The organism is Streptomyces sp. NPDC021080 (assembly GCF_044333225.1).
Taxonomy (GTDB): Bacteria; Actinomycetota; Actinomycetes; order Streptomycetales; family Streptomycetaceae; genus Streptomyces.
On the sequence record NZ_JBIRQM010000008.1, the window covers coordinates 1 to 112590 of the forward strand.

Here is a 112590-nt window from a genome sequence, read left to right on the forward strand (position 1 = left end):
ACATTCCGAACCCGGAAGCTAAGCCTCACAGCGCCGATGGTACTGCAGGGGGGACCCTGTGGGAGAGTAGGACGCCGCCGAACAAATTTTAGAGAAAACCCCCGGACCGGGGATACCGGTCCGGGGGTTTTCTGCATTTCAGGAACGTTTGCTTTCCGGGGGGCCGTGGCTTTTTCATGGACCTAGGACTCGGTACTGGGCCCATGACTCGGCAGAAGAAAGGGGGCGGTCTCCTCGTGGAGACCGCCCCCTTTTCTCGTGGTGCGGTTACTTCAGGCGGGACGACGCGACGATCGAGACGATGTGCGCCGGCACGAGCAGCCACACGATCGCCGTCACGGCGACGGTCGCGATCCGTGTGGCCGTCAGGTCGCCCAGCGCCAGGTCGACGACCGCGGTGACGAGCAGCAGGATCGTGCACTCGATGCCGTTGACCAAGCGGTGGAGCCCGACGGCCGAGGCCAGTCGGCGGACCTGTGCGAGACCGCTGGAGCGCGGGACGACCGAGGCGTCCGTCGCCTTCTCCATGCCGCTGTCGGAGCGGGCCACGTGTACGAGGTCGGAGGACGACTTCAGGAGCAGGACGCCGATCGCCGCGACCAGGCCGGCCACCAGATAGAGATTCAGGCCGAGCTGGGCGGCGCGGATGCCCATGCCCACCATCACGGCGGCGTCGGCGAGGTAGGCGCCGAGGCGGTCCAGGTAGACGCCGAGCGGGCTGAACTGGCGGCGCCAGCGGGCCACTTCGCCGTCCACGCAGTCGAGCAGCAGGTACAGCTGCATGAAGACGACGGAGAGAACGGCGCCGCCGAGGCCCGGCAGGATCAGGGCGACTCCCGAGAGCATCCCGGCGAAGACCATGATCACGGTGATCTGGTTCGGCGAGATACGGGTGTCGACCAGATGGCGGGTCACGCGCAGGGAGAGGGACCTCATGTAGAGGCGTCCGGCCCAGTGCTCCGCCCGGCTGTCCAGCTTGCCCGTGGGATGAATGACGTTGCGGAGTTCCTCTAGTTGGACTTTGGCCATGCGGCGTTCTCCCTGGCGAGCTTGCGCGTTGTCGGATCGGTCGGCTGACTATGCCGTACAGGGAAGAGCATGACGGTGGCCGGACCGACGGCGATCGGCAGGGTGGATATACGGATGAGCCAGGTAGTACGCGCGTACTACGGTGACGCCATGACCTCCGTGACCCATGTGATCCGCTCCATACGTTCCGACGAGTGGAGGCAGGTGAAGGAGCTCAGACTCGATGCCCTGCGGGACCCTGTCGCGCACCTCGCGTTCCTGGAGACGTACGAGGACGTGGTCGTCAAGGCGGACGCCTTCTGGCAGGACCGGGCGTCCGGGGCGGCCGTCGGGGCCACCGCGCGGCAGCAGCTCGTGGCCGTGGGCGAGGACGGGGTCTGGGCCGGGTCCGTGACCGTGCTGGTCGAGGAGGCCGGGGCGCCCGACGCGTTCGGGTTCGTGCCCGAGCGGAGTCAGGGGCATCTGGTGGGGGTGTACGTACGGCCCGAGTACCGGGGAAGCGCGGCCGGCGTGACCCGGGGGCTCTTCGAGGCCGCGCTCGCGTGGTCGTGGGAAGCCGGAGTCGAGCGCGTACGGCTGTTCGTGCACGAGAAGAACGGCCGTGCCGAGGCGTTCTACCGGAAGGCGGGTTTCCTGCCCACAGGAGTGACGGTGCCGATGCCGGGGGACACCGGCGAACTGGAGCTGGAGTTCGCCATCACCCGGGGCTGAGGCGGCCGACGGGCGTCAGGCCGGCTCCGCGTCCTACCGGTCTCCGTCTGGCTCCCTTCGCGTCCCGCAGGCCCTCCGTCCGGCTCCCTTCCCGTCCTGCGGGCCCCTGCGTGGCTCCTCCCGTCAGGACGGCCCCCGCGAGGCCTCCGCCTCAGACCGGAAGCTCGTACTGAGGCCAGCGCGAGCGGAGTTGCTCGCGGGAGCGGAGGAGGGCCAGGGTCGGCAGACCGCGGGCCGGGCCCGCGGTCAGGAGATCGGGGAGCTGGGGGAGCGGGGCCACGGCCGCGATGTCGTCCAGGACGAGCGTGAGTGGTGGGTCGAGCCGACCGGAGGATGACCGTTCGGCCATGCGCCGGCCACGCTCGACCACGCTTGAGGCGAGGGCCGTCAGGAGCGGCATGGCGCCGGGGTCTGCCTTGGGGTCCTCGATGGGTTCACCGATCATATAAAGAGTGCCCCCTTCGTTGACGAAGGAATCCAAGGCGAGGCTGTCATTTCGGTTCGGAGTGCAGGATTCTCGGATGTTCACCGTGGCGAGCGCCGACAGTGCACGCGCCGTCAGTTCCTGCGCGATGTCCCGGCGTTCGGGGTGGGAGACGAGTGCTGCCTCCAGCTCGCCCGCGGTGCCGGACGCGGCCTTGGGGTTCGTGCGCAGGGCCCGTACGGCGTCCTGCACCTGTGCGCCCTGGGCCCAGCGGTGGACGTGGCGGAAGGCCTTGCCCTCGACCGCTGCGGCGTGCAGATAGCTGCGCATGAGGGTTTCCGCGACATCGGCCATCGCCTGGTCCGCCTTGGCGGAGGGGCGTACCGGGGCGAGGAGTGCCGCCGCTCTGGCCGCGGCCGTCTCCTTGTCCTCGCAGCCGGCCGCGGGGGACCAGTGCAGCCGGGCCGGGGTGTCGCAGAGGTGGGCCGGGTCGTAGAGGAGGACGGGTCCCAGTTTGGCGCGGGCGTCCTTGGTCTCCGACCAGGTGCGGGGGTCGGAGGTGATGACGAGGGCCGGTCCTTCGGCGTCGCGTACGGCCTGGGCCGCGGTGGGGTGCCGAGTTTCGGCGGGGGCGAGGACGACCGCGTGCGGGGATGTCCACCAGGGCTTCTGCCGGGGGGCCGTGACGGGACCTGACACCGTCGCGGGAGAGGCTGCCGTGGCCGTGGAGGCGACGGCTTCCCAGCCGTCCTGGTGGTCCGGTGCCTCCGGGCCCGAGTGCCCCCGTATCTGCGCCGGCGAGGCCACAGGACCGTGCGGCTGCCAGGCCGGATCGCCGGGTGTCTGCGCCCCCGTGAGCCCCTGAGTCTGTGCGGCCGCATGCCTGTAGCCCTGCTGCTCGCCCGGTCGTTCGCCCAGCCGTTCGCGTGGCGGGGTGCTCGCCCGTTCGCCCTCGGGTGTTCTGGGGGCCGTCTCCAGGGGGTGCGTCGGCAGCAGTCGGTGTTCCGACCTGGCCGGCGGTACCACCGGGTCAAGCGCGTCCGCGGAAGTCGCGGAAGCTGTGGAACTCGCGGAGGCTCTGGACGACCGGGCCGTCCCGGCCTGCGCGCGTCTTCGTGCTCGTCCGGCCCGCCACCGTGCCACCGTGCCCATCACGAACACGGCGAGGACCAGCAGCACCATCAACTGGCCGATGAACAGGCCCCAGAAGAGGCCGTAGCCCGACAGCTGGGAGGCCGGGGTGTCGGGCCAGGCGCCGGCGATGTCGTGCGGGGCGCCGATCAGGTGCCGCATGGCCAGGGGCGTACGGGTGAAGGTGATCGCGTCCGGCCAGGCGCCGCGGGAGAACCAGCCCGCGAGGCCCGTCGCCGACCACACCATCAGGGTCATGCCGAGGAGGAAGGCCAGCACCCCGATCAGCAGGCCGTCGGGGATGCCGCCCGCCCCCTCGTGCCGGGGGGCGGGGCGGTCGTCGCGCCGGTCGGGGTACTGGCTCATCTCACGCCACCGTGGACTCGGCGGAGCCGTCGAGATCGCTGAGATGCTGCTCCATGAAGGCCGCCGCCCGCTCCTCGGCCTCCAGTTCGGCGGCGCGCAGGGCGTCGTCGGCGGCGAGGTCGGCGGACGACTGCGTCATCGCGCGGTCGGTGAACACCAGCGGGCGTTCCGTCTCGGTGATGAGGTGCTTGACCACCTGGACGTTGCCGTTGACGTCCCAGACCGCGATGCCCGGGGTCAGGGTCGGGATGATCTCGACCGCCCAGCGGGGCAGACCGAGGACCCGGCCCGTCGAGCGGGCCTCGTCGGCCTTCTGGGCGTAGATGGTCCGCGTCGAGGCCATCTTCAGGATCGCGGCGGCCTCCTTGGCCGCCGCTCCGTCGACGACGTCCGACAGGTGGTGGACCACCGCCACGAAGGACAGGCCGAGGCGGCGCCCGAACTTCAGCAGCCGCTGGAAGAGCTGGGCCACGAAGGGGCTGTTGATGATGTGCCAGGCCTCTTCCACGAGGAAGATGCGCTTCTTGCGGTCGGGCCGGATCCAGGTGTGCTCCAGCCACACACCGACGATCGCCATGAGGATCGGCATGGCGATGGAGTTCCGGTCGATGTGCGACAGGTCGAAGACGATGAGCGGGGCGTCCAGGTCGATGCCGACCGTCGTCGGGCCGTCGAACATGCCCCTGAGGTCACCGTCGACGAGTCGGTCCAGGACCAGGGCCACGTCCAGACCCCAGGCCCGTACGTCGTCTATGGCGACGTTCATCGCCTCGGCCGACTCCGGTTCGGGGTGGCGCAGCTGCTCGACGATGTCGGTGAGCACCGGCTGGCGCTCGACGATCGTCTCGTTGACGTAGGCGTGGGCGACCTTCAGGGCGAAGCCGGACCGCTCGTCGAGGCCGTGGCCCATCGCGACCTCGATGATGGTGCGCAGCAGGGCGAGCTGGCCCGTCGTCGTGATGGACGGGTCGAGCGGGTTGAGCCGGATGCCCATGTCCAGGGCGGCCGTCGGGTCGAGCCGGATGGGAGTTATCCCCAGCTCCTGCGCGATGAGGTTCCATTCGCCGACGCCGTCCTCGCCCTGGGCGTCGAGGACGACGACCTGGCGGTCGCGGAAGCGCAGCTGCCGCAGGACGTAGGTCTTCTCCAGGGCCGACTTGCCGTTGCCGGACTCGCCGAGGACCAGCCAGTGCGGGGCGGGGAGCTGCTGCCCGTACAACTGGAAGGGGTCGTAGATGTAGCCCTTGCCGGAGTACACCTCGCGGCCGATGATGACGCCCGAGTCGCCGAGACCCGGTGCGGCGGTGGGCAGGTAGACCGCCTGCGCCTGGCCCGTGGACGTGCGCACGGGCAGGCGGGTCGTCTCGACCTTGCCGAAGAGGAAGGACGTGAAGGCGTCCGTCGCGGCGGACAGCGGATCCCGCATCAGTGCATCAGCCCCTACCTGCGGATTCCGGTGGCGAACGGCAGTGTGTTGACGAAGGCGCGGTGGTGCTCGCGGTCGCACCACTCCAGTTTCAGATACGACTTTCCGGCCGAGGCGCGGATGGTGCGCTTGTCGCGCGCGAGGGCTTCGGGGTTGCGGGAGGAGACGGTGATGTAGCCGACGAGGTTGACGCCCGCGGCGCCGCTCGCGAGGTCCTCGCCGCGCTGGTCGAGGCGGTTGTGCGAGGCGATGTCGCGGGGGTCGACGGTGCGGTTCATCTTGGCGGCGCGGCTGGCCTCGGCCTCGTCGTTGGTCTTCTCGGTCAGCATGCGTTCGATGGCGATCTCGGTGGGTTCGAGGTCCATGGTCACGGCGACCGTGCGGATGACGTCGGGGGTGTGGACGAGGAGCGGGGCGAGGAAGTTGACGCCGACCGGGGTCATCGGCCATTCCTTCACCCAGGCCGTGGCGTGGCACCAGGGGGCGCGGGTGGAGGACTCGCGGGTCTTCGCCTGGAGGTACGTCGGCTCCATGGCGTCCAGTTCGGCCGGCCAGGCGTTGCGCTTGGTCATCGCCTGGATGTGGTCGATCGGGTGGTCGGGGTCGTACATCGAGTGCACGAGGGAGGCGAGCCGGCCCTGGCCGAGCGGCTGCCGTACGCGGATGTCGGCTTCCTGGAGCCGGGAGCAGATGTCGGTCAGCTCGCGGGCCATGACGACGGCGAGTCCGGCGTCCCGGTCGACCTTCCGTCCGCCCTGCGGCCGTGCCGCGCGCGCCATGGCCTGGCCCTCGGCGGCCAGTTCACGCGAGTAGTGCATGCAGGCGACGAGATAGGCGCGGTGCTGCTCGCTGCTCGTGGACACCATGGACTGGAGCTGGTCGTACGACTGCTGGAGCCAGCCGGGGGCCCGGTCGTCGCCGCGCTGGGAGACGTCCTTGGCATGGGCGTCCGGGTCGGCGGGGAGGGTGCGGGCGAGCATCTGGAGGCGGGTGACGAAGCCGTCGCCGTTCGCCACGTGCTTGAGCAGTGTGCCGAAGCGGTCGACGAGGGCCTCCTGGTCCTCGCTGTCGCGCAGTCCGACGCCCGGTCCCTCGATCTCGATGGCGGCTGTGACGGTTCTGCGGTCGGCGTGCAGCAGCACGGCGATCTCGTCGGGGCCGAAGGGGGCGGCGAGCCAGGAGATGCGCCCGATGCCGGGCGGCGGCCCGATCTCGACCTCTCTGCCGTCGAGGCGGGTGCCGGCCTCCATCACCTGGTTGCGGTACGCCGTTCCCTGGCGCAGGGTCCGCTTGTAGCTGCGGTTGATCTCGAACCACTTGTAGAACGTGCGCCGCTTGTACGGGACGTACACGGCGGCGAGCGCGAGCAGCGGGAAGCCCATCAGCAGCACGATCCGCAGGGACAGCACCGGGACGAGCAGGCCGCACATCATGCCGAGGAACGCGCCCGCGATGATGAGCGCGATCTCGCCGGACTCGCGGTTCCGGCCGACGATCGCGTTCGGCCGGGCGCGGCCGATCAGATATGTACGGCGGGGCGTGACCGGATGGGACAAGTGGGAATCGGTCGTCAACGCCCTTCACCTCCCGTGCGGTTGCTGTTGCGGGTGTTGCTTGCGTGCGGGGTGTTGACCGGGCTGCTGCGCGGCGGTGGTGCGGCGGAGGGGACAGATCCGCCGCCTCCGTTCGGCGTACGGCTGCTGTGCGCGGCCACACCGCCGGACGCGGGGTTGGCGGGGCGGGGCTGGCTGTTGCCGCCTCCGCCGCCACCGTTGTTGTCGGCGCGTGAGCTGTGGGTCTTGATGCCCTGCGCGACGAGGGTGGCCGGCGAGCTGATCACGGCGGCGGCCTTGCTCTCGGCGCCCTGCATGATGCGGTTGTTGCGGGAGCCGGCGATCTCGTCGCCGAAGCCGGGGACGAAGCGGTAGATCATCGCGCTGGCGAAGATGGCGAGCAGGATGATGGCGAGCCCGGAGACGACGGCGGAGAACGCGTCGGGGCCGTTGTCGGAGGACGACAGGGCGCCGGCGAGGCCCAGCACGATCACGATGACCGGTTTGACGAGGATGACCGCGATCATGATGCCCGCCCAGCGGCGGACGTGGCCCCACAGGTTCTTGTCGACGAGGCCGGCGTAGACGACGGTGCCGAGGAGGGCGCCCACGTAGAGCAGGGCAGCCCGGATGACCAGCTCCAGCCAGAGGATGCCGGCGGCCAGGATCGAGACCATCGAGACGACGATCAGCATGATGGGGCCGCCGCCGATGTTGCTGCCCTTGTTCAGCGCGCCGGAGAACGTGCCGAAGAACGTGTCCGTCTGGTTGCCGGTCGTCTTGGCGAGCACCTCCGTCACGCCGTCCGTCGCCGAGACGACCGTGTAGAGGATCAGGGGGGTGAACGCCGAGGCCAGCACGGTCAGCCAGAGGAAGCCGATCGCCTCGGAGAGGGCGGTGCCGAGGGGGACACCTCGCACGGCCCGCTTGGCGACGGCCAGCAGCCACAGGAGCAGGGTCAGGATCGTGGACGCCGCGAAGACGACGGCGTACTGCTGGAGGAACTTCTGGTTCGTGAAGTCGACGTTGGCGGTGTCGTTCACGGCGGCGGAGAGTTTGTCGATGGTCCAGGAGGCGGCGTCGGCGCAGCCCTTGGCCAGCGAGGAGAGGGGGTCCGTGGCGGACCCGACACCGGGGTCGGTGGTGAGGCCGGATTTGCCGGATCCCTTGGTGCCGCTGTCGCAGTACTTTCTGGCGGGGCCACGGACGAGTTCACAGGGGTTGCGGCTGGGGGTCGGGCTGGGGGCGGCGACCGCCTTGGTGGCCAGCAGGACGGCTGTCGACTGCATCGCTGCCACCGTGGCGGCGAGCGAGAGGACACGGCGCGGCTTGTTAGCGGGCATACGTGAACCCTCCGTACTCCTCGACGGCCTTGGTCATGTCGTCCGCGGTGGAGGCTTTCTGGTCCCGTCCCACCGGGACGGGGCCGTCCTTCTGAGTGAAGTCGGTGACCTTCCAGTCCCCGTTGATCCACTTCAGCTGGTAGGTCGTCGTGTACCAGCTCTCCGACACGGGGTTGGTGGACCCGTCGCCGGACAGGCCGAAGAGCGAGGTGTACCAGAGCTCGACCGTGGCGCTGTCCGTGCTGAAAGCCTTGGTCTTGGTGCCGACCGGGATGATGCGCGAGATGAAGGTCTGGCCGGCCGGCGCGGCGCCGCTCTTGTCCAGTCCGATGTTCGTCAGGAACTTCTCGCTCGTGTAGGCCGAGTCCAGATCGGGCTGCCGGGCGGCTGCCACGTCGGGTGTGTACACGGTGTTGACGATCGCGTGCCGCTGGTCGGCGTTGAACATGCCGGTGGAGCCGAGCGCGACCCCGTAATTCGCGGCAGCGCTCTGTGCCCCCTCCTTCGTGTGGGGGAAGCCCGACGGGATGTCGGCGGTCTTCGTGCTCACCGGGTGGTTGCCGGAGGCCGCTGTGGGGGACGTCTTCGCCTTGTCGCCGCTGTTGCCGCCCGAGGAGGCCGCGTTGTCGCCGCGGTTCGCGAAGGCGATCGCGGCGATGAGCAGGACGACCACGCCGACGACCGTGACCAGGCTCCGCGAGGAGGATCCGCGTCCGCGCCGCGCGCCTCCGTACACGTCGCCCTGGCGGTCGGGCAGTCGGGTGCGGGTCTGGCCGGAGCCGCCGTACCCTCCGTCCTCGCCGCGCGGGCCGTCGCCGTACCCGGGTTCGTCACCGAGACTCATGCCGCGTGCGCCCCCTCAACCTCTCGCTGAACCACGTAGTACGACGGTAGCCGTGCTGGTTCCCGCGCGGGCGCGGTGTGGTGACTGGACATCAGGGAGTTGCAACCTCAGCCGGTGGGCACGACGGACGGATGGATCGGTGGAGCGAGAATCCGGGCGCGCCCGGCCGGGTACTGACGGCGCGCCGGGTGCGGCGCGGCCCGGCCGGGCTACACGGCCATGCCGTACACGATGGTGAAGAGCGTGCCGAGGGAACCGATGATGAAGACTCCCGTGAGCCCGGCGATGATGAGGCCCTTACCCTGTTCGGCGCTGAAGGTGTCGCGGAGGGCGGTCGCGCCGATGCGCTGTTTGGCAGCACCCCAGATCGCGATGCCGAGGCAGAGCAGGATGGCGACCGCCATCACCACCTCGACCATCACCTTGGCTTCGTTGCCCAGGCTGCCGAAGGGACCCCAGTCCGGAGCGATTCCACCGATGATTGTGTTGATGTCGCCCTTGTCGGCTGCGAAAAGCATGTAAGTCACCGCCCCTAGTGGGTAGTTCTGCACCCCCTGCCACTGTGCGCAGAGGTCGGGCCCATTCTCGCCGACAATGACGCCTTCGTATGTCGACTTGACGTCATTGGTTGGCGGGATTCGTGCGAATTCCTTGTCACCGGCGTACGCGGGACCCTCCCGGGAGGCGTACGGCGGTATACGAAGAGTCGTATCGTCACTCTGTGTATCACGGCCGGTCACGCCGGGCAATGAAGCGGAAGCGAAACCTGGCGCGCGGTTCCGTCGTTGTCCCCTTCTACGCCTCGCGCGCGGGATGGATTCGAACGGACGCGGGCTGCCGGGAAGGCTTCTGACGGTGCGTCGCGCCGGTGTTCCCCGGGTCGCCGGGTCCGTGCGGGGTGGACGTGCCGCGCCGGTGACGGGAACGCGGAACGGGCCGCGGCTGGTTGCCGCGGCCCGTTCGCCGGGTGGTGCCGGGGAACCCCACGTCTCCCGGCACCGGCCCGCACTCCGGAGGTCAGCCGGTGAAGGCGGTGACCCCCTCCGGGGTGCCCCATCCGGTCGGGCCGTCGTAGCCCGTCGTCGCGGTGCAGAGGTAGCTGGTGCTGCAGGTGCCGTTGTTGCCCGAGGTCACGTCGTTGAGCGCCGAGGTGCCGGCCGCCGTGTACGGGAACTTCGCCGGGTAGGAGCCGCTGGACGGGGTGCCGCCGAGGGCGTAGACGCCCGCGATGATCGGCGCCGAGACGCTGGTGCCGCCGAACGTGTACCAGCCCGCCGTGATGCCGTACGAGTCGTACACCGCGACGCCGGTGGCCGGGTCGGCGACCGCCGCGACATCGGAGACGGTGCGCTTGGAGCAGCCCGTGTCGGTCTGCCAGCTCGGCTTGGGATCGTACGCGGAGCAGCCGGAGCCGGTGCCCTCGGTGCTGCTGGTCTTCCAGACCGACTCGGTCCAGCCGCGGGTGGTGGAGGCCGCCTTGGTCAGCGCGGTGCCGCCGACGGAGGTGACGTACTGCGAGGCGGCCGGGTACTCGGCGCCGTAGCCCGAGTCGCCCGCGCTGACGGTGATGGCGACACCGGGGTGGTTGAAGTACGCGGTGTCGTACGAGGTGTCGGAGGACGACTCGGAGCCGCCGTAGCTGTTCGAGACGTACTTCGCGCCCAGGGCGACGGCCTCGTTGACGGCGGTGCCGAGGTTGGCCATCGTGGCGGACTTGGCCTCGACGAGGAGGATGCTGCACTTCGGGCAGACGGCGCTCGCCATGTCGAGGTCGAGGGAGATCTCCTCGGCCCAGCCGGTGTCGTTCGCCGGGAGCGAGGTGGTCGAGCCGGTCTGGCTGACCTTCTTGAAGCAGCCGTTGGCGGTGGTGCACGCCGGGAGGCCGTAGTACGAGCGGTAGGTCGCGAGGTCGGCCTCGGCGTTGGGGTCGTTGTAGGCGTCGACGACGGCGATGGTCTCGCCCGAGCCGTTGGAGGCGGCCGCGGAGGTCAGGCCGTAGGCGGCCTGGAGGTCCGTCGGCCCGAATCCGGACGGGGCGGAGACGGTGGCGGCCTCGGGGGTGACGCCCGTGGCGAAGGCCTGCTCCGCCATGTACTCGGTGACGCCGTCGGTGACCCGCTCGGCGCCGCAGGCGGCGACGCCGGGCTTCGTGGGCGCCGCGCACGCTCTGGTCCAGCTGACGTGGGGGGTGACCTTGGGGTGCGCCTGCGCCTGCGCCGGCCCGGCGCTGCCGAGGCCCGCGAGGACGAGGGCGGCGACGCCGATGACGGCCGCGCCGGCCCGGCGCCAGTTGCCACGGGTGGGGGAAGGTCTCTGGGGGAGTGTGGTGCGCAACGTACAGCCTCCTGGGAGTGGGGGGACAGGGGCGGTGCGGGTGCGCCGTCGGTGCGGTGTTTCCGGCGGTGGGCCGAGTGGCCCGCGGACGACCATCTCTTGTTGAGTACGCGACAACAAGAGGCTCATGGAAGCCTTACTTCCGCCTTACTGAACGCGACGGGCGCATGACCTGCCCATGGTTCGCGGATGGCGGGAGGGAGACGGCCGCTTGACCCGACTCACAGCCCGTTCAGGGGAATCGCACGGGTGGCGGCGCCGCGCTCGCCGGGCCGCCCGCGCTCGTCTCAGGACCTCATGAGCGGTCTTCGGCGGGGGCCGACGGCCGTTCGTCCTCCAGCCCCTCGACGAAGTGGTCGAATTCGCCCGCCTGGACGCCCAGGACGAACGCGTCCCACTTCCTGCGGGTGGTGGTGACGACGTTCTCCGGGTCGCTCGTCTCTCTTATGTGGACCAGGTCGTCCGCGCCGAAGGCGATCTCGATCCAGGGGCCCGGCCCGGTCGCGTCCTCGGGGGCGGCACGCACCCAGTCGAGGCCGGAGGGGAGTTCAGCCACGGGTCCGGTCCTTCCTGTCGTTCTTGAGGGTGTGCGGCAGGGAGCGAAAAATTACCTCACTCGGAACGGCCGCATGCGCTTACCGCGTGCGCCCCGCGAGCCGTGGCCTCGCGGGGCGGGAAACCGCTGTGGGCGGAGTGCCGCCGCACCGGGCCCCTGCAGGGCTGAAACGGTGCCCGGCAGGCCCATGGCCTGCGGGTCCACGGGTGCGACCGGGTGACGGTGGCCGGGCGGGGTCGGCATTCACAGGCGATACTCGGACAGGTCCGAGGTTTTTCTCACCCGCTTGCGGCAAGGTGAGGGGCGATGAAGAGCATCCGCATCACCCGTCTCCCAGACACCCGGCGGCCCGCACTGCTCGGTGCGGCCCTCGTGCTGCTGGCGGTGACGTCCTCGTCCGTCGCCTCGGCCGACGACGGCCCCGGGCCCTTCGGCGTGACCGTCCAGGCCGCCCCGAACAGCCGGAGCGTCCGCGTGGGCGCCCTGTTCCACGGGAGCGCGGCGAGCGAGGGCGGCGGCGGGCACTTCTGCACCGCCTCCGTCGTGCACAGCGAGGGGCGGGATCTCATCCTCACCGCCGCCCACTGCCTGGACGGGGAGGCGCAGCTCTCCTTCGCGCCCGGCTACCGGGACGGCAGGGCGCCGTACGGGTTCTGGGACGTCCAGGGCGTCTTCCTCCCCGAGGGATGGAAGCAGGACCAGGACGAGGACAGCGACGTCGCCTTCGCCGTCCTCGCCGGCCGGGGCGACAAGGAGGTCGAGGACGCCGTCGGCGGGAACGCGTTCGCCGCGCACCGCGCCACCGGGGCCACCGCCGTCACCGTCACCGGATACCCCGGCTCCGTGGACACCCCCATCACCTGTACCGACAAGCCCGCCGTGCACAGCCGTACGCAGCAGCGCGTCGAATGCCCCTCCTTCGCCGGCGGAACCAGCGGCAGTCCCTGGGTGAACGGGGACGGGGCGGTCGTCGGTGTCATCGGCGGCCACGAACAGGGCGGGGACACCGACGACGTCTCGTACAGCGTCGTGTTCGGCACCGAGGCCGAGGAGCTGTACCACGTGGCCGCCCTGGCCGGTTAACGCCTCTCCGGCCGGACATACCACCCTGTCCGCGCGTGCGACACCCCTCCCGCACGGGAGCCCGCCTCTACACTGACGTCGGCGGACTCCCGGTCGGCGAGGGGCGGTTGACGGTGCGTAAGGCCTGGATCGTGGCGACGGCGGCCGTCGGCGCGGGGATGGGCTTCGTGATGCTGCTCGTCGTCGGCGTCTACCTGGTCGCCGGGAACCTCGCGGGCGGCATCGGCGGCGGTTCGGTCGGGCTCGCCAAGGGCGCCGTACCCGCCGCGTACCGGACCCTCGTACAGAAGTGGGGCAATCTCTGCTCCGCGATCAATCCCGCCCTGCTCGCCGCCCAGTTGTATCAGGAGAGCGGATTCAATCCGAACGCGAAGAGCCCGGCGCAGGCGGAAGGGATAGCGCAATTCATTCCGGGGACGTGGGCCACCCACGGGGTCGACGGCGACGGGGACGGCGTCCGCGACGTATGGAACCCGAATGACGCGATTCCGTCGGCCGCCTCGTACGACTGCGAGCTCGCCTCCTATGTGAAGAACGCTCCGGGAAACGTCACCGAGAACATGCTCGCCGCCTACAACGCGGGCGCCTACGCGGTCATCAAGTACGGGGGCGTGCCGCCGTACGCGGAGACCCGGAACTACGTGAAGACGATCACCACACTGGCCAAGAGCTTCGCGGCCCCGGTCACCCGCGTCGACCCCTCCAAGCAGGCCGCGGCGGCCATCACGTACGCGCAGCGAAAGCTCGGCACGCCCTACTTGTGGGGCGGCAACGGCACGGCTGACCAGGGCGGACGGTTCGACTGCTCGGGTCTGACGAAGGCCTCGTACGACAGTGTCGGGGTGAACCTGCCGCGCGTGGCCAACGACCAGTACAACGCGGGGCCGCACCCCAAGCGGGACGAACTCCTGCCGGGGGACCTGGTCTTCTTCTCGGACGACCTCACCGACTCCCGGGCCATCCGGCACGTGGGCATCTACGTGGGCGGCGGCTACATGATCGACGCTCCCAGACCGGGTGCCGTCATCCGGTTCGACCCCATCGACACGCCCGACTACTTCGGGGCCACCCGGGTGACCGAGGACGGCGCGAAAGCATTGCCCACTTCGGTATGAATCCCCCCGCTGATCTGCGGCGATATCTCTCTTCGATAACGTGTGCGTGATCATTTCGTGGAGGGTGGAACGTATTGGAGGGAACCGTGCGTTCCTTTTGACGTAGAGAACTGATCTACAACCACGGGGGTGGGATCGAGCGGCGCGCGAAAGGGCGCGGCCGCGGGAAAGACGACGAAGGGGCCGCAGCGCCATGGCGCAACTCGCCGAATCCGGTTCGAACCCCGACGTCGACCTGCTCTACGACGTCAACGGCCTGGCCGAGCACGCGCCGCACTGGGTCGACCGGATCATGGAGTTCGTCGGCGAGTGGGGACTCCTGCTCGCGATGGTCCTGCTGGTCGTGTGGTGCTGGTCGACCGTGCGGCGGCGGGGCGGGGCCGACGCGGCGGCGTCCGTGGCCGCCCTCGTCTGGGCACCGCTCGCGGCCGGTCTCGCGCTCCTCGTGAACGTCCCGATAAGGGGTTTCGTGGAGCGCCCGCGCCCCTTCGTCGACCACCAGGGCCTGGACGTCCTCGTGAGCGGCAAGACCGACTTCTCGTTCGTCAGCGACCACGCGACGATCACCATGGCGGTGGGTGTCGGACTCTTCGTCGCCCACCGGAAGTTCGGACTCGCGGGGATCGCGCTGGCGTTGCTGGAAGGGTTCTGCCGGGTCTTCATGGGCGTGCACTACCCGACCGACGTCATCGGCGGGTTCGCGCTCGGCACGGCGGTCGTCCTGCTGCTGTCGCCGCTCGCCATGGCTCTGTTGACCCCGGTCATGAAGGCCGTGGAGGCGACGCCGCGCGCGGGCCGGCTGATCCGCGCGCGCGGCGCCGCACCCGCCGGGAAGGAGCGGCTGCTCCCGGGGGCACGGGCCGAGCACACGGAGGAACGGGACCTCGCCGCGTAGGCGGGCCGGCCCGGGACCGTCCAGAGCGTCCGTGGGCCGGCCCGGGCCGCTCAGAGTGCCTGGGGGAACGAGAAGAAGCGGTTCGGGTCGTACTGGTGCTTCAGGGCCGCGAGGCGGGTGGCCGCGTCGCCGTAGTACGCCTTGCGCCAGTTGGTCAGCGTCGGGTCCGTGTAGTTCTGGTAGGCCGCGCCCGAGGCGTACCGGGACATCGCGTTGTGGGCGCCCGTCAGCCAGGACTGGGCGGTGGTGCCCGAGGTGCCCGCCCGCCAGGACACGATGTACTGGGCGAGCATCCGCGAGCGGCGGTGCACGAACGCGGTGGACGTGGGCGCGACGCGGTTGACGGCGCCGCCGAGCGCGGTGAGCGCGATGCTGCCCGCGCCGCCGCGGACCGCGGAGATCTGGTTCAGGAGCGTCTGGACTCCGGCCGCCGATATCGAGCGGTCGAAGAAGTCCGAGCGGGCCGCGTACGTCTCGCGGCCGAGGGCGCCCTGCGGGCTGCGGCCCGGCGTCGACCCCGGCAGGTGGCACTGGGCGTCCGCGGAGAACGACGAGCAGCCCGCGTACACCTCCATCGACTCCTCGTACGAGCGCCGCTTGAGGGAGACGCTGCGCGCGGGGGAGCCGATCCGGTCCGCCAGCCGGTCCACCGCGTTCTGGAGCTCGCCGTAGGTGCCGAGGGAGAAGGCGGCTATGGAGACGGTGGGGGTGCCGCCGGCCGCGCCCGCCAGGTGGCAGGACGACCAGATCTCGTCCGGCTGGCTCGGGCCCCACTCCTGCCAGGCCTTCACCACGGCGGCGGCCTTGGCCCACGGCCAGGTCATGTACGCCGAGACGCCCTGCGGCGCCGGGTGGGTCTTGAAGCGGAGCTCGGTGACGACGCCGAAGTTGCCGTTGCCGGCGCCGCGCAGCGCCCAGAACAGGTCCTTGTTCTCGGTCGCGTTCGCGGTGAGCTGCCTGCCGTCGGCGGTGATCAGCGTCGCCTGCGTGAGGCTGTCGCAGGTCAGTCCGTACGCCCGCGACACGACGCCGTGGCCGCCGCCCAGGGTCAGGCCGGAGACGCCCACCGTGGGGCAGGAACCGGCGGGGATGGTGACGCCCTTCGCGGCCAGCGCGCGGTAGACGTCGATCAGCTTGGAACCGGCGCCGACGACCGCCTCGTTCGCCGAGGCGCGGATCTTGTTCAGCTTGGAGACGTCGATGATCAGACGGCCGTCGCCGGAGGACCAACCGGCGTAGGAATGGCCGCCGTTGCGGATGGACACCTTCACGCCGTGGGCGCGGGCGTAGTCCATGGTCGTGCGGATGTCGTCGGCGTGCGCGACATAGGCGACGGCGGCGGGCTTCAGGTTGTCGAAGCGCGTGTTGTACAGCTGGTGGGCGGCGGGCCAGCTGTGGTCGCCGGGGCGGACCAGGGTGCCGTCCAGCTGGTGGCCCAGCGCGATCCAGTTGGCGGCCGCGCGGTCGGCCGTGGTCGCCGTACGTATCCCGGTGGTCCCGGACGCGGTGTTCGCGGCGCTCGTGCTCGCGGCCTTGTTGTCGGCGCCGCCCTTGTCGCCGCCGGCGCAGGCGGACGTCGCCGCCGCCGCGAGAACGGCGGTGGCTCCGCCGATGAACGAACGCCGTTGCATATGTGCCTCCCGTGGGTTCCGTGGAACGAGACGGGCCCCCGGGCCCTGGGGTTCCGCGGCTGTGTCCCAGAACGGCTACAGCACACCGCATCCCAGCACGTCGGGTTCCGGGGCGGTTCGGCGGGGGCGGGTTCGCTCGCGCTGGCGTCGCGGTGTCGGCCGGTGGGTGGGTCGGGGCCGTGCCGGTACATCCGCCCGCATCCGGACGGATCCCAGCGGCGTCGCGAAGTGGGCGTGGGTGACGATCCGTCCGGCCTGCGGGCATCTGATGTACCGGCACGGCCCCTTCCGCGCGTACCCGGCTGCGGGTGCGCAGTGGCTTGGGCAGCACGGTCCCTTCCGCGCGTACCCGGCTGCTGGTGCGTCGTGGTGGCCGGTCCGCATTTCATCCCCGGCCGGGGAAAGTTCAGCCCCTCCGGCGTTTGAGGAGCTGGGTCTGGGGCGGAGCCCCGGGGACGATGGGGGTCCCCCTGGTCGAGCGAAGCCGAGACCTTGGGGGAGGGCAGGGGCGGAGGGGGCGAGAGAAGGCTGGCGGGGGTGCGCGTTCCGGGGCGGGGCGGAAGGTGTCAGGCGGTCACTGCCAAGGCGTGGGTCGTCGCGTCCGTGCGGGCCTGGCTTCTGGCGCGGCGGGCCGGGCCCCGCCAGCCGCAGGTGCAGCGGGCCAGGCAGAAGGGGCCTTGCTCGACCGTGGTCGTCCGGTGGCCGGGGAGTGGGTCGGTCTCGTCCAGATGCTCCACACCCACAACGTTACCCAAGCCGGGCGAACGGATTCCTGCCGCGTGACGGGCGTCCCCACCTGTCGTTAACCGGAACGACGGGAAGGCCCGGGACGGACCGGCTGGGGGTCGGTGGACGATGGTGGCGCAGCAGCAGGAACGGGCGACGGTCCTGGTCGCGTGCGTGGCGGCGGGGCTCATGGTCTGTGGCACCGGGTGCTCGGGCAGCGGAGTGGCCGCGGAGGCCGTCCGCACCGGACCCGGCACCCTCGAGACGTTGCGCCGGGCGGTGTCCGCCCTGGAGCGCGCCGGCAGCGCGAAGGCCAGTACGTCCATGGAGATGGCCACCGGTGGGACCCGGGTCACCATCCGCGGGCAGGGCGTGTACGACTTCAGGAAGCAGACCGGGCGGCTGAAGGTGGTGCTGCCGCAGGACCCGGCGGGCACGACCGAGCACCGTCCGATCACCGAACTCCTCGCTCCGGGAGCCCTGTTCATGAAGAACCGGGGTGCCGGAGTGCCCGCCGACAAATGGGTGCGCGTGGCGACGGCCGGGCTCACGGACGGCAATCTGGTCACCGGCGGCGCCACCGACCCGTACGCCGCGGCCGAACTGCTGCGCGGCGCGCGGTCGGTGACCTACGTGGGGAGGACCGAGGTCGCCGGGATCCCGGTGCGGCACTACCGCGGGACCGCCGACCTCGGGGTCGCCGCGCGGGGCGCCTCGGCGGGGCAGCGGCCGGCGCTGACGGCGGCGGCGAAGGGGTTCGCCACCGCCGAGGTGCCGTTCGACGCCTACCTCGACGACCAGGGGCGGCTGCGCAAGGTCCGGCACCGCTTCAGCTTCGTCAACGGACAGAGCAAGGGCACCGTCGACGTCGCCTCGACGCTCCTGCTGTACGACTTCGGCAGCCCGGCCGTCGTACGGCTGCCGGATTCCTCGGACATCTACGCGGGGAAGATCGCGGAGTAGTGGCTTCCGGCGGGACGGGCAAGACCATCCGGAGCCGTAGCTTCGGAGGAGGGCTGGAAATGGCCCTTCCGTGCCATGCGCGGTGCGTAGGCCGCTCCCTACTCTAGGAAGTCGGTGACGGCAGGAAGAGGTGATGCGCGTGGCTCCGGTCGGCGGTACGGCAGTTCAGGACCACGTGGCCCTCGCCGAGATCGACCTGTGCGGCGAGCTGATCATCGCGGCTTCGGCGGCACACGAGGACCGCCTCAGTCTGGAGAGCATCGACGCGGTGCTGAAAGTGGCCGAAGAGCGCGCTCCTGAGCAGCGGCGCGCGGAGGACTAGTCCTTTCCGGCCCTGTCCCGGTGTCCGAGGTGCGCACGTCGCGGATGTCACATGCGTCGTATCTCTCATGTTTCGCGCATTTCGTGTGACGTCCGCGTCCGGCGGGCCGCTCAGGTGCGCAGCAGGCGGCCGATCGCCTTCGTCGCTTCCTCGACCTTCGCGTCGATCTCGTCGCCGCCCTTGAGTGCCGCGTCCGCCACGCAGTGCCGCAGGTGCTCCTCCAGGAGCTGGAGCGCGAAGGACTGGAGGGCCTTGGTGGAGGCGGACACCTGGGTGAGTATGTCGATGCAGTAGACGTCCTCGTCGACCATCCGTTGGAGGCCGCGGATCTGCCCCTCGATGCGGCGCAGCCGCTTCAGGTGTTCGTCCTTCTGCTGGTGGTAGCCGTGGATGCCGCGGTCGTGGTCGGTCGCGATCTCCTGCGCGTCGCCGGAGGGCACCGCCTTGCCGGCCTCGGTGGTCGTCATCGCGTCCTCCTGCTGGATCCGATCGGCGATCCTGTCTGAAACGCCACTTACATATACCCCTGGTGGGTATATCGTACCGAACTTTGCTGGGTAGGGAGTCCTTGCCCGGCGCCGGTACCGGACCCCGTGCCGATCACTGTGTCTGATGGGCGACACTGGGTGGCGGCCCATTAGCCGTGGCCGGATGATGCGCCTAGCATCAGCCTGACCGAATCGAAGCACCCCGAGGACCTCAACGTGCGCTTTCGTCTGACCCCCAGGGAGACGAGCTTCTACGACATGTTCTCCGCATCCGCGGACAACATCGTCACGGGCTCGAAACTCCTGATGGAACTGCTCGGGGCGGACGCTTCCGCCCGGGCCGAGATCGCAGAGCGCATGCGGGCCGCGGAACACGCTGGTGACGACGCGACACACGCGATCTTCCACCAGCTGAACTCCTCCTTCATCACGCCCTTCGACCGCGAGGACATCTACAACCTCGCCTCGTCCCTCGACGACATCATGGACTTCATGGAGGAGGCCGTCGACCTGGTCGTCCTCTACAACGTCGAGGAACTCCCCAAGGGTGTCGAGCAGCAGATCGAGGTCCTGGCGCGGGCCGCGGAGCTGACCGCCGAGGCCATGCCCAACCTGCGGACCATGGACAACCTCACGGAGTACTGGATCGAGGTCAACCGCCTGGAGAACCAGGCCGACCAGATCCACCGCAAGCTGCTGGCCCACCTCTTCAACGGCAAGTACGACGCCATCGAGGTGCTGAAGCTCAAGCAGATCGTGGACGTGCTGGAGGAAGCGGCCGACGCGTTCGAGCACGTGGCGAACACGGTGGAGACCATCGCCGTCAAGGAGTCCTGACCCGTTCATGGACACCTTCGCTTTGATCGTGACCATCGGGGTCGCGCTCGGTTTCACGTACACGAACGGCTTCCACGACTCGGCGAACGCCATCGCCACCTCCGTGTCCACGCGTGCCCTGACGCCGCGGGCCGCGCTCGCCATGGCCGCGGTGATGAACCTCGCCGGCGCGTTCCTCGGCAGCGGGGTCGCCAAGACCGTCAGTGAGGGGCTGATCCAGACGCCCGAGGGCTCGAAGGGGATGGGCATCCTCTTCGCGGCGCTCGTCGGCGCGATCACTTGGAATCTGATCACCTGGTACTTCGGACTGCCGTCCTCGTCCTCGCACGCCCTGTTCGGCGGCATGGTCGGCGCGGCCCTGGCCGGCGGCACGACGGTCTACTGGAGCGGGCTGCTCGACAAGGTCATCATCCCGATGTTCCTGTCGCCGCTCGTCGGTCTGCTCGTCGGCTATCTCGTGATGGCCGTGATCATGTGGCTGTTCCGGCGGTCCAACCCGCACAAGACCAAGCGCGGCTTCCGTATCGCGCAGACGGTGTCCGCGGCCGGCATGGCGCTCGGACACGGTCTCCAGGACGCCCAGAAGACGATGGGTGTCGTGGTGATGGCGCTGGTCATCGCCGGTGAGCAGGGGCCGAACGACCCGATTCCGGTCTGGGTGAAGATCGTCTGCGCGACGATGCTGTCGCTGGGCACGTACGCGGGCGGCTGGCGCATCATGCGGACGCTCGGACGGAAGATCATCGAACTCGATCCGCCGCAGGGGTTCGCCGCGGAGACGACCGGTGCGTCGATCATGTTCACCACGGCCTACCTCTTCAAGGCGCCGATCTCCACGACCCATGTCATCACCTCGGCGATCATGGGTGTCGGGGCGACGAAGCGGGTGAACGCCGTGCGGTGGGGTGTCGCCAAGAACATCGTCCTCGGCTGGTTCATCACCATGCCGGCCGCGGCTCTCGTGGCCGCCGCCAGCTTCTGGGTCGTGAACCTGGCGTTCCTGTAGGGCGTGATCGCTGCCGGGGTGCCCGGCGGTGCGCGGGCCGGTCCTTCGGGGCCGGCCCTTTGCGTTTCTCGCCCCCTCCGCCCCTTCCCGTCCCCGGGGGCTGCCGCCCCCGGACCCCCGCATCGGCCCGGACGGCCTCGTCCTCAAACGCCGGACGGGCTGAAGATCGGTGACCGGGGTGTCCCGTGCCCGGACTCGGCACGGGGGTGGGAAGACGTGGGCGCGGGAAAACGAACCAGTCCCCCCCCCGGGAGCCGGGGGCCCGGTAAGGCGAACGGGCCCGCCCCCGGGAGCCAGGGGCGGGCCCTTCTCGTCCTCGCGGTGGCACCGCCATGCAGCACCGCGAGGGGTTTCGGGAGGCGGTCCGGTCAGCCGAAGCGACCGGAGATGTAGTCCTCCGTGGCCTGGACGGACGGGTTGGAGAAGATGCGCTCCGTGTCGTCGATCTCGATGAGGCGGCCGGGCTGGCCCACCGCGGAGAGGTTGAAGAACGCGGTGCGGTCGGAGACCCGGGCGGCCTGCTGCATGTTGTGCGTCACGATGACGATCGTGAAGCGCTCCTTCAGCTCGCCGATCAGGTCCTCGATGGCGAGGGTGGAGATCGGGTCCAGGGCCGAGCAGGGCTCGTCCATGAGCAGGACCTGCGGCTCGACCGCGATCGCCCGCGCGATGCACAGACGCTGCTGCTGACCGCCGGACAGGCCGGACCCGGGCTTGTTCAGCCGGTCCTTGACCTCGTTCCAGAGGTTCGCGCCCTTGAGGGAGCGCTCCACGATGTCGCCGAGCTCGGACTTCTTGTAGGTGCCGTTCAGCTTCAGGCCCGCCGCCACGTTGTCGAAGATCGACATGGTGGGGAAGGGGTTGGGGCGCTGGAAGACCATGCCGATGGTGCGGCGCACGGCCACGGGGTCTATGCCGTTCCCGTACAGGTCCTCGTCGTCGAGGAGAACCTTGCCCTCGACACGCCCGCCGGGGGTGACCTCGTGCATGCGGTTCAGGGTGCGCAGGAAGGTCGACTTGCCGCAGCCGGAGGGGCCGATGAAGGCCGTCACGGAGCGGGGCTCGACCGTCATCGAGATGTCTTCGATCGCCTTGTGGGCGCCGTAGTAGGCGGTGAGACCGCTTACGTCGATTCGCTTGGCCATGTCAGTCACTGCTTCTTTCGGAAGGATCGGGTCGCTGATCGGCCGCGTCAGCGGCCCGTCTTGGGTGCCTTCCAGCGCGCGATGGCGCGGGCGCCCATGTTGAGGATCATGACGAACAGGATGAGGGCGAGTGCCGCTGCCCAGGCCCTGTCGGTGGACACCGGGGTTCCCGCGGAGTACTGCCGGTAGATGTACAGCGGCAGCGAGGCCTGCGGGCCGTCGAACGGGTTGTTGTTGATGAAGTTCGTACCCCACACCAACAGCAGCACGGGAGCGGTCTCACCGGTGATGCGCGCGACCGCGAGCATCACGCCCGTGGTGATGCCGCCGATGGACGTCGGCAGGACCACCTTGAGGATGGTGCGCCACTTCGGGATGCCGAGTGCGAGGGAGGCCTCGCGCAGCTCGTTCGGGACGAGCTTGAGCATCTCCTCGGTGGAGCGGACCACCACGGGCATCATCAGGATCGACAGGGCCATCGCGCCGGCGAAGCCGGAGTAGCCCATGCCCATGATCAGGATCCAGAAGCTGAGAACGAACAGGCCGGCGACGATCGACGGGACACCCGTCATGACGTCGACGAAGAAGGTGACCGCCTTGGCGAGCTTGCCGCGGCCGTACTCCACCAGGTAGATCGCGGTGAGCACACCGATCGGCACGGCGATGAGCGAGGCGATGCCGACCTGCTCCAGGGTGCCGATGATCGCGTGGTAGATGCCACCACCGGTCTCGGTGTCGGCGACCACACCCATGGAGTGGCTCAGGAAGTAGATGTCGAAGACCGCGATGCCGCGCTTGAGGGTCTCCCAGATCAGGGAGACCAGCGGGATGACGGCGACGATGAAGCAGACCCAGACCAGGCTGGTGGCGACGCGGTCCTTGGCCTGGCGGCGGCCCTCGACGCGCGCGGCGGACACGTACGTACCGAGGATGAAGACGATCGCGGCGATCAGGCCCCACTGGACCTTGCTGTCCAGGCCGGCGGCGAAGGAGATCCCCACCCCGACCGCGACGGATCCCGCCGCGACGGCCCAGGGGGACCACTTCGGGAGGCTGCCTCCGCGCAGTGTGCTGGCGTGCTTGCGGGTGACGGGTGCGTTGCTCATGCGTTGGCCCCCGAGTACTCCTTGCGGCGGTTGATGATGAAGCGCGCCGCGCCGTTCACCAGCAGGGTGATCACGAACAGGACGAGACCCGAGGCGATCAGGGCGTCCTGGCCGAACACGGTGGCCTCGTTGAACTTGGCCGCGATGTTCTGTGCGAAGGTGCCGCCGCCCGGGTCGAGCAGGCTGGCCTGGATGTCGAAGGTCGGGGAGAGCACGGTGGCGACGGCCATCGTCTCGCCGAGCGCGCGGCCGAGGCCGAGCATCGAGGCGGAGATCACGCCGGAGCGGCCGAAGGGCAGCACCGACATGCGGATGACCTCCCAGCGCGTGGCGCCGAGAGCGAGTGCGGCTTCCTGGTGCATCTGCGGTGCCTGGCGGAAGACCTCACGGCTCACGTTCGTGATGATCGGAAGGATCATGATCGCGAGCAGGATGCCGACGGTGAGCATGGAGCGGGGCGCTCCCTGCTGCCAGCTGAAGATGCCGGTCCAGCCGAAGTAGGTGTTGAGCCAGCCGAACAGCCCGTTCATGTGCGGTACGAGGACGATGGCGCCCCAGAGGCCGTACACGATGGAGGGGACGGCGGCGAGCAGGTCGATCACGTACGCGATGGGTCCGCCGAGCTTGCGCGGCGCGTAGTGCGTGATGAACAGCGCGATGCCGACGGCGACCGGGACCGCGAGGGCCATGGCGATGATCGCGGAGACCACCGTGCCGAAGGCCAGCACCGCGATGCCGAAGACCGGCGGCGTGAAGCCGGTGTTCCACTCGAAGGTGGTGAGGAAGTTGCCGTGGTTCTTGCTGAGCGCGAGCGAGGCGCGGTAGGTGAGGAAGACCGCGATGGCGGCCATGATCACCAGGAGGAGGATGCCGGAACCGCGGGAGAGCGCGAGGAAGACGCGGTCTCCGGGGCGGGTGGCGCCGCGGGCGGCCCTTTTGCGGCTGGCCGATCGTGGCGTGGGGGGAGGCGCTTCAGTGCTTTGAGTCGATATGTCCATCATGAGTCTCCGGTCTGCGGAGCCGGATCGAGTGGCGGCTCCAGGCGGCGGTGCACCGGACGGTGCGGCCCGCCTCGGCGAGGCGGGCCGCACACTCGGGTCAGCTCAGGTTCGAGATGGTGGAACGAACCTTGGTGATGATCTCGGCGGGGATCGGCGCGTACTTGGCGGCGGTGAGCTGCGCCTGGCCGTCCTCGCTCGCGGTGTAGGTGAGGAAGGCCTTCGTGGCGGCGAGCGTGTCGGCCTTGTTGCCCTTCTCGCAGAGGATCTCGTAGGTGACCAGCGTGAGCGGGTAGGCGCCCTCGGCGGTCGGCTTGTAGTTCATCTGGAGGGCCAGGTCGTTGCCGGTGCCGACGACCTTGGCGGAGGAGATCGCCTTGGTGGCGTTCTCGACGGTGGCGGCGGCCGGGGTGGCGGCGGCGGTCTTGAGCGAGGCGGCCTTGACGCTGCCGGTGGCGTAGGAGAGCTCGAAGTACGAGATCGCGCCGGGGGTCTGGTTCACCTGCTGGGCGAGACCGGCGGAACCCTGGGCGGACTGGCCGCCCTTGGCCTGCCAGGCCTTGCCGCCGGAGTACTTCCAGTCCGACGGGACGGTGGCGATGAGGTACTTGGTGAAGTTGTCCGTGGTGCCGGACTCGTCCGAGCGGTGGAAGGCCTGGATCTTGGTGGAGGGAAGCTTCGCGTCGGGGTTCAGGGCCTGGATGGCCTTGTCGTCCCACTTCGTGATCTTGCCGTCGAAGATCTTGGCGAGCGTGGAGGAGTCCAGGACGAGGTTGTCGACACCGTCGAGGTTGTAGCCGATCGCGATGGGGCCGCCGACCATGGGCAGGTCGATCGCGGAGTTGCCGCCGCAGACCTTCTTGGCGGCCGTGGCCTCTTCGGGCTTGAGCGGCGAGTCCGAACCGGCGAACGCGGTCTGGCCCTGGGTGAACGCGGTGACGCCGGCGCCCGAACCGGTCGGGTTGTAGTTGATCTGGACGTCCTTGCAGGCGGCCGTGAAGGCCTTCGTCCAGGCGTCGATCGCGTTCTTCTGCGCGGAGGACCCGGAGGCCTGCAGCTGACCCTTGGCGTTGTCGCACTTGATGGCGCTGTTGTTGCTGGCCGAGGCCGAGCTGCCGCCACCGCTGGTGTTGCCGGTGTCGTCAGAACCGCACGCCGTGAGGGCCAGGGCGCCGGAGACGGCGAGAGCACCGAGGGTGAGGGCCCGCCGGTTCATGCGCTGAAGCTTCACTTCGGGAGTTCCTTCCAGGAGCCGCCGTCAGGTGGCGGCGTGCGATGTCTGTGAACTGCGATCCGTAGCGATGTGAAGGGTTCGCCCTGGGGCGTCGTTCGCACCGCGTAAGGCCGAAATTAGGCAGATCAGGTGAAGGCGCCGAAGGGCATAAGTGAACGGAGGGTGAACCCCTGACGGCGGTGCGGTGAGGTCACGGAACGCTTACGCCGAGGACACGGCTATGTCCCGGCCGAAGGGTCCGGAAGGGAAACTCCAGGTAATCGAACGGGTGTGGCCGCGATACGCGGCGCCCATGTTCCCGTCACAGCTCATTCGCCCCGATTTCCTCATGAGCAACAGCGAAGGGCGCGCTCGTCACGGTGAGTGGCCGCCGTCGGCGCCCCAGGTGCGTTCGCGCGCATGCCGAGGCGCCGCGCCGGATGCCAGGAGCGGCGCCCTTACTTACAGGGGAACACGTCAGGCCGGACGCAGCGCGTCCAGCAGCGCGTCGACCAGGTCGCGGTCGCGGGGCTGGGTCAGACGGTGGCGTGCGGCGGTGGGGGAGAGCCAGAGCACACGGTCGACCTCGTCGTTCGGGGCGAAGCGGCCGTCGCCCGCCTCGGCGGCCCAGTAACGGACCTCCTTGGGGCGTTCGCCGACGACATAGCGGAGCGTGGGAAGGACGGCGCCGGGGACGGCGCCGTAACCCGTCTCCTCCTCGACCTCGCGCAGCGCGCCGGTCAGGAACTCCTCGCCGCGTTTCAGCTTGCCCTTCGGGTGCGACCAGTCGTCGTACTTGGGCCGGTGGACGAGGCAGATCTCCAGCGCGGAGTCGACCGGGGAGCGGCGCCACAGGACGCAGCCCGCCGCGTGGATGGTGTCGTCGGCCATGGGGCCTCCCTCAGGGAGTGGGTACGGCTTCCTTCTGCCAGGCCTGCTGGAAGGCGAACCGGGCCGCCTCCACCTCGTGCCGCTGGTCGGCGTGCAGCACACCGAGCGCGTACGCCGTCGCCGGCGCGATGCGCGGGGTGCGGGCCGCGGACGCCGCGGCCGAGGCCGCCTCCGCCGCGTCCCGGTGCCGGTTGAGCGCGGTGCCCGCGCCGAGCAAGCGCATGTCGACGGGGCACTCTCCGCGGTGCAGCACCTCGTGGGCGTAGCGGTGCAGCCGCAGCAGCAGCCGGACCTGGTGCCAGGGCGCGTCCTGCGGCTGGGGAGCGGTGTCGGCGGAGAGGCCGTGCACGAGGGCTTCCGCGTTGTACGGGCGGCCCGCGACGACCAGCGGCAGCGCGCTGACGGCGTCGGACAGCCGGTCCTGGGCCGCGGCGGCCAGCGGACGCAGATCGGTGGTGTCCGCGGCCGGGGCCAGCGGAACCTCGCTGGCGAGGACGGCGACGCTGTCGGCGACGGCGTGGAAGCGGGAGGAGCCGAGCGCCTGGAGGGCCGCCGAGTGGGCGCGGGTGCGGGCGAGCGTCAGCTGGCGGTCGAGGAGCGCGCCCGCCTTCGCGGCGCCGACGGTGAGACTGCCCGCCCTGGAGGCGGCCGGGGCCCGCCCGGTCTGGCCGGGCAGGGCGGCCGTGCCGGACAGCCGGTTCAGCGCGCCGATCAGCCGTTCCAGGCGGGCGGCATAGGCGTGTTCGCGCGCCAGGGTGCCCGAGAGCCAGGCCAGTTCGGGGCGCATCCCCTCCGACCAGTCCGCGTCCAGGAGCGGCCGGAAGGTGTGCAGGCTGCCGCTGATGCGGCGGGCGGAGTGGCGCAGGGCGCGCGCCGCGTCGCCGGACTCCCCTCCTCCGTTCGCCGCGCCACCGGTCTCCCGGTGCTGGCGCAGCGAACGGAGGAATTCCGTGGCCTGGGCCCGCAGATAGCCCGCCAGGGCGTCACCGAGGGGGGTGTCTCCCCTGTCGGGAGGGGCCGTCGCGGCCACGGAACCGGTGGGGGGATCAAGGTGCTGCTGTGCCACGCCGGCGCCTCCGGGCGTCTATGAGCATCTCCTGGACGTTCCGCAGGGGTTGTCCCTCCGCGTCGGTCGCGTGGCGGATCCACTCGCCGTCGGGGCCGAGGTGCCAGGAGGCCGTGGTGTCGGACATGCCGGTCTCCAGCAGCCGGTTGAGGGCTGCGCGGTGAGCCGGGTCGGTGACCCTGACCAGGGCCTCGATCCGCCGGTCGAGGTTGCGGTGCATCATGTCGGCGCTGCCTATCCACACCTCGGGTTCGCCTCCGTTGCCGAAGGTGAAGACCCGGGAGTGCTCCAGGAAGCGGCCGAGGACGGAGCGGACCCGTATGTTCTCGGACAGGCCCGCGACACCGGGGCGGACGGCGCATATGCCGCGCACCCACACGTCGACCGGCACACCGGCCTGGGAGGCGCGGTACAGCGAGTCGATGAGCGCCTCGTCCACCATCGAGTTGACCTTGATGCGGACGAAGGCGGGACGCCCGGCCTTGTGGTGCTGGATTTCCTTGTTGATCCGTGCGATCAGGCCGTCGCGCAGGGACTTGGGCGCGACGAGCAGACGGCGGTAGGTCTCGCGGCGCGAGTAGCCCGAGAGCCGGTTGAAGAGGTCGGAGAGGTCGGCGCCGACCTGGGGGTCGGCGGTGAGCAGTCCGAGGTCCTCGTAGAGCCGGGCGGTCTTCGGGTGGTAGTTGCCGGTGCCGACGTGGGAGTAGCGGCGCAGGGTCTCGCCCTCCTGCCGGACCACGAGCGACAGCTTGCAGTGGGTCTTCAGGCCGACGAGGCCGTACACCACGTGGCAGCCGGACTCCTCGAGCTTGCGGGCCCACTTGATGTTCGCCTGCTCGTCGAAGCGGGCCTTGATCTCGACCAGGACGAGGACCTGCTTGCCGGACTCGGCCGCGTCTATCAGCGCGTCCACGATCGGCGAGTCGCCGGAGGTGCGGTAGAGCGTCTGCTTGATGGCGAGCACGTCCGGGTCGGCCGCGGCCTGCTCCAGGAAGGCCTGCACCGAGGTGGAGAAGGAGTCGTACGGGTGGTGCAGCAGGACGTCGCGCTCGCGCAGGGCGGCGAAGATGTCCGGCGGGGAGGCGGACTCGACCTCCGCGAGGTCGCGGTGGGTGCCGGCGATGAACTTGGGGTACTTCAGCTCGGGCCGGTCGAGGGAGCCGATGCCGAAGAGGCCCGTGAGGTCCAGGGGACCCGGCAGCGGGTACACCTCCGCCTCGGAGATCTTCAGCTCGCGTACGAGGAGGTCGAGGACGTAGCGGTCGATGGACTCCTCGACCTCCAGGCGCACGGGCGGGCCGAAGCGCCGCCGCATGAGCTCCTTCTCCAGGGCCTGCAGGAGGTTCTCGGCGTCGTCCTCCTCGACCTCCAGGTCCTCGTTGCGGGTGAGCCGGAAGGTGTGGTGCTCGAGCACCTCCATACCGGGGAACAGTTCCTCCAGGTGGGCCGCTATGACGTCCTCGATGGGGACGTAGCGGTTCGGGGAGGCCTCCAGGAAGCGGGAGAGCAGCGGCGGGACCTTGACGCGCGCGAAGTGGCGGTGGCCGCTGACCGGGTTGCGCACGACGACGGCGAGGTTCAGGGACAGGCCCGAGATGTACGGGAAGGGGTGCGCGGGGTCGACCGCCAGCGGGGTCAGGACCGGGAAGATCTGGTGCCGGAAGAGAGTGAACAGGCGGGCCTGCTCCTTCTCGGTCAGCTCGCTCCAGCGGACCAGGTGGATGCCCTCCTCCGCGAGCGCGGGGGCGACGTCCTCCTGGTAGCAGGCCGCGTGCCGGGCCATGAGTTCCCGGGAGCGGGCCCAGATCATCTCCAGGACCTCGCGGGGCTGGAGGCCCGAGGCGGACTTGGTGGCCACGCCGGTGGCGATGCGGCGCTTGAGGCCTGCCACCCGGACCATGAAGAACTCGTCCAGGTTGCTGGCGAAGATCGCCAGGAAGTTGGCGCGCTCCAGAAGGGGCGTGTTCGGGTCCTCCGCGAGTTCCAGAACGCGTTCGTTGAATGCCAGCCAGCTGCGCTCGCGGTCCAGGAACCGGCCTTGCGGCAGCATGATCCCGTCCTGCTCGGCGTCCTCGTACTCGTCGAGGTCGGCGTCGAGGTCGGGCTCCAGATCGGACACGTTCGCCGCGACGGTGTGCGGACGGTGGGCGGCGATGGAGCCCACGGAGGGCTGCGGGTGCTGCACGGGTGCCTGGGCGCTTCGCTGGTTCATGGACCCATTCTTCCGTGCCGGAGGCGAGACCGGCGCGTCGGAGAGGGCGGGCACGAGAGCGCCGATGCGGAAGTTCCCGTTCCGTTCGGCTGGTGTGCGCTGACTCCGCGTGGACGGTGCGGACTCGTTCTCCGGCGGGGGAGAAGGCTCGGGCACGGCGGGCTGCATTTCCCGAGCGTCGCAAGGTCACCTGAATCGATGGTTACGGCGACATGACGTGCGGGATATCTGGGGGAGGCTCCCGGACGTCCGCACGTCCGGGAACCGTGTACGCGCCCACCCGCGCCGGAACGCGCGCCCGCCGGTGCTACCGCGGGTCACACGAGGCGGCGGCGCAGCAGCGCGAAGGCCGCGGCGGCCGCGAGCCCGGCGACGGCCAGGAGCAGGCCGCTCTCCACGAGCTGGAGGGGCCAGAAATGGGACTCCGGCTGGTACGTCGTCCAGAAATCGGCCATCCCCGACCGCTCCAGGCACTTTCCGAGGGCGGCACCGTCGGTTCCGACGCAGGATGCGTTGGTGACCAGCCGCTCGCCGCCGCTGGTGACGGCACCGTGTTCGAGGACCAGGGAGCCGTACGGGATCTGGAACGCGGCCTGCCCGGTCGCCGTCTCGGCGGGCCACAGGCTCATCCGGAACCCGTCCAGCACCTCGTGCAGGACGTACGCCGCGGCGAGGGCGGCCGCTGCGGCGGGCAGGGCCCTGCGCAGGACCAGCCCCGCGAGCGCGCCGAGGGCGAGGCCCGCGAGGGCGTACGCGACGGCCACCGGCCCGGAGGAGATGAAGACGTTCGTGTTGAACCAGCCGCCGGACAGGCCCTCGTTCCCGGCACGGCGGGTCCAGTTGCCGAGCAGGAACGCCAGTGTCGTGCCCGCCGTGAGCAGAACCGCGGGGACGGCGAGCCTGGTGGCGAGCCAGCGCGCCGGGGTGACGGACTGGGTCCAGGCCAGCCGTGCCGTGCCGCTCTCCAGTTCACGGCCGGTCAGCGCGGCACCCGCCCAGGCCGCGACCGCGTACATCAGATACGTGACACAGCCGGAGACCAGGGCGAGGGCGTAGGTGTGGACCTTGTGCGCCGTGGTCTCCCGGAAGGGTCCGCAGTCCAGCGAGAACGGCTCCCTCGCGTCGCAGCCGCCGACGAAACGGGTGGTGGGTCCGGCGGCGTGCATCCAGATCAGGGCCGCCGCGACGATGAGCAGGGCGGCGCCCCAGACGTACAGGGCCGTGCGGTGCAGGCGCAGCACGGTCCAGGTCAGGCCGGACGGCCGGTACGGGGCAGGGCGGGACGGGCGTCGGCCGGTGGCCAAGGTGCTCATGAGGTCGACCTCTTCCTCAGGACGGCGAAGGCGGCGGCGACCAGGATCGCGGTGGCGGCCAGCAGGACGCCGGTCTCCAGGAGCTGGCGGGGCCAGTAGTCGGGGGAGGGGAGGTACTCGCGGGTGAAGCCGACGACGTGGTGCCGGGCCAGGCAGGGGCGGCTGAGGTAGCAGCCCGGGTCGGGGATCTCCTTGCCCGCAGAGGTGATCGCCCGGCTCCGGACGGACAGGTCGGGCTGCTGGTAACTGCCCTGGAAGGGCCAGGAGTTCGCACGGAACGCGATGACGGCGCCCTGTACGAGCCCGGCGACGGCGAGAGCGGGCAGGGTGCGGCGCAGTGCGAGACCGGCGAACGCGCCGACGGCCAGACCGAGGAGCGGTGCGGCGACCGTGGCCGGGCCGATGGCGAAGTACACGGCCCGCGGTCCGATGCCGGCCAGCAGCAGGTTGCCGTGGGCGTCCCACAGCATCCGGTACAGCACGACCAGCAGGCCCGTGCCGACGGTGACGAGCAGCGCGGGCACCGCCAGTCCGGCGGCGAGCCAGCGGGCCGGCGTGACGGACTGGGTCCAGGCGAGCCGGGCGGTGCCGTTCTCCAGTTCGCGGGCGGTCAGCGAGCCGGCCGCGAAGACGGCGACGGCGAACGAGGCGATGTTCAGCAGGGAGGCCGGGTCGTGGAAGAGGTCGTTGTAGGAGCCTGAGAACACCGAGCCGATGATGCCGGAGGTCCAGGCGTCGTCCTGCACGCCCGCGTAGCCGAAGGTGTCGAGCAGGTGCTGGGTGTGGGCGGCGCCGGGGCCGTACAGCCACAGCAGCAGTCCGGCGGTGAGCACGACGAAGCCGGTCCAGATCCACAGTGCGGTGCGGTGCAGCCGCAGGACCGTCCAGACCAGGCCGCGCGGCACGGGCAGGGTACGGCGTACGGGAGCCGTCGGGGCGGAGGCGCTCATCGGGCCACCGCCGCGGGGGCCGGGGTCGTGCCGGGGGTGAGCAGCGCGGGAGCCCCGGGGGACCGCAGATGGGCGAGGAGCAGTTCCTCCAGGGAGGGGCGCTCGGTCTGCCAGCGCTCGTCCACCGGTCCGTCGTTGCGTATCAGGGCGGTGAGGCCGCGTCCGGCGGCGCGGGACTCGACCACGAGGTGGGGGGCGAGGTCGGCGGGGGTGCCGCGGCCGGTCACCACGGTGTGCGCGAGGAGCAGGTCGTCCAGGCCGCCGCCGAGCCGGATGCGTCCGTCTCCCAGGAGGAGCAGGTGATCGCAGGCGTCGGCGAGTTCGGTGACGATGTGCGAGGACATCAGCACCGTGGTCCCGCGTTCGGCGGCGTCCGCCATCAGGGTGCCCAGCAGCTCGTGGCGGGCCAGCGGGTCCAGGTCGGCCATCGGTTCGTCCAGCAGCATCAGGTCGGGCCTCTTGCCCAGCGCGAGGGCGAGTGCCACGCGGGTGCGCTGGCCCCCGGAGAGCCTTCTGACCTTGGTCCCGGGGTCGAGCGATCCCTGCTCCACGACCGCGGCAGCGTGTGCGGCGTCCCAGCGGGCCGGGTTGAGCTCGGCGCCCAGACGCAGGGTCTCGGCGATCGTGAGCTGGGGGTGCAGGGGCTTGTCCTGGGCCAGGTAGGCGATGCGCTCGCGCGCCTCGGCCGGGCCCGCGCCGAGCACGGTGAGGGTGCCGGCGGCGGGTCGCAGCAGCCCGGCCAGGGTCGCCAGCAGCGTCGACTTGCCGGCGCCGTTGGGGCCGACGAGGGCGCTGACCCGTCCGGCCGGGAGGAGGAAGGAGCAGCCGTCCAGGGCCGCCGCGGAGCGTCGGCCGTGGCGCACGGTGAGACCGTGCGCCTCTACGGCGACGGTGGATCGGGTGGTGCTGGTGGAACTCACTGGTCCCCCTTCGGGAAATGTGCGTCCAGTACGGAGGCGAACAGCGCCGCCACGTCCTCGTGGTCGAGGCCGGCGGCGCGGGCGCTGCGGGCCCAGGCGTCGAGCTCGTCGCGCAGCGGCGAGTCGGCGGGGGCGGCGCCCAGCGTTCTGCGGACGAAGGTGCCGAGGCCGCGCCTGGCCTCGACCAGTCCCTCGCGCTCCAGCTCGCGGTACGCCTTCAGGACGGTGTTCGGGTTGATGGCGGTGGCTTCCACGACCTCGCGGGCCGTGGGGAGCTTGTCGCCCGGTTCGAGGAGACCGAGCCGGAGCGCCTGCTTCGTCTGCTGGACGATCTGGACGTAGGTGGCGACGCCACTGCGCCGGTCGATGCGGTACACGACCACTCGGACAACCACCCTTTCACTAATTGAGTAGTGAAAGGGTGGTGCAAGATGGTGGTCGCGGTCAAGTCGCGGATGAACGGACGGAGTTGTTCCGCCGGTGGATCGGCCCGGACCACCGGCGGATCCGCTGCTGGATCCAACCGGGCCCACCGATGCACCCGTTGACGAATCCGCTGGTGAAAGCGGTGATCGGCGTCGTGGAGGATCCAGTGGTCCGGTAGGCGGGCGAGGCGTCCGGAAATTCCCGGCCGATGTGTGAACCGATCGGCGGGGCTCGTCCGATGAGGGGATGTGAGGGAAACGAGAAGCGACGGAGAGCTGCTGCGGGCCATCGCGGCGGACGGGGACCGTCGCGCCTTCGAAGAGCTGTACCGGCGGTACGCGCCATGGCTGACCGCGCGGCTGCGCGGCCGGTGCGCCGACGCCGGGATCGTCGACGACGTCGTCCAGGAGACCTTCCTCGCCGTGTGGCGCGGCACCGCCCGCTACCGCGAGGAGGGCGACCCGGCTGGCTGGCTGTGGCGCATCGGCTCCAGGCGCCTCGTCGACACGATGCGCGGCGACGGCGCGCGCGGCCGGCTCCGCAGCGCGCTGGCCCGGCTCCGGCACCGCGACGAGGCCTCGGCCGAGGAGCGCGTGCTGGCGGGCGTCGAACACGGCGACCTGGCGGGCGCGCTGACCAGACTCTCGCCCGAACTCCGGACGGTGCTCCAGGCCACGGTGATCGACGGACTCACCACCAGGGAAGCGGCCGTCCTGCTCGGTATCCCGCCGGGCACGGTCAAGACGCGGGCACTGCGTGCGCGCAAGCAGTTGCGGGAGGCGTTGGCATGAGCGACGACCGTCACGGAAGCGATGGCAGCGAGATGAACGGTGACAGCCGTACGACCTGGCATGTGCCGGAGGAAGACCTTCGGGCCTATGTGCAGGGAGAGTTGGCGGTGCCCCGCCTGTGGTCCGCCGACACCCACCTCGCCGCGTGCGCGCGGTGCCGGCAGGCGCTGGCCGGGATCAGCGATCCGGTCGCCCTGGACGTCGGCTGGGAGCGGCTCGACGCCGAGCTCGACGCCCCGCGGCCGGGCCCGGTCGAGTGGCTGCTCGTCCGGCTCGGCGTCGCCGACCACACGGCACGGCTGCTGACCGCCTCCCCCGCGCTGCGCCGCTCCTGGCTGGGCGCGATCGGCGCCCTCCTCGTCATGACCGTCGCCGCGGCCGACCTGGTGCGGGCCGGGGCCACGCCCACCCTCTTCCTGGCCCTCGCGCCGCTGCTCCCGCTCGCCGGGGTCGCGGTGTCCTACGGCCCGGGGATCGACCCGACGTACGAGATGTCCGTGGTCTCGCCGATGCACGGCTTCCGGCTCCTGATGATCCGCACGGTCGCGGTCCTGTCCGTGTGCCTGGGGCTCAACGGCCTGGCCACCCTCGCCCTCCCCGCCTACGGGCTGCAGGCCCTGGCGTGGCTGCTGCCCGCCCTCGCCCTCACCGCGACCGGGCTCGCGCTCAGCTCCCGGCTCGGCCCCGTCCTCGCCCCCTCACTGGTCGGCGGCGGCTGGGCCGTCCTGCTCCTCGTGGCCCGGGCGAACACCGAGCCCCACACCACGCTCGCCCCGTTCACCGCAGCGGGCCAGGGCGTCTCCGGGGCCGTCGCGGTCCTGGCCGCCGTACTCCTCTATCTCGCGCGGGACCGGTTCGACGCGTCGCGCCTCCCGTTCACCGACATCACCGACAGGAACGCAGCATGATTCCCACCGTCTCCGCCTCCGGCCTGAGCCTCCGCTTCGGCGGGACGCTCGCGCTCGACGAGGTCACCCTGCGCCTCGGAGAAGGCGTCACCGGACTCCTCGGGCCCAACGGCGCCGGAAAGACCACCCTGTTGCGGGTGCTCGCCACCGCCGTGCCCGCCGACCGGGGCTCCTTCACCGTCCTCGGCCACGACCCGGGCACCACCGCCGGACGCCTGGACGTGCGGCGCGCGCTGGGCTACCTCCCGCAGACACCCGGCTTCCACCAGGACTTCTCGGCCTTCGAGTTCGTCGACTACGTGGCGATCCTCAAGGAGCTGACCGACCGCACCGCCCGCCACCGCGAGGTGCGCCGGGTGCTGGAGGCCGTCGGCCTGTCCGACGTGCGCGGCAAGCGCATCAAGCGGCTGTCCGGCGGCATGCGCCAGCGGGTCGCGCTGGCCGCCGCGCTCGTCGGCGCCCCCGGCTTCCTCGTCCTCGACGAACCCACCGTCGGCCTCGACCCGGAACAGCGCATGCGCTTCAGGGAACTGATCGCCCAGGCGGGAGAAGGACGCACCGTCCTGCTCTCCACCCACCAGACCGAGGACGTGGCGATGCTGTGCCACCGGGTGATCGTCATGGACGCCGGCCGCATCCGTTTCGAGGGCACACCCGCGGAGCTCACCGAACGGGCGGCCGGGCGGGTGTGGAGCAGCGCGGAGCGCGATCCGTCCGCCCGGGCCGGATGGCGCACGGGCACGGGCGCCTTCCGCAACGTCGGCGATCCGCCCGCAGGCGCCGCCCTTCTCGAACCGACCCTGGAGGACGGCTACTTGCTCACCCTCGACGCCCAGGCCACGGAGGTGGCGGCATGAGCGCCCTCACGGACACGATCACGCAGGCGGCCCCCACGGGGGTGGAGCCGCCTGCCCGGGGCAGGGAATCCCGGTCGGCCGCGATCCTGGCCCTCGCCCGCTTCGAAGCACGCGAACTGCTGCTCCAGATCCCGGTCCTGGTCTTCCTCGCGCTGTATGTCGGCTATGTCGGCTGGAGGTTGTTCCTCGGGGGTGACGGCATGGACGACTTCCCGGTCCTCCAGGACGCCGACCGGGCCACCCAGCCGACACCCATACTGCTGGCCGTAGCGGTGTTCATCTGCGTCAACCGCGCCGTGCTGCGGTCCCGCCGGCAGTCCACCGACCAGCACTTCGACATCCTGCCCATGGAGCACTGGCGGCGTACGGTGGCGCACGCGCTGTCCGTCCTGCCCCTCGGCGCGGTCACCGCGATCGTCGTCGGCTTCCAGTACACCTGGGCGGCGCTGAAGCCCGGCGCCGTCGGTCACGGCTCGCCCGCCGAACTGGTCGTGGGCCCGCTGCTGGTCCTGCTGGCCGGTGTCCTGGGTGTCCTGCTCGCCCGGGTGATACCGGTCGGGTTCGTCGCACCGCCCTTCGTGATCGGTGCGTTCGTCCTCAGCACCCTGGTCTCCGCGCTCACCCAGGGAAAGCACTGGGTGCGCTGGCTCGGACCCGTCGTCGAGGACGAGGGCGCCGACCCCTTCCCCTCCGAACTGCTGGGCCGCCCGGCCGCCTGGCACGCGCTCTACCTGACGGGCCTCGTGGTCCTGCTGCTCTGCGTCGCCGTGCTGGTGAGCGGCGGCCGGACGAGACTGCTCACGTTGGTGACCGCCCTCGCGCTCGCCGCGACGGCCGTCGGCGTCGCCGGGCAGTCCCCGGACGAGTCCGCCTCGCTGATCGCGGCCCGCACCAAGGCGTCCGTCAGCCCGCAGAAGGAACAGACCTGCGTGCGGCACGGACGCTCCACCTACTGCGCCTTCCCGGAGTGGGCCGGCCGCACCGCCGACTGGGCCGACGCCGTGGACCGCATCCAGTCCCGCGCGGGCGGCTCCGCCGGAGGCGAGCGGCTGACCGTGCGCCAGTGGATCGACGCCCGCTACGGCCTGCAGAGCGATGCCGCGATCTCGCCCTCCACCACGCCCGGGTATGTCACCGTCGGCACGCGCTGGGGCGGCAACCGCCTTCCCGAGTTCGCGGTCGGCGTCGCCTCGGTCCTGGTCGCGGGCACCGAGAAAGCCGCCGGCCAGATGTGCGACGCCCGCGTGGTGACCACCATGTGGCTGGCGCTGAGCACCCAGCCGGACCCGATGCAGTCCCTGCGCGACGTCCGGATCGACGACAGCATCAAGGGCCCCGCCACCGCGCTGGCCCTCACCAGCCCCGTCTCCATGTCCGCCCAGCAGACCACCGTGGTGCGCGAACTGCTCCAGAAGCCGCACTACAGCGTCGCCGCGAAGGTGAAGGCCCACTGGACGGAGCTGACGTCCCCGAAGACGTCCACGGCACGGGTGGCCGAACTGCTCGGCGTGCCGGTCGGTGGCAAGGCGACCGCGGCGGACTCGGAGAGCGGCTCGTGCGGGGAGTAGCGAAGACGGTGACAGAGACTTCCGCCGACCGCCTCACGGAAGCCGCCGGGCCCCCTCCCGCGCACGTCGTGGCCCGCGCCCTGGTCCGCCCGGTGTGGCGCAGCCTGCCCCGGTGGGCGGTGCTGACAGGCGCCGTCCTCGGGCTGCTGCTGGCCGGCTCCTCCCGGACGGTCTCCGGTCCACCGGACCCGTGGTTGTGCCTCAATCTGCTGCGGGCCGCCGCCCTCGCCTTCGGCCTGGGACTGGCGTTCCTGCTCGACGATCCGGCCCGGAACACCACGGCCGCGGTGCCGACCAGGCGCCCGGTGCGGACCGGGCTGCGGCTGGCGCTCGTCGTGCCGTTCATGGCGGTGTGCTGGACGGCCGCGCTGTTCCTCGTCCCCGCCAAGGGCCGGCCCCCGGTGGGCGCGATCACCCTGGAGGCAGCCGCCGTCATGGTTCTCGCGCTGGCCTCCGCGCTCGTCGCCGTGCGGTACTCGGAGGCCGGCGAACCGGGGACCGCGATATCCGCCGGACTCGTGGGCACGTTCCTCGGCGCCGCCCTGCTGCTCCCCCAGCGCTGGGAGCTGTTCGTCGGGCCGTCCGACCCGCACTGGGACGACGCGCACCGGCGCTGGGCGGCCGTCCTGGTCGTGGCGGTGCTGGTGGGGGTCCGCTCCCTGGCCGAACCCCTGCGGCGACGCCGGACAACCGCCCTTGCCCAGCGCTGACTTCGGCCTCCGAAGCGGTGCTCGTGGATCGAGGGCTCAGGACTCCGTCCGGTACATCAGGTCCGTCTCGTGGGTGACGAAGCCGAGACGCTCGTAGACGGAGACCGCCGCCTTGTTGTCGGCGTCGACGTAGAGCATCGCGGTGGGCAGGGCCTGCGCGGCGAGGTGGCGCAGTCCGATCGTCGTCAGCGCCTTCCCCAGCCCGCCGCCCTGGGCGCCGGGGCGCACACCGAGGACGTACACCTCGCCCAGCCTCTCCTCGGCATGGACCTTGGTCCAGTGGAAGCCGACGAGTTCGTCGCCGCGGAAGGCGAGGAAGAAGCCGGCCGGGTCGAACCAGGGCTGTGCGATCCGGTCGTCCAGGTCGCGCTGGGTGAGGGACCCCTGCTCGGGGTGGTGGGCGAAGGCGGCGGCGTTCACGGCGAGCCAGGCGGCGTCGTCCTGGCCCGGCACGAAGGTCCGGACGGCCACTCCCTCCGGCAGCTTCGGCTCGGGCAGGCCGAGGTTCTCCAACGGGCGGCGCATCTGGCGCAGTTCGCGGAAGAGGGTGAGGCCGAGGACCTGGGCGAGATGCCGGGCGGCGGAGTGACCGCCGTGCGCCCACACCCGCAGCCGCTTCCCGGACTCGTTGAGCATCGCCGAACCGAGCGCCCGGCCGTGCCCGTGCCCCCGGTGCGCCGGATGGACGACCAGTTCGGCGGCCGGGGCCTCGACCGGGTCGGTGTCCTCCAGCTGTGCGTAGCCGATCAGTTCGTCGCCGACGGTCAGCAGCAGATGCCGGACGCCCTCACGGCTTCCGCCCTTCAGCTGGAGCCGCCCCTGCTCGGACACGGCTTGCTGTCCATCGGCCCGAGCGGCTTCCGAGAGCAGCCGGAGCACGTCCTCGGCCTGGTCCGGGGAGAGCACGGAGCAGGCCTCGATGGAGCGGGAGAGAGCGAAGGGTGCCGCGTCGTCGCTGGTCATGCATACGAGGGTACGGCTCGGCGATGGAGGGACAAGGAGTTGGGCGATACGGACACGGATCGTGGCGAGGAGGGACGATCCGGGGAGACCGCGGCGTGTTCCGCGGACCGGCGCAGAGGCTCGAAGGGCTGCCCGACGGTGCCCGGCGGACGGCGATGACGTGGTTGTCGGTTCTCGGTGCGGTGATGTCAATCAGTCCGTAACCGCCGGGCCCTTCCGCGCTACGCGCGTTGATTCTAAAGTGCGTGCAAAACCAGGGCTGTTCATCGGCTCGCGCAGGCATCGCACCACCCGCTCGGCTCCTGCACGGCTCACGCACGACACCCGCTCGGCTCACGCACGGCACACCGTTTCGGACTCTCACCGTTCTCCAGGGGGAACCATGCCGCCCACGATCCGGTCCAGACGCACTCGTCGTCTCCTCGCGGCCGCCGCCTCTCTCGCCACCGTCGGGGCGCTGGCCGCCGCGATCCCGGCGAGCGCGCACCAGGACAAGGGGGCTCCGTCGCACCACCACGGCGGCGGCCGTTACCAGGACGTCCAGTTGCTGTCCTTCAACGACCTGCACGGCAATCTGGAGCCGCCGACCGGATCCTCGGGCCGGGTCACGGAGCTGCAGGCGGACGGCACGACGAAGACCGTCGACGCGGGGGGCGTCGAGTACCTGGCCACGCATCTGCGCGACGCCCGCAAGGGCAACAGATACTCGATCACGGCCGCCGCCGGTGACATGGTCGGCGCCTCTCCGCTGATCTCGGGCCTCTTCCACGACGAGCCGACGATCGAGGCGCTCAACGGCCTCGACCTCGACGTCACTTCGGTCGGCAACCACGAGTTCGACGAGGGCGCCAAGGAACTGGCCCGGCTCCAGAAGGGCGGCTGCCACCCGACGGACGGCTGTTACGACGGCAAGAAGTTCACCGGGGCCGACTTCCCCTACCTCGCGGCGAACGTGACCGACGAGAAGACCGGCAAGCCGATCCTCAAGCCCTACTGGGTGTGGAAGAAGAACGGCGTCAAGATCGGCTTCATCGGCGTCACGCTGGAGGGCACGCCGAACATCGTGTCCGCCGAGGGCGTCAAGGGCCTGAAGTTCGGTGACGAGGTCGAGACGATCAACAAGTACGCCAAGGAGCTCCAGCACCAGGGCGTGAAGTCGATCGTCGCGCTGATCCACGAGGGCGGCGCGCCCGCGTCGACGGCGTACAACTACGACTGCGACAGCCCCGGCGCCGGTGACGGCATCTCCGGGCCGATCGTCGACATCGCGAAGAACGTCACGCCGGCCGTGGACGCGCTGATCACCGGCCACACCCACCAGGCGTACGCGTGCACCGTCCCGGACCCGGCGGGCCGGCCCCGCATGGTCACCTCGGCCTCCTCCTTCGGCCGGCTGTACACGGACACGACGCTGACGTACGACCGCTGGACCGGGGACATCGCCCGCACGGCGGTGAAGTCCGCGAACCACGTGGTCACGCGTGACGTGGCGAAGGCCGCCGACATGACGTCGCTGATCACCAAGTGGAAGGCGCTCTCCGCGCCGGTCGCCTCGCGTCCCCTCGGCTACATCGCGGGCGACATCGGCAACACCGGCACCGAGTCCCCGGCCGGCGACCTGATCGCCGACGCCCAGCTCGCGTACGCCAGGTCCGTCGACCCGGAGGCCGACCTCGCGCTGATGAACCCGGGCGGCATCCGCGCCGGGCTCACCTACACGGCGAGCGGCGGCGAGGGCGACGGTGTCGTGACCTACGGGGAGGCGTACACGGTCCAGCCGTTCGCCAACACCGTCAACCTGGCCGACCTCACCGGCGCGCAGGTGATCACCGCGCTCCAGCAGCAGGTCAGCGGCGCCAACGAGGCATCCCCGAAGATCCTCCAGATCTCCAGGGGCCTCACCTACACGCTCGACCTGACCAAGACCGGCGCGGCGCGCGTCGTCACCGGCTCGGTCAAGCTCGACGGCACGGCGATCGACCCGGCCGCCACCTACCGCGTCGCGATGAACTCCTTCCTCGCGGGCGGCGGCGACGGCTTCGCCGAGCTCGGCAAGGGCGCCAACGTCCGTGTCGGCGGCGACGACCTGGCGGCGCTGGGGGCCTACCTGACGGCCAACTCCTCGGCCGCGACGCCGTACCCGGTCCCGGCGGCGGACCGGATCACGGTCGTCCAGTAGCCGGCACCGCCGGCCGGGCCGATGAGCGGTCCGTGGTTCGTCCCGTCCGGCGGCCCGTCCGGCCCGGCCCGCAGGCCGAAGCGCAGCGAGCCCCCACCCGCGTCCGGGTGGGGGCTCGCTCACGGCGGGGAGCCGGTCAGGGCAGGTCGGGCGGGGCCGTCGGAGCCCCCGGGAGCCGTACGGCTGCGATCGTGCCGCCGCCCTCCGCGGGGCTCAGCGTCACCTCGCCGCCGCACTGCTGGACCGTGCGGGCCACGATCGACAGGCCCAGGCCCGAGCCGGGCAGGGCGCGGGCGCTCGGGGAACGCCAGAAGCGGTCGAAGACGTGGGGGAGTTCCTCACCAGGGATGCCGGGGCCGTGGTCGCGGACGGTCAGTTCGCCGTTCGTCAGCCGGACGTCGATCGCGCCGCCCGCGGGGCTGAATTTCACCGCGTTGTCGAGGATGTTCACGATCGCCCGCTCCAGCGCGGAGGGTTCCGCGCGGACGTACCAGGGCTCCAGTTCGGCCGTGATCATCAACTCCGGGCCGCGCAGCCGGGCCCTGCGCAGGGCCGCTTCCACGGTGTCCTGGAGTGCCACGACCTCCATCCGGTCGGCCGTGTGCCCCGCGTCCGAACGCGACAGCGTCTGCAGGTCGCCGATCAGCGCCGCCAGCTCGGTCATCTGCGCCGTCACGGAGGCGAGCAGCGCCTTGCGGTCCGCCGGGGGGATCGGGCGGCCGATCTCCTCGCTCCGGGTGAGGAGTTCGATGTTCGTCCGCAGGGAGGTGAGCGGTGTCCGCAGCTCGTGCCCGGCGTCGGCGATGAGCTGCTGCTGCAGCTCGCGTGAGCTCGCGAGGGAGGCGGTCATCGAGTTGAAGGAACGGGAGAGCCGGGCGATCTCGTCGTCGCTGTCCTCGTCCACGGGGATGCGGATGGTCAGGTCCTCGGTGCGGGCGACGTGCTCCACGGCGTCCGTGAGCTTGTCCACCGGCCGAAGCCCGGCCCGGGCGACCCAGAGGCCGGCCGCCCCGGCGCCGACGACTCCGATGCCGCCGACGAGCAGGAGCACCAGGGCCAGTTCGTTGAGGGTGGTCTGCGTGCTCTTGAGGGGGAAGGCGATCAGGAGGGAATGTCCCTCGGCCAGGGTCGGGCCGCCGGCGCTGCCGGGCACGTCCACGAGGAGGGGCATGGTCATCACCCGTACGGCGTTGCCCTTGCTGTCGGTACCGTTCCGGAGCGCTGACACTCTGAGTTTCGGATGCTTGGCCAGCGCCTTGTCGGTCTCGGTGACCTTCACCAGTCCTGCGGAGTTGCTGAAGGGGCAGGCGCTGCCGTCCGCCTTGACCACCTGGGTGTAGTACTCGGTGTGTCCGCGGAAGTCGCCGTTGCCCGTCGGTTCCTCACCGCAGTTGTCGAGTGCGTTCCGGACCGCCCCGTAGGGGACGGGAGACTGCTGCGACTTGAGGTCGCTGTTGATCTCGGCGTACAGCTTGCCCTGGACGATGAACCAGCACGTCAGCGAAACCGCCGCCACCGCGAACGCCACCGCCGCCGCCACCAGCAGGGCCAGTCGTGAGCGCAGGGGCAGGGATCTGAACCTGCGCATCACTCCGCGCCACCGGACCGCAGTACGTACCCCACGCCCCGCACCGTGTGGACCAGGCGCGGTTCGTTGCCCGCCTCCGTCTTGCGGCGCAGGTACATGACGTAGACGTCGAGGGAGTTCGACGAGGGCTCGAAGTCGAAGCCCCAGACGGCCTTCAGGATCTGCTCGCGGGTGAGGACCTGGCGCGGGTGGGCCAGGAACATCTCCAGCAGGGTGAACTCGGTGCGGGTGAGCTCCACCGGGCGCCCCGCACGGGTGACCTCGCGCGTCGACAGGTCCATGCGCAGGTCGCCGAAGGTCAGCGCGTCGTCCTCGACGACCGCGCCCGCGGACGCCGCGTACGAGCTGCGCCGCAGCAACGCGCGGATACGTGCGAAGAGTTCGTCGAGCTCGAAGGGCTTGACGAGGTAGTCGTCCGCCCCGGCGTCCAGCCCGGTGACCCGGTCGCCGACCGTGTCCCGGGCCGTCAGCATGAGGATCGGCGTGGTGGTGCCCGCGCCGCGCATCCGGCGGGCCGCGGTGAGGCCGTCCATGCGGGGCATCTGGATGTCGAGGACGACGAGGTCGGGCTGGTAGGCCGTCGCCTTCTCCAGGGCGTCCGCGCCGTCGACGGCGACCTCGGTGTCGTACCCCTCGAAGGCGAGGCTGCGCTTGAGTGCGTCGCGCACGGCCGGCTCGTCGTCGACGATCAGGATGCGCTGGGTGTCACGGTCGCCTTCGGCGGAGCTCATGAGTGTCGGGTTCCTCGGGTGGGATGGGGGTGTGACCGGGGTGCTTTCAGCCTCGCACGTTCCTGGCTGTCCCGGAATGGATCAGGTTCGTACGGTGCGGCGGCGGCCGGAGGCCCGGCGCTGCTGGGGCCGGGAGACGGCGGGGGCCAGTTCCGGGGCGCGCCGGACGGGCGGGTGCAGTTCGCGGGCGACCGCCAGGGCGAGGCCGAGTGCGGCCGCGTCTCCCGCGGCGGTGGTGTGCGGGACACTCTTGATCGTCATGGCGACCTCCGGGCTAGCTGTCGGAACCGCCGGCCCGCAGGGTGGCGAGGTCGGCCTTGACGGTGTTGATCGGAATGGCGAACCCGAGGCCGACGCTGCCTGCGCTCGACGAGGAGGACGAGGAGTCCGAGGCGGCGGAGTACATCGCGGAGTTGATGCCGACGATGTTGCCGTTCATGTCGATGAGGGCGCCGCCGGAGTTGCCCGGGTTGAGCGAGGCGTCGGTCTGCAGGGCCTTGTACGTCGTCGTGGAGGAGCCGGTGTCGCCGTTGAACTGGCGGCCGCCGAACTCGAACGGCCACTGGCCGTTGCCGCCGCCCTGCTGTTGCTGCCGGCTCTCGTCGGTGGAGACGGTCACGTCACGGTCGAGCGCGGAGACGATGCCGCTGGTGACGGTGCCGGTCAGGCCCTCGGGGGAGCCGATCGCGACGACCTGGTCGCCGACCTGGACACCGTCGGAGTTGCCGAGCGTCGCCGGCTTCAGACCGGACGGAGCGCTGTCCAGCTTGATCAGCGCGAGGTCCTTCTTGCTGTCGGTGCCGACGACCTTGGCGGTGTACGACGTGCCGTTGTTCAGCTGGACCTTGATCTCGGAGGCGCCCGAGACGACGTGGTTGTTGGTGATGATCTCCCCGCCGGTCGTGATGATCACGCCCGAGCCGGTGGACGAGCCCGCGTTCGAGGTCGCGTTGATCTCGACGATGCTCGGGCTGACCGCCTTGGCGACGCCGGAGACCGTGCCGCGCTGGCTGGTGGGCACCACGTTCGCGCTGGTGCTGCTGCTCGTGGCGACGGTGTCGTTGCCGGTCAGCTCCTGGAAGGCGTACGCGGTGCCGCCGCCGATCGCCGCGGCGACGATCGCCACGGCGGCGAGCAGGGCGAACGGACCCTTGGCGCGCCGTTTGCCGGTGGTGGCCGCGGGGGGCCCGGGGTGGCCGGGGCCCGCCGCGGCGAACACCGCGGTGGAGCCGGCGGGGTCGGGCTCGGGGTAGCCGGCGTACGGGCCGGCGGTGTGGCCGCCGCCCCCGCCGCCGTGACCGGATCCCGGCCACACGGTGGTGCCCGGCTCGACGTGGACCGGCCCGGCCGGGTCGTACGCCGGCGGCGGGGGCCACTCGGGGTTCACGGGGGAGGAGGGGTGCGACTGCTGCTCGGGGTACGCGGCCCCGTGGTGGTCGCCCTGGGGGTACTCGCCGCTGCGGCGGAAGCTCTCGGTCATGAAAAAAGACTGTCCCCCGATCATGAGAGCTCCCTGAGTGGCCCCTGAGAAGCCCGACAGAACCTCGTATGCCCGATATAAAGACGCTTCCTGTGGGCCGGCCGAGAGGCCCCTGCGGGCATCCTGGGAGCGGCCTGTGCACCCTCGCCGCGTGCCGCTCGGGTGCTCCGGCCCTGCTTGCGCCGAGCTTCTGCCGCCCTCTCGCCGGGCTTCCGCCGCGGGTCCGGCCGCGCTCCCGCCGCCTTCCGTCGCGTGTCCGGTCGTGCACCGGATGTGGTTCCGTCCTGTTCCGGCGAACGGCGGGTTGCGCCCCGGTGATGTCCCGGAACGCCCGGGACGAACACTGTCCCGACCGCTGTGAAGGCCGTGTTCCGGGAGACCGGTGAGGCCTACGATTCCCGGGCCGGAGGGGGGCTCCGCGGTTACGCCCGATGTCGATGCAAGCGATTGCCGTCGACGGTCGGGCCGGTGCGTCGTACGCCCTTCTCGGGCCACCGACGAGAAGACACACGCACCCGACACCCAGGAGTCCTTAGTGATACCTGCCCTGCGCGACCGCTGGAGACGCCCCGCCACGGCGTTGCCGACGGCCGCTCTCGCGCTGGCGCTGACCTGCGCCGGTGCCCTCGCGGCACAGCCCGCATCGGCGGCCGGCGACCCGGCCGGACTGCCCGGCGCGAGCGTCGCCCGGTCCGCGGCGGCGCCCGCGCCGACCGCCTCCGACAAGGAGCTGCGCCACCGCGTCGTCGAGGCCGCCAAGAGCCAGGCGACCCCGGAGACGGCGCCCAAGAAGACGCCGTTCATCATCGGCGGCAGCGAGACGACGATCTCCTCCGCGCCGTGGATGGTCCAGCTCTCCTACTACGACAGCGCGGCGGGGACCGGCTGGTTCTGCGGCGGCACCCTCGTCGCCCCGAACAAGGTCCTGACGGCGGCCCACTGCGTCGCCGGTCTGGACTGGGCGGACAACGGCGCCGTGGTCGCCGGTGCCACCGGCCTGCTGGACAGCACCAACGGCACCGTCGCGGGTGTCCTCCGGCAGTGGAACCACCCGCACTTCGACAGCTCGACCCTGCAGAACGACGTCGCGGTCCTCACCCTGGACCGTCCGCTGGAGCAGCAGTGGGCGAAGCTGGCGGCCGCGGGCGACAACGCCTACTACCAGGCCGGCAACAACGCCACCGTCTACGGCTGGGGCCTGACCTCGGGCGCCTCGGGCGCCGACCTGTCGGCGAACCTGCGCAAGGTCACCCTGCCGCTGGTGAAGGACTCGACCTGCAACAGCGCGATGAACACGGTCCTCGGCGAGGACGACTTCATCGAGGGCTCGATGTTCTGCGCCGGCACCCCGGCGACCGGTGTCGACGAGGGCACCAAGAGCCCGTGCAACGGTGACTCCGGCGGCCCGGTGATGTTCGGCGGGAAGATCATCGGCATCGTGTCGTGGGGTGTCTCCGGCTGCACCGCCAAGGGCGCCTACCCGGTGTTCACCAAGGTGTCCTCGTACACCTGGGCGGCCCAGCCCCGCATCGACGACGCGGACCTGACGTTCGACGGCCGCGCCGACCTGCTGGAGCGCACGCCGTCGGGCGGGCTGTTCGAGCAGGACAGCAAGGGCACCTCGCTCGCCGCCCGCGCCTACCAGGGCAACGGCTGGCAGAACGCGAGCTGGGTCCTGCAGGCCGACCTGGACCGGGACTTCTACCAGGACCTGATCATGCGGGACAAGGGCGACGGCAAGCTCTACCGCAGCTACATGAACCACAGCTCGGGCACGTTCGAGTGGATGCAGATCAGCTCGGTGTGGGGCGGCTACAAGTCGTACGCCGTTCCCGGCGACCTGACCGGTGACGCCCGCCCCGACCTGGTCGCGGTGGACGCCGACGGTTCGGTCTACCTCTACCCGGGCAAGGGCACCGGCCAGTTCTACGGCCGCGTCAAGATCGTCGACAGGGCGTGGAAGAACGTCAGGATCTTCGGTCACGGCGACCTGTCCGGCGACGGCCGCGCCGACCTGCTGGTCCGCAACAGCTCGGGCGTTCTGTACCTCTACCGGGGCACGCAGGTCGAGAAGACCCCGTTCTCCGCGCGCGTCCAGGCCCGCACGGGCTGGAACTTCACCTCGTACGTGGCCAACGGCGACGTGACCGGTGACGGCATCGCCGATGTGATCGCCCGCGACTCGGCCGGCACGCTCTGGCTCTACCCCGGCACCGGCAAGGCCTCCAGCAGCCTCTTCGGCACCCGCAAGAGCCTCGGCACCGGCTTCAACCAGTACAACCTGCTGTTCTAGGTCCCGCCGGGTCCGGTGCGGCACACGAAGATCCCCGCGTCCCCTCAGGGGCGCGGGGATCTCCGCTGTCGTGCGCGGGAAGGGGCCGGTGCGGGCCGCCGGGCCTGCTCGCCGGCCGGGGCCGCTCGCCGCCGGGGTCCTACTCGCAGCCGCAGGACTGGCGTACCACCAGGCGCGAGGGGAACAGCTTCAGCCGCTCGCGGCGGGAGCCGGGCACCCGCAGCCCGTCGTCCAGGACGAGGTCCACGGCCGCGCGGGCCATCGCCGAGCGGTCCGATGCGATCGTCGTCAGCGGAGGGTCGGTCAGGGCCGCTTCCTTGACGTCGTCGAACCCGGCGACCGCCAGCTGCCCCGGCACGTCGATGCGCAGCTCGCGCGCGGCACGCAGGACACCGATCGCCTGGTCGTCGGTGGAGCAGAAGATGGCCGGGGGCCGGTGCGGTCCGGCGAGCAGTTCGAGGCCGACCTTGTAGGCGTCGTAGCGGTTGTACGGGGCCTCGAAGAGGCGTCCCTCGGTCGGCTTGCCGGCCTCCTGCATGGCGCGCCGCCAGCCCTCGACGTGGTCGGAGACGGGGTCGCCGACGGCCGGGGTCTCGGCCGTGCCGCCGAGACAGGCCACGTACTCGTAGCCGTGCTCCAGGAGGTGCTGGGTGGCGAGGTGCGCGCCCCCTATGTCGTCGGTGACGACGGCGACGTCGTCGATCGCCTCGGGGCGCTCGTGCAGGAGCACCACGCGGGCGTCCCAGGCGTCGATCTCGGCTGCCGCGTGGTCGTTCAGCGCGTGACTGACGAGGATCAGTCCGGAGACCCGCATGCCGAGGAAGGCCCGCAGATAGTGGACCTCGCGCTCGGCGATGTAGTCGGAGTTGCCGACCAGGACCATTTTCCCGCGCTCGGCGGCGGCCTGTTCGACGGCGTGCGCCATCTCCCCGAAGAAGGGCTGGCGCGCGTCCGGCACGATCAGGCCTATGAGCTCCGTCCGCCGCGAGGCCATGGCCTGGGCGACCCGGTCGGGCCGGTACCCCAGCTCCTTGATCGCGGCGAGAACGCGCTCGCGCGTGGCCGGGGCGACCGGCCTGGGTCCGTTGTTGATGACATAGCTGACGACGGCGGTGGAAGTACCCGCCAGTCGCGCGACATCATCCCTAGTCACCTTGGCCACGCGCGGAGTCTACGCGGATGGACCTACCTCTGGGCAGGGCGTACGGCAGCTTCCTGGGGCTGCGCGGTGGCCTGCGTGGGAGCGGTCCCGTCCGTGCGCGCCGTCTCGTCCGCATCGTCCGGCTTTGGCTGGGCCGCCTTGGCCTTCGCCTCGTCGGCGCCGCGTTCCACCTTCTCGGGGGTAACGAATCGGTAACCGACGTTCCGGACGGTTCCGATCAGCGACTCGTGCTCGGGGCCGAGCTTCGCGCGCAGCCGCCGCACGTGGACGTCGACCGTCCGCGTACCGCCGAAGTAGTCGTAGCCCCAGACCTCCTGGAGCAGCTGGGCGCGGGTGAAGACGCGGCCCGGGTGCTGCGCGAGGTACTTCAGGAGCTCGAACTCCTTGAAGGTGAGGTCCAGCACCCGGCCCTTGAGCTTGGCGCTGTAGGTCGCCTCGTCGACGGAGAGGTCGCCGTTGCGGATCTCCATCGGGGAGTCGTCGTTGACGATCTGCTGGCGGCCCATCGCGAGCCTGAGGCGCGCCTCGACCTCGGCGGGGCCCGCCGTGTCGAGGAGGACGTCGTCGATGCCCCAGTCGGCGGTGACGGCCGCGAGGCCGCCCTCGGTCACGACGAGGACGAGCGGACAGCCGGGTCCCGTGGAGCGCAGCAGCTGGCACAGGCTGCGGACCTGCGGGAGGTCACGTCGTCCGTCGATCAGGATGACGTCGGCACCGGGGGTGTCGACGAGGGCCGGGCCCTCCGCCGGAGCCACGCGCACGTTGTGCAGCAGCAGGCCGAGAGCGGGAAGCACCTCCGTCGACGGCTGAAGGGCGTTGGTCAGAAGCAGAAGAGAACTCATCGCGACTCACCCGCTCGGGTCGTCCTGCATTCGTGCACGGTTCGCTCGCCCATAACGTCTGGTTCCTCCTCGGTCCCTGCGAGGACGTTTGCGGCACTGCTCTGTACGTGCGGCTCCCGCGCTTCCAGGGACCGCCGAGCCTCCGCAAGCCCCGTACACCTGCGGTTTCCCGCTTCGTATACAACGCTTTTGAAAGCACAAAAGGACCCGGGGGCTACTCTGCCCGAGTCCTCATGCCCAGCAGAATAGCCCACATGAGCCCAGGTCCGGCAGGTCACGTGACACGATCCTCCAAGAGTCCACGCCTTGAGACGGCGCCGCGCGCCCCTCTGCGGAGGTTTCTGCGTACCGCCGACGGGGTGACGATCGACGCGGCACACGACCCCGGAACGGAGTCGTCCGGTGACCTCGCGTTCATCGTCGCCCACGGATTCACTGGCGATCTGGACCGTCCGCACGTGCGCCGCGCGGCCGGCGCGCTCGCCCGTCACGGAGCGGTGGTGACCTTCTCCTTCCGTGGTCACGGCGCGTCGGGCGGCCGCTCCACGGTCGGCGACCGCGAGGTCCTGGATCTGACGGCCGCGGTCGCCTGGGCGCGTGAACTCGGGTACTCCCGGATCGTGACCGTCGGCTTCTCGATGGGCGGCTCGGTGGTGCTGCGGCACGCGGCGCTCCACGGGGAGCGGGGGCCGGGGCCCGCGGACGGTGAGCCGGGGCTCGGCCGGGAGCGCGGGGGGCGCACGGAGGCGCGTACGGACGCGGTGGTCTCGGTGAGCGCGCCGGCCCGCTGGTACTACCGGGGTACGGCCCCCATGCGGCGGGTGCACTGGCTGGTGACCCGTCCGGAGGGCCGGATCGTGGGCCGGGTCGGTCTGCGGACCCGTATCCACCACCGTGACTGGGACCCGGTGCCGGCGTCCCCGGTCGAGTGCGTCCCGTACATCGCGCCGACCCCGCTCCTGATCGTCCACGGCGACCGGGACGGTTATTTCCCCCTCGACCACCCGCGCATGCTGGCCGACGCCTCCGGCGGCCATGCCGAGCTGTGGCTGGAGCACGGCATGGGGCACGCGGAGAACGCCGCCGCCGACGACCTGCTCACCCGTATCGGTCACTGGGGTGCCGCCCACGCGGGCTAGCCTGGCCCGGTCCACGCAAACAGGTGCGCGGACACCACACACCAGCACACATCAGATCTCCGATTGAGGAACGAGATGGCAAAGGGCACGGTGCGTTACTGGGCCGCCGCCAAGGCCGCGGCAGGCGTCGGCGATGAGCCGTACGACGCCGGAACGCTCGCCGAGGCACTCGACGCGGCCCGCGAACGACACCCCGGCGAATTCGTCCGCGTCCTGCGGCGATGCTCGTTCCTGATCGACGGTGATCCCGTGGGGACCCGCGGGCATGAGACGGTACGGCTGGCCGAGGGCGGCACGGTCGAGGTGCTCCCGCCGTTCGCAGGAGGGTGAGCGAGACGATGAGCAACCAGCCGTACGAGGGTCGCCGCGAGGCGTACGACCCGTATCAGCAGCCACAGGCGCACCAGGAGCCCCCGCAGGGGGCCGACTGGCCGCAGCAGCACACCCAGCAGTGGGAGGGCCGGACCTGGGAGACGCAGGCGCACGCGCCGGTCCAGGAGACCGACCCCTCGTACCTGCCTCCGCAGGGGTACCAGACCTACGGCGAACCCCGGGCGTACGACGGCGTCGCGGGAGCGGCCCTGCCGCCCGAGGCCCCGGCGGGGTCCTGGAACCCGGCGCACGCCCCGGCCGCGGCACCCGGCGCCGACGGCCCGGCCCGTGACGGCGGGCCCCTGCCCGAGGGCGCGGACGAGGCGGACGTCGCCTACGGGCCGGCGACGGTCACCGGCCAGAGCCGGATGACCGACGCGCAGCGCGCCCGCGCCGAGGGGCGCTCGCCGATCATCGAGCCCGGGATCCAGCCGGCCGCGCTGACGGCGCTGCTCGCGCTGCTGCTCTCCGGGACGGCGGCGATCGGCCAGTACGCCCTCGTCGTCCCGCTCGTCCTGCTCCAGGCCGTCACCGCGGCGGGCTGGTTCCGGCTGAACGGGATGTGGCCCGCCCGGCAGGGCATCGCCCTGGCGTTCCTGGGCGCGGTCACCGCCGACGTGGCGCTGCTCGCGGCCGGCCGGGAGAACGCGCCCGCCGCGATCCTCGGCACCCTCGGCGTGTGGGTCCTGCTGACCCTCGTGCTGCAGCTGCGCAGCCACGCCGACCCGGACACCCGGATGTACGGCCTGATGGCGACCGTCGTCTCCGCGGCCCTGGCGATCATCGCGGCCGGGCATCTGGCGGCCGAGCCGGACGCCGTCACGGTGGGCGCGGCCGCGGTCGCCGCGGCGGTCCTGGCCCGCGCGCTGCCGCTGCCCACGGCGGCCTCCGTGGGCGTCGCGCTGCTGGCCGCGGCCGGCGCCGGCATCGCGGTCGGCGGGATGACGGACCTGGGCACGAAGGGCGCTTTCCTGGGTGCTTGCGCGGGCGTCTGCGCGTTGATCGGCCACCGGGTCGCCAGCTACGACTACCCGTCCCGCTTCGTCCACTTCACCGCGGGCGTGGCGCTGCCGCTGGCCGCCGCCGCTCCGGCGGTCTACCTGCTGGGCCGCGCGCTGGGCTGACCGGCCCCTCCCGGCGGCCGCGATCCGGCCGCCGGGCCGTGCCGAATCGTCACAGGTGATCGACAACTCCCTTGAAGGGCCCCCGATTCGGGGGCCCTTCGGCGTTAGGCTCGCGTTCGGTGGCCACTCGGCCGTCCAGACGGGGCCGTCCCAGGTGGGGGAACAACGATCATGCGCGCACTGCGAATATCCCTGATTCTGTTAGTCGTTCTCGGCGGGCTGTTCGTGCTCGCCGACCGGGTGGCGGTCGGGTTCGCGGAGGACGAGGCGGCGGGCCGGATCAAGAGCACCGAGGGCCTCGCGGCCACCCCCGACGTGTCCATCGGGGGCTTCCCGTTCCTCACCCAGGTCGTCGCGGGCGAACTCGACGACGTGAAGATCGGCATCAAGAACTACGAGGCCCCGACCGGCGGCACGGGTTCCTCGGCCGGCACCATCCGCATCGACGACCTCGACGCCGAGATGCACGGTGTCGCCTTCAGCGGTGACTACAGCTCCGCCACCGCCGGCAGCGCCACCGGCACCGCGTCGATCTCGTACGCCGAGCTGCTCAAGGCCGCCAAGTCGGGGCCCCAGCAGATCGGGTTCGGTTTCACCGCCCGGGTCATCGGCCTCTCGGACGGCGGCCACGGCAAGATCAAGGTCGCCGTCTCGGTGACTCCCCCCGGTGCCAAGTCGTCCCAGACGATCTCGGTGCTCAGCTCCGTCACCGTCTCCGGCGACACGGTGAAGGTACACGCCGACTCCCTGCCGTCCCTGGCCGTCAAGCTCGCCGAGGGCCGGATCCGCTCGATCACCGACTTCCAGCAGAAGATCGAGCAGCTGCCGGGCGGCGTCAAGCTCGACAAGGTCGAGGCGGCCCCGGACGGCGTCGAGATCTCGGTGAAGGGTTCGGACGTCCGGCTGGTCGGTTAGGAGGCCCCACCGGACCGCCGGGTCCCCGCCGGGTCCTGACGGATCCGGCCGACGGGGCCGGATCCGCGGAGGCCGTGTCGGCCGAGCGTGCGGGGCCGTGTCGGCCGGAACCGCGGAGGCCGTGTCGGCCGGATCCGCGGAGGCCAGGTCGGAGGCTGTCCGGTCGGCCCCACCGGACCACCGAGGGCCCCGTCGGAGAGTGGCTGTCCGAAAGGCGAGACGGCCCCGTCCGTACCGCAGATGGGCCGCCGGGGCGGAGGTCGACGTATCCCCCCGGAACCCGTGCGGATTGGGCTCCGGAAGCCTTCCCGTTTCACAGTGCGGACGATCGCGTCTCAACATTCGACACACCGGTGACATGCCCGCCTGTCCGTCCCTACGATCGGACCCATGAAGCGACAGGCGGATCTCACGAAGCGGCGGGCAGTAGACCTGTGCCGCGTCGCCGCCATGCTCTGTCGCACCTTCTGAGCGGAAGCGTTCCCGTCTTCCGCGAGCCGGGCCCCTGGACCTCTCTTGTCCGGGCCACGATTGCGCCGCGCAAGCCCTCACCGGCATGCACCGCACCGCGCACCCTCTCCAACGCACCACCCCGCCGCAACTGCCCCGGAGGAGAACGAGCATGAGCCGCAGTGACGTCCTGGTAGACGCCGACTGGGTCCAGGACCACCTGGACGACCCGAACGTGGCGATCGTCGAGGTCGACGAGGACACGTCGGCGTACGAGAAGAACCACATCAAGAACGCCATCCGGATCGACTGGACCAAGGACCTCCAGGACCCGGTCCGCCGTGACTTCATCGACCAGGAGGGCTTCGAGAAGCTCCTCTCCTCGAAGGGCATCGGCAACGACACGCTGGTCGTCCTCTACGGCGGCAACAACAACTGGTTCGCGTCCTACGCCTACTGGTACTTCAAGCTCTACGGCCACGAGAACGTGAAGCTGCTCGACGGCGGCCGCAAGAAGTGGGAGCTCGACTCCCGCGACCTGGTCGACGGCTCGCAGATCCCCGAGCGCGCCGCCACCGCGTACAAGGCCAAGGCCCAGGACGCCTCCATCCGCGCCTTCCGTGACGACGTCGTCGCCGCGATCGGTTCGCAGAACCTGGTCGACGTCCGGTCGCCCGACGAGTTCAGCGGCAAGCTGCTCGCCCCGGCGCACCTGCCGCAGGAGCAGTCGCAGCGTCCGGGCCACGTCCCGAGCGCCCGCAACATCCCGTGGTCGAAGAACGCCAACGACGACGGCACCTTCAAGTCGGACGACGAGCTCAAGGAGCTCTACGCCGCCGAGCAGGTCGACCTCGCCAAGGACACGATCGCCTACTGCCGCATCGGTGAGCGTTCCGCGCTCACCTGGTTCGTGCTGCACGAGCTCCTCGGTGTGCAGAACGTCAAGAACTACGACGGCTCCTGGACCGAGTACGGATCCCTCGTCGGCGTGCCGATCGAGCTCGGCGCCAACAAGTAACCCCCAAGGCCTGAAGGACGGAATCGAAATATGTGTGGAGCGAAGGCCGGCGGCCCCGACGCCTCGACGATCAAGCCCGGTGAGACCACGATCCAGGGTCAGGTGACCCGCGACGGCGAGCCGGTGACGGGCTACGTCCGTCTGCTGGACTCGACCGGCGAGTTCACGGCGGAGGTCCCCACCTCCGCGACGGGTCAGTTCCGCTTCTACGCGGCCGAGGGCACCTGGACCGTCCGCGCGCTGGTCCCCGGTGGCACCGCCGACCGCACGGTCGTCGCCCAGACGGGCGGCCTCGCCGAGGTCGCGATCGCCGTCTGAACAGCGGACCGCCGTCGGTGACGGCAGTCGACTGAACGGCCGAAGGGCCGCACCCCCGGGGGTTGGACGCTTACCGGATCGGGGTGCGGCCCTTCGGCTTGCCCGCCTCGCCCGTCCCGGCCCGTGCTCCCGGTCCTCCGGGGCCCGCCGGCACTGCGCCGGACGGGTTGTCCGGGCCTACGCTGGTGGTATGTACGCGCGCAGGCGTCGTCTGTATTTCGCCATGATGGGGACGTGCATCGTGCTGTTCGTCCTCGCCTGGGCGGTCGTACGGCTGTGGTCGGTCCCCGCGGCCGTCGCCATGTGCGTGGTGGCCATGCTCATCCCGCCGGTCGCCGCGATGGTGGCCAACCGGCGGGGGCCCGAGGACCGATGGTGGGACGACCCGTCCGGTGACCCGAAGTCCGACGAGTGGTGGGACGAGCTGGACGGCAAGAAACGGCGGCAGCCGTGAACCGGCGGCAGCGGTAGGAGCGGAAAAGGCGTCTATGTCGCGTACGAGGTTGTCCACCGTGGTGCTCGACGCACCCGACGCCCATGAACTCGCCGGCTTCTACCGGAGGCTGCTCGGCTACGAGGTGCGGGCGGAGGAGGCCGACTGGGTGCTCATCGGCCCGCCGTTCGGCGAGGTCGCGCTCGCCTTCGAGACCGAGCCGCTCTACACGCCGCCGGTGTGGCCCGCGGGCCCCGGCGACCAGCGGATGATGCTCCATCTCGACATCGAGGTCGACGACCTGGCCGAGGAGACCGCCCGCGCCGTCGAACAGGGCGCCCGGCTCGCCGACCACCAGCCCCAGGAGGACGTACGGGTGCTGTTCGACCCGGCGGGCCACCCCTTCTGCCTCTGGGTGGACACGCGCACGCGGCGCAGACGGGGTCAGTGACGCCGGGAAGGCGGCCGTCGGCAGCCGGGGGAGGCGGCCGTCGGTGAAGGCGCGCCGCGGCCGTGGTCAGTAGACCAGCGCCTGCGTCCCGTCCGTCATCGCCTCCTGCACGAACACCTGCGCACCCGCGATCCGTACCCCCTCCAGGACGTCCTTCTCCGTGATGTCGCGCCGGGCCGCGCACTGCGTGCACAGCGTGATGCGCCCGGCCGCCAGGATCGAGTCGATCAGATCGGGCAGCGGCGCCGCGTGCGGCAGTTCGAACTCGGCGGCGCGGCCCGGCAGCGCGAACCAGGAGGACTCGCCGGTCAGCCAGAGGGAGACCTCCACGCCACTGGCCACGGCCACCGCCGCGACGGTGAACGCCTGCGAGCAGCGTTCCGGGGCGTCGGCCCCCGCCGTCACCTTGATCACGAGCTTGTTCGCCATGGTCGTCATCGTATTCCGAATCGTGATCGGCATCCGGGCAACCCCGTGCAGGGGCCATGGGTCTCCTGTGCGCGGATACGGAATCCGTGCTTCATCTTCTGTGGGGGGACGTGTTGGTAGTACCCGAAGGACCCGAATCACCGGAAAGACCGAGCGTGTCCGAAGACGCGCCGATTGTCGACCCCGGTACGACGGCGGACGCGCCGTCAGAACCCGCGCCCCGCCGTCGCGGTCGTACGACTCTGCTCATCGCCACGGCGGCCGTGCTCGGTCTCGTCGCCGGTACCTGCGCCGGATATCTGGTCCAGGCCGACCGCGAGCCCACCGGGCTGCCCCCGCTGTCGCAGCCGGTGGTCGCCCAGGCGAAGGGCGACGGTCCGGAGCCGCTGTCCGCCGCCCAGGACCACCGGGTGAAGACGGACGGCGACCTGCGCAAACTGCTGCTCCCGCGGCCGAAGGGCACCAAGGTGCCCGCATGGGCGCCGGAGCGGGACGGCTGGCTGGACCTGGCCGGCTACGCGCACGCGCTGAAGAACTCGGACCGCGAGTTCGACGACCTGACCGAGGCGGAGTTCCGTCGGGCCGCCGGGGTCAGCTGGAGCGCGGGCAGCACCGACAGCACCGAGATCAGGCTGGTGCAGTACCGCCAGGAGGAGAACCTCAGCGCCGCGCTGCGGGCCAACGGCTGGGGCGTGGACGACGCCGACGGCTCGCCCTTCTCGGGTTCGGACGACGGCATGGTCTACCTCTTCAAGCCGGAGCGGAAGGCGGGCTATCTGCCGATGTACAAGGCGCAGGCGGCGGCTTGGCGCGGTGACATCGCCATGGAGATCTGGATCTACGACACCAAGCCGATCCCGAAGTCGAAGATCGTGGACCTGGCCGAGCGGCAGTTGGAGCGGCTGTGAACGAGCGACCTGTCAACCCGGAGGACGTGGAGTCCGTCCCGGAGCCGGCCGTGTCCGAGGCCGTTGCGCCTGAAGCGGTCCCGGCCGTGTCCGAGGCCGCCGTGCCTGAAGCGGTCCCGGCCGAGGTGATTCCGTCGGAGGCCGCGCCCGCGAAGAGGCGTGTCCGTCGCGGCCGTGTCGCCGCCGTCGCCGGTGCCGTGCTGCTCGCGGGAGCCGTCGTCGCGGGCAGCGCGTACACCGTGGTGACCGTGCAGGACGCCGACCGCGACGCGGGCGCGCCGTCCTGGAAGTTCCCGAAAGCCACCAGCGAAGAGGCCGGGAAGACGAAGGCCGCGTCCTCGCTGGCCGCCATGCTCGTGCCGTACGACGACAGCCGGCACCGGGGTCCGGACATCGCCCGGTTCGGCTCCGACGCCGCGCTCAGCGGAAGCGAGGCCACCGCCCTGCGCAAGGAGTCGGTCCGCGACCTGCCCCGCTCCCAGCGGCGGCGGATCGAGGAGAGGATCGACAAGCAGCACACCAAGGGCATGGCGATGCGCAGCTACCTCTACAGCGGCTCCACGCTCGCCGACGACGGCATCTTCACCGTCAGCATCGAACTGGTCCAGATCCAGGACAAGCAGGCCGTGCGGAACATGTCGACGTTCCAGAACGGGCTCTTCGACGCCATCGACATCTTCCGCGCCGGGCCGAAGATCGAAGGCCACAAGAACGCCAAGTGCTTCCTGCCGCCCAAGGAGAAGGAGGAGAAGCTCGACATGATGATCTGCTCCGCCTATCAGGGTGACGTGCTGGTCGACGTCGTCGCGTACGCGGCCAAGCCGATGAACACCAAGGGGGTCGCACGGCTGCTTCGCGAGCAGCTCGACCGCATCCAGGAGCCGGGAGAGGCGGTATGACCGAGCAGACGAGACCGGTCGAGCAGGAGGCGCCGGTCGAGGAGACCGCGCCGGAAGCCGAGCCGCAGGCCGTCGAGGTGGAAGCCGAGTCGCAGCCTGTCGAGGTGGAAGCCGAGTCGCAGGCCGTCGAGGTGGAAGCCGAGCCGCAGCCTGTCGAGGTGGAAGCCGAGCTGCAGGCCGTCGAGGTGGAAGCCGAGCCGCAGGCCGTCGAGCCCTCGGCCGTGCCGGAAGCCGTGGTGCCTTCGATGCCCGAGGCACCGCCCGAGGTCGCCCCCGTGGCGGGCCCGGCCGAGGCCGTCGAGGCCCAGGCGTCCCCGCCGAAGGCCAAGAAGGACCGCCGGGTGCTGCGCGCCGTTCTGCGCTGGACCGCCGCCACCGTGGTCTTCGCGGCGGTCGGCTCGGCGGCCGCGTACGGCATCACCGGCATGGAGCGCACCGACGTACCCGGTCTGGCGACGAAGGCCGACGGGCGCTGGGACTACCCGACGATCGTCAAGCCGCCGCTGCCGTCCGGCAGCCCGGGGCCGTTCGCCGAGTCCAACAAGGCCGGCGTCCACTCCGCCGACCTGCGAAAGCTTCTGCTCCCCGCGCCGAAGGGCGCCGAGGCGGACACCGCGCTGCGCGGCGCGGACGGCTGGCTGGCGCAGAAGCCCTTCGTGGCGCAGTACGCGGACAAGACGGACCGGGACAGTGTCGACCAGTTGCTGACCGATTACGCGGTGCGGCACATCGCCGCGCGTGGCTGGACCACGGCCGACGGAACGCACACGCGGATCTATCTGCTCCAGTTCGACACCGCCGCCCTGGCGGAGGATCTGATCACCAACAACATGGCGTTCTACGACTCCCCGAAGGTCGCCCTGCGCGGTGCCGTCACGGTGGAGCGGGACAAGGCGTTCCCGGACCGGGCCGACGTCGACCAGATCACCCGGTACGCGTACACGGAGAGCAAGCCGTACGGCGGCGAACACGTCCGTGAGGCCTATCTGTCGGCCGGTGACGTCGTCGCCCTGGTGGTGCAGTCCCGCAAGGGCACCGCGCCCGAGATCCCCTTCCAGCAGACGGTCGTTCTGCAGAGCCAGCTCCTCGGCTGAGCGTGACGGCCCGGCAGGGCCCACCTGAAGGAGAGGGCCGGGCCCCAGCCGCGTAAGCTGGGGCCCGGCCTTTGTGTACCTCCCCAGTTCCGGCCGCGCCCGGGCGGGGACCCGTTCCGCTCACCGAGGAGCACACCCCGTGGAGATCTTCTTCGAAACCCTGCTGGCCTTGGTCTGCGTCGGCGTGCTCGCCTTCGCGGCACTGACCGTGAAGAAGCTGTACCAGGGCCAGCGCTGACCCCCACCAAGGAACTGTTCAGCTCATGATCGAGATCCCGTCGGACCTCCACAAGGACCTGGTCCCCCTTGTCTTCCTGCTCGGCGACTGGGCCGGAGTCGGTGTCCACGACTTCCCCGGCTCCGAGAAGTGCAACTTCGGGCAGGAGGTCAGCTTCACGCACGACGGGCGGGACTTCCTGGAGTACCGCTCGCACAGCTGGGTGCTCGACGAGAACGGCGAGAAGGTCCGGCCGCTGGAGACGGAGACCGGCTTCTGGCGCGTCGATGCGGACCGCAAGGTCGAGGTCGTCATGACGCGCGACGACGGCGTCGTCGAGATCTGGTACGGCGAGATCGCCGACAAGAAGCCGCAGATCGACCTGGTCACCGACGCCGTGGCCCGTACGGCCGCCTCCGGCCCCTACAGCGGCGGCAAGCGCCTGTACGGCTACGTGAACAGTGACCTCATGTGGGTCGGCGAGAAGCAGACCCCCGAGGTCGAGCTGCGTCCCTACATGTCCGGGCACCTGAAGAAGGTCGTCACCCCGGAGGACGTCGAGCGCTGGGCCAAGGCCCTGCCCGACGACATGCCCGACGACGGGATCGCCTTCTTCAAGTAGGAGGCCGCCGCGCGTTCCCCGAGCCGCCCTGTCGTTCCCCAGGGCGGCACCCACGGGAATGGTCCTAGACTTCCAGTGTGGTGAGCACCGACTGGAAGAGCGACCTCAGGCAGCGCGGCTACCGGCTGACGCCTCAGCGTCAGCTTGTCCTCGAGGCAGTGGACACACTGGAGCACGCGACCCCCGACGACATCCTCGGCGAAGTGAGGAAGACGGCGTCGGGGGTCAACATTTCCACGGTCTACCGGACCCTGGAGCTCCTGGAGGAGCTCGGGCTGGTCAGCCACGCCCATCTGGGGCACGGCGCGCCGACCTACCACCTGGCCGACCGGCACCATCACATCCACCTCGTGTGCCGCGACTGCTCGAACGTCATCGAGGCCGACGTCTCCGTCGCCGCCGAGTTCACCGCGAAACTCCGGGAGTCCTTCGGCTTCGAGACGGAGATGAAGCACTTCGCGATCTTCGGCCGCTGCAAGGACTGCCAGGCCCTTCAGAAGTGACAGAAATAAAATCGGTGACCGCGCGGTCGTAGTGTGTATGTCCATGAAGAGCCCCCTCCTGTCCCTGCCCGGAGCCGTTTCCGCCGAGGGAGTGGACGAAGGCGTCGCCGCCCACTACGGCGACCTGTTCCGTGAGCAGCGCGCCCTCGCCGGCGGCGCCGGCTTCGTGGACCTCTCGCACCGCGGTGTCGTCACCGTCACCGGCGACGACCGGCTGGCCTGGCTGCACCTGCTGCTCACCCAGCACGTCACCGACCTCCCGGCCGGCCGCGCCACCGAGGCGCTGATCCTCTCCGCGAACGGCCACATCGAGCACGCGCTGTACCTCGTCGACGACGGCACGACGGTGTGGATGCACACGGAACCCGACACCCAGGACGCGCTGGTCGCCTACCTGGAGTCGATGAAGTTCTTCTACCGGGTCGAAGTCGCCGACCGCACCGCCGACTTCGCGGTCGTCGAGCTGCCCGCCGGTTCGATCGCCGAGGCCCCCGAGGGCGTCGTCGTCCGCGAGACGCCGTACGGCCGTGATCTCTTCCTGCCGCGCGTCGACCTGGAGTCCTTCGCCGAGAAGGCCGGACCGCCCGCCGGACTCCTCGCCCACGAGGCCCTGCGCGTCGAGCAGCACCGGCCCCGCCTCGGTTTCGAGACCGACCACCGCACGATCCCGCACGAGCTGGGCTGGATCGGTACCGCGGTGCACCTCCAGAAGGGCTGCTACCGCGGGCAGGAGACGGTCGCCCGCGTCCAGAACCTGGGCAAGCCCCCGCGCCGCCTGGTCTTCCTCCACCTCGACGGCAGCGAGGTCGTCCTGCCCCCGCACGGCACCGAACTGCGCCTCGCGGACGAGGACCCCGACGGCCGCAAGATCGGCTTCATCACCACATCCGTGCGCCACCACGAACTCGGCCCGATCGCCCTGGCCCTCGTGAAGCGCAACGTGCCGGTGGACGCCCCGCTGATGGCGGACTCGACGGCGGCGGCGCAGGAGGTCGTGGTCGAGCCGTAGGGCTCACGCCGGCCGAGCCCCGGGCCGCCGAGCCCGGGGCGGCTCATACCGGCCGAGCTCCCGGGCTCACATCTCCAGGAGGACGGTGAACGGGCCGTCGTTCGTCAGCGAGACACGCATCTGGGCGCCGAACCGGCCTGTGGCCACCGTGGCGCCCAGAGCGCGGAGCCGGGCGACGACCTCCTCGACGAGGGGCTCGGCCACATCGCCGGGAGCGGCGGCGTTCCAGGTGGGGCGGCGGCCCTTGCGGGCGTCGCCGTACAGCGTGAACTGGCTGATGACGAGCAGCGGCGCGTCGACGTCGGAACAGGACCGCTCGTCGGCCAGCATCCGCAGCGACCAGAGTTTGCGGGCGAGTTGGGCCGCCTTCTCCTTGGTGTCCTCGTGCGTGACCCCGACGAGGACGCACAGGCCCTCGCCGCTGATCTCGCCGACCGTCTCGCCGTCCACGACGACGCTCGCGCCGTCCACTCTCTGCACCACCGCACGCATGCGGACCATGATGCCGTGCCACGGCCGCGTCGCGCGGTGCGGGCCCTTCGCGTGATTTTCCGGGGTAACCAACCCGCCATCTGGGGCCGATCGGGTCACTCGGTCACATAGCGGCCATCTGGGGTGGCACCATGCGGGGTGTTGCGGTCCGGCCGTTGGGCGGACCGCGCCGGTCGAGGGGACGGTAGAGGTACATGAGCACATCGAGGACCGGGCAGCAGACCGCGGCCGTGTCATTGACCCGCACGAGAGCACGGGCGGACGCGATGACGGCCCGGCCGCCGGTGCAGCGCACCGACAGCGGCCCGCTGGCGGCCGATCCGGTCCCGGTCGGCCTCACCGTGCTCCGGCTGCCCGAACTGCGGACGCTGCGCCGGGACGCCCAGCGGGACGAGGCCGACCTCAGCTATGTCCGGCGGCTGCTCCAGGGACGCATCGACATCCTGCGCGCGGAGCTCGCGCGCCGCGGGGAGCGCCGGATGCCCCATGCGGCCTCCGGACCCCTCTCGTCCGTGGACCGGGGCAAGCACTCCGTCGTCGAGCGGCTCTCGGAGATCCTGACGGACGCGCCGGCCCGGTACCGCTCCTCGGCCCGCCACGTGACCGTGGGCACCCCGCACGGCGAGCAGTACCGGGCGCTGGCCGCCGACATGCTCGCCGAGGTGGAGCTGTCGGACCTGAACGCCCGGACGGACGACGAGCTGGGCGCGGGACTCGGCCGTCTCGTCCGCTACGAGCAGCAGGTCTCCCGGCAGCGCCAGCAGCTCCAGCGCACGGCCGACGATTGCAGCGCCGAGATCGCCCGCAGGTACCGTGAAGGGGAAGCACAAGTAGACGACCTGCTCATGTGACGTGGCGGTGCCGGCGATCCCGGGGCCGAGAGGGGCGCGCCGGGATCCAGGAGGCGCGCTTCCGCTCCGCGCAGGCGGGGGCGCGGTCCGGGGCACGACCCGGCCGCCGCCTTCCGAGCGGGTCCCCGTTCCGGAAGGCCACCGCCGATGTCCGCAGCTCCCCGTACGCCCGAAGGCTCGCCCATATCCGACGGCACACCGGCCACGCCGGATGCCTCCGCCCCGCCACGGTCCTCCGGCATCCCCGGCGCACCGGCCGCCTCCGGCATCCCCGGTACGACCACCGCGCCCGAGCGGACTTTCGGGTCCCGCTCCTCGGGCGGGTCCGGTGTGCTCCCCGTTCTCGCCGAGGTCGTACGGTCCGGCTTCGTCGAGGGGCACCATCGCGGCAGCCTGGTGGTGCTGGCCGCGGACGGCACGGTCGAGCTGGCGCTCGGCGACGTGGCGGCACCCGTCTTCCCCCGCTCGTCGAACAAGCCCATGCAGGCCGCGGGCATCCTGCGCGCGGGCCTGGACCTGGCCGGGGAACGCCTCGCCCTCGCCGCCGCGAGCCACTCCGGCGAGATCTTCCACCGTGACCTGGTCCAGAAGATGCTCGTCGAGCACGGGCTGGACGCCGGGCAGCTCCAGTGCCCGCCGGACCTGCCGCTGGACCCCGTCGAGGCCGAGACCTACCTCGCCTCCGGTGCCGTCCGCGACCGCGTCACCATGAACTGCTCCGGCAAGCACACGGCGATGCTGGCGGTGTGCGCGCAACGCGGCTGGCCCACCGAGTCGTACCTCGACCCCGGTCACCCCCTCCAGCAGCTGATCCACTCCGTGGTCGAGGAGGCCGCCGGGGAGCCCGTCGCGGCGGTCGGCACGGACGGCTGCGGGGCGCCCCTGATGGCCATCAGCCTCACGGGTCTCGCCCGCGCCTTCCGCTCCTTCGTCCTCGCGGCCCCCGGCTCCGCCGAACGCCGCGTGGCCGACGCCATGCGCGCCCACCCCGAGTACGTCGCCGGCACCCGGCGCCCCGACACCTGGCTGATGCGCGAGGTCCCGGGCGCACTGTCCAAGATGGGCGCCGAGGCCGTCCAGGCGGTCGCGCTCCCCGACGGCCGCGCGCTCGCGTTCAAGATCGACGACGGCGGGGGCCGGGCACTGGGCCCCGTCCTGGCCCGCGGCCTGGCCCTGCTGGGCGTAGAGGCCCCGGTGGTCACGAGGATCGGCAGCGCCCCTCTGCTGGGCGGCGGCCGCGAGGTGGGGGAGATCCGGGCGGCTTTCTGAGCCGGTAGCACCGGGCGGGACCGGGCAGACCCCCCGCCGGACCGGGTGTGTCCGGGCCGGTCCGAGTAGGCCCCGTCGGGTCGGGTCGGGTCGGTTCTGTGTCTGGGACGGGCTGGACCGGGTCGGGCCGCCCGGTCCGTGTCCGGGGTGGGCGGGACCAGGCAGGGCCCCGCCGGACCGGGCTGCGTCCGAGGTGGGTCGGGTCGGGTCTGTGTCTGGACCGGGCTGGATCGGGCTGGATCGGGCAGGCCCCCGCCGGACCGGGGCTGCGGCCGAGGTGGGTCGGGTCGGACGGGGCTGCGTCTGAGGTGGGTCGGGTCGGGTCGGGTCTGTATCTGGGACGGGCTGGACCGGGCAGGCCCCCGCCGGACCGGGGCTGCGTCCGAGGTGGGCCGGGTCGGACGGGGCCGTACCCGGGGTGGGCCGGGCTGTGCCCGGGGTCCGGGTGCGGAAGGCGGGACCGGTCGGGAGGGAAGCGCGCGGAAATCCGCGCGACACCCCGGCCGGGGTCCGCCTAGCGTGGCCTCATGACCGCGCACGATGCCAGCGACGCCATCGACCCGGGCGACACGGTCGCCGCCGCCGACACGATCGACATACGGCCGATCACCGCCTCCGACCTCCCCGACTGGCTGCGCGCCGTGAAGACGGGGTTCCTGCAGCAGCCGGTCGTCTCCGACGAGGAGGTCGAGAAGCGGGCGCCGGGGGTCATCCCGTCGAGAACCCTGGGCGCGTTCGACGGCTCCCGCTGCGTGGCGACGTTCAGGTCGTTCCCGCAGGAGCTCACCGCGGTCGGAGGGGCGGCCGTCCCCGCCGACGCGATCTCCGGCGTGACCGTCTCGCCCACGCACCGCCGCCGTGGCCTCCTCACCCGCATGATGAAGGCCGACCTGGCGGCGGCCAGGGAGCGGGGCGATGTCGTCGCGACGCTCATCGCCGCCGAGTACCCGATCTACGGCCGTTACGGCTTCGGCCCCGCCACCACCGTCACCGAGTGGACCGTCGACGTACCGCGCACCGGTCTCGACCCCCGCTGGGCGGGTCCGGCCGACGGCGGCCGGGTCGACCTCCTGGACGCCGAGGACGTCCGCAAGGCGGGCCCCGAACTGCACGAGCGGCTCCGGCGCGGCCGGCCCGGCGTGATCGACCGCGACGACCGGTGGTGGCAGATCAACACCGGCCTGCTGAGGATCGGCAACGGCCCCTGGAAGGAACCGTTCTACGCCGCGTACCGCTCGGCGTCGGGCGAGATGGAGGGCCTTGTCTCCTACACGGCGGACGACGACTGGGGAGACTCCAACCAGCCCCGGAACACGGCGGAGGTGAACTGGCTGCTCGCGGTGACGCCGGCGGCCGAGCGCGCCCTGTGGGGCTACCTCTGCTCGATCGACTGGATCACCCGGGTCAAGACGGGCCGGCGCGCCCCCGACGACCTGCTGCCGCACTTCCTGCCGGACCCTCGCGCCGCCCGTCTCACCAGCCAGTCGGACTGGCTCTGGGTGCGGATCCTGGATGTCGTACGGGCTCTGGAGGCCCGGACGTACGGGTCTGCCGGGACGCTCGTGCTGGACGTGACGGACGAGAGCGGACCGGACGGCGGCCGCTTCCGGCTCCGGGCCGCGCCGGACGGTACGGCGGCCTGCGCGCCGACCACCGAGGAGGCGGACCTGTCGCTCTCCATCGCCGATCTGGCGACGCTGTGGCTCGGGGACGAGTCCGCGGTGCGGCTGGCGGCGCTGGGCCGGGTCCGGGAACGGCAAGAGGGCGCCGCCGCTCTGGCCGACGCCCTGCTGCGGACGTCCAGGCGACCGTGGTGCCCGGACATCTTCTGAACTGCGGATGCCTGTAGGGAGGTTCTCCTTCCGTGCGGGGCGGGCGACGACGCCCGCGACTGCTGATCCGTAGCGATTCGGTTGTGGTGGTGCGGGTTGGCGCGGTGGTGCGGACTGACCGGGCTCCCGGCTCCCCTCCGGAAGGGAGCACGGTCAGCCGGACCGGCCGGACGGTGACGTCCGGTCAGCCGGACTGGGCGAGCAGCATCACGAGGATCACGGCCCCGATGCCGCTGACGGTGGTGTTCCGGGCCTTGAGCCCGACGGACAGCGCGACGAACGCGATGATGCCCATCGGCCCGTACTCCCACTGGACGAGTTGCTCGAATCCGATGGCCAGGGCGGCGACGGCGAGGGCGACGAGAGGCATGACGGTCCCTCCTTGGGACGGGGAGGCGGACCCCCGCTGAGGACCGTCCGCCCCGACCGCCCGACACCCGGGCGGCACTTCGGCGGCCAACCCTCCGGAAGCTTGACCATGTTCTGCAAGTTGGCGACCAACTCACTCCTACTTATTGCCGTGTTGGGACGACTCATAACCACCTGTCCGGCAACTGCCGGAAGATGGCGGGAAGTTGTAGTGTTCTGGTTGTGGAGCCGAAGCATGCCGTCGTCAACGGACGGAACAGGTCACCACGGCCGCCGAGGTCGCACCGCGAGGTGGCCGACGAGCTGCGCAGCCGGATCAGGTCCGGTCGGCTGCGGGCCGGCCAGCGCATGCCGACCCAGGCGGAACTGGCCGAGGAGTTCGGCGTCGAGCGCGGTGCCGTGCGCCAGGCGCTGCGCATCCTCCAGTCGGAGCACCTGCTCGTCAACGTGTCCAAGGGGAGCCCGGCGACGGTCGCGGACCATCCCGAGAGGGCTCCGGCCGGGCCGCAGGACCTGCCGCAGTCCACCATGGTGGCGCTCGCCCCGCGGATCACGGCGGCCTTCGCGGCCCCGCACGTGCAGATCGACGCGCTGTGTCTGACCGCGGTGTCGCTCACCCTCGCCATGGGCGAGCCGTTGCGCGAGATTCATGCGGGACGCATAAAACCGGCCAGGGTCGAGGTCCGGGTGCTGCTTCCCGGCCGGGACATCGACCTCGCGTTCCCCGCCCTGGTCGATGACATGGCGGACGACCGTCCGCGGCGTCGCTGGCTGGCTCATCGCGACGCCCAGGTGCGGGTGCTGCGGCACAATCTGCTGGCGCTGCGGGCCACGCACGGCATCGACGTGCGGGTCTCCTTCCGTGCGCTGCCCTTCACCCCGCCCGTGAAGCTGTACCTGCTCAACGGGGCGGAGGCGCTCTTCGCGTACTACACGCTCGCGCGGCGGGGCGAGGAGATCGACCACGAATACCTGGAGATGTACGACGCCCGGGGCACGCAGTCGATGCTGTTCCCCTTCAGCCGGGGGGTGGGACTGCGGGACACCACGTTCGTGGAACAGTCCCACCTCTGGTTCGACGCGCTGTGGGAGACCATCAGCTCGGAACTGCTGATCACGAACTGAGGGCCGGCCCCGTGACCAGCAGGGCCAGGACGGCGGCCCCGATGGAGCTGCACGTGGGGCTCTTCGCCTTGATCCCGATGCTGAGCAGCAGCAGTCCGACGATGCCCGCCGGTCCGTACCGCCAGTGAACGAGTTGCTCGAAGCCGACGACGAAGACGGCGGAGAGGAGGGTGACGGCGGGCATGGTGGTTCCTCCTGCTTCTCTTCGGTGACGCACGCGGGGTGATCGGTGCCGTGGATGGGCGAGGGGGAGGCAAAACTTCCGCCATCTTGGCCAAGTTGGCAACCAACTCTGGTTAGGTTGTCCCCACTTGGTAAGTATCCATAAACAACTTTCGAGTAACTCCCGAAAGATGGGAGAGGGTTGTACCGTTTGGTCGTGACTCAGGAGAACGTTGTGGCGAGTGACAGCGACAGAAGGCGTTCGCCCCAGGAGATCGCCGACGCCCTGCGAGAGCGCATCCGCACCGGCGAGCTGAAGGCGGGCGACCGTCTGCCCACCCAGGCGGAACTGGCCGAGGAGTTCGGCGTCGAGCGCGGCACGGTCCGCCTCGCCCTGCGCGAGCTGCAGGAGGACGGCCTGCTCAGCAACGTCAGCAAGGGCAGCCCGCCGCGGATCGCGGAGGCCGCTCCCCCCAGGAACGAACCGCAGCCGACCATGGTGGGCCTCGCCCCGCGTCTCGCCGAGGCGTTCTCCGTTCCCCACGTGCGCATCGACGCGGCCTGTCTCACCGCGGAGACGCTGATGCTGGCGCTCGGCGAGTTGGTCCGCCGGATCCACGACGGAAGGATCCGCCCGGAGCGCATCGACGTCCGGATTCTCCTGCCCAGCCGGGAGATCAACCTGGCGTTCCCCGTCTCCGTCGACGACCCCGGCGGCGAGGACCCCGTCCACGCGCGCTGGCTGGTCCAGCGCAACGCCCAGGGCCACGTCCTGCGCCACAACCTCCAGTCCCTGCGCTCCTCCCACGGCATCGACGTCCACGTGACCTTCCGGGCCCTGCCCTTCACTCCGCCGGTGAAGCTGTACCTGCTGAACGGGACGGAGGCACTGATCGCCTACTACATGATCGCCAGGCGGGAGGAGGAGATCTCGGCCGACAAGAAGCTGGACATGTACGACACCCTCGGCACCGAGTCCCTGCTCTTCTCCTTCGAGAAGCGGGCGGGCGGCCGGGACACCGCGTTCGTGGACGAGTCCCAGAAGTGGTTCGACGCCCTCTGGGAAACCATCACCACGGACCTGAAACTCACCTAGTGACTTCTGATACGACGCAGACTGATGCGGTGGCGACACAGACGGAGAACCTGCGGGACACGATCACCCGAGCGCGCTTCGTGCTCTTCGACTTCGACGGTCCGGTCTGCCGGCTGTACGCGGGGCACGCCGCCGAGACGGTGGCCAGGGATCTGGTCGAGTGGCTCGAACGGCAGGGAATGCGCGGCCTGTTGACATCGGAGGAGCGTGAACACCCCGATCCGCTGGAGGTTCTGCACGCGGTCGACCGGCGGCGGCCGCGCAGCGACCTGGTGACCGAGCTGGAGGCGCGGTTCACCCAGCAGGAGCTCAAGGCGGTGGACAAGGCCTGGCCCACCGCGTACGCCGACGCGGTGATACGGACCTGGAGGGCCGTCGGCGCCCGGCTGGCCATCACCACCAACAACTCGCCCCTCACCGCGGCCCGTTACCTGAACAGCCGCGGTCTGGCCGAATGCTTCGCGCCCCACATCTACGGCCGCACCGAGGATCTGCGCCACCTCAAGCCGGACCCGAACTGCCTCAACCGGGCCCTGAACGCCCTCGGCGCGGATCCGGCGAAGGCGCTCATGATCGGCGACACCCCCTCGGATCTGTACGCGGCCGAGCGGGCCGGAGTTCCGTTCCTCGGCTACGCGCGTAACGAGGCCAAGAGGAAGCTGCTCCAGGACGCCGGGGCCGAGCACGTGGTGGCGTCACTGAAGACCGTGCTGCGGATGCTGAGGGGGCAGACCTGAGGACGCGCGCTGCCCCGGGGGAGTGAACGGCGCGCCGGCTCGCGCGATGGGGCGGCTTTCTTCTGGAATCATGCCCATGCACGAGTGGCGACGGAGTACCGTTCTCCCCTCTTTCCTCCTTGGTCCGCGGTTGCGTGAGAGAACGGTCAATGTCACCCGAATCGACTTCCCTGGCTTTTGCGCGAGCCATTGAGTTGAGTGGCGACGCGGGCGTGGTCGAAGGACCGCTCCATGGCTACCACCATGAGACGTACGTCGTCCGGCTGCCGCGGGCGGCGGCGGGAGCCGAGCAGGTCCGCTGGAAATGCCGGGAGCCGCGACCCGGACTGCTGTGGTTCGACCGGCGCTGTTTCGCCTCCGAAGAGCAGCTGCTCCGTGCGCTGGCGGGACGGATCGAGGGCATCCCCGACCTCGTCCCCGAACTCGCCGGCACGGCCACCCCAGGGCTCCAGCGCTTCATCGAGGGGAGCACGCTGGGGACGCTGTACGGATCCGGCGGTGAGATCCCCTTCGCCCTCTTCGGGCAAATCGTCTCCCTTTTCGAGCAGTTGGCCCGTGTGAAAGCCAATTCCCTGGACGTGGGACGGACGTGTAAATCCGCCGACCGTCCTGCCGAAGGCGACACCACGGGCTTTTTGGAGCGTCTCATCCTGTTCACGGAGCGGGACGTATACCAACGGAATATGCATGACTTCAAGGTCCTGTTCTACGGCCTCGGTCTGGACGGCGATTCCTTCGGGAAGCTCCGCGGGCACGTGTCGGGACTGACCGCCCGCCCTTTCTGTCTCCTGCACGCCGATCTCCACCGCGAGAATTTCGTGGTCGACGCGAAGGCCCGGCTCTGGACGATCGACTGGGAGCTGGCGATGTTCGGAGACCCGCTCTACGACCTGGCCACCCATCTCTACCTGATGCGGTATCCGGCGGAGCAGGAGCGCCGGATGACCGAGCAGTGGTGCGACGCCGTGGAGAGCGTCACCCCCGGCAGTTCGGCCGGCTGGGAGGCGGACCTGCCCAAGCTGCTCGCCTACAAGCGGGCCCAGTCCGTCTTCACCGACGTCATCAGGACGGCCCTGTCCCTGGAGGAGGGGCGGCGGACGGCCGACGGGAGTCCTCTCGTGGAGGCGGGTGACAGGATCCGGAAGGTGCTGGACGCCGCGGCGGAGCCTCTGGAGATCGCGGTGCCGGCCCCGGAGAGCGTCACCGCCGCGCTGGCCGACTGGCTCGACGAGCGGCTCCGGTGTCCGTGACGCACGGTCGCCGTCGGCGCCCCGGACGGTGCGTACGCTCGTGGGCATGAGTGACACCGGGCTGCGCGAGCGCAAGAGGCGGCGGATGTACCAGTCCGTCTCCGACACCGCCATCGGCCTCTTCCTGGAGAAGGGGTTCGACGCCGTGTCCGTCGCCGAGGTCGCGGCCGCCGCCGAGATCTCCAAGCCGACGCTCTTCCGGTACTTCCCGTCCAAGGAGGATCTGGTCCTGCACCGGTTCGCGGACCACGAGACCGAGGCCGCGCGGGTCGTCGAGGAGGGCCGGGCCGCCGGGCGGTCCGCGATCGACGTGCTCCGCGAGCACTTCCTGGACGGTCTGCGCCGGGAGGACCCCGTCACCGGGCTCAACGAGCACCCCGGAATTCTCGCCTTCCACCGGCTGCTCTACGGGACGCCGTCGCTGGTGGCGCGGATGTACGGCTACCTGGAGCGGTCCGAGGCGGCGCTCGCCGAAGCTCTCGCGGAGCCCCTGGGCGCCGGGCTCGACGCACGGCTCGCCGCCGGGCAGATCACGGCCGTGCGCCGCATCCTCGCCGAGGAGAACCTGCGGCGGATCGCGGAGGGGGAGTCCGTGGCGGCCGTACGGCCGGACGCCGAGGCGGCGGCCGGACGGGCCTTCGCGCAGCTCGCGGCCGGATTCCCCGGGCTGGCCTGACCCGCTCACCCGAGCCTGGGCCCACCCGGCCACAGAAACGTGTCCAAGTTAAAAATGTTACTCGGTTACGTTATTCCGGTACCCTGGATGGAATGACGCCCCCCGCCCACGCCTCGGAGTCCGAGCCGGACCTTCCGCTCACCCGCTCCCTCTCCCGTGAACGCGCCTTCCACGACACCTGCCGCGCGGCCCTCGACGCGATGGTCGACGGCGCCGAGGAGCAGGTCGTCACCGGCGAGGACGTCTCCGCGTCCGGGGCCGACGCCGAAGTGCTGGGGTATCAGCTGCGCAGCCGGGCCAAGGAGATGCGGGAGCTGCCCCAGGGCCCCCTGTTCTTCGGCCGGCTCGACTTCCAGGACTCGGCCGCGGCGGCCGGCGACCACGCCGGGCAGAGCTACCACATCGGGCGGCTGCGGATCAGGGAGCACCCCGCCGCCCCGCCCCTCGTCGTCGACTGGCGGGCCCCCGTCTCGCGCGCCTTCTATCAAGCGGGCGCCCGCGACCCCCAGGGCGTCGCCGTCCGCCGCCGCTTCGGCTGGGCCCCCGGCAGCCGCGGCGACTCCGCCGACCTCACGGGGCTGGAGGACGAACCCCTCGGGGCCGGGCCGCCGGGCCCGGTCCCGCCGGAGCCGACCGGGGCCGGGACCGTCGGGGGCGTGGCCGCCCAGGGAGGCTCGATCCTCACCGAGGAGATCGAGCGCCCCCGCGTCGGCCCCATGCGGGACATCGCCGCCACCATCCAGCCCGAACAGGACGACCTCGTACGAGCCGATCTCGCGGCCTCGGTCTGTGTGCAGGGCGCCCCGGGCACCGGCAAGACGGCCGTCGGCCTGCACCGGGCCGCCTACCTCCTCTACACGCACCCGCAGCGCGTCCGGCGCGGCGGCCTGCTGATCCTCGGCCCCAACCGCACCTTCCTGTCGTACATCGCGGAGGTCCTGCCCGCGCTCGGGGAGACCGGTGTGCGCCAGTCGACGATCGGGGAGGAGATCGCGCGCCGTCCGGTGACCGGGGAGGACGACGAGCGTGCCGCGGTCGTCAAGCACGACGCCCGGATGGCGCGGGTGCTGCGCCGAGCCCTGTACGGGAACATCGGCGTACCGGACGACGGCCTCGCGGTGCCGGACGGCACCTACCGCTGGCGTGTCCCCGTCGCCGTACTGCGCCGGATCGTGGACGACGTACGTGCCGAGGAACCGCCGTACGCCGTCGGGCGGGAACGGGTGCGGACACGGGTCGTGCGGTACGTGCGGGAGAAGGCCGAGCTGCGGGCCGGGCCGCAGACGAACGCGTGGGCGCAGCGGATCTCGCGGGCCAGGCCGGTCGGCGCGTACGTCGACGCGGTGTGGCCCCGGGTGCGCCCCGAGGAACTGCTCGCCCTGCTCCTCACCGACGCCGGGGCGCTGGAGCGGGCGGCCGACGGGATCCTCGACGCCGAGGAGCGGAAAGCGGTGCTGTGGGCGAAGCCGCCGCGGTCGTGGAAGTCGGCGCGGTGGTCGGCCGCCGATCTCGTCCTCCTCGACGAGATCGCCGGGCTGATCGAACACCCCGAGGGGTACGGCCACTTGGTGATCGACGAGGCGCAGGACCTGTCGCCGATGGAGTGCCGGGCCATCGCGCGGCGGGCCTCCTTCGGGTCGCTGACCGTGCTCGGTGACCTCGCGCAGGGCACGACTCCCTGGGCGGCACGGGAATGGGGCGAACTCCTCGCCCACCTGGGCAAGCCGGACGCCGCCGTCGTCCCCCTGACGGTCGGATTCCGGGTGCCCGGGGCCGTCGTCGAACTCGCCAACCAGGTGCTCGGCCGCCTGGACGTGGACGTCCCTCCGGCCCGGTCCCTGCGCAGGGACGGCGAGTTGAGGATCCGGCCGGCCGCCGACCTGTCGGCCGGGACCGTCGCGGCCGTACGGGAGGCGCTCGCGCACGAGGGGTCCATCGGGGTCATCACCGCCGACGCGGACGTCGCGAAGGTGCGGGAGGCCCTCGGCGCCGCCGGGATGAGCGTCGCCGGAGTCGACGAACTCGGCGCCCGGATCGCCGTGCTGCCCGCGAGCCTGGCCAAGGGCCTGGAGTACGACCATGTGGTGGCCGTGGAGCCGGCGGCGATGGCGGAGGCCGAGGCGCGGGGCCTGCACCGGCTCTACGTGGTGCTGACCCGGGCGGTGTCACGCCTGGACGTGATCCACACACGCCCGCTGCCCTGGTGACCCCCCGGCCGTGCCCGCGGCCCGGCGATTCGGCCGGTTCACCAGGACGGTGGCGGCCGCCGAGGAGGACCCGCGGTGCCCACGGCCCGAGCGGGACGGGCCGACGGCCGGTGTCCCGCTCGAACGCTTCCGGGCGCGACGCCCTCGGGCGCGCCGGACGGATTACCGTCGGGCCGCGCGGCGACGGACGAGCAGGACCGCACCCGCACCGGCTGCGACGGCCGCGGCCGCGGCACCCGCGAGGGGCAGCGCCGGGCCGGAACCGGTGGCGGCGAGGTCACCGCCGGTGGTGGTGTTCGCTCCACCGCCCGTGCTCCCCGATCCTCCCGTGCTCCCCGATCCGCCCGTGGACCCGGATCCCCCCGTCGTCCCGCCTCCGCCGGTGGAACCCGAACCGCCCGTGGAGCCGCTCCCGCCGGTGGAACCCGAGCCGCCCGTCGAGCCGCTTCCGCCCGTCGAGCCGCCGCCCTCGACGTGGAGCAGGATGTCGGCCTTGTCGTTCGCCTTGTTCACGTCGTACGGGCGGGCGTCGGAACTGAGGGCCACCGAGCCCTTGGCTCCCGCCACCGCCTTGTCGATCCTCAGCTTGAAGGAGCGGGTGGACACCTCGCCCGGCTCCACCCAGTCCGGCTGGCCGCCGTCGCAGGAGTAGGTTCCGGCTGCCGACTTCTTGCAGCCGTTCGGTCCCTTGACCACGGTCGTGCCCGCGGGCACCTTGATCAGCAACCGGACGGCCACCGTAGGGCCGGGTTCCTCCAGCACCCACGCGGGGCCGGCGTTGGTGACCTTCACCTCGGCGTCGACCGTGTCCCCGACCCGGCCCTTCAGCTCCGCGCCCGACACCTGGAAGTCGGCCGTGTTCACCGTGTTCACCCACACCCGGGCAGCGGCGTGGCCCTCCGAGCCGCCGCCGGGCAGAACGGCGCCGGGCCGCTCCACCAGCTTCGACGCGGGAGCGGTTCCGCGCGCGGGATGGCGGGCGTATTCATCGCCGCCGGGGTATTGGTAGTCCCAGAATTCGACGTCGAGCCGGTCGTGCAGCGCCTTGTCGAGGACCTTGATGGGCAGCTTGGCGGGGGCGTAGACGACACCGGGCTCGACGGTCTGGTCGAACTCGCAGGTCAGCAGGGTTCTGGGCGCCAACTCGTCGTACTCGCCGATGTCCCACCGCACGCAGTTCGAGGGCACGTCGGCGAAGTCCAACCCCTCGGTGACGTAGTACCACGCATAGACCTTGTCCAGCGCCTTGGTGCCCGTGATGCCGAAGGTGGCCGGCGCCTCGAAGGTGGTTCCCGGCTTCACTCCGTCGATCGGTGTGGTGTTCAGCACCAGCCCGGTCCCGGGGTGGTCGGCCATTGCGGAGGGAGCGCTGCCCAACGTGATCAGCGCGCCGGCGCCGAGGACGCCGACGGCCGTGCGGAGGGTGCGGAGGGTGGGTCCGGAGCGGGGCATGCGGTGACCTCTGGGGTGAAGTGGGGGAAACGGGCGGCGAATTGCGGGTGTCGCAGTTCCGTAGTCCAGACCCACGCCGACGTCGAACAGTTGTATCGATGCCGCCGTGATCGACCGACGGGTCGCACCTCCGTGGCGTGACACACTTTTGCAAGCAGGTGCTTGCAAAAGTTAGCGAGGGTGGGGCATGGTGGAGGCATGGCATCGCTCAACGTCGGCAATCTCGGTGAGTACCTGCGGGAACAACGGCGCACCGCGCAGTTGTCGCTGCGGCAGCTCGCCGACGCCGCCGGGGTGTCCAATCCGTATCTGAGCCAGATCGAGCGCGGGCTGCGCAAGCCGAGCGCGGAGGTGCTCCAGCAGGTCGCCAAGGCCCTGCGGATCTCCGCCGAGACGCTGTACGTGCGGGCCGGCATCCTCGACGCCGAGCGGGACCGCGACGAGGTGGAGACACGTGCCGTCATCCTCGCCGATCCCACGCTGAACGAGCGGCAGAAGCAGGTGCTGCTCCAGATCTACGAGTCCTTCCGCAAGGAGAACGGATTCGAGGTCGCGCCGGCGGACGGGACCGGTCACGGCACCGAGGCGCCCGGCACCGGCGAGGACCGCGGCACCGACGCACCCGGGACTCAGGACGCGCAGGACGCCCAGCCTTCACCGGACACCGCCGTCCGCGGCCCCCGCACGGCCGACGGCAGCGATGCCGGTCCGCAGCAGACCGCGAGTTGACCGCGTTGCGGACCACCAAAACCCTCAGCTGAAAGCGATTACGGGAGGACCCTCGTCATGGCCATCACCGACGACATCCGCAAGGCCGCCACGGACCCGACCCCGCTCTACTTCCTCGCCGGCACCGCCGACCTGGCCGTTCAGCAGGCGAAGAAGGTCCCCGGCATCGTGGAGCAGATCCGCGCCGAGGCCCCGGGCCGGATCGACACCGTGAAGAACATCGACCCCAACGCCGTCCAGGAGAAGGCCACCGCCCGTGCCAAGGTGGCGCAGGAGAACCTGCAGGCCAAGGTGACGGAGCTCCTCGGCACCCTCGACACCGACCTGAAGAAGCTCGGTGAGTCCGCCCAGGACCTCGCCCTGCGCGGTGTCGGCGTCGCCGCCGAGTACGCCGTCAAGGCGCGCGAGACGTACGAGAAGGTCGCCGAGCACGGCGAGCAGACCGTGCGGACGTGGCGCGGCGAGGCCGCCGATGAGATCGAGGAACTCGCCATCGCCGTCGAGCCGAAGGCCGAGCCGGTCGAGGTCAAGGAAGAGGAGAAGCCGGCGGTCGCCGAGGACGCCTCCGCCAAGAAGAGCCCGGCGAAGAAGGCCTCGGTGCGCAAGCCGGCCGCCAAGAAGACGACTCCGCCCGCGAAGTAGGCGATCGCGGAGACATGATTCCGCCGTACGCGGACGGGCCGGGCACTCTCTGAGTTCCCGGCCCGTTCTCCGGGTACGGTGGCCGTAGAGACGACTCGATCGGGGCGGTGGACATTGTGCTGATGACGGCATTCGGCGGTCTGATGTGGCTGATCTTCACAGCCATCCTCGTGCTCGCCGTGGTGGCGCTGGTGCTGGCCGCGATCGCCCGCGAGGACGCCTACCGCGCCGCCGACAAGCAGAACAAGATGTTCTGGCTGATCATCCTCGGTGTCACCGTGGCGGTGAACCTGACGCTGCCGTATCTCTTCCTGCAGCTCGCGGGCCTGGTCGCCACGATCGTCTTCTTCGTCGACGTCCGCCCCGCACTGCGCCAGGTCTCCGGCGGCGGCCGCGGCCGCCGAGGCGGCAGCAGCAGCGACGGCCCGTACGGCCCGTACAACGGCGGCCGCTAGCCCCCTTCGCAGGCCACGCACAGCCGGAGTCCGGCCAGGGCCGACACGGCCGGCCACCACGACGCACCCGCAGCCGGGTACGCGCGGAAGGGACATGGCATCGGTCATCACGATGCACCCGCAGTCGGCCGCGCGCGGGAGGGGCCGTGCCGGTACATCAGATGCCCGCAGGCCGGACGGATCGTCACCCGCGTCCGCCTCGAAACTCCGCTGGGATCCGTTCGGATGCGGGCGGATGTACCGGCACGGCCCCGACCCACCCACCGGCGCGAACCGCCGACGCCGACGCGAGCGCCGACGTACGGCCCCGCCCCACACCGCACCGCACCCGAACCGCGAAACGCCAGAAGCGAGCGGCCTGCTACGGATTCCGGTCCAGCAGCAGTACCGCCACGTCGTCCGCCAGCTCCCCGCCGTTGAGTTCGCGGGCCTCGTTCACCGCCGCGCGCAGCAGATCCTCGCCCTGGAGCCCCTGGGCGAGCTGGCGGCGGACCATGTCCACCATGCCGTCCAGGCCCAGGCGCTCCTTGCCCACGCCGGTGTGGCCCTCGATCAGGCCGTCGGTGTAGAGCATCAGGCTCCACGCGGCACCCAGTTCCACCTGCATGCGCGGCCAGCGGGCGTTCGGCAGCAGACCGAGCGCGGGGCCGTTGTTCTCGTACGGCAGCAGCTCGGCGGGCCGGCCCGGACGGGCGATCAGCGGCGACGGGTGACCGGCCAGGCAGAGCCCGGCGCGGCGGCCGTCCGGCGCGATGTCCACGGTGCACAGCGTCGCGAAGATCTCGTCGTTCTCCCGCTCGTGCTCCAGGACCTGCTGCAGCGTGGACAGGAGTTCGTCCCCGCACAGGCCCGCGAACGTCAGGGCGCGCCAGGCGATCCGCAGCTCCACACCGAGCGCCGCCTCGTCCGGCCCGTGCCCGCAGACGTCGCCGATCATCGCGTGCACCGTGCCGTCGGCCGTGCGCACGGTGTCGTAGAAGTCGCCGCCGAGCAGCGCACGGGAGCGGCCCGGACGGTAGCGCGCGGCGAAGCGCAGCGTGGAGCCCTCCAGCAGCGGGGTCGGCAGCAGGCCGCGCTCCAGGCGGGCGTTCTCCTGGGCGCGGAGCTTGGACTCGGTGAGCCGCCGTTCGGCCTTGTCGGAACGTTTCCGCTCCACCGCGTACCGGATCGCCCGGCTCAGCAGCCGGCTGTCCAGCTCGTCGCGGAAGAGGTAGTCCTGGGCGCCGACGCGCACCGCCTCCGTGCCGCGCTCGGCGTCGCCGGACGCGGTGAGCGCGAGGACGGCGTGGCCGGGCGCGAGCCGCAGTACGTGCTTGAGCGTCGCCAGCTCGTCCTCGCTGTCCGCCGCCCGGCCCGGCGCGGGCAGCGCGAGGTCGAGCAGGATGCAGTGGACGTCGTCGGTGAGCAGCCGCTCGGCCTCGGTGAGGTTGCGGGCGGTGCGGATCCGGACCGGTTTGCCGGCCGCGTCGAGCATTTCGGGCACGCCGAGCGAACCCGCCGGGTCGTCTTCGATGACCAGGAGGGTCAGATGGGTGGTGCCGGTGAGCGAGGTCGTGGTGCGGGCTTCCGGTGCGGTCCCGGCGGGGCCGCCGGTGCTGTCTCCGGATGGGCCGCCGGGTGAGAACACGGCTTGAGCCTGACCACTCTCCACGGCCGGGATCGCTCTCTGCCGCGGTACGGGTACGGGCATCGTCTGGGTTCCTTCCCTCCCCCCGAGGGCGTGGTGGGCGAAGGACCTCGACCCACCGACGGGGACCATAGCGCCCGCCGGTGCCGCAGCGGAATGGCGTACGGCGCGGCGCCGGACGAAGGGCCACCGTCATATGCCGCATCCCGTAACGCACTTGGACAGGACGCGGTTCCCCCGGGGATGACGAAGGTCACGTCCCCGGGTTCGAGGAGCCGGGGCAACCGTGCCGCAGGTCACGTGCGGTGCGTCACGCGAACGCTTTCCCTCACGCACCGTCACGGATACCACGCACCGTCACGGATGCGCCCTGAACCTCGCGCGAGGCGAGGGGCGCCGTGCGAAGGGCGCCGGGTGTTCCAGGGCGCGGCTTACGCGTCGGGCCGGACGACGCCCAGGATCTGCATCGAACCCGCCCCCGTGATCGTCACCGTGCGGCCGGGGCGCGGGGCGTGCACGATCGCGCCGTCCCCTATGTACATCCCGACATGGCTGGCGTCGTCGAAGTAGATGATCAGGTCGCCGGGGCGCATGTCCTTGATGTCGATGTGCTTGAGCTGTTTCCACTGCTCCTGCGAGGTGCGGGGGATGGGGTGACCGGCGGCCGCCCAGGCCTGCGAGGTGAGCCCCGAGCAGTCGTACGTCTTCGGGCCCTCGGCTCCCCACTCGTACGGCTTGCCGATCTGGTCGGTCGCGTACTTCACGGCCTTCTTGCCCTGCTCGGACGCGTCGCTCTTGATGTCCGAGAGGACACCTGAACTCAGCCAGACCGTCTGCGCCTTGTGGGCGGCCTCCTCCTCCAGCTTGGCGAGCCGCTCCTTCTCCTTCTTCTCCAGCCGGGACTCCAGCTTCTCGGCGTCGGAGATCCGCTGCTTGATCTTCTTCTTGGCCCCGGCCCTGGCCTCGCGGTCGGCCTCCAGCTTCCGCCACTGGGCGGAGGCGTCCTTCGCGTACTGCCGCAAGTCCTGCTGGGTGCGCGCCATCTCGTCGAGCAGTCCCTTGGTGGCGTGCTCGCCCTGGCGCACCACTCCCGCGCCGTCGAGGAACTCCTGCGGGTCGTCGCTCAGCCACAGCCGTGCCTCGGGCGGCAGCCCGCCGCCCCGGTACTGCGCGCGGGCCGCGGCACCCGCGCGGTCCTTCAGCGCGTCCAGCTTCGCCTGGCCCTTGACGATCTCCTGGGCCAGCCCGACGATCTCGGCGGACTGCTTCTGGACCTTCTCCTCGGCGGCGTTGTACGCGTCCGTGGCGACCGCCGCGTCGTGGTAGAGCTTGTCGAGCTTCTTGCGGACCGCTTCAAGGTCCTTGTTGCTCACGGGAGTCGGGGTCGCCGTCGGCGTCGCCGTAGGGGTCCTGGTCGGTGCCGGCTTCGGTTCCGGGCTGGCGTAGGCCGTCCCCGATGACGCCAGCACCACGCAGGCACATGCGCAGGCCAGGGCCATGGCCGCCGTGGTCAGGCTCCGCTTGCCGGATCCCATTCTCCGCCCCCCAACTGATTTACCGTCAGTAACTTACGGACGCCTGAGGGATCGTGCCATGCCGGCGCGCAATGCGACAGAGCCGGGCAAGAACTCCCTTCCCCTCGCGCGCGAGGCAGGCAGGAACTCCCTTCCCCGGGGTCCGCTTCGGCATGACGATCTCATCCCCCCGCGTGTGTGACGTGCGACTCACCGAGATCGTTCCCCACGGGTCGCGCGCCGGCCGTCTCCCGGTCGCCGCCGCGTTCCGTCGGGTCGCGCGCCCTGTCAGGCGCGGGGCGTCAACGCCTCCCAGCGGACCGTCACTTCGCCCTGGCGCCAGCGGGCGATCCCGTCCACGACCGGCCAGTCGGCCGTCAGGTCGCGGACCGTGCGTATCCAGCGCTGTCGCGCGCCGTACGAGGCGTACGGCGCGGCGGCCGCCCAGGCGCGGTCGAAGTCGCGCAGGAAGGAGTGCACGGGCTCGCCCGGCACATTGCGGTGGATGAGCGCCTTCGGCAGCCGCTCGGCCAGGTCGGACGGGCGGTCCAGGGAGCCGAGCCGGGTGGCGAAGGTGACCGTGCGCGGGCCTTCCGGGCCGAGGGCGACCCAGACGTGCCGGCGGCCGATCTCGTCGCAGGTGCCCTCGACCAGCAGCCCGCCCCGGGAGCCGGGGCCGGCCGGCGCGAGCCGTGCGCACAGCCGCCGCCAGACCTCGGCGACCTGCTCCTCGTCGTACTGGCGCAGGACGTTCGCCGCCCGGATCAGGTGCGGCCGGCCCGGCACCGGGACCTCGAAGCCGCCGTGCCGGAAGGCGAGGCCCTCGCGTTCGTACGGGCGGGCGGCGGCGACCCGCGCCGGTTCGATCTCGACGCCGAAGACATGGGTGCGGGGTGCGGCGGTGCGAAGGCGCGTCAGCAGCTCGACCGCGGTCCAGGGCGCGGCGCCGTAGCCGAGGTCGACCGCCACGGGCTCCGGTGCCCTGCGGAGTTCGGCGCCGTGCACCGCCGCGATCCAGCGGTCCATGCGGCGCAGGCGGTTGGGATTTGTCGTCCCGCGCGTCACCGTGCCCACGGGGCGAGACGCTGCGCGGGTTGTCATGCGTACGAGAGTAGGCGGCTCCGGCACGGACCGGTGACCCTGTGGACAACCGACGGCGGCTTGGCGGTCCCCTGTGGACAACCCCGGCCGAACGGGTCGCGCGCCTTGGCGGACCCCGGCGGCGGCCTGGGCGATCCCTGAGGCGGAGGCCCCGGGTGGACCCCGGCGGAGGCAGGCGGAGGCAGGCGGGCGGAGAAGCCGACGCACCCGGTGATCGAACGGTTGAGCGATATCGGGTAATGATTCGGCAAAGGGGAAATGGGGCGGACGGCTCCGGCGTTCCACCTCACGGAGGGCGTCACACGTCCTCCGACCGGCATGCCCGCAAGCGAGGAGGACCGCCACGTGAGCCAGTACGTCAGCAGGCTCGGGCGACGCTCCCCGGCGACAGCCTCGCGGCTCAGGCTGCACCGCAGGCCCCGGCGGGTGGCCATGCTCTCCGTGCACACCTCGCCCCTGCACCAGCCCGGCACGGGCGACGCGGGCGGCATGAACGTGTACATCGTCGAGCTCGCCCAGCGGCTCGCCGCGATCAACATCGAGGTCGAGATCTTCACCCGGGCCACCACCGCGGCGCTGCCGCCCTCCGTCGAGCTGGCTCCGGGCGTCCTCGTCCGGCACGTCGACGCGGGCCCCTACGAAGGCCTCGCCAAGGAGGACCTCCCCGCCCAGCTGTGCGCGTTCACCCACGGTGTCATGCAGGCCTGGGCCGGGCACCGCCCCGGCTACTACGACCTCGTTCACTCGCACTACTGGCTCTCCGGCCACGTCGGCTGGCTGGCCGCCGAACGCTGGGGCGCGCCCCTGGTGCACGCGATGCACACGATGGCCAAGGTCAAGAACGCGGCGCTGGCCGAGGGCGACACCCCCGAGCCCGCCGCCCGCGTCATCGGCGAGACCCAGATCGTGCGCGCCGCCGACCGCCTCATCGCGAACACCGCGGAGGAGGCCGACGAACTCGTACGCCACTACGGGGCGGCCGCCGGCAGCGTCGCCGTCGTCCATCCGGGCGTCAACCTCGAACGCTTCCGGCCCGCCGACGGCCGCGCCGCCGCCCGCGCCCGGCTCGGTCTCCCGCAGGACGCCCTGATCCCCCTCTTCGCGGGCCGCATACAGCCCCTCAAGGCCCCCGACGTGCTGCTGCGCGCGGTCGCCGTGCTGCTCGACGAGCGGCCCGAACTGCGCAGCCGGATCGTCGTCCCCGTGGTGGGCGGTCCGAGCGGCAGCGGACTCGCCAAGCCCGAAGGGCTCCAGAAACTGGCCGCTCGGCTGGGCATCGCCGACGTCGTACGGTTCCGGCCGCCCGTCGGACAGGAGCAGCTCGCGGACTGGTTCCGGGCCGCCTCGGTGCTCGTCATGCCCTCGTACAGCGAGTCCTTCGGGCTCGTCGCCATCGAGGCGCAGGCGGCCGGTACGCCGGTGCTCGCGGCCGAGGTCGGCGGTCTGCCGGTGGCCGTGCGCGACCAGGAGACCGGCTTCCTCGTACGAGGTCACCGTCCCGCCGACTACGCGCGCGTGCTGCGCGCGTTCGCCGACGACGAGGGTCTCGTGGCCCGTATGGGTGCCGCCGCGGCGGTACACGCGGAGCGCTTCGGCTGGGACACCGCGGCGGCACAGACGGCGGACGTCTACGCGGCGGCGGCGCAGGACCACCGACGCCGTCTGCGCGCACACCACGCCTGACGCCCGACGCCTGTCGCGCGCACACGGTGCACAGCACGCCTGACGCTCGACGCCTGTCGTGCACACACGGTGCACACCACGCCCGACGCCTGTCGCGCGCACACCGTGCACAGCACGCCTGACGACGTCCCCGCGTGTTCGGCCGGGCGCGTCACCCCCGACGTGGGTCACGTACGCTCGGGCCATGGCTGACGCAGCGTCGATCATCGAGCGGGTCCTCACCGAGGCCGAGTTGGAGTGGGAGAGCCCCGGGGCGGGCTCGTACGTCGTGAAACTGCCCGGCACCCGCAAGCTCTCGACGACGGTCTCGCTGATCGTCGGCAAGCACTCGCTGTCGCTGAACGCGTTCGTGATCCGCCACCCGGACGAGAACCACGAAGCGGTCCACCGCTGGCTCCTGGAGCGCAATCTCAAGCTCTACGGGGTCGCCTACGCGGTCGACTCCCTCGGAGACGTCTATCTGACCGGCAAGCTGCCGCTGACCGCCGTCACCCCGGAGGAGGTGGACCGTCTCCTCGGGTCCGTCCTCGAAGCCGCCGACGGCGCCTTCAACACGCTCCTGGAACTGGGTTTCGCCTCCGCGATCCGCAAGGAGTACGCCTGGCGGGTGTCCCGCGGGGAGTCGACGCGCAATCTGGACGCGTTCTCGAACCTGACGCGGCGCCCCACCAGCTGATCCCCGTGTCCCGGGCGGCCCGTCCCCGGCTCACGACCGTGCGTACCGTCCCGGAGTCACCCCCACCAACCGGCGGAAATGACGGGTGAGATGGGACTGGTCGTAGAAGCCGGTCAGGGCGGCCACCTCGCCCGGTGGGCGTCCGTCGAGGAGCAGACGGCGGGCCCGGTCCACGCGGCGGGACATCAGATACTGGTGCGGGGCGATGCCGAACGCGCCGCTGAACGCCCGGACCAGGTGCGCGGGGTGGGCGTGCACGAGCCGGGCGGCCTCGTCCAGGGCGATCCCCTCCACGACCCGTTCGTCGAGGAGTTCGCGCAGCTGGCGGGCGAGCGGCCGGTCGGCGCAGGGGGTCCAAAGAGCCGCTCGGGGAAGGAGCAGCCCGCGCAGCCGGTCCGCGATCAGCGTCAGCCTGCTGTCGGCCTCCAGCTCGTCCCCGGGGTGGGCGAGCGCCGTGTGCAGCCGGGCGACCCGGCGCCGCAGTACCGGATCCGCCAGGGCGGGCCCGTCCACCGCGGGTCCGATGAGGTCGTCGGCCAGACGTGAGTCGTCGAGGTAGAGGACCCGCTTGCGGAAGCCGTGCTCGGTGGCGGGAGCGCCGTTGTGCGGGATGTGCGGCGGCAGCAGCGTCACCGTGTCGCGCGGGGTGCCGTGTTCATGCCGGTCGAGGTCGTAGCGGACGGCGCCGTCGTCGACGATCAGCAGGGTCCAGGCCTCGTGCACGTGCATCGGGTACGCGTACTCGGTGTAGTGCGCGTGGAAGACCTCGACGATGCCCGGGACGCTCGGGCGCCACGCGGACATCTCACGCTGAGCGGTCACGCAAAGAACGTACAAGACGACGGCGGGCGCCGGTCGGCAGTCTCATTGCATGAGCACCGAGAACGAGACGAGCACCGAGAACGGGACGAGCACCGAGAACGGGACGCGCCCTCCCGGCGACGGCGCGGCGGGCGGCGCGAGCCTTCCGGACGCCGCACCCGTTCGCTTCGACACCAAGATCACCGTCGTCCTGCGCGACGACCTGGAGCCCTGGCAGCGGCTCAATGTGACCGCCTTCCTCGTCAGCGGCCTGGGGACGGCGGTCCCCGAGGTGATCGGGGAGCCGTACGAGGACGCCGACGGGATCTCCTACCTGCCGATGTTCCGGCAGCCGGTCCTGGTCCTGGAGGCTTCGAAGGAGACTCTGACCGCCGCCCACGGCCGCGCACTGTCCCGGGCGCTGCCGCGAGCGGTCTTCACGTCGGACCTCTTCGCCACGGGCAACGACCGGGACAACCGCGCGGCCGTACGGGCCGTGCCGACCGGCGGACTGGATCTGGTGGGACTCGCGGTGTACGGGCCGCGGAACGCGGTGGACAAGGTGGTGAAGGGGGCGCGGATGCACCCGTGAGGTGCCATGGGTCCCCGGGGCCGTCAGGGTGGGGACTCCCGTGGCCCCGGCCCGAGAACCCCGGGCCACGGCGAGGTCTACCGCGCCGATTCCCGTACGGCCTCCGGGACGGACTCCCGTACCGATTCCCGTACGACCGATTCCCGTACGGCCTGTTCCCGTACCGTCTCCTCCGCCGGGAGCCGTCGCATGAGCAGCCCGTATCCGAGGCCCGCCGCCGTGCCGACCACCGCGCACAGCCCCCAGAGCCAGGCCGCGCCGAAGCGGTCGATGACGATGCCGGACATCACCGGGGCGACGAGCGAGGCCAGCGCCCAGGAGAGGGTGTACATGCCCTGGTAGCGGCCGCGCCCGTGGACGGGGGAGAGGCGGACGACGAGACCGGTCTGCGTCGGGGCGTTGACGATCTCGGCGAGGGTCCACACGCAGACGGTGAGCGTGAAGACCCCGACCGACCCGGCGAAGGCGGTGAGCCCGAACCCGTACCCGGCGAGCAGCGACGAGATCACGAGCAGCGACTTGGGGTCCCGGTGCTCGATGAAACGGCCGACCGGGATCTGCAGTGCGACGATCATGACGCCGTTGACGGCGATCGCCGTGCCGTAGTCGGCCGGGGTGAAACCGGCCCTGCCCATGGCGACCGGCAGTCCGACGGCGCCCTGCTGGAAGACGAGGGCGACGAGGAACGACAGCCCGACCACGCTCATGAACCGCCCGTCGCGCAGCACGGTCCCGAGTCCGACCGCGGCCTCCGCCTCCTTGGCGGCCTGCACCGGCTTGGACTCCGGGAGCTTCGCGAAGACGACGATCGCGCAGACGAGGGTCATGCCGGCCTCGATGAGGAAGCCCGCGAGGTAGCTGAATTCGGCGATGAAGCCGGCGCCCATCGAGGAGACGGCGAAACCGAGGTTGATGGCCCAGTAGTTGAGCGAGAAGGCGCGGACGCGGTCCTCGGGCCGGACGATGTCGGCCATCATCGCCTGCACGGCCGGCCGGGAGGCGTTGCTGGCCATGCCGACCAGGAAGGCGACCGCGGCGATGGCCACCGGGTCGTGCATGAAACCGAGCAGCGCGACCGAGGCGGCCGTCGACACCTGCGCGACGAGCAGGGTGGGGCGCCGCCCGAACCGGTCGGTCATGACCCCCGCGACGAGCGAGGAGATGACACCGCCGAGGCCGTGCAGGGACGCGACCAGACCCGCGTACGAGGCGGAGTAGCCGCGGTCGAGGGTCAGATACAGGGCCATGAAGGTGGCGACGAAGGCCCCGAGCCGGTTGATGAGGGTGCTGGTCCACAGCCACCAGAACTCGCGGGGGAGTCCTGAGACGGTCTCTCGGACGGCACGTCTCATGACGGCGGCAGGCATGGGTCCCCCACGGATGTAAGCGGCTCGGGCGGTGAGCACAACTTACGAGGCGCCTGCCTCCGAGAGCCACTCAATTAACAGATGCCGTCAACTGAAGGGTGCCGGAGCGGACGGGGGACGGCCGGACGGGGGCTCCGGTGTCCGACTGATGGCCGAAGGCGCGAGCGGTCGCGGGGTTCGATTACGCTCGGAGCCATGGCCGACGCACCGTACAAGCTGATCCTCCTCCGCCACGGCGAGAGCGAATGGAACGCGAAGAACCTGTTCACCGGATGGGTGGACGTCAACCTCAACGAGAAGGGCGAGAAGGAGGCAGTCCGCGGCGGTGAGCTGCTCAAGGACGCCGGCCTGCTGCCCGACGTGGTCCACACCTCGCTCCAGAAGCGCGCGATCCGTACCGCGCAGCTCGCGCTGGAGGCCGCCGACCGCCACTGGATCCCGGTCCACCGCAGCTGGCGCCTGAACGAGCGTCACTACGGCGCCCTCCAGGGCAAGGACAAGGCCCAGACGCTCGCCGAGTTCGGCGAGGAGCAGTTCATGCTGTGGCGCCGCTCGTACGACACCCCGCCGCCGGCGCTGGACCGCGACTCCGAGTACTCCCAGTTCGACGACGCGCGCTACGCGGCCCTGCCGCCGGAGCTGCGCCCGCAGACGGAGTGCCTCAAGGACGTCGTCGTCCGCATGCTCCCGTACTGGTTCGACGGCATCGTCCCGGACCTGCTGACCGGCCGTACGGTCCTGGTCGCGGCCCACGGCAACTCGCTGCGCGCCCTGGTCAAGCACCTCGACGGCATCTCCGACGCCGACATCGCGGGCCTGAACATCCCCACCGGCATCCCGCTCTCCTACGAGCTGGACGCCGACTTCAAGCCCCTCAACCCGGGCGGCACCTACCTCGACCCGGAGGCCGCCGCGGCCGCGATCGAGGCGGTCAAGAACCAGGGCAAGAAGAAGTAACTTTCGCGATCATGCCCCTGAACTGCAATTACAGTGCAGGTCAGGGGCTTTCGGTCGTTCTGGGTCCTTGCTGGGCCCTCAAGCGCCGCGTCCAGCCCTCCACGAGGGCTGGACGGCTTGAGCTCAGCAGCAGCGGACCAAACGCTCAAGCTTGGCTGCGCAGCCGGCATCCCGAAGCCGTCTGCGAATCTTGTCCAGGGTGGGCGTGTCGAGTCAGCGCGTGCCCAAGGCCGCAAGTCATGGGCGGCCTGGGATGGTGCCGGCCATCCCGCCCCCACCTGTGGCGACGCCGCCGCGCGGCTTGGGTGCGGAGAAGGGCGGCACGTCCTGGCGGCACGTTGTTCCGGTCGGCGGGAGGGTGCCGTCGACGAGGTAGCGGCTCTCGTGCGTGTTGACGCAACTGCTGGGGTTGAGCAGTGCCGTGTGCCCGTGCCCGCTGTTGGTGAGCAGGCGGGCGTCGGCCAGTTCTCGGGTCATGGCCTTCGCGGCCGAGTAGGGAGTGGAGGGGTCGTAGGCGGTGCCGACCACCAGGACGGGATGCGCTGTCGGCTTGTTCCACGGTCCGCGATAGGGGTTGGCGGCGACTCCCGGCCAGTCGGTACACACCGCGGTGGCCCAGGTCCAGTGGCGTCCGGTGTCGCCCGCACGGGCGGCGCTGGCCTCCTCCAGGACGTGGTATGCAGCGGGGTCACGCGGGTTGGGGCTGTCGCCGCAGAACACCGCACCGGCCTGTTCCTCGCCCAGGTACGGATTCGGATCCGGGACCGCCGGGGCGGGTGGGAGCGGGAACGGCTCCGGGGCGCGGCCCTGCCACAGGCTCTGCAGTTTGACGGCGACGTTCGTCCATCCTGGGTGGACGACGTAGAAGCCGCTCACCATGTCACTGACCGTGACGGCGTAGGTCCACTCGCCCACGGGATGCTCCCGGAGGCGCTTCATCAGCTGGTGGTACTTGTCCCGGGTCGCTTTCGGGCTGCCGGCGGAGAAGGCGCAGCGGGCGGTGGTGGTGGACCCGCACAGGGTGAGGAACTGGTCCAGGGTTTCCGCCGCGGTGCGGTCCGCACCCAGGCGCAGCATCGCCGTGGACCGGGGGGCCTTGTCGGACCCGTGGTTCGTCCAGGCCTGCGGATCCCAGTCGCTGTCGAGGACCATGGCGCGGACGTTGCCGGGGAAGAGGTTGGCGTAGGTGGCACCCAGGAACGTGCCGTAGGAGATCCCGTAGTAGGTGAGCTGTGGGTCGCCTACCGCCTGCCGGAGATGGTCGAGGTCGCGAGCGGTGTCGGCGGTCGACACATGGCGCAGGAGCTCGGGGTCGCGCTGCTGACAGCGCCGGCCCAGATCCTTGTACGCGGCGAAGTAGGCCGTCCGCTCCTGTTCGCCCACCGGGAAGCCTGCCGGTTTGCTCGCGTTCCAGGCGGCGGCTTCCTCGGGGCTCGCGAAGCAGTTCACCGCGGTGCTGTTGCCGATCCCGCGGGGGTCCCAGCTGACGATGTCGAACCGCTCCCGTACCTCCCGCGGGAAGGACTCGTAGTTCTGCGGCATCTGCACCGATCCGGGCCCGCCGGGGCCGCCGGGGTTGAAGAACAGGGTGCCGATGCGCCGTCCGGGACCAGTTGCCTTCCGTTTGACGACTGCCAGTTCGATGGTGCGGCCGCGGGGGGTGCGGTAGTCCAGCGGCACCTTCGCGGTCGCGCAGTCGAACGGGCTGCCCTGAACGCAGGGTCTCCAGTCCAGTTTCGGGGCGGGCACCGAAGGTGTCGGAGCACCGCCGGCGACGGCGGGGTTGGTCCCTATGAACACCGTCGAGCAGGCCACCACCGCGGCAACGACCGCGGCGCAACTCCGACGGCCCGCTGTCGATCCATATATGTACATGTCTTGTCCTTTCACGACTGCGCGCGACGCGCCCATGCGCTGGACGTCGGCACGCATATGTGTCAAACAACACCGTGGTCAGGCAAAACGCGCGAGCCATCCGCAGCCGAACGGGAGCCCGCGCACGATAGCGATCCGGCCGGCGCCCCTCTCGGACGCGCCGAACGGCCCGATTTCGGGATCCGCCGGACAGGTCCTGGCGATAGCGACAGATCGGGCCCCGAGCCGAGCCGGGTCGGATCCTGGAACTCTGTGGAACCTCCGAGGCCAACCGTCAGCGACCGACAGCGACAACCAACGACCGCCCGACGGCAGGTCAGTTGAGGTGATCACCTCGTTGACCAGCCCCAAAAACCGGGCGGTCGAAACCCAGGGCAAGAAGAAGTAGAGAATGTGATCACGCCCCTGACCTGTGCATATGGCGCAGATCAGGGGCGTTTTCATGGGCTGGGCCCCGTGTGGGGCCTCCGCGCGGCGGGTGTCGCGGCGGAGGTGGCGGCCGGCTGGCCGTCAGGCTGGTTGTGGTCGCGCTTTGGCGGTGCGTTTGGCGAGCAGGCCCGCCAGCAGCAGGACGATCAGGCTGCATCCCACGCCGCACAGCGTCCACAGCAACCGGTAGCCCTCGGCGGCGTAGTCGGAGGGCTGCGGAAGGTCCACCAGGATGAGCGCGCCCGCGGCGATGGCCGCACTGTAGAGGCCGTAGTTCCAGAAGCGGATCCCCGCCCCGTGCATCAGCAGGACGAGCGCCACCACTTCGAGGCCTTGCTGGACCGCGAACAGCCTGATTCCGTGTTCGTTCGTGGGCACCAGCAGCAGCAACCCGGCCACGACCGCGCCGATCAACGTTCCGACGAGGCGTTGTGCGCCGACGAGCGCGGCCTGTTCCAGGCTCGGTTTCAACGAGATCATGGCCGCGATCGGGATCCAGGAGCCGTGCGTCAGGTCCAGTCCGAACGCCAGCGCCACGGTGCCCGCGATGACCACGGCGCGGATCACCGCGAACAGGATCAGCGGCGGGGTCAGCTTCCTCCGCGAGTTGTCGCCCGGGAGCTCCGAGAAGGGCTGGCTCTGATCCGTACGTCCCCGGATCAGCCACCACAGGAACGTCACCACGATCCACAGTGCCGCCCCTCCGCTCCAGGCGAGCACCTGGGCCCAGATGTGACTGGTGACGTGGACCGCTTTGTGGAGGCCGAACTCGTATCCGATGGCGACGACGAACCAGACGTTGAGCAGCATGGCGTTGATGAATCGGTGGACCCCGAAGGCGACGGTCAGCCCGGCTGCCAGTGTGACCGCGAAAGCCGCGAGCACCATCCAGCCCCAGCCGTCCGCCCCGATCTCGAACGCCAGCGCGGTCACCCCGGCACCGACCAGCCCGAAGGCGGCGACGGAGAGTGCCCGGTGCCCGTAGCCGCCTCCCGGGTCACTCAGCGCCGTGAACAGCAGACCGAACAGTGCGCTGAGCAGGTACACCTCATGCCCGATCGCCCAGAAGACGAACAGCGGCACCAACGCGGCATCCAGGAACGCCACCGCTCGCGGCCAGTTCAGCCCTGCGGTATTGAACTCGAACACCTTCGACAGCCAGCTCTTGACCTTCCCCCTGTCAACGGGTTGTGCCGCTCGTCCGCTCTCGCTCGCCACGGCCGCTCTCCCTCTTGGACCATCAGGTATGCCGCTTATGTGCCGGATTATCTGATTGGTTGAGGTTTGTTGTTAAACGACTCGCCGCGAAGCCGACGGCGCTTGCTCGTTTCGCCCCGTTCGGCAAGGACGCCAATGGGCGAGCGGCTCGGCACGTACCCACTGATCGGGCAAAGGCACTGCCGGGCCACGCTCGGATCGAACTCCTGAAGCGGTGGCCGGCAGCAACCTCTTTCGACTCCCGCGCGGCGCGGCCCTGCCTCCTCACGGCAAGCGGCAAGCGACCTAGGCGGGCTTGCCCGGGGTCCCCTTCCACGGCCAGTAGGAGAAGCCGTTGCCGGAATACCAGTCCAGGCGGGTGTTGCCGCAAGCACCGCTGTGCACGTCGAGGAAGTCGTAGTCGACAGCCTTGATGGACTTCTCGGGGAAGGACACGGAGATCTCCGTGGTGGCGATGCCGCGCGCGGGGATCGTGCCCAGGGCCAGGGCCTGGGAGTTCCACAGGGGCAGCGTGCCGTTGGTCTTGCTGTTCCAGTGCAGCGTCATCGTGTGCCAAGAGCCCTTGCCGACGCGCCACCGAACATGGGGCGCGGGGCCCCGGTTCTTCATGAGGTTGCCGATGGCGAACACGTATGAGGCCTTGGTGAGCGCTGTGCTCTCGGTGTTGTGGAGCCGGAGCGTGGCGTGGAGCGGAACGCCGGACTCGTGGGCGGTGGGTACGGCCGATCCGGCCGCGTCCGAGACCGACACCGCTCCGTTCCGGCAGGTGTACCCGGTGGCGGCGTCCCTGGGCTGAGCGGCAGCCGTGGCACCGTGGGCGGCGAGCGCGCCGAGGACGCCGGCGGTGGCGGCGAGAACGGCGCCGTGGCGAACAGTGGGGTTCAACATCTCCTCCTCATCGCCTCGATACCACAGTGACCGCGGCCTGCCGTCAACGATCTTTGCGGGATCATTGCGCACTGCTGTCGCCGACGACCCCTTGCCGCCGGGGACGGCAGCGGATCGGGTCCCGAGCCGGGTCGAATCCTGGGACCCGCGGAACCTCCGAGGTCGATCACCGACAACGGCCACCGACAACGGCCACCGACGACCGACAACGACCGCCGGGCCGCAGGTCGGTCGAGGTGGGCATCGCGCTGGCCAGTCCTCGAATCCGGGCGGTCGAAACCCGGGGCAAGAAGAAGCAGGCCCGACGTCCTTCCCGGGCCGTGCCGGGACCGTCACCGGACCCGGACGGTTCGGCCGTCGGTTCCGGGCCGTGCGGCGGCGGGTCGGCTGCCCGGCCGCTGACAGTCCTGGCAGCTCCTGACGGCTCCTGTCAGCGGTCTGTCAGGCTCCTGCCAGCGGGCCCCGGCAGGGTCTTCCTCGTCGAGAGCGGTGAGAACCGCGAGCGCGGACGAGCGAAGAGATGGGGAGGGCGCAGATGTCGTACGCCATCCGGGCCGAGGGCCTGGTCAAGCGGTACGGGGACATGGTCGCACTGGACGGTGTCGACCTGGAGGTGCCGGCCGGCAAGGTGATCGGTGTGCTCGGGCCGAACGGGGCGGGCAAGACCACCACCGTACGGATCCTGTCGACGCTGCTGCGGCCGGACGCCGGCCGGGCCACGGTCGGCGGTCATGACGTGGTGCGGGACCCGGTGCGGGTACGCCGGCTCATCGGTCTCACCGGGCAGTACGCGTCCGTCGACGAGGACCTGTCCGGCACGGAGAACCTGGTGCTGCTCGGACGGCTGCTCGACCTGTCGAAGCAGGCCGCGAAGGCGCGGGCCGCCCAGCTCCTCGAGCAGTTCTCTCTGACCGAGGCCGCGGACCGGCCGCTCAGCACCTTCTCCGGCGGGATGCGGCGGCGGCTGGATCTGGCGGCGAGCCTGGTCGGCCGGCCGCAGGTGCTGTACCTGGACGAGCCGACGACCGGACTCGACCCGCACGCCCGCGGCGAGGTGTGGGACGTGGTCCGGAGCCTGGTCGACGACGGTTCCACGGTGCTCCTCACCACGCAGTACCTGGAGGAGGCCGATCAACTCGCCGACAGCATCACGGTGTTCGACCGCGGCCGGGTCGTCGCCGAGGGGCGCCCGGGTGAACTGAAGCGCAGGGTCGGCGGGCAGATCCTGCAGGCCCGTCCGTCACTCCCGCAGGACGTGCCCCGGGTGGCCGCGATGCTGGCCGAACTCACCGGCACCGCCCCGGTCCAGGACGGTACGAACGGACTGCTGACCGTGCCCGCCGACGACCCCCTGCTGGTGTCCGCCCTCGCCCGCCGGCTGGCCGCGGAGGGCATCGGCACCGACGAGATGGGACTGCGCCTGCCCAGCCTGGACGAGGTCTTCCTGGCGCTGACCGGCCGTTCCGCCACCACCGGCCACCAGCGCGACGACGACACCGCCGGCGGCGACGAGCGCGACGACCGCACCACCACCGACGAGCAGAACGACGGCACCACCAACGAGAGGACCGCGGCATGAGCGCCCAGACCGTCTCCCCCGCCCGCACGACCCGTCAGTCCGCCGCCCCCCTGCGCATCGGCGCGGTCCGGTCCCTGCGGCACAGCCTCGTCCTCGCCGGACGCGGCGTCACCAAGTTCGTCAAGTCCCCGATGCAGCTCACCGACGTGGTGCTGACGCCGATCATCTCCCTGCTGATGTTCGTCTACATCTTCGGCGGAGCCATCTCCGGCGGCGACGACGACGCGTACCTGCGGATGATCACGCCGGGGGTCATGGTGATGACCGTCTTCCAGGCGAGCATCGGCATCGGTGTCTCGCTCAACGCCGATGCGAGCACCGGAATGTTCGACCGGTTCCGCTCCATGCCGATCGCCCGCTCCGGGCCGCTCGTCGGTGCCGTCCTCGCCGATTTCGTGCGCTACGTGGTCTGTCTCGGCACCCTGCTGGTCCTCGCCCTGATCATGGGGTACCGGATCGGGACGGACCCGCTGTCCACGCTCGCCGCGCTGGTCCTGCTCATCGGTTTCGCGCTGAGTTTCTCCTGGCTGTCGGTGTACATCGGCATGCTGGCCAAGACCCCCGGTTCCGTGCAGGGCCTGATGACGATCGTGGTGCTGCCGCTGACCTTCGCCAGCAACGTGTTCGTACCGGACCGGACCATGCCGGGCTGGCTCCAGGCCTGGTCGGACGTCAACCCGGTCAGCCTGATGGCCGACACCGTGCGCGGCCTGCTCAACGGCGGCGCGATCGCGCACCCGCTGCTCGGCAGTCTCGGCTGGATGGCCGGCATGGTCGCGGTCTTCTTCCCGCTGGCGATGCGCGCCTACCGCAAGAACCTCGGCTGACCGCGGCTCCCCGGTGCGGAACAGCGCTCGGACGCTACGAGGACACCGGCCGGCCGACTTCCCCGGCCAGCCGGTGCAGCGCGTCCGCCCGCGCCAGCGCGGCGCCCTCGTCGAACGCCGCCCGGTACGCCTGCTCGCCGAGCCGACCCGTCAGCCGTCCGACGAGTTCGCGCAGCTCCGGCTCCCCCGCGTCGAAGGCACCCCGCATCACCTGGCTCATGCCCAGCGAGTGAGCCGCACCGGCCGGGTCGCCCTCCAGCGCCAGCAGCCCGCCGAGCAGCTCCGCCACCCAGGCCAGGCCCGCTCCCGCGCCCTGGGCCAGCAGTCCGCCGGCCGCCTCGGGCAGCAGGGCCCGCGCCCCGACGGCGTCCCCCGCGGCCAGCCGGTTCTCGACCCGGGTGCTGACGATCAGGTCCCGGGCCAGGCCCTCGGGGATGGACCGGTTGCGGACGAACGACTCCAGCGCGTCGAGGACCCGGTCGGCACCCGCCAGGTCGCCTTCTCTGCGGTGCAGATTGGCCAGGCCCGCCACGATGTTGGCCTCCAGCCGGCGATGACCCCGCTCCCGGGCCCGGTCCTGGGCCCACTCCAGGTCACGCCGCGCGCCGACGAGGTCGCCGCTGCGCCGGCGCTCGCGGGCCAGGCGGACCCGGCCCAGGTCCAGGTAGTCGTCGGTGCCGAGTTCCGAGCTGAGCACGACCACCCGCTCGAACGTGGCGATGGCCTGCGCGTGGGCGCCGCGCAGCGAGTGGTCGCGGCCGATCGGGAGCAGGCTCATGACCAGGCCCCATCGGTCACCCACCTCCTCGAAGCCGCGCAGCGCCGCCAGCCGGGAGGCCGCGCCGGTGCGCAGGTCGCCCCGCTCGGTGAGGACGAAGTCGTACGCGAGGTGGGCACCGGCCCGCACCCATGGGTCGGGCGACCGGAGCGAGTGCGCGAGGCGGCCCTCGGGGGACTCCGACGCGTCGTCGAGGTCGGCGAGCCGGGAAATGCGGAGCAGCAGTCCGGCCGGGTGGAACTCGCGGGCGCCCGCCGAGTCCACGTCCGCGATCAGCGGGCGTGCGCCGAGCGGCGCGCCCCTGAGGGTGTTCAATTCCGCCAGCGCCGAATCGAGTTGGGAACTCATGCCGCGTACGCCCCAGTACCAGGACAGCGCTTCGGCGAACCGGGCGGCCAGTTCCCCGTCCCCGGTGTCCACGGCCGTTCGCAGCGCGTGCACCAGATTGGGGTGCTCGGCGTCGAAGACCGCGATCGCCTCGAGCTGCCGGCCGGTGCGCAGCCGGGGTTCGTGTTCCTCGGCGAGGCCGAGGAAGTACCGCGTGAACGCGGCGGTGAGGTCGTCGCCGGAGGCGTCGAGCCGGGTGGCCGCGTAGGCGCGCACGGTCTCCAGCATCCGGTAGCGCGGCTCGCCGTCGCCCGTGTCCGCGGAGTCGACCAGCGACTTCTCGATGAGCGCGTCGAGGACGTAGAGGATGTCGTCGGCGGGAAGTGCCGCGTCCGCGCAGACGGTTTCGAGGGCGGCGAGTGTCGCTCCGCCGGGGAACGCGGACAGGCGGCGGGCGAGGATCCGCTCGGGCTTCTCGAGCAGGTCCCAGCTCCATTCGACGACCGCGAGCAGGGTGCGCTGGCGCGGCAGGGCCGTCCGGCTGCCCGAGGTCAGCAGCCGGAACCGGTCGTCGAGGCGGCGGGCGACCTGGTCGACGCCCATCGAGCGCAGCTTGGCGGCGGCCAGCTCCAGGGCGAGCGGCAGCCCGTCGAGCCGTCGGCAGATCTCGACCACGGCACCGACCGTGGCGTGATCGAGTGCGAAGTCCGGCCGGACGCTCCGGGCCCGGTCGGCGAACAGCCGCACCGCGGCCGACCGCTGCGCCTCGGCGGGCTCCGGCAGGCCGACGGGCACGTCGAGCGGACCGAGATGGCACAGCGCCTCACCGTCGATGGCGAGGGGCTCCCTGCTGCTGGCCAGGATCCTCAACTGCGGCAGACGCTGAAGGAGTTCTCCGGCGAGTTCGGCCACGGCCTCGACGATGTGCTCACAGTTGTCGAGGACGAGGACGGCGTCGCCGATGTCGAGGATCTCCGCCATCCGGTCGACTGGCACAGTGTCCTGGGTGTGTCCGGCGTCGTAGAGGCCGCCGGCCGTGGAGCCGACCGCGCCGAGTACGGCGTCCGCCAGCTGGCCGGCCGCGCCGACCTCGGCGAGCGGCACGAACCAGACGCGGCCGCGCTGCTGCGCCCGGTCCCGGCCGACGGCTTCGAGGGACAGCCGGGTCTTGCCCGCGCCGCCCGGACCGACGATCGTGACGAGACGGGACGAGGCCATCAGGGCGGCCAGCCGGCCCAGTTCGCGCTCGCGGCCGACGAAGCTGGTCAGCCGGGCCGGCAGCCGGTTCGCCGCCGGCTGCGGCCGGGCCGCAGCCGGGCGCTCCAACTCTCCCCGCAGCAGCGCCAGATGGGTCTCCCTGAGGCCGGCCGACGGATCGACGCCCAGTTCGTCGGCGAGCCGCTCGCGGATCTCCTCGTACGCCGCCAGCGCGTCCGACTGGCGGCCCGCCGCCCACAGCGCCCGCATCCGCAGCTCGGTCAGGCGCTCGCTCAGGGGGTCGGCGGCCGCGGCGGTGCCCAGGTCGGCGAGGATCTCCGCGTGCCGGCCGAGCCGTAACTCGGCCTCGAAGAGGTCCTGGGCCGCGACGGCCCGCAGACCGTCCATGCGGGTGACGACGACGGCGGCGAACGGCGCCTCCCGTATGTCGGCGAGGGCCTCGCCCTGCCACAGCCCCAGCGCCTCGCGCAGGACGGCCGCCGCTTCGTCGTAGCGGCCCTCGGCACACTGCTTGCGGCCGTCGGCGGCCAGTTCCTCGAAGCGGGCGGCATCGACCTCGATCGCCTCGTCCGCGGTGAGCCGGTACCCCCCGGAGACGGACTCCACGCGGGCCGTGCCGCCGAGCGCCCTGCGCAGCCGTGAGACCAGGGACTGCAGCGCGTTGCCCGCCTCGGCCGGCGGGTCCTCGCCCCACAGGCCGTCGACCAGCGCGTCCACGGACACCGGGCGCCCGCAGTCCAGGGCGAGCCGGGCGAACAGCATGCGGAGCCGGGTCCCGGAGACGACGGTCGGCGGCACGCTGCCGGTGCAGTCCGCCCTGTCCCTGTCTTCCCGCACCTGGACGGAGCCCAGCAGAACTATGCGCACGACACTCCCCCGTGATCAACCGGCGATCCGACACAGCATCCAGTACGGGCCGTGCCCGGTAAAGACCGGGGAGGGGCCCGTAACTCCGGTGTGTCGTCGGTCGGTTGGCGGGGCGGCTCTATCCGCTCGTTCCGTGCGGGCGGTCCGGTACGGCGGTACGGAGCCAGCGGGCGAGTTCGCGGAAGTCGTCCTCGGTCAGGCCCTCGGACGGGTCGACGCGGTGGAGCAAGGAGGGACTCTCGTGCTGCCCCGCGACCCAGAGCCGGTCCATGGGGCCGATCTCGTCGTCGACCCAGATGAACGGGCGGTCGCCGGCCCACTCGACGAGGGGGCGGGTCTTCCAGTGCAGACCCCGCGGACCCGCTTCGGCGGAGGCCTCGGGCCACTCCACCACGGGCAGCCGGGACAGTCCGATGCGTGGGGCGACGGATTCGTTCGCCTCGTCCGTCCACGTCGTGGCCCACACCAGTTCGCACCCCAGCGCCGTCAGGCGCGGGCCCACGGTGGGGTCGAGCCGGCCCAGCAGCGGATTCCCCCGGTCGGGGAGCACTTCGGAGCCGGATGCCGGGGCGGACGCCGGGCCGAACGGGATGAGGGGTCCGTCGACGTCGAGGAAGAGGATCGGGCGTTCCACGTGTGTTCCCTGGAGTGGTCTGTCGGGGCCGGCCGCCCCGACAGACCAGTCAATCGGCAGGTGGATCCGCGGTCAATCGGTCAGACGCAGGGCGGTTCGTGCGTCCGGGCCGTGCCAGCCCGCCGCGGTCCGCCATACGACGTGCACGCCGAAGGCCTCCCGGATCGCGTCGGGAGCCCAGTCCTCCGTGGGCGGCTCGGCCAGGACCAGGTACCGGGTGTCCGCGGAGCGCGTTTCCACCCGGTCGAGCTCCAGGAGGCGGACGGCTCCCGCCCGCAGGTGCGGGTAGTCGGAACGGTCGGTGCCGAGCACCTCGTAGCGGACGAAGCCGTCCGGGCCCTCCAGGGTCGCGTCGGAGACCCGGGAGTCCGAAGGCCGTAGCCCCGCGCGCAGGAGCGCGGCCTTCAGTTCGTAGCGCACGGCCTCGTGCGTGTTGCAGTCCCGGTCGACCTGCGCCTCGACGTCCAGTTTTCGCGCGAGTGCCTCGCTCCACGCCGTCCGTCCCTCGGACGGGGCGGGCTCGGTCTTTTTCAGGAGGGCGGCAGTGTTCATGGGGTCGGTGTCCTTCTGTTCGGGCTGTTCGAGTGTTCCGCGCGGCTCGGCCGGTGAGGCCGCGATCGTCACGGGTGGTGAAGTCGCGATCGTCGCGGGTGGTGGTGCCGTGATCGTCATGGGTGGTGCCGTTTCGGCCGGTGTTCCGGGCCCGGTCGGTGTTCCGGTCCCGTCCGGTGTTCCGGCGCCGTCCGGCGCTCTGGTCCCGTCCGGCCTTCCGGTCTCGGTCGGGAGCTCGGCCTCCGCACCCGTTTCCGGTCCGGTGTCGATCCGGTGGCGGAGTTCGTCCCGGGCCCGGTCGAGGACGTCGGCCCAGTGCCGGAACGCCGGGTCCTCCGTCAGGGACGCCCGCAGGCCGGGAAGGTCCGACCCGACCGCCCGGCGGGTGCGCTGGGCGAGGTCCGCCAGGTCGCTCAGCCGGTCGCGGTCGGCGGAACCCAGCAGGCGCCAGACGCTCAGCCAGTCGATCCGGTCGCGCCTGAGGCAACGGGCGGCCATGCCCTTCAGCTCGGACAGGAGGGCCGTCGTCTCCGGCGGGACGGTGCCCTCGCCGTGCGCGATGTCCCGCAGGACGCCGAGCGCGGCCTCGTAACGGGGAGCCATACGGGCGGAGACGGGCCGGCGGCCGAAGTCGCCGGCCGAGACGAGGCTCAACTGGCCCTCGTTCCTCGTCACCCAGCCGTCCAGCCGGGCGCCCGTGGCCGGGGTGGGTTCCCCGTGCCGCGGGACCAGGAGGACGGTGCGCTCCGTGGCGGGGGCGAGGACCTTCACCTTCAGGTGGGAACCCGGGCCCGGGCCGAGCACCCGCACCTTGACGGGTGTGCCCACCGGCAGGTCGTCGCCCGGGGAACCGCCTGCGGGCCCGGAGGCACCGGTGGCGGGATCTCCGGTCCTCCTCCCGTTCTCCGGCCGGGCCGCGACGGGCGTCAAGTACGCGTAGGCGGAGGCGGCATCGCCGTCCGTGCCGTCGGCCGGCGCCCCGAGTTCGGCGGGCAGCGGTGTCGTGTGGAGGACCGTCAGCGTCTGGGTGCTGCGGGTCAGGGCGACGTACAGCCGTCGTAGTCCGGCGGGACCCCGGTCGGCGATGGCCGTCGGCTCCAGGACCAGGACGTGGTCGAATTCCATGCCCTTGGCCTGGGCGGCGGGGAGCACGGACACGGTCCGCAGGGTCTCCTCCGTCATGCCGTCCACGAGATCGATGCGCCGGCGGACCTCCTCGAGCCAGTCCGAGTCGTCGGGGACGACGACGGCGATCGACCGTGGGGACCGGCCGTCATGGGTGTCCGCGAGCCGTGCCGCACGGGTCGCCGCGTCGTCCAGCAGTTCCCAGGGAGTCGTGGCGACGAGCCGTACCGCCTCGTCCCCGACCAGCCGTACGGCCGTCGGGTAGGGCAGGGAGGGGGCGACGGTCCGGGCCAGCGGCGCCACGAACTCCATGATCTCCGCGGGTACGCGGTAGCTGGTGTTCAGCTCGGCCACGCGCCAGTCCCCCCGGGCGGACAGGATTCCGCCCAGCTGCTTCCAACTGGTGTAGGAATGCGGCCCGGTGGCCTGGGCCAGATCGCCGAGCACGGTCATCGAGCCGGTCGGACACCGTCTGCGCAGGGATCTCGCCTGCATCGGGGTGAGGTCCTGCGCCTCGTCGACCACGATGTGGCGGTACCTGCGCGGACTCTCGCCCGCGATGAGGAACCGCAGTTCCTCCAGACACACCAAGTCGTCGATCGTCCACGGCTCTTCGGCGGCGCTCTCGGCCTTTTGCCTTTGCAGGAAGGCCTGTTCGCCCTGGTCGAGAATTCCGTTGGCGCACTCGCGCAGCCGGGTGGGGGAGTTGAGCAGACCGCGCAGTGCCTCCTCGGGGCTCAGCGCGGGCCAGACCCGGTCGACGAGGGTCGTGACCTGCCGGTTGCGCTCCAGGTCGCGGCGCACGGTCGCGTCCCTGCCGCGCTGCGGGGCGATCTCCACGAGTCCGCCCAGCAGCCGGTCCACGAGCAGGGTGCGGAACCTGTCCCTGCGCGCCCGGTAGCCCTCGGTTCCCGCTCGGGCGTCCTGGAGGAGCGCGAGCACCTCCGAGCGGGGCAGCCGCAGGGACGTGCCGCCCACGACGACCACGAAGGCCGGTTCGTCCTGGGCGTGGGAGGGGGCGGAGACGACGGTGTCGAGGGCCTCGGGCCGGCACTCGCTCTCCACGCGCCGGCGCAGCACGGCCGCCATCCGTTCGTCGGACTTCACCAGCCGCGCCCCGGCGGAGTCCGTGCCCCGGACCTCCCCTTCCCAGAGGCGGGCCAGCTGTACGGCCGTGACGTTCCGGGTGCCGAGCGTGGGCAGCACGCGCCCCACGTACTCCAGGAACTGCTGGTGCGGTCCCACGACCAGGATGTCCTGCGCGCGGAAGTGGTCGTTGCCGACGAGCCAGGTCACCCGGTGCAGACCGACCGCGGACTTTCCGGTGCCGGGGCCGCCCTGGATGACGAGGATGTCCGCGGGGGAGCGGGTGACCAGTGCCATCTGGTCACGTCTGATCGTCTCGACGATGTCGCGCATCCGGCCGTTGCGGGACCGGCGCAGTTCGCGCAGGAGGAACTCGTCGACCGGCTGCTGCTTGTGGCGCCGTCTGCCGACGGCCTGCCGCGGCGACGGGACGGTGTGCGGCCGTGCGTGGCGGCCTCCGGCGGGCGGGTCGGTGGTGCCCTCCGCCTCCTGCGGGGACTTTCCGCCCCCGTGGGCGTCGGGGGTCCGCGGGTCAGCAGGTGCTTCAGGGCGGTCCGCGGCTTCGAGGGGAGCGGGCTCGTCCTCGAACGCGGGCGGCGAGGCGGCCCCCTGCTGCGCGGGGTCCGGCGAGCCGGCGTACGGTCCCGCGGCCGGGGTGATCTCGTCCAGGAAGTCCTCGACCTGGCGCCCCGCGCACCGTAACCGGCGTCTGAGGAGCACCTCGCCCGGTGTCTCCGGCAGGGCGTTGTGCCAGCTCACGGCGAGCGGGTTCGTCCAGGAGACCACGACCTGGTCGCGGGTCTCGGTGTCGAAGACATGGCGCCGTCCGACGTAGAACGTCTCCGGCTCGGCGTCGCCCTCCTCCTGTACGTCGACGCGGCTGATGACCAGGGCCTCGCCCCCGAGGCCGCCGTACTCCTCCGCCGCGCTCCGCGCCTTCTCGCGGACCGCGATGCCGTCCTTGCCGCTCGCGGAGGCCGCGGCCGCCGACGGCGACGTCATCTCCGCGAGCCGGGCCTCGTAGCAGTCGTAGGCGCGGTCGACGGCCTTCTGCTCGATGGCGATGACCGCGTCCCGTGGTGTCGTGCTCACGTGTGTCCCCTCCTGGCGACGCCCCTCGCGCCGCCGCGGGCCGGAGCCCGCCTCCCCTGTCCCAGAGGTAGCAGAGTTCGCCCGTCAGACCACGGTCAATCGCACAACAGCACCACAATCGCGCAGATTTCGGTCCGAACCGAACGCAGCTGATCCGAGGAGATCCCACCCGAGCCCCTCCGGAGACGGCCCGCCCCGGAACCCGCCCGGGCCCGCCGGCTCTCCTCGGGAGGCGCGTCTGTCGATGCGTCAGGGGCCGTGTCCGGTCGGACGGGGCCGTGCGTACACTGCGCGCAATCATCTGCGACCTGTCGGGGGGGGCTTCGACAGGTCCTTCCCTGAGGAATCCCATGCGCAAGTTGACTCTCGGCGCGGCGCTGGCAGGCGCCGCGGCCATGGCCGGTCTCCTCGCACCAGGTGCGCAGGCGACCGAGGTCGTCGGCAATGTCGATCTCGGCCACTTCAAGATCACCGGCGGGGGCGGGGCCGGCAACGACGTCGTTCTCGGCACCACCGATTCCAGGACGATCACCGTCCAACTGGAGGCGAGCGACAACTCGGGAATCACCGTCGCGGACTTCACGCTCTTCCACGGCTCGACCCTGGCCAAGGCCGACGCCGTCCTGAAGAGCACCGAGACGGCACCGGGCTGCAAGGCCTCCGGCACGAGTTCCGTGTGCACGAGGCACTTCACGATCAACCCCAGGCGCGACCTCCACAACTCGCTGGCGGGCACCTGGAAGGTGGCCGTCGACGTCCACGCCAAGGACGGGGACTACGTGAAGACGGAGGGATACACCACCTTCTTCATGCAGCGGTTCTCCAAGCTGACGGCCGACGCCGCTCCCGAGCCGGTCAAGAAGGGCAGTTCCCTCACCGTCACCGGCAAGCTCTCCCGGGCGAACTGGGACACCCACGACTACCGCGGTTACGCGGGCCAGCGCGGCTATCTGGAGTTCCGGACGCCGGGCACCGACTACTACCAGTCCCTCGGATACACCCCGTCGAGCACGACCGGGACGCTCAGCGCCAAGGTCACCGCGAGCTCGGACAGGTACTGGTGCTACGAGTTCCGCGCCACCATGACGACTCCCGGCGTCAAGGCCACCGGGGACTTCGTCGACGTCCGGTAGGCACCCGCCACCACCGGGCCGACGGTCCCCGCACGGAGCGGACGAGGGGCCCCGACACGGTGTCGGGGCCCCTCGTGACGTACGTACGTGATCAGCCGCACTGGCAGGGATTGCCCGACTGGCAGCCGCAGCCGCAGCCTGAGCCGCAGCCGCAGGCGCCGAACAAGGGGAGGCTCTTGATCTCCGCGGGCTGTTGGGTGTCGCGGTCCTGGGTCGGGTCGGGTGTGCTGGGGGATTCGGCCATGGGTCTCTCCTTCAGGCACGAAGGCGTCCGGCGCACACCGCGCCGCACGGCTCCTGTCGCCCATCTCATGCCCAGCCCGGCGGGCGCATCAACGGCGCACTGAGGCGTCCCATGCACCCGGGGCGCGCATCCCGCGCGGGGCGGGCCCGGGGCACGGCGCGCCGCCCCGCCCGACGACAGGCCCTAGGCGCCCTCGGCCCCCGTGACCGGCTGGATGTCCGCCTGGAGCTCGTCGGCGTGTTCGCCGGTGACCAGGTAGACGACACGCTTGGCGACCGAGACGGCGTGGTCGGCGAAGCGCTCGTAGTAGCGGCCGAGCAGGGTGACGTCGACGGCGGTCTCGATGCCGTGCTTCCACTTGTCGTCCAGCAGGTGCTGGAAGAGCGTGCGGTGCAGCAGGTCCATCTCGTCGTCGTCCTGCTCCAGCTGCATCGCCAGGTCGACGTCCTTGGTGATGATGACCTCGGCCGCCTTGGCCATCAGGCGCTGCGCGAGCTGGCCCATCTCCAGGATCGTGGCGTGCAGGTCGTGCGGGATCGCACGGTCCGGGAAACGCAGCCGGGCCAGCTTGGCCACGTGCTGGGCCAGGTCGCCGGACCGCTCCAGGTCGGCCGACATGCGGAGCGAGGTCACGACGATACGGAGGTCCGTCGCCACCGGCTGCTGGCGGGCCAGCAGGGCTATCGCGCGGGCCTCCAGCTCGTGCTGGAGGTCGTCGACCTTCTGGTCCGCGGCGATCACGCTCTCGGCCAGCTTCAGGTCGGAGTCGAGTATGGCCGTCGTGGCGCGCCCGATCGCCGACCCGACGAGCCGGGCCATCTCGACCAGGCCGTCGCCGATCGAGTCAAGTTCCTCGTGATACGCGTCACGCATGTGGTCGTCCCTCTCGTACGTCAGCTTCCGGGGTCCGGGGTCCGGGACCTGGCTGTTCCGGCGGCCGGGCCGGCCACCGGAGGGACCCTTGAACCCCACGCTCCCACGTTCGGGCCCGTACGCGTCCGTTTCCGGCATCTCAAGTGAATCAGTACTGGCTCCTGGGTGAACTCTGGGCGACGAGTGTTCGAGCTCGCACGCGGATGGCTGTGGCCAGGAGCTACGCCATGCCTAACCTGGGTGCATGGACGTGAACGCGGCGGTCGCCGCAGCGGCAGCGATCGCCGGAGTGCTCACCGGTGTCATCGCCATGCTGGCGTTCCGCTGGAGCGAGCGCGACCAGAAACGCCCGACCCGCACTTCCCTGCACACGGACGCCGTGCTTCCGCCCGGCGTCGACACCGTGCTCTCCGTGCTCAGGTCGTCCGCGGTCGTGCTCGACGAAGCGGACGCCGTGGTCAAGGCCAGCTCGGCGGCGTACGCCCTCGGGCTGGTGCGCGGCGGCAAGCTGGCCGTCGAACCGATGCTCCACATGGCGCGTGACACCCGTCGTGACGGGGAGATACGCCAGGTGGAGCTGGACCTGCCGAGAAGGGGCACGGGACGGGGGGAGGCCCTCGCCGTCTCGGCCAGAGTCGCTCCCCTCGGATCCAGGCTCGTCCTCCTTCTCGTGGAGGACCTGACGGAGGCGCGCCGCATCGAAGCGGTGCGCCGGGACTTCGTCGCGAACGTGAGCCACGAGCTGAAGACCCCCGTCGGAGCGCTCTCCCTGCTCTCCGAGGCCGTCATGGACGCCTCGGACGACCCGGAGGCGGTCGAGCGCTTCGCCGGACGCATGCAGATAGAGGCCACCCGGCTCACCAACCTCGTCCAGGAGCTCATCGACCTGTCGAGGGTGCAGAACGACGACCCCCTCGAGGACGCCGAGCCGGTCCGGGTCGACGAGCTGGTGGCCGAGGCGATCGACCGCTGCCGCCACCAGGCCGGCGCGAAACAGATCACCATGGCCGCCGGCGGCACCGCCGACCTGAGCCTGTGGGGGAACCGGGGCCAGCTCGCCGCGGCCCTCGGCAACCTCGTCGAGAACGCCGTCAACTACTCACCCGCCCGCACCCGCGTCGGCATAGCCGCCCGCCGGGTGACCGCGCCCGGCGGGGAACACATCGAGATCGCCGTGACCGACCAGGGCATCGGCATCTCGGACAAGGACAAGGAGCGCATCTTCGAGCGCTTCTACCGTGTCGATCCCGCCCGCTCCCGCGCCACCGGCGGTACGGGCCTCGGGCTGGCGATCGTCAAGCACGTGGCCGCCTCGCACGGCGGGGAGGTCACGGTGTGGAGCTCCGAGGGTCAGGGCTCCACGTTCACCCTGCGGCTGCCGGAGGCGAGTGCGGCCCGCGAGCGCGTCACCGATCACCACATGCCCGGACTCGACGAAGAGGACGAGACCGGGCAGCCCGACGGGACGACCACCGTCACATCCCCGTACGAACCGCTTCCTGCCCCGGAGGTCCTTCCGTGACCCGTGTGCTCGTCGTCGAGGACGAGGAGTCGTTCTCCGACGCCCTGTCGTACATGCTTCGCAAGGAGGGCTTCGAGGTCGCCATCGCGACCACCGGGCCCGACGGACTGGACGAGTTCGAGCGCAACGGCGCCGACCTCGTCCTCCTCGACCTGATGCTGCCGGGGCTGCCCGGCACCGAGGTCTGCCGTCAGCTGCGCGGCCGCTCCAACGTTCCGGTGATCATGGTCACCGCCAAGGACAGCGAGATCGACAAGGTGGTCGGCCTCGAAATAGGAGCCGACGACTACGTCACCAAGCCCTTCTCCTCCCGGGAGCTGGTCGCCCGCATCCGGGCCGTCCTGCGCCGCCGCGGGGAGCCGGAGGAGGTCGCCCCGGCCGCCCTGGAGGCCGGTCCCGTCCGGATGGACGTCGACCGTCACGTCGTCACCGTCTCCGGCGGCAAGGTCGACCTGCCGCTGAAGGAGTTCGACCTCCTGGAGATGCTGCTGCGCAACGCGGGCCGCGTGCTGACCCGGATGCAGCTCATCGACCGGGTCTGGGGCGCCGACTACGTCGGTGACACCAAGACCCTCGACGTCCACGTCAAGCGCCTGCGCGCGAAGATCGAGCCGGATCCGGGCGCGCCCCGCTACCTGGTGACGGTCCGCGGTCTCGGCTACAAGTTCGAGCCGTAGACCGGCCCCGCGGACGAGCGGTACGACAGCGCGGTACGCCGAAGGGCGGGACCCCCGGAGAGGGGTCCCGCCCTTCGGCGTCATGACGAGGACCGTCGCGCGGACCGTTGTGCGCGCGTGCGGCCGCGTGGAGCCGGTCGCGCGCCGGGCCGGGCGGACGGGAACCGTCGGGCGCAGGCCCTAGCGCGCGTTCGGCGTCACTGTCCGGCGGAGGCCGACGCGGTGGCCGTCGCGCTCGACGACTCGGTCGTGCTGGGCTGGCCCGACGCGGACTCCGGCGCGGACGGGGAGCCCGTGGCCGACTCGGACGGCGAGGTGGCCGGGGCCGAGGAGGTGGCCGGGGCCGAGGGGATGTCGCTCGGGCCCCACTTGGAGAAGTAGCTCTCGGCCGGGACGACGTAGGAGCCCAGGCTCACGTCACCGGTCTCGCTGAAGGAGAAGGTGACCTTGTGGACGCTGCCGTTCAGGAGCGTCTGGGAGGGGTTGGCCAGCGCCGCGGAGGCGTTGCCCTTGCCACCGAGGACGATCGAGCCGCCGGCCGGGACGGTCAGCTTGCTCTTGCCGTCGGCGGCCGTGATCTGGGCGGCACCCTCGCCCTCGACGTTGACCGAGTCCAGGGTCTGCGCGGTGGTGCCGTTGTTGAACAGCGTCGCGGAGATCACCGCCGGACCGGTGGTCTTCACATCGGGCTGGGTGATGACGAGCGCGTTCTGGACCTTGATGACGCCGACGGAGGTGGCCGCGTTGTCCGGCTTGACCTCCAGCGTCTGGGCGTCGCTGCCGGCACCGCACGCGGCGAGCGAGGCGATCGAGAACGCGATGACGGCGGCGGCGAGAGTGCCGCGTCGAAGGCTGCTGCTCACGGCGGCGGCAACTCCTTGAACGTGGGCGAAGCAGGACGACCTCTGTGTAAAGCCGCCCTAAGGGTCTGTCAGCGGCCTTAGGTTACCGATCCGTTCCCGCGCGACCGCACCCGACCCTCCCCAAGCCGCCGACTTTGCCCGTCCGGGGGGAAAGAGGGGGCGGAACAGGGGGTGGGACAGGGGTGTCGGAGGGGGCTGAACGAGGGTCCCGGACGAGGTGTCGAACGGGAGTGCGGGACGGGGGGCGTGGGACGGGGCGTGGGACGGGGGTGTCGAAACAAGGGGTGCGCCGGGCCGGCGGGCCGGGCCGGCGGGCCGGGTCGGCGGGCCGGCGGGTCGGTCCGGCGCACCCGGCGGGTGGGGCATGCGCCCGCGGGCTCCGTTGCGCCGGGTGTGCGCCCCGCCGGCCGCCCTCCGCCCCGGTGTCGCCTCCGCTACTTTGATCGCGCTCCCGTCCGTCATTCGCATAAGTTCCACGGACTGTTCCCCGGACTTCGGCTTGCGCATTTCGTGGAATGAATGCCCGGCCCTCCCGGAAATGGATCACGGGTCATCGAGGACTGATCAGTGGCCGATCATCGAACTCCTTGATCAATTCCGGATTCGTCTCGTACTCGGCTCCGTCCATCGAACGGAGTAGCGGAAGTCGCGCTCCTGGAGCAGGACAAAACGGGATGTTCAGACCCTGGCGGCGGGCTCCGGGTGTGTGTAACGTACGCGTTTCACTCCGCATGGACAGCCGCTCCGACCTGCGAATACCCTCTTCCGCTCGCCCCTCGCAGCACGTTCCTGTTGCGGTTGTCAAGCCCCGAGATATGCCCTGACCTGCGAAAACGCCATTCAGAAGACGCCGTTTCCGTGTTACTCTGGATAGCCACGGAAGGGGTACCTGTCACATGACGTTCAAGGTTGGCGACACCGTGGTCTATCCCCATCACGGGGCCGCGCTGATCGAGGCCATCGAAACTCGCCAGATCAAAGGCGTGGACAAGACCTACTTGGTGCTGAAGGTCGCCCAGGGTGACCTGACGGTACGTGTGCCAGCGGACAATGCGGAGTTCGTCGGCGTGCGTGATGTGGTCGGTCAGGACGGGCTGGACCGGGTCTTCGAGGTGCTGCGCGCGCCGTACGCCGAGGAGCCCACGAACTGGTCGCGTCGCTACAAGGCAAATCTGGAGAAGCTCGCCTCCGGCGACGTCATCAAGGTCGCGGAAGTCGTGCGTGACCTGTGGCGTCGTGAGCGCGAGCGCGGACTCTCCGCAGGTGAGAAGCGCATGCTCGCCAAGGCGCGTCAGATCCTGGTGAGCGAGCTCGCGCTCGCGGAGAACACCAACGAGGACAAGGCCGAGGCCCTGCTCGACGAGGTCCTCGCGTCCTGACGCCGGCTCAGTCGCCGAGACGCCGGTCGTCTTGACGCACACCCAAGCCCGCGCAGCAGCGCAATGAAATGCCGCGGTGCCCGATGACGCAATTACCATATTGCTGTCGCCGGGCGCTGCGGCATGTTCGTACCCGCACCCATTCGGTAAACCGGGCGTTCACCCGGCATCGGCTTTCCCGAGGTATACCGGCGTATCCGATACTCGGGATGTCGACCCGGGCAGTCGACTTGACCGGATGTCACGGAAGGGTCCGGTCAAGGCGTCGCGCCCGGTGCTCCCCCGGCTCTCCGAGCAGGGGGTACCCCCAGGCCATACCCATCCCGGTCGAGCACACAAACCTGACAGGAACCGATGTCTGACGTTTCGCTCCCTTCGCCGCCGGAGGCCCGCACCGCCGCCGTGATCCCGGCCGCCGGACGAGGTGTGCGCCTCGGTCCGGGCGCCCCCAAGGCGCTCCGCGCGCTGAACGGCACGCCCATGCTCATCCACGCGGTCCGCGCGATGGCCGCCTCCCGGGCCGTCTCCCTGGTCGTCGTCGTGGCTCCGCCGGACGGCACCGCCGAGGTCAAGACGCTGCTCGACGCGCACGCGCTGCCCGAGCGCACCGACTTCGTCGTCGTCCCGGGCGGTGACAGCCGCCAGGAGTCCGTGAAGTACGGCCTCGACGCGCTGCCCCCCGGCTTCGACATCGTCCTGGTCCACGACGCGGCCCGGCCGCTCGTGCCCGTCGACACCGTGGACGCCGTCATCGAGGCCGTCCGGGACGGCGCACCCGCCGTCGTGCCGGCGGTGCCGCTCGCCGACACCGTCAAGGAGGTCGAGCCCGCGGCCGTCGCCGGGGAGAGCGAGCCGGTCGTGGCCACGCCCGAGCGGGCACGACTGCGTGCGGTGCAGACGCCCCAGGGATTCGACCGCGCGACGCTGCTGCGGGCCCACGAGACCGTGACCGAGGACGTGACCGACGACGCGAGCATGGTCGAGCGGCTGGGCGTGCAGGTCGTGGTCGTGCCGGGCCACGAGGAGGCGTTCAAGGTGACACGCCCGCTGGACCTGGTGCTGGCGGAGGCGGTTCTCGCACGGCGGAGGCTCAACGATGGGTTCTGAGACACCGGAGCGGGCGGCCGGACAGGGACGGGCGCCGGGGCAGGCGCAGGCGCAGGCGCAGGGTCCGGTCCAGGGCCTGGTGCTCCCGCTGGTCGGGATCGGCACCGACATCCACGCCTTCGAGGAAGGCCGGGAGCTGTGGTGCGCCGGCCTGAAGTGGGAGGGCGAGGGGCCCGGACTCGCGGGGCACTCCGACGCCGACGTCGTCGCGCACGCCGCGTGCAACGCGCTCTTCTCGGCGGCGGGCCTCGGTGACCTCGGGGCGCACTTCGGCACCGGGCGCCCGGAGTGGTCCGGGGCGCCGGGGGTCGTGCTGCTGACGGAGGCGGCGCGGATCGTGCGTGAGGCCGGTTTCGTCGTCGGCAATGTCGCGGTCCAGGTCGTCGGGCCCCGCCCGAAGATCGGCAAGCGGCGGGACGAGGCCCAGAAGATCCTGTCGGACGCGGTGGGCGCGCCGGTGTCGGTGTCGGGCGCCACGACGGACGGACTCGGGTTCCCGGGCCGTGACGAGGGGCTGATGGCGGTCGCCACGGCACTGGTCGTCCGGGCGGGCTGAGCGAACCGGCGGGCCCGCACCGCCGTTCGGGCCCGCCGGGAGCCGCTCGCGCGCCGGCCGGCACGGCTTCCGAGCCGTCGAGCGCGTCGTTCGTGCCGGCCGGGGCCGCCTTCGAGCCGCCGGGAGTGTCTTTCGGGGCGGCCGGAACCGCCATCCGGGTCATCCGGGTGCTTCGGGGTTGCCGGGGAAGTCCCCCGATGCTCCCTCGCACATCCCCCGACTCCCCCGTATGTCACGAATACATGGCCTTGCCGGGGGAAGGGGCGTGGGGCACTGCCCTGCGCCCACTACCCTGGAGTGGTGACTATTCGCCTGTACGACACCAGCGCCCGGCAGATCCGTGACTTCGCCCCGCTCGTGCCGGGTTGTGTCTCGATCTACCTGTGTGGCGCGACCGTGCAGGCCGCACCGCACATCGGGCACATCCGCTCGGGCCTCAACTTCGACATCATGCGCCGCTGGTTCGCGTACCGCGGCTACGACGTGACGTTCGTCAGGAACGTCACGGACATCGACGACAAGATCATCGCCAAGTCGGCCACCGAGGGCCGTCCCTGGTGGTCCATCGGCTACGAGAACGAGCGTGCCTTCAACGACGGTTACGACGCGCTCGGCTGCCTGCCGCCCACGTACGAGCCCCGGGCCACCGGTCATGTCCCCGAGATGATCGAGATGATGCGCGGGCTCATCGAGCGCGGCCACGCGTACGCGGCCGACGGGAACGTCTACTTCGACGTGCGGTCGTTCGAGGGCTATCTCCAGCTCTCCAACCAGGAGCTCGACAACCTGCTCCAGCCGTCCGGCGAGGGCGAGACCGGCAAGCGCGACCCGCGTGACTTCGCCATGTGGAAGGCCGTGAAGCCGGGCGAGCCGAGCTGGGAGACGCCCTGGGGCCGCGGCCGTCCGGGCTGGCACCTGGAGTGCTCGGCCATGGCCCACAAGTACCTGGGCACCGCCTTCGACGTCCACGGCGGCGGGATCGACCTGATCTTCCCGCACCACGAGAACGAGATCGCCCAGGCCAAGGCGTTCGGGGACGAGTTCGCGAAGTACTGGGTGCACAACGCCTGGGTCACGCTCAAGGGCGACAAGATGTCCAAGTCCCTCGGGAACTCGGTCCTCGTCTCGACGATGATCAAGGAGTGGCGCCCCATCGTGCTGCGCTACTACCTCGGCACCCCGCACTACCGCTCCATGATCGAGTACAGCAAGGAGGCCCTGCGCGACGCCGAGTCGGCGTTCGCGCGCATCGAGGGCTTCGTGCAGCGGGTGGTCGAGAAGGCGGGGGGCGTCGTCGAGCCCGCCGCCGAGGTGCCGCCCGCGTTCGCCGAGGCGATGGACGACGACCTGGGCGTCCCCCAGGCGCTGGCCATCGTGCACACGACGGTCCGCCAGGGGAACTCCGCCCTGGCCGCCGACGACAAGGAAGCCGCCGTGGCGCGCCTCGCCGAGGTGCGGGCCATGCTCGGCGTCCTCGGACTCGACCCGCTCGACCCGCAGTGGGCCGAGGACGGCGACCGCGGCGACGATCTGCACGGTGTCGTCGACACCCTCGTCCACATGGTCCTCGACCAGCGCGAGGCCGCCCGCGCCCGCAAGGACTGGGCCGCCGCGGACGCCATCCGCGACCAGCTCAACCAGTCCGGCCTGGTCGTCGAGGACGGCCCGCAGGGGCCGCGCTGGACGCTCGGACCGCGCTGAGCGCCCGCTCCGGCGGGCCCGGCCGACCCCGGTCGGCCTTGATCGATTGTGCCGCCCGGACCTCCGGGCGGCACACTTCATATACGTACGCACGCACGTCTCACACAGACAGGTAGGTCATGGCTGCTAACAACCGCCGCATGTCCGGCAAGAAGGGCGCGCAGGTCGGCAGTGGCGGCCAGCGGCGCCGGGGCCTGGAGGGCAAGGGCCCGACCCCGCCCGCCGAGATGCGCAAGGGCCACAAGAAGAACCGCATCGCGGGCGCCAAGGCGAAGCAGGCCGTCCGCCGCCCCGCGCCCCGCGGCCGTGGCGGCAAGGGCACGTCCGAGATGGTCGTCGGCCGCAACCCCGTCGTCGAGGCGCTGCGCGAGGGCGTCCCCGCGACGACGCTGTACGTCCAGCAGTTCATCGACAACGACGAGCGGGTCCGCGAGGCGCTCCAGCTCGTCGCCGAGCGCGGCGGCATCCACCTGATGGAGGCCCCGCGTCCCGAGCTGGACCGCATGACCAACGGGCTCAACCACCAGGGCCTCGTCCTCCAGGTCCCGCCGTACGAGTACGCGCACCCCGAGGACCTCGCCGCCGCCGCGTACGACGAGGGCCAGGACCCGCTGATCGTCGCCCTCGACGGCGTGACCGACCCGCGCAACCTCGGCGCGGTCGTCCGTTCGGCCTCCGCCTTCGGCGGCCACGGCGTCGTCGTGCCCGAGCGGCGCGCGGCCGGCATGACCGCCGGTGCCTGGAAGACGTCGGCCGGTGCCGCCGCCCGTACGCCCGTCGCGCGCGCCGCCAACCTGACGCGCGCCCTGGAGGCGTACAAGAAGGCCGGTCTCGTGGTGGTCGGTCTGGCCGCCGACGGTGAGACCGAGGTCGGTGAACTGGAGGCCCTGGGCGGCCCCGTCGTCATCGTCGTCGGCAGTGAGGGCAAGGGCCTGTCCCGACTCGTCGGCGAGACCTGCGACTTCCGGGTGCGGATCCCGATGCCCGGTGGCGCGGAGTCGCTGAACGCCGGTGTGGCGGCGGGAGTTGTGCTGTACGAGGCCGCGCGCCGCCGCGCCTGAACGGACGTGCGGGCGGTCACCCTCGTGGTGTGATCGGGCTGTTCGGGACGATCTTGACGCGGTCCGGACAGTTCGGCGTGGTCAAAGCAGTGTCCTAACCACACGTCACTCGGTTAGATGAGTGTGGACACCAGAACACCCCGCACACCCACGGGGGACCGCTCGTCGGGATTCGACGACGTTCCCGCGCTGAGCATGGTGAAGGTGCCGAGCGATCCGGCGCAGGTCATCGTCAACCATGCGAGCTTCCGCGTCCAGTTGGCGGGTGCGTCACGGGGCCCGTCCCCGCGCATCGCGCGGCACTCGGGCTCTCCCGGCACC

At 71.2% G+C, this 112590-nt stretch carries 106 protein-coding genes and 1 rRNA gene (1 of these 107 only partly in view); 58 read left to right on the top strand and 49 right to left on the bottom strand.

All coding sequences use genetic code 11. The features are described from left to right. Positions 1-83 (top strand): 5S ribosomal RNA (gene rrf / locus ACH4S8_RS20525); the annotation flags it as partial. Positions 84-267: 184 nt separating this feature from the next. Here rrf and ACH4S8_RS20530 read toward each other — a convergent pair. Continuing rightward, entirely contained in the window at positions 268-1029 is a 762-nt protein-coding gene (locus ACH4S8_RS20530; protein WP_398395946.1) for a CDP-alcohol phosphatidyltransferase family protein, read from the bottom strand. Between the two features lie 114 nt (positions 1030-1143). Here ACH4S8_RS20530 and ACH4S8_RS20535 point away from each other — a divergent pair, with 114 nt between their 5' ends. After that, on the top strand, positions 1144-1740 hold the full coding sequence (locus tag ACH4S8_RS20535; RefSeq protein ID WP_398395949.1) for a GNAT family N-acetyltransferase: 597 nt from the start codon (positions 1144-1146) through the stop codon (positions 1738-1740). A 151-nt stretch (positions 1741-1891) separates the two neighbouring features. Here ACH4S8_RS20535 and ACH4S8_RS20540 read toward each other — a convergent pair whose 3' ends face one another. The 8 genes from ACH4S8_RS20540 to ACH4S8_RS20575 form a co-directional block, all read right to left on the bottom strand. Next, positions 1892-3661 (bottom strand): type IV secretory system conjugative DNA transfer family protein, encoded by a 1770-nt coding sequence (locus ACH4S8_RS20540; RefSeq protein ID WP_398395951.1) that lies wholly within the window; start codon positions 3659-3661, stop codon positions 1892-1894. Position 3662: 1 nt separating this feature from the next. Beyond that, a complete protein-coding gene (locus ACH4S8_RS20545) occupies positions 3663-5087 on the bottom strand; it encodes an ATP-binding protein (protein ID WP_398395953.1) in 1425 nt (474 codons plus the stop codon). Positions 5088-5101: 14 nt separating this feature from the next. Next, positions 5102-6661, bottom strand: a complete 1560-nt coding sequence (locus tag ACH4S8_RS20550) for an SCO6880 family protein (protein WP_398395955.1) — start codon at positions 6659-6661, stop codon at positions 5102-5104. Then, a complete protein-coding gene (locus ACH4S8_RS20555; protein WP_398395957.1) occupies positions 6658-7983 on the bottom strand; it encodes a hypothetical protein in 1326 nt (441 codons plus the stop codon). The genes ACH4S8_RS20550 and ACH4S8_RS20555 overlap by 4 nt, the downstream gene beginning before the upstream one ends. Beyond that, positions 7973-8827 carry a hypothetical protein gene (locus ACH4S8_RS20560; RefSeq protein WP_398395959.1) on the bottom strand — a complete coding sequence of 285 codons (855 nt, stop codon included), beginning with the start codon at positions 8825-8827 and terminating at the stop codon, positions 7973-7975. The genes ACH4S8_RS20555 and ACH4S8_RS20560 overlap by 11 nt, the downstream gene beginning before the upstream one ends. Positions 8828-9036: 209 nt before the next feature. After that, positions 9037-9345 (bottom strand): hypothetical protein, encoded by a 309-nt coding sequence (locus tag ACH4S8_RS20565; protein WP_037622434.1) that lies wholly within the window; start codon positions 9343-9345, stop codon positions 9037-9039. A gap of 499 nt (positions 9346-9844) precedes the next feature. Next, the gene (locus ACH4S8_RS20570) at positions 9845-11161 is read right to left on the bottom strand and encodes a peptidase S8 (protein WP_398395961.1); all 1317 of its coding nucleotides are present in this window, start codon (positions 11159-11161) and stop codon (positions 9845-9847) included. A 295-nt stretch (positions 11162-11456) separates the two neighbouring features. After that, positions 11457-11717 carry a DUF397 domain-containing protein gene (locus ACH4S8_RS20575; protein ID WP_398395963.1) on the bottom strand — a complete coding sequence of 87 codons (261 nt, stop codon included), beginning with the start codon at positions 11715-11717 and terminating at the stop codon, positions 11457-11459. A gap of 306 nt (positions 11718-12023) precedes the next feature. Here ACH4S8_RS20575 and ACH4S8_RS20580 point away from each other — a divergent pair, with 306 nt between their 5' ends. The 3 genes from ACH4S8_RS20580 (at position 12024) to ACH4S8_RS20590 (ending at position 14810) form a co-directional block, all read left to right on the top strand. Further along, positions 12024-12800 (top strand): trypsin-like serine peptidase, encoded by a 777-nt coding sequence (locus ACH4S8_RS20580; RefSeq protein ID WP_398395965.1) that lies wholly within the window; start codon positions 12024-12026, stop codon positions 12798-12800. 107 nt (positions 12801-12907) lie between these two features. After that, positions 12908-13915 (top strand): NlpC/P60 family protein, encoded by a 1008-nt coding sequence (locus ACH4S8_RS20585; protein ID WP_398396677.1) that lies wholly within the window; start codon positions 12908-12910, stop codon positions 13913-13915. A gap of 193 nt (positions 13916-14108) precedes the next feature. Beyond that, positions 14109-14810 (top strand): phosphatase PAP2 family protein, encoded by a 702-nt coding sequence (locus ACH4S8_RS20590; RefSeq protein ID WP_398395967.1) that lies wholly within the window; start codon positions 14109-14111, stop codon positions 14808-14810. A 50-nt stretch (positions 14811-14860) separates the two neighbouring features. On the opposite strand, the gene ACH4S8_RS20595 is transcribed toward ACH4S8_RS20590, so the two are convergent. Beyond that, positions 14861-16441: an FAD-binding oxidoreductase gene (locus ACH4S8_RS20595; protein WP_398395969.1), complete on the bottom strand. Its 1581-nt coding sequence runs from the start codon at positions 16439-16441 to the stop codon at positions 14861-14863. A 566-nt stretch (positions 16442-17007) separates the two neighbouring features. Then, entirely contained in the window at positions 17008-17178 is a 171-nt protein-coding gene (locus ACH4S8_RS20600; RefSeq protein WP_398395971.1) for a hypothetical protein, read from the bottom strand. Positions 17179-17296: 118 nt separating this feature from the next. Between ACH4S8_RS20600 and ACH4S8_RS20605 the strand changes: the two genes are divergently transcribed. Further along, positions 17297-18130, top strand: coding sequence for a hypothetical protein (locus ACH4S8_RS20605; protein WP_398395973.1), 834 nt, complete (start codon positions 17297-17299; stop codon positions 18128-18130). Positions 18131-18263: 133 nt separating this feature from the next. Next, a complete protein-coding gene (locus ACH4S8_RS20610; protein WP_398395976.1) occupies positions 18264-18452 on the top strand; it encodes a hypothetical protein in 189 nt (62 codons plus the stop codon). A gap of 110 nt (positions 18453-18562) precedes the next feature. On the opposite strand, the gene ACH4S8_RS20615 is transcribed toward ACH4S8_RS20610, so the two are convergent. After that, positions 18563-18919, bottom strand: a complete 357-nt coding sequence (locus tag ACH4S8_RS20615) for a metal-sensitive transcriptional regulator (RefSeq protein WP_398395978.1) — start codon at positions 18917-18919, stop codon at positions 18563-18565. A gap of 237 nt (positions 18920-19156) precedes the next feature. On the opposite strand from ACH4S8_RS20615, the gene ACH4S8_RS20620 reads away from it, so the two are divergent. Both ACH4S8_RS20620 and ACH4S8_RS20625 read left to right on the top strand, forming a co-directional pair. Next, positions 19157-19777 carry a DUF47 domain-containing protein gene (locus ACH4S8_RS20620; protein WP_037622416.1) on the top strand — a complete coding sequence of 207 codons (621 nt, stop codon included), beginning with the start codon at positions 19157-19159 and terminating at the stop codon, positions 19775-19777. A 7-nt stretch (positions 19778-19784) separates the two neighbouring features. Beyond that, entirely contained in the window at positions 19785-20783 is a 999-nt protein-coding gene (locus ACH4S8_RS20625) for an anion permease (RefSeq protein WP_398395980.1), read from the top strand. A gap of 368 nt (positions 20784-21151) precedes the next feature. On the opposite strand, the gene pstB is transcribed toward ACH4S8_RS20625, so the two are convergent. The 11 genes from pstB to ACH4S8_RS20680 all read right to left on the bottom strand — a co-directional run bounded on the left by pstB (position 21152) and on the right by ACH4S8_RS20680 (position 32980). Next, complete coding sequence (gene pstB / locus ACH4S8_RS20630; protein WP_398395982.1) at positions 21152-21928, bottom strand: phosphate ABC transporter ATP-binding protein PstB; 777 nt, start codon at positions 21926-21928, stop codon at positions 21152-21154. 47 nt (positions 21929-21975) lie between these two features. Next, positions 21976-23034 carry a phosphate ABC transporter permease PstA gene (pstA, locus tag ACH4S8_RS20635; protein WP_398395984.1) on the bottom strand — a complete coding sequence of 353 codons (1059 nt, stop codon included), beginning with the start codon at positions 23032-23034 and terminating at the stop codon, positions 21976-21978. Then, positions 23031-24032 (bottom strand): phosphate ABC transporter permease subunit PstC, encoded by a 1002-nt coding sequence (pstC, locus tag ACH4S8_RS20640; RefSeq protein ID WP_398396679.1) that lies wholly within the window; start codon positions 24030-24032, stop codon positions 23031-23033. The genes pstA and pstC overlap by 4 nt, the downstream gene beginning before the upstream one ends. 100 nt (positions 24033-24132) lie before the next feature. Beyond that, complete coding sequence (gene pstS / locus ACH4S8_RS20645; RefSeq protein WP_398395986.1) at positions 24133-25263, bottom strand: phosphate ABC transporter substrate-binding protein PstS; 1131 nt, start codon at positions 25261-25263, stop codon at positions 24133-24135. Between the two features lie 459 nt (positions 25264-25722). Beyond that, positions 25723-26136, bottom strand: coding sequence for an NUDIX hydrolase (locus ACH4S8_RS20650; protein WP_398395988.1), 414 nt, complete (start codon positions 26134-26136; stop codon positions 25723-25725). Between the two features lie 10 nt (positions 26137-26146). Next, positions 26147-27202, bottom strand: coding sequence for a CHAD domain-containing protein (locus ACH4S8_RS20655; RefSeq protein ID WP_398395990.1), 1056 nt, complete (start codon positions 27200-27202; stop codon positions 26147-26149). Beyond that, the gene (locus ACH4S8_RS20660; protein WP_398395992.1) at positions 27183-29414 is read right to left on the bottom strand and encodes an RNA degradosome polyphosphate kinase; all 2232 of its coding nucleotides are present in this window, start codon (positions 29412-29414) and stop codon (positions 27183-27185) included. Before ACH4S8_RS20660 ends, ACH4S8_RS20655 begins: the two co-directional genes overlap by 20 nt. A gap of 317 nt (positions 29415-29731) precedes the next feature. Next, the gene (locus ACH4S8_RS20665; RefSeq protein ID WP_398395994.1) at positions 29732-30727 is read right to left on the bottom strand and encodes a hypothetical protein; all 996 of its coding nucleotides are present in this window, start codon (positions 30725-30727) and stop codon (positions 29732-29734) included. Beyond that, a complete protein-coding gene (locus tag ACH4S8_RS20670) occupies positions 30724-31677 on the bottom strand; it encodes a hypothetical protein (protein WP_398395996.1) in 954 nt (317 codons plus the stop codon). The genes ACH4S8_RS20665 and ACH4S8_RS20670 overlap by 4 nt, the downstream gene beginning before the upstream one ends. Next, a complete protein-coding gene (locus tag ACH4S8_RS20675; RefSeq protein WP_398395998.1) occupies positions 31674-32597 on the bottom strand; it encodes an ATP-binding cassette domain-containing protein in 924 nt (307 codons plus the stop codon). The genes ACH4S8_RS20670 and ACH4S8_RS20675 overlap by 4 nt, the downstream gene beginning before the upstream one ends. Next, a complete protein-coding gene (locus ACH4S8_RS20680) occupies positions 32594-32980 on the bottom strand; it encodes a GntR family transcriptional regulator (protein WP_398396681.1) in 387 nt (128 codons plus the stop codon). The genes ACH4S8_RS20675 and ACH4S8_RS20680 overlap by 4 nt, the downstream gene beginning before the upstream one ends. Before the next feature lie 291 nt (positions 32981-33271). Here ACH4S8_RS20680 and ACH4S8_RS20685 point away from each other — a divergent pair, with 291 nt between their 5' ends. Genes ACH4S8_RS20685 through ACH4S8_RS20705 form a run of 5 tightly spaced genes read left to right on the top strand, consistent with a single transcriptional unit; the run spans position 33272 to position 37857 of the window. Continuing rightward, a complete protein-coding gene (locus ACH4S8_RS20685; RefSeq protein WP_398396000.1) occupies positions 33272-33814 on the top strand; it encodes an RNA polymerase sigma factor in 543 nt (180 codons plus the stop codon). Then, positions 33811-34722: a zf-HC2 domain-containing protein gene (locus tag ACH4S8_RS20690; protein ID WP_398396002.1), complete on the top strand. Its 912-nt coding sequence runs from the start codon at positions 33811-33813 to the stop codon at positions 34720-34722. Before ACH4S8_RS20685 ends, ACH4S8_RS20690 begins: the two co-directional genes overlap by 4 nt. Beyond that, on the top strand, positions 34719-35579 hold the full coding sequence (locus ACH4S8_RS20695) for an ATP-binding cassette domain-containing protein (protein ID WP_398396005.1): 861 nt from the start codon (positions 34719-34721) through the stop codon (positions 35577-35579). Before ACH4S8_RS20690 ends, ACH4S8_RS20695 begins: the two co-directional genes overlap by 4 nt. Further along, entirely contained in the window at positions 35576-37147 is a 1572-nt protein-coding gene (locus tag ACH4S8_RS20700; RefSeq protein WP_398396007.1) for an ABC transporter permease, read from the top strand. Before ACH4S8_RS20695 ends, ACH4S8_RS20700 begins: the two co-directional genes overlap by 4 nt. Before the next feature lie 8 nt (positions 37148-37155). Further along, positions 37156-37857: an ABC transporter gene (locus tag ACH4S8_RS20705; RefSeq protein WP_398396009.1), complete on the top strand. Its 702-nt coding sequence runs from the start codon at positions 37156-37158 to the stop codon at positions 37855-37857. A 36-nt stretch (positions 37858-37893) separates the two neighbouring features. Here the strand turns inward: ACH4S8_RS20705 and mshD are convergent, their stop codons facing one another. After that, positions 37894-38820 carry a mycothiol synthase gene (gene mshD / locus ACH4S8_RS20710; protein WP_398396011.1) on the bottom strand — a complete coding sequence of 309 codons (927 nt, stop codon included), beginning with the start codon at positions 38818-38820 and terminating at the stop codon, positions 37894-37896. A 382-nt stretch (positions 38821-39202) separates the two neighbouring features. On the opposite strand from mshD, the gene ACH4S8_RS20715 reads away from it, so the two are divergent. Beyond that, complete coding sequence (locus ACH4S8_RS20715; RefSeq protein ID WP_398396013.1) at positions 39203-40999, top strand: bifunctional metallophosphatase/5'-nucleotidase; 1797 nt, start codon at positions 39203-39205, stop codon at positions 40997-40999. Positions 41000-41135: 136 nt separating this feature from the next. Here ACH4S8_RS20715 and ACH4S8_RS20720 read toward each other — a convergent pair whose 3' ends face one another. From ACH4S8_RS20720 to ACH4S8_RS20735, 4 genes are all read right to left on the bottom strand, one after another. Next, positions 41136-42587 (bottom strand): ATP-binding protein, encoded by a 1452-nt coding sequence (locus ACH4S8_RS20720; RefSeq protein WP_398396015.1) that lies wholly within the window; start codon positions 42585-42587, stop codon positions 41136-41138. Next, a complete protein-coding gene (locus ACH4S8_RS20725; protein WP_398396018.1) occupies positions 42587-43318 on the bottom strand; it encodes a response regulator transcription factor in 732 nt (243 codons plus the stop codon). Before ACH4S8_RS20725 ends, ACH4S8_RS20720 begins: the two co-directional genes overlap by 1 nt. An 81-nt stretch (positions 43319-43399) precedes the next feature. After that, positions 43400-43579 (bottom strand): hypothetical protein, encoded by a 180-nt coding sequence (locus tag ACH4S8_RS20730; protein WP_398396020.1) that lies wholly within the window; start codon positions 43577-43579, stop codon positions 43400-43402. Between the two features lie 13 nt (positions 43580-43592). Beyond that, complete coding sequence (locus tag ACH4S8_RS20735; protein ID WP_398396022.1) at positions 43593-44798, bottom strand: S1C family serine protease; 1206 nt, start codon at positions 44796-44798, stop codon at positions 43593-43595. A gap of 535 nt (positions 44799-45333) precedes the next feature. Between ACH4S8_RS20735 and ACH4S8_RS20740 the strand changes: the two genes are divergently transcribed. Then, positions 45334-47091, top strand: coding sequence for a trypsin-like serine protease (locus ACH4S8_RS20740; protein ID WP_398396025.1), 1758 nt, complete (start codon positions 45334-45336; stop codon positions 47089-47091). Positions 47092-47230: 139 nt separating this feature from the next. Here ACH4S8_RS20740 and ACH4S8_RS20745 read toward each other — a convergent pair whose 3' ends face one another. After that, the gene (locus ACH4S8_RS20745) at positions 47231-48253 is read right to left on the bottom strand and encodes a LacI family DNA-binding transcriptional regulator (RefSeq protein WP_398396027.1); all 1023 of its coding nucleotides are present in this window, start codon (positions 48251-48253) and stop codon (positions 47231-47233) included. Between the two features lie 23 nt (positions 48254-48276). Then, entirely contained in the window at positions 48277-49095 is an 819-nt protein-coding gene (locus ACH4S8_RS20750) for a winged-helix domain-containing protein (RefSeq protein WP_398396029.1), read from the bottom strand. Between the two features lie 254 nt (positions 49096-49349). On the opposite strand from ACH4S8_RS20750, the gene ACH4S8_RS20755 reads away from it, so the two are divergent. The 9 genes from ACH4S8_RS20755 to ACH4S8_RS20795 all read left to right on the top strand — a co-directional run bounded on the left by ACH4S8_RS20755 (position 49350) and on the right by ACH4S8_RS20795 (position 55315). Next, positions 49350-50234, top strand: a complete 885-nt coding sequence (locus tag ACH4S8_RS20755; protein WP_398396031.1) for an alpha/beta hydrolase — start codon at positions 49350-49352, stop codon at positions 50232-50234. 75 nt (positions 50235-50309) lie between these two features. Next, positions 50310-50564: a MoaD/ThiS family protein gene (locus tag ACH4S8_RS20760; protein ID WP_037622382.1), complete on the top strand. Its 255-nt coding sequence runs from the start codon at positions 50310-50312 to the stop codon at positions 50562-50564. 8 nt (positions 50565-50572) lie between these two features. Beyond that, entirely contained in the window at positions 50573-51730 is a 1158-nt protein-coding gene (locus tag ACH4S8_RS20765; RefSeq protein ID WP_398396034.1) for a hypothetical protein, read from the top strand. 171 nt (positions 51731-51901) lie between these two features. Continuing rightward, a complete protein-coding gene (locus tag ACH4S8_RS20770) occupies positions 51902-52645 on the top strand; it encodes a DUF2993 domain-containing protein (RefSeq protein ID WP_398396036.1) in 744 nt (247 codons plus the stop codon). Positions 52646-53035: 390 nt separating this feature from the next. After that, positions 53036-53116 (top strand): putative leader peptide, encoded by an 81-nt coding sequence (locus tag ACH4S8_RS20775; protein WP_350310325.1) that lies wholly within the window; start codon positions 53036-53038, stop codon positions 53114-53116. A gap of 151 nt (positions 53117-53267) precedes the next feature. Continuing rightward, positions 53268-54113, top strand: a complete 846-nt coding sequence (locus tag ACH4S8_RS20780; protein WP_398396038.1) for a sulfurtransferase — start codon at positions 53268-53270, stop codon at positions 54111-54113. A gap of 30 nt (positions 54114-54143) precedes the next feature. Further along, a complete protein-coding gene (locus tag ACH4S8_RS20785) occupies positions 54144-54431 on the top strand; it encodes a DUF1416 domain-containing protein (protein WP_054232391.1) in 288 nt (95 codons plus the stop codon). A 190-nt stretch (positions 54432-54621) separates the two neighbouring features. Continuing rightward, the gene (locus ACH4S8_RS20790; RefSeq protein ID WP_384798555.1) at positions 54622-54885 is read left to right on the top strand and encodes a DUF3099 domain-containing protein; all 264 of its coding nucleotides are present in this window, start codon (positions 54622-54624) and stop codon (positions 54883-54885) included. Positions 54886-54919: 34 nt separating this feature from the next. Next, positions 54920-55315, top strand: a complete 396-nt coding sequence (locus ACH4S8_RS20795) for a VOC family protein (RefSeq protein ID WP_398396041.1) — start codon at positions 54920-54922, stop codon at positions 55313-55315. 66 nt (positions 55316-55381) lie between these two features. On the opposite strand, the gene ACH4S8_RS20800 is transcribed toward ACH4S8_RS20795, so the two are convergent. After that, positions 55382-55744 carry a DsrE family protein gene (locus ACH4S8_RS20800; RefSeq protein WP_355759853.1) on the bottom strand — a complete coding sequence of 121 codons (363 nt, stop codon included), beginning with the start codon at positions 55742-55744 and terminating at the stop codon, positions 55382-55384. Between the two features lie 155 nt (positions 55745-55899). On the opposite strand from ACH4S8_RS20800, the gene ACH4S8_RS20805 reads away from it, so the two are divergent. From ACH4S8_RS20805 to ACH4S8_RS20830, 6 genes are all read left to right on the top strand, one after another. Continuing rightward, positions 55900-56652, top strand: a complete 753-nt coding sequence (locus tag ACH4S8_RS20805; protein ID WP_398396044.1) for a hypothetical protein — start codon at positions 55900-55902, stop codon at positions 56650-56652. Further along, on the top strand, positions 56649-57551 hold the full coding sequence (locus ACH4S8_RS20810) for a hypothetical protein (protein WP_398396046.1): 903 nt from the start codon (positions 56649-56651) through the stop codon (positions 57549-57551). Before ACH4S8_RS20805 ends, ACH4S8_RS20810 begins: the two co-directional genes overlap by 4 nt. Next, a complete protein-coding gene (locus tag ACH4S8_RS20815) occupies positions 57548-58645 on the top strand; it encodes a hypothetical protein (RefSeq protein ID WP_398396048.1) in 1098 nt (365 codons plus the stop codon). Before ACH4S8_RS20810 ends, ACH4S8_RS20815 begins: the two co-directional genes overlap by 4 nt. 263 nt (positions 58646-58908) lie before the next feature. Then, on the top strand, positions 58909-59484 hold the full coding sequence (locus tag ACH4S8_RS20820) for an FABP family protein (protein WP_037622373.1): 576 nt from the start codon (positions 58909-58911) through the stop codon (positions 59482-59484). Between the two features lie 77 nt (positions 59485-59561). Beyond that, entirely contained in the window at positions 59562-59987 is a 426-nt protein-coding gene (locus ACH4S8_RS20825; protein ID WP_398396050.1) for a Fur family transcriptional regulator, read from the top strand. 43 nt (positions 59988-60030) lie between these two features. After that, positions 60031-60996 carry a YgfZ/GcvT domain-containing protein gene (locus tag ACH4S8_RS20830; protein ID WP_398396052.1) on the top strand — a complete coding sequence of 322 codons (966 nt, stop codon included), beginning with the start codon at positions 60031-60033 and terminating at the stop codon, positions 60994-60996. Positions 60997-61062: 66 nt separating this feature from the next. On the opposite strand, the gene dtd is transcribed toward ACH4S8_RS20830, so the two are convergent. Beyond that, complete coding sequence (gene dtd, locus ACH4S8_RS20835) at positions 61063-61488, bottom strand: D-aminoacyl-tRNA deacylase (protein ID WP_398396054.1); 426 nt, start codon at positions 61486-61488, stop codon at positions 61063-61065. A gap of 194 nt (positions 61489-61682) precedes the next feature. On the opposite strand from dtd, the gene ACH4S8_RS20840 reads away from it, so the two are divergent. From ACH4S8_RS20840 to ACH4S8_RS20850, 3 genes are all read left to right on the top strand, one after another. Further along, positions 61683-62339: an AmfC protein gene (locus ACH4S8_RS20840; protein WP_398396056.1), complete on the top strand. Its 657-nt coding sequence runs from the start codon at positions 61683-61685 to the stop codon at positions 62337-62339. 147 nt (positions 62340-62486) lie between these two features. Next, entirely contained in the window at positions 62487-63608 is a 1122-nt protein-coding gene (locus ACH4S8_RS20845; RefSeq protein WP_398396058.1) for an asparaginase, read from the top strand. 527 nt (positions 63609-64135) lie between these two features. Further along, on the top strand, positions 64136-65440 hold the full coding sequence (locus tag ACH4S8_RS20850) for a GNAT family N-acetyltransferase (protein ID WP_398396060.1): 1305 nt from the start codon (positions 64136-64138) through the stop codon (positions 65438-65440). A gap of 184 nt (positions 65441-65624) precedes the next feature. Here ACH4S8_RS20850 and ACH4S8_RS20855 read toward each other — a convergent pair whose 3' ends face one another. Then, entirely contained in the window at positions 65625-65810 is a 186-nt protein-coding gene (locus ACH4S8_RS20855; protein ID WP_103552310.1) for a hypothetical protein, read from the bottom strand. A gap of 215 nt (positions 65811-66025) precedes the next feature. On the opposite strand from ACH4S8_RS20855, the gene ACH4S8_RS20860 reads away from it, so the two are divergent. Continuing rightward, entirely contained in the window at positions 66026-66934 is a 909-nt protein-coding gene (locus tag ACH4S8_RS20860; RefSeq protein ID WP_398396683.1) for a winged helix-turn-helix domain-containing protein, read from the top strand. On the opposite strand, the gene ACH4S8_RS20865 is transcribed toward ACH4S8_RS20860, so the two are convergent. Continuing rightward, positions 66924-67118 carry a hypothetical protein gene (locus tag ACH4S8_RS20865; protein ID WP_398396063.1) on the bottom strand — a complete coding sequence of 65 codons (195 nt, stop codon included), beginning with the start codon at positions 67116-67118 and terminating at the stop codon, positions 66924-66926. The two genes, ACH4S8_RS20860 and ACH4S8_RS20865, sit on opposite strands and share 11 nt — an antisense overlap. Before the next feature lie 189 nt (positions 67119-67307). Between ACH4S8_RS20865 and ACH4S8_RS20870 the strand changes: the two genes are divergently transcribed. The 5 genes from ACH4S8_RS20870 (at position 67308) to ACH4S8_RS20890 (ending at position 73062) form a co-directional block, all read left to right on the top strand. Then, entirely contained in the window at positions 67308-68192 is an 885-nt protein-coding gene (locus tag ACH4S8_RS20870; protein ID WP_398396065.1) for a GntR family transcriptional regulator, read from the top strand. Continuing rightward, positions 68192-68929 (top strand): HAD family hydrolase, encoded by a 738-nt coding sequence (locus ACH4S8_RS20875; RefSeq protein ID WP_398396067.1) that lies wholly within the window; start codon positions 68192-68194, stop codon positions 68927-68929. Before ACH4S8_RS20870 ends, ACH4S8_RS20875 begins: the two co-directional genes overlap by 1 nt. Positions 68930-69141: 212 nt before the next feature. Then, on the top strand, positions 69142-70179 hold the full coding sequence (locus ACH4S8_RS20880) for a phosphotransferase (RefSeq protein ID WP_398396069.1): 1038 nt from the start codon (positions 69142-69144) through the stop codon (positions 70177-70179). A 46-nt stretch (positions 70180-70225) separates the two neighbouring features. After that, on the top strand, positions 70226-70855 hold the full coding sequence (locus ACH4S8_RS20885) for a TetR/AcrR family transcriptional regulator (RefSeq protein WP_398396071.1): 630 nt from the start codon (positions 70226-70228) through the stop codon (positions 70853-70855). 92 nt (positions 70856-70947) lie between these two features. Beyond that, a complete protein-coding gene (locus ACH4S8_RS20890) occupies positions 70948-73062 on the top strand; it encodes a HelD family protein (RefSeq protein WP_398396073.1) in 2115 nt (704 codons plus the stop codon). A 162-nt stretch (positions 73063-73224) separates the two neighbouring features. On the opposite strand, the gene ACH4S8_RS20895 is transcribed toward ACH4S8_RS20890, so the two are convergent. Further along, positions 73225-74514, bottom strand: a complete 1290-nt coding sequence (locus ACH4S8_RS20895) for a hypothetical protein (protein ID WP_398396075.1) — start codon at positions 74512-74514, stop codon at positions 73225-73227. A 198-nt stretch (positions 74515-74712) separates the two neighbouring features. Between ACH4S8_RS20895 and ACH4S8_RS20900 the strand changes: the two genes are divergently transcribed. From ACH4S8_RS20900 to ACH4S8_RS20910, 3 genes are all read left to right on the top strand, one after another. After that, positions 74713-75243 carry a helix-turn-helix domain-containing protein gene (locus ACH4S8_RS20900; RefSeq protein ID WP_398396077.1) on the top strand — a complete coding sequence of 177 codons (531 nt, stop codon included), beginning with the start codon at positions 74713-74715 and terminating at the stop codon, positions 75241-75243. Between the two features lie 57 nt (positions 75244-75300). Then, positions 75301-75885: a hypothetical protein gene (locus ACH4S8_RS20905; protein ID WP_398396079.1), complete on the top strand. Its 585-nt coding sequence runs from the start codon at positions 75301-75303 to the stop codon at positions 75883-75885. A gap of 116 nt (positions 75886-76001) precedes the next feature. Beyond that, entirely contained in the window at positions 76002-76340 is a 339-nt protein-coding gene (locus ACH4S8_RS20910; protein ID WP_398396685.1) for a DUF2516 family protein, read from the top strand. A 361-nt stretch (positions 76341-76701) separates the two neighbouring features. Here the strand turns inward: ACH4S8_RS20910 and ACH4S8_RS20915 are convergent, their stop codons facing one another. The 3 genes from ACH4S8_RS20915 to ACH4S8_RS20925 form a co-directional block, all read right to left on the bottom strand. Beyond that, positions 76702-78030 carry a PP2C family protein-serine/threonine phosphatase gene (locus ACH4S8_RS20915; protein ID WP_398396081.1) on the bottom strand — a complete coding sequence of 443 codons (1329 nt, stop codon included), beginning with the start codon at positions 78028-78030 and terminating at the stop codon, positions 76702-76704. A 368-nt stretch (positions 78031-78398) separates the two neighbouring features. Then, positions 78399-79502 (bottom strand): NlpC/P60 family protein, encoded by a 1104-nt coding sequence (locus tag ACH4S8_RS20920; protein WP_398396083.1) that lies wholly within the window; start codon positions 79500-79502, stop codon positions 78399-78401. Positions 79503-79769: 267 nt separating this feature from the next. Further along, complete coding sequence (locus tag ACH4S8_RS20925) at positions 79770-80582, bottom strand: class I SAM-dependent methyltransferase (RefSeq protein ID WP_398396085.1); 813 nt, start codon at positions 80580-80582, stop codon at positions 79770-79772. Positions 80583-80927: 345 nt separating this feature from the next. Between ACH4S8_RS20925 and mshA the strand changes: the two genes are divergently transcribed. Beyond that, positions 80928-82265 (top strand): D-inositol-3-phosphate glycosyltransferase, encoded by a 1338-nt coding sequence (mshA, locus tag ACH4S8_RS20930; RefSeq protein WP_398396088.1) that lies wholly within the window; start codon positions 80928-80930, stop codon positions 82263-82265. A gap of 184 nt (positions 82266-82449) precedes the next feature. Beyond that, positions 82450-82941: a YbjN domain-containing protein gene (locus ACH4S8_RS20935; protein ID WP_398396090.1), complete on the top strand. Its 492-nt coding sequence runs from the start codon at positions 82450-82452 to the stop codon at positions 82939-82941. Positions 82942-82971: 30 nt separating this feature from the next. On the opposite strand, the gene ACH4S8_RS20940 is transcribed toward ACH4S8_RS20935, so the two are convergent. Next, positions 82972-83745: an AraC family transcriptional regulator gene (locus ACH4S8_RS20940; protein ID WP_398396687.1), complete on the bottom strand. Its 774-nt coding sequence runs from the start codon at positions 83743-83745 to the stop codon at positions 82972-82974. Positions 83746-83812: 67 nt separating this feature from the next. Between ACH4S8_RS20940 and ACH4S8_RS20945 the strand changes: the two genes are divergently transcribed. Continuing rightward, positions 83813-84334, top strand: a complete 522-nt coding sequence (locus ACH4S8_RS20945; RefSeq protein WP_398396092.1) for a DUF2000 family protein — start codon at positions 83813-83815, stop codon at positions 84332-84334. 77 nt (positions 84335-84411) lie between these two features. Here the strand turns inward: ACH4S8_RS20945 and ACH4S8_RS20950 are convergent, their stop codons facing one another. Further along, the gene (locus ACH4S8_RS20950) at positions 84412-85701 is read right to left on the bottom strand and encodes an MDR family MFS transporter (RefSeq protein WP_398396094.1); all 1290 of its coding nucleotides are present in this window, start codon (positions 85699-85701) and stop codon (positions 84412-84414) included. Between the two features lie 195 nt (positions 85702-85896). Between ACH4S8_RS20950 and ACH4S8_RS20955 the strand changes: the two genes are divergently transcribed. Continuing rightward, positions 85897-86658, top strand: a complete 762-nt coding sequence (locus ACH4S8_RS20955) for a phosphoglyceromutase (RefSeq protein ID WP_398396096.1) — start codon at positions 85897-85899, stop codon at positions 86656-86658. Positions 86659-86895: 237 nt separating this feature from the next. Here the strand turns inward: ACH4S8_RS20955 and ACH4S8_RS20960 are convergent, their stop codons facing one another. The 3 genes from ACH4S8_RS20960 to ACH4S8_RS20970 form a co-directional block, all read right to left on the bottom strand. Beyond that, positions 86896-88533 (bottom strand): alpha/beta hydrolase, encoded by a 1638-nt coding sequence (locus ACH4S8_RS20960; protein ID WP_398396098.1) that lies wholly within the window; start codon positions 88531-88533, stop codon positions 86896-86898. Positions 88534-89043: 510 nt separating this feature from the next. Further along, on the bottom strand, positions 89044-90180 hold the full coding sequence (locus ACH4S8_RS20965; protein ID WP_398396100.1) for an FUSC family protein: 1137 nt from the start codon (positions 90178-90180) through the stop codon (positions 89044-89046). A 285-nt stretch (positions 90181-90465) separates the two neighbouring features. Beyond that, positions 90466-91068: a hypothetical protein gene (locus ACH4S8_RS20970; RefSeq protein WP_398396102.1), complete on the bottom strand. Its 603-nt coding sequence runs from the start codon at positions 91066-91068 to the stop codon at positions 90466-90468. Between the two features lie 535 nt (positions 91069-91603). Here ACH4S8_RS20970 and ACH4S8_RS20975 point away from each other — a divergent pair. Further along, positions 91604-92647 (top strand): ATP-binding cassette domain-containing protein, encoded by a 1044-nt coding sequence (locus ACH4S8_RS20975; RefSeq protein WP_398396104.1) that lies wholly within the window; start codon positions 91604-91606, stop codon positions 92645-92647. Next, a complete protein-coding gene (locus tag ACH4S8_RS20980) occupies positions 92644-93474 on the top strand; it encodes an ABC transporter permease (protein ID WP_398396106.1) in 831 nt (276 codons plus the stop codon). Before ACH4S8_RS20975 ends, ACH4S8_RS20980 begins: the two co-directional genes overlap by 4 nt. Positions 93475-93508: 34 nt before the next feature. On the opposite strand, the gene ACH4S8_RS20985 is transcribed toward ACH4S8_RS20980, so the two are convergent. The 3 genes from ACH4S8_RS20985 to ACH4S8_RS20995 form a co-directional block, all read right to left on the bottom strand. Further along, a complete protein-coding gene (locus tag ACH4S8_RS20985; RefSeq protein WP_398396108.1) occupies positions 93509-96664 on the bottom strand; it encodes a BTAD domain-containing putative transcriptional regulator in 3156 nt (1051 codons plus the stop codon). Between the two features lie 118 nt (positions 96665-96782). Then, positions 96783-97298, bottom strand: a complete 516-nt coding sequence (locus ACH4S8_RS20990; protein WP_398396110.1) for an HAD domain-containing protein — start codon at positions 97296-97298, stop codon at positions 96783-96785. A 72-nt stretch (positions 97299-97370) separates the two neighbouring features. Further along, positions 97371-101153 carry an ATP-binding domain-containing protein gene (locus tag ACH4S8_RS20995; RefSeq protein ID WP_398396112.1) on the bottom strand — a complete coding sequence of 1261 codons (3783 nt, stop codon included), beginning with the start codon at positions 101151-101153 and terminating at the stop codon, positions 97371-97373. 350 nt (positions 101154-101503) lie between these two features. On the opposite strand from ACH4S8_RS20995, the gene ACH4S8_RS21000 reads away from it, so the two are divergent. Continuing rightward, complete coding sequence (locus tag ACH4S8_RS21000) at positions 101504-102286, top strand: calcium-binding protein (RefSeq protein ID WP_398396114.1); 783 nt, start codon at positions 101504-101506, stop codon at positions 102284-102286. Between the two features lie 91 nt (positions 102287-102377). On the opposite strand, the gene ACH4S8_RS21005 is transcribed toward ACH4S8_RS21000, so the two are convergent. Beyond that, a complete protein-coding gene (locus ACH4S8_RS21005; RefSeq protein ID WP_167455652.1) occupies positions 102378-102530 on the bottom strand; it encodes a hypothetical protein in 153 nt (50 codons plus the stop codon). Between the two features lie 183 nt (positions 102531-102713). After that, a complete protein-coding gene (gene phoU, locus ACH4S8_RS21010) occupies positions 102714-103403 on the bottom strand; it encodes a phosphate signaling complex protein PhoU (RefSeq protein ID WP_398396117.1) in 690 nt (229 codons plus the stop codon). Between the two features lie 244 nt (positions 103404-103647). Here phoU and ACH4S8_RS21015 point away from each other — a divergent pair, with 244 nt between their 5' ends. Both ACH4S8_RS21015 and ACH4S8_RS21020 read left to right on the top strand, forming a co-directional pair. Next, on the top strand, positions 103648-104925 hold the full coding sequence (locus ACH4S8_RS21015; RefSeq protein ID WP_398396119.1) for a sensor histidine kinase: 1278 nt from the start codon (positions 103648-103650) through the stop codon (positions 104923-104925). Further along, positions 104922-105602, top strand: coding sequence for a response regulator transcription factor (locus tag ACH4S8_RS21020; RefSeq protein WP_037622332.1), 681 nt, complete (start codon positions 104922-104924; stop codon positions 105600-105602). The genes ACH4S8_RS21015 and ACH4S8_RS21020 overlap by 4 nt, the downstream gene beginning before the upstream one ends. A 197-nt stretch (positions 105603-105799) precedes the next feature. Here ACH4S8_RS21020 and ACH4S8_RS21025 read toward each other — a convergent pair whose 3' ends face one another. Beyond that, positions 105800-106465, bottom strand: coding sequence for a DUF461 domain-containing protein (locus ACH4S8_RS21025; protein ID WP_398396122.1), 666 nt, complete (start codon positions 106463-106465; stop codon positions 105800-105802). Positions 106466-107361: 896 nt separating this feature from the next. On the opposite strand from ACH4S8_RS21025, the gene ACH4S8_RS21030 reads away from it, so the two are divergent. The 6 genes from ACH4S8_RS21030 to ACH4S8_RS21055 all read left to right on the top strand — a co-directional run. After that, complete coding sequence (locus tag ACH4S8_RS21030) at positions 107362-107844, top strand: CarD family transcriptional regulator (RefSeq protein ID WP_003953493.1); 483 nt, start codon at positions 107362-107364, stop codon at positions 107842-107844. 354 nt (positions 107845-108198) lie between these two features. Next, a complete protein-coding gene (ispD, locus tag ACH4S8_RS21035; RefSeq protein ID WP_398396124.1) occupies positions 108199-108951 on the top strand; it encodes a 2-C-methyl-D-erythritol 4-phosphate cytidylyltransferase in 753 nt (250 codons plus the stop codon). Then, complete coding sequence (gene ispF, locus ACH4S8_RS21040; protein ID WP_398396126.1) at positions 108941-109507, top strand: 2-C-methyl-D-erythritol 2,4-cyclodiphosphate synthase; 567 nt, start codon at positions 108941-108943, stop codon at positions 109505-109507. Before ispD ends, ispF begins: the two co-directional genes overlap by 11 nt. 300 nt (positions 109508-109807) lie before the next feature. After that, the gene (cysS, locus tag ACH4S8_RS21045; RefSeq protein ID WP_398396128.1) at positions 109808-111208 is read left to right on the top strand and encodes a cysteine--tRNA ligase; all 1401 of its coding nucleotides are present in this window, start codon (positions 109808-109810) and stop codon (positions 111206-111208) included. A gap of 119 nt (positions 111209-111327) precedes the next feature. Next, a complete protein-coding gene (gene rlmB, locus ACH4S8_RS21050; protein ID WP_398396130.1) occupies positions 111328-112269 on the top strand; it encodes a 23S rRNA (guanosine(2251)-2'-O)-methyltransferase RlmB in 942 nt (313 codons plus the stop codon). 123 nt (positions 112270-112392) lie between these two features. After that, positions 112393-112590: the start of a DoxX family protein gene (locus ACH4S8_RS21055; protein WP_398396689.1), read on the top strand. Its footprint extends 1524 nt past the window's final position; only the first 198 of its 1722 coding nucleotides appear in the window; the start codon lies at positions 112393-112395; its stop codon lies off the right edge, out of view.

Bases quoted from the DNA above. Each gene is read 5' to 3' on its own strand.
- ACH4S8_RS20900 (WP_398396077.1), top strand. From the start codon at position 74,713: ATGGCATCGCTCAACGTCGGCAATCTCGGTGAGTACCTGCGGGAACAA.
- ACH4S8_RS20770 (WP_398396036.1), top strand. From the start codon at position 51,902: ATGCGCGCACTGCGAATATCCCTGATTCTGTTAGTCGTTCTCGGCGGG.
- ACH4S8_RS20580 (WP_398395965.1), top strand. From the start codon at position 12,024: ATGAAGAGCATCCGCATCACCCGTCTCCCAGACACCCGGCGGCCCGCA.
- ACH4S8_RS20670 (WP_398395996.1), bottom strand. From the start codon at position 31,677: ATGAGCGCCTCCGCCCCGACGGCTCCCGTACGCCGTACCCTGCCCGTG.
- dtd (WP_398396054.1), bottom strand. From the start codon at position 61,488: ATGCGTGCGGTGGTGCAGAGAGTGGACGGCGCGAGCGTCGTCGTGGAC.
- ACH4S8_RS20800 (WP_355759853.1), bottom strand. From the start codon at position 55,744: ATGGCGAACAAGCTCGTGATCAAGGTGACGGCGGGGGCCGACGCCCCG.
- pstB (WP_398395982.1), bottom strand. From the start codon at position 21,928: ATGGCCAAGCGAATCGACGTAAGCGGTCTCACCGCCTACTACGGCGCC.
- ACH4S8_RS20975 (WP_398396104.1), top strand. From the start codon at position 91,604: ATGTCGTACGCCATCCGGGCCGAGGGCCTGGTCAAGCGGTACGGGGAC.
- ispF (WP_398396126.1), top strand. From the start codon at position 108,941: ATGGGTTCTGAGACACCGGAGCGGGCGGCCGGACAGGGACGGGCGCCG.
- ACH4S8_RS20915 (WP_398396081.1), bottom strand. From the start codon at position 78,030: ATGCCCGTACCCGTACCGCGGCAGAGAGCGATCCCGGCCGTGGAGAGT.
- ACH4S8_RS20540 (WP_398395951.1), bottom strand. From the start codon at position 3,661: ATGAGCCAGTACCCCGACCGGCGCGACGACCGCCCCGCCCCCCGGCAC.
- ACH4S8_RS20730 (WP_398396020.1), bottom strand. From the start codon at position 43,579: ATGACGATCAAGAGTGTCCCGCACACCACCGCCGCGGGAGACGCGGCC.
- ACH4S8_RS20565 (WP_037622434.1), bottom strand. From the start codon at position 9,345: ATGCTTTTCGCAGCCGACAAGGGCGACATCAACACAATCATCGGTGGA.
- ACH4S8_RS20980 (WP_398396106.1), top strand. From the start codon at position 92,644: ATGAGCGCCCAGACCGTCTCCCCCGCCCGCACGACCCGTCAGTCCGCC.
- ACH4S8_RS20665 (WP_398395994.1), bottom strand. From the start codon at position 30,727: ATGAGCACCTTGGCCACCGGCCGACGCCCGTCCCGCCCTGCCCCGTAC.
- ACH4S8_RS20905 (WP_398396079.1), top strand. From the start codon at position 75,301: ATGGCCATCACCGACGACATCCGCAAGGCCGCCACGGACCCGACCCCG.
- ACH4S8_RS20935 (WP_398396090.1), top strand. From the start codon at position 82,450: ATGGCTGACGCAGCGTCGATCATCGAGCGGGTCCTCACCGAGGCCGAG.
- ACH4S8_RS20790 (WP_384798555.1), top strand. From the start codon at position 54,622: ATGTACGCGCGCAGGCGTCGTCTGTATTTCGCCATGATGGGGACGTGC.
- pstA (WP_398395984.1), bottom strand. From the start codon at position 23,034: ATGAGCAACGCACCCGTCACCCGCAAGCACGCCAGCACACTGCGCGGA.
- ACH4S8_RS20950 (WP_398396094.1), bottom strand. From the start codon at position 85,701: ATGCCTGCCGCCGTCATGAGACGTGCCGTCCGAGAGACCGTCTCAGGA.
- ACH4S8_RS20895 (WP_398396075.1), bottom strand. From the start codon at position 74,514: ATGCCCCGCTCCGGACCCACCCTCCGCACCCTCCGCACGGCCGTCGGC.
- ACH4S8_RS20535 (WP_398395949.1), top strand. From the start codon at position 1,144: ATGAGCCAGGTAGTACGCGCGTACTACGGTGACGCCATGACCTCCGTG.
- ACH4S8_RS20830 (WP_398396052.1), top strand. From the start codon at position 60,031: ATGAAGAGCCCCCTCCTGTCCCTGCCCGGAGCCGTTTCCGCCGAGGGA.
- ACH4S8_RS21000 (WP_398396114.1), top strand. From the start codon at position 101,504: ATGCGCAAGTTGACTCTCGGCGCGGCGCTGGCAGGCGCCGCGGCCATG.
- ACH4S8_RS20815 (WP_398396048.1), top strand. From the start codon at position 57,548: ATGACCGAGCAGACGAGACCGGTCGAGCAGGAGGCGCCGGTCGAGGAG.
- ACH4S8_RS20615 (WP_398395978.1), bottom strand. From the start codon at position 18,919: ATGACGACCACCGAGGCCGGCAAGGCGGTGCCCTCCGGCGACGCGCAG.
- ACH4S8_RS20855 (WP_103552310.1), bottom strand. From the start codon at position 65,810: ATGCCTCTCGTCGCCCTCGCCGTCGCCGCCCTGGCCATCGGATTCGAG.
- ACH4S8_RS20715 (WP_398396013.1), top strand. From the start codon at position 39,203: ATGCCGCCCACGATCCGGTCCAGACGCACTCGTCGTCTCCTCGCGGCC.
- ACH4S8_RS20650 (WP_398395988.1), bottom strand. From the start codon at position 26,136: ATGGCCGACGACACCATCCACGCGGCGGGCTGCGTCCTGTGGCGCCGC.
- ACH4S8_RS20885 (WP_398396071.1), top strand. From the start codon at position 70,226: ATGAGTGACACCGGGCTGCGCGAGCGCAAGAGGCGGCGGATGTACCAG.
- ACH4S8_RS20760 (WP_037622382.1), top strand. From the start codon at position 50,310: ATGGCAAAGGGCACGGTGCGTTACTGGGCCGCCGCCAAGGCCGCGGCA.
- ACH4S8_RS20725 (WP_398396018.1), bottom strand. From the start codon at position 43,318: ATGAGCTCCGCCGAAGGCGACCGTGACACCCAGCGCATCCTGATCGTC.
- ACH4S8_RS20735 (WP_398396022.1), bottom strand. From the start codon at position 44,798: ATGACCGAGAGCTTCCGCCGCAGCGGCGAGTACCCCCAGGGCGACCAC.
- ACH4S8_RS20775 (WP_350310325.1), top strand. From the start codon at position 53,036: ATGAAGCGACAGGCGGATCTCACGAAGCGGCGGGCAGTAGACCTGTGC.
- ACH4S8_RS20865 (WP_398396063.1), bottom strand. From the start codon at position 67,118: ATGCCCGCCGTCACCCTCCTCTCCGCCGTCTTCGTCGTCGGCTTCGAG.
- ACH4S8_RS20610 (WP_398395976.1), top strand. From the start codon at position 18,264: ATGCGCGTGGCTCCGGTCGGCGGTACGGCAGTTCAGGACCACGTGGCC.
- ACH4S8_RS21005 (WP_167455652.1), bottom strand. From the start codon at position 102,530: ATGGCCGAATCCCCCAGCACACCCGACCCGACCCAGGACCGCGACACC.
- mshD (WP_398396011.1), bottom strand. From the start codon at position 38,820: ATGACCAGCGACGACGCGGCACCCTTCGCTCTCTCCCGCTCCATCGAG.
- ACH4S8_RS20920 (WP_398396083.1), bottom strand. From the start codon at position 79,502: ATGGGATCCGGCAAGCGGAGCCTGACCACGGCGGCCATGGCCCTGGCC.
- ACH4S8_RS20545 (WP_398395953.1), bottom strand. From the start codon at position 5,087: ATGCGGGATCCGCTGTCCGCCGCGACGGACGCCTTCACGTCCTTCCTC.
- ACH4S8_RS20820 (WP_037622373.1), top strand. From the start codon at position 58,909: ATGATCGAGATCCCGTCGGACCTCCACAAGGACCTGGTCCCCCTTGTC.
- ACH4S8_RS20785 (WP_054232391.1), top strand. From the start codon at position 54,144: ATGTGTGGAGCGAAGGCCGGCGGCCCCGACGCCTCGACGATCAAGCCC.
- ACH4S8_RS20795 (WP_398396041.1), top strand. From the start codon at position 54,920: ATGTCGCGTACGAGGTTGTCCACCGTGGTGCTCGACGCACCCGACGCC.
- ACH4S8_RS20690 (WP_398396002.1), top strand. From the start codon at position 33,811: ATGAGCGACGACCGTCACGGAAGCGATGGCAGCGAGATGAACGGTGAC.
- ACH4S8_RS20850 (WP_398396060.1), top strand. From the start codon at position 64,136: ATGACCGCGCACGATGCCAGCGACGCCATCGACCCGGGCGACACGGTC.
- ACH4S8_RS20780 (WP_398396038.1), top strand. From the start codon at position 53,268: ATGAGCCGCAGTGACGTCCTGGTAGACGCCGACTGGGTCCAGGACCAC.
- rlmB (WP_398396130.1), top strand. From the start codon at position 111,328: ATGGCTGCTAACAACCGCCGCATGTCCGGCAAGAAGGGCGCGCAGGTC.
- ACH4S8_RS20765 (WP_398396034.1), top strand. From the start codon at position 50,573: ATGAGCAACCAGCCGTACGAGGGTCGCCGCGAGGCGTACGACCCGTAT.
- ACH4S8_RS20945 (WP_398396092.1), top strand. From the start codon at position 83,813: ATGAGCACCGAGAACGAGACGAGCACCGAGAACGGGACGAGCACCGAG.
- ACH4S8_RS20755 (WP_398396031.1), top strand. From the start codon at position 49,350: ATGAGCCCAGGTCCGGCAGGTCACGTGACACGATCCTCCAAGAGTCCA.
- ACH4S8_RS20555 (WP_398395957.1), bottom strand. From the start codon at position 7,983: ATGCCCGCTAACAAGCCGCGCCGTGTCCTCTCGCTCGCCGCCACGGTG.
- ACH4S8_RS20925 (WP_398396085.1), bottom strand. From the start codon at position 80,582: ATGACAACCCGCGCAGCGTCTCGCCCCGTGGGCACGGTGACGCGCGGG.
- ACH4S8_RS20590 (WP_398395967.1), top strand. From the start codon at position 14,109: ATGGCGCAACTCGCCGAATCCGGTTCGAACCCCGACGTCGACCTGCTC.
- ACH4S8_RS21030 (WP_003953493.1), top strand. From the start codon at position 107,362: ATGACGTTCAAGGTTGGCGACACCGTGGTCTATCCCCATCACGGGGCC.
- ACH4S8_RS20595 (WP_398395969.1), bottom strand. From the start codon at position 16,441: ATGCAACGGCGTTCGTTCATCGGCGGAGCCACCGCCGTTCTCGCGGCG.
- phoU (WP_398396117.1), bottom strand. From the start codon at position 103,403: ATGCGTGACGCGTATCACGAGGAACTTGACTCGATCGGCGACGGCCTG.
- ACH4S8_RS20960 (WP_398396098.1), bottom strand. From the start codon at position 88,533: ATGTACATATATGGATCGACAGCGGGCCGTCGGAGTTGCGCCGCGGTC.
- ACH4S8_RS20720 (WP_398396015.1), bottom strand. From the start codon at position 42,587: ATGCGCAGGTTCAGATCCCTGCCCCTGCGCTCACGACTGGCCCTGCTG.
- ACH4S8_RS20530 (WP_398395946.1), bottom strand. From the start codon at position 1,029: ATGGCCAAAGTCCAACTAGAGGAACTCCGCAACGTCATTCATCCCACG.
- ACH4S8_RS20695 (WP_398396005.1), top strand. From the start codon at position 34,719: ATGATTCCCACCGTCTCCGCCTCCGGCCTGAGCCTCCGCTTCGGCGGG.
- ACH4S8_RS20845 (WP_398396058.1), top strand. From the start codon at position 62,487: ATGTCCGCAGCTCCCCGTACGCCCGAAGGCTCGCCCATATCCGACGGC.
- ACH4S8_RS20560 (WP_398395959.1), bottom strand. From the start codon at position 8,827: ATGAGTCTCGGTGACGAACCCGGGTACGGCGACGGCCCGCGCGGCGAG.
- ACH4S8_RS20625 (WP_398395980.1), top strand. From the start codon at position 19,785: ATGGACACCTTCGCTTTGATCGTGACCATCGGGGTCGCGCTCGGTTTC.
- ACH4S8_RS20605 (WP_398395973.1), top strand. From the start codon at position 17,297: ATGGTGGCGCAGCAGCAGGAACGGGCGACGGTCCTGGTCGCGTGCGTG.
- ACH4S8_RS20940 (WP_398396687.1), bottom strand. From the start codon at position 83,745: ATGTCCGCGTGGCGCCCGAGCGTCCCGGGCATCGTCGAGGTCTTCCAC.
- ACH4S8_RS20970 (WP_398396102.1), bottom strand. From the start codon at position 91,068: ATGTTGAACCCCACTGTTCGCCACGGCGCCGTTCTCGCCGCCACCGCC.
- ACH4S8_RS20955 (WP_398396096.1), top strand. From the start codon at position 85,897: ATGGCCGACGCACCGTACAAGCTGATCCTCCTCCGCCACGGCGAGAGC.
- ACH4S8_RS20700 (WP_398396007.1), top strand. From the start codon at position 35,576: ATGAGCGCCCTCACGGACACGATCACGCAGGCGGCCCCCACGGGGGTG.
- ACH4S8_RS20890 (WP_398396073.1), top strand. From the start codon at position 70,948: ATGACGCCCCCCGCCCACGCCTCGGAGTCCGAGCCGGACCTTCCGCTC.
- ACH4S8_RS21015 (WP_398396119.1), top strand. From the start codon at position 103,648: ATGGACGTGAACGCGGCGGTCGCCGCAGCGGCAGCGATCGCCGGAGTG.
- ACH4S8_RS20660 (WP_398395992.1), bottom strand. From the start codon at position 29,414: ATGAACCAGCGAAGCGCCCAGGCACCCGTGCAGCACCCGCAGCCCTCC.
- ACH4S8_RS20750 (WP_398396029.1), bottom strand. From the start codon at position 49,095: ATGAGTTCTCTTCTGCTTCTGACCAACGCCCTTCAGCCGTCGACGGAG.
- ispD (WP_398396124.1), top strand. From the start codon at position 108,199: ATGTCTGACGTTTCGCTCCCTTCGCCGCCGGAGGCCCGCACCGCCGCC.
- pstC (WP_398396679.1), bottom strand. From the start codon at position 24,032: ATGGACATATCGACTCAAAGCACTGAAGCGCCTCCCCCCACGCCACGA.
- ACH4S8_RS20840 (WP_398396056.1), top strand. From the start codon at position 61,683: ATGAGCACATCGAGGACCGGGCAGCAGACCGCGGCCGTGTCATTGACC.